Source organism: Pseudoalteromonas sp. SCSIO 43088, from assembly GCF_023650795.1.
Taxonomy (GTDB): domain Bacteria; phylum Pseudomonadota; class Gammaproteobacteria; order Enterobacterales; family Alteromonadaceae; genus Pseudoalteromonas; species Pseudoalteromonas shioyasakiensis.
The window spans coordinates 749,726-865,068 of the sequence record NZ_CP072676.1; the positions used below are offsets into that span (position 1 = coordinate 749,726).

At 41.2% G+C, this 115,343-nt stretch carries 115 protein-coding genes (2 of these 115 running past the window's edge); 81 read left to right on the top strand and 34 right to left on the bottom strand.

Features of this window, described 5'->3' with window-relative positions:
* The 3 genes in view from J8Z28_RS21105 to J8Z28_RS21115 are tightly spaced (at most 34 nt apart) and all read right to left on the bottom strand, a layout consistent with a single transcriptional unit that may run on beyond the window.
* Positions 1-750, bottom strand: the 5' portion of a protein-coding gene (locus J8Z28_RS21105; protein WP_250660572.1) for an MFS transporter. The gene continues 471 nt to the left of window position 1, outside the view; only the first 750 of its 1,221 coding nucleotides appear in the window; its start codon is at positions 748-750; its stop codon lies beyond the left edge, outside the window.
* A 34-nt stretch (positions 751-784) separates the two neighbouring features.
* Positions 785-1,837, bottom strand: coding sequence for a sugar phosphate isomerase/epimerase family protein (locus J8Z28_RS21110; protein ID WP_250660573.1), 1,053 nt, complete (start codon positions 1,835-1,837; stop codon positions 785-787).
* A gap of 6 nt (positions 1,838-1,843) precedes the next feature.
* Positions 1,844-3,004, bottom strand: coding sequence for a Gfo/Idh/MocA family protein (locus tag J8Z28_RS21115; protein WP_250660574.1), 1,161 nt, complete (start codon positions 3,002-3,004; stop codon positions 1,844-1,846).
* A 163-nt stretch (positions 3,005-3,167) separates the two neighbouring features.
* Between J8Z28_RS21115 and J8Z28_RS21120 the strand changes: the two genes are divergently transcribed.
* On the top strand, positions 3,168-3,893 hold the full coding sequence (locus J8Z28_RS21120; RefSeq protein ID WP_250660575.1) for an AraC family transcriptional regulator: 726 nt from the start codon (positions 3,168-3,170) through the stop codon (positions 3,891-3,893).
* On the opposite strand, the gene J8Z28_RS21125 is transcribed toward J8Z28_RS21120, so the two are convergent.
* Together J8Z28_RS21125 and J8Z28_RS21130 are read right to left on the bottom strand one after the other, a co-directional pair.
* On the bottom strand, positions 3,890-4,750 hold the full coding sequence (locus tag J8Z28_RS21125) for a glucosamine kinase nucleotide-binding domain-containing protein (protein ID WP_250660576.1): 861 nt from the start codon (positions 4,748-4,750) through the stop codon (positions 3,890-3,892). The genes J8Z28_RS21120 and J8Z28_RS21125 overlap by 4 nt on opposite strands.
* Positions 4,751-4,752: 2 nt before the next feature.
* On the bottom strand, positions 4,753-5,481 hold the full coding sequence (locus J8Z28_RS21130) for a copper homeostasis protein CutC (RefSeq protein WP_250660577.1): 729 nt from the start codon (positions 5,479-5,481) through the stop codon (positions 4,753-4,755).
* A gap of 391 nt (positions 5,482-5,872) precedes the next feature.
* Here J8Z28_RS21130 and J8Z28_RS21135 point away from each other — a divergent pair, with 391 nt between their 5' ends.
* Positions 5,873-8,662 carry a TonB-dependent receptor gene (locus J8Z28_RS21135; RefSeq protein ID WP_250660578.1) on the top strand — a complete coding sequence of 930 codons (2,790 nt, stop codon included), beginning with the start codon at positions 5,873-5,875 and terminating at the stop codon, positions 8,660-8,662.
* A 73-nt stretch (positions 8,663-8,735) separates the two neighbouring features.
* Positions 8,736-9,152: a GNAT family N-acetyltransferase gene (locus J8Z28_RS21140; RefSeq protein ID WP_250660579.1), complete on the top strand. Its 417-nt coding sequence runs from the start codon at positions 8,736-8,738 to the stop codon at positions 9,150-9,152.
* 38 nt (positions 9,153-9,190) lie between these two features.
* Here J8Z28_RS21140 and minE read toward each other — a convergent pair whose 3' ends face one another.
* From minE to minC, 3 genes are read right to left on the bottom strand one after another with little or no spacing between them, the layout of a single operon-like run.
* Complete coding sequence (minE, locus tag J8Z28_RS21145) at positions 9,191-9,454, bottom strand: cell division topological specificity factor MinE (protein ID WP_054552047.1); 264 nt, start codon at positions 9,452-9,454, stop codon at positions 9,191-9,193.
* A 1-nt stretch (position 9,455) separates the two neighbouring features.
* Positions 9,456-10,265, bottom strand: a complete 810-nt coding sequence (minD, locus tag J8Z28_RS21150; RefSeq protein WP_054552048.1) for a septum site-determining protein MinD — start codon at positions 10,263-10,265, stop codon at positions 9,456-9,458.
* Positions 10,266-10,270: 5 nt separating this feature from the next.
* Positions 10,271-10,975 (bottom strand): septum site-determining protein MinC, encoded by a 705-nt coding sequence (gene minC, locus J8Z28_RS21155; RefSeq protein WP_054552049.1) that lies wholly within the window; start codon positions 10,973-10,975, stop codon positions 10,271-10,273.
* A gap of 156 nt (positions 10,976-11,131) precedes the next feature.
* On the opposite strand from minC, the gene J8Z28_RS21160 reads away from it, so the two are divergent.
* Positions 11,132-11,413 carry a YcgL domain-containing protein gene (locus J8Z28_RS21160; RefSeq protein ID WP_054552050.1) on the top strand — a complete coding sequence of 94 codons (282 nt, stop codon included), beginning with the start codon at positions 11,132-11,134 and terminating at the stop codon, positions 11,411-11,413.
* On the top strand, positions 11,406-12,431 hold the full coding sequence (locus tag J8Z28_RS21165) for a lytic murein transglycosylase (protein WP_062565624.1): 1,026 nt from the start codon (positions 11,406-11,408) through the stop codon (positions 12,429-12,431). The genes J8Z28_RS21160 and J8Z28_RS21165 overlap by 8 nt, the downstream gene beginning before the upstream one ends.
* Positions 12,432-12,682: 251 nt before the next feature.
* Here J8Z28_RS21165 and J8Z28_RS21170 read toward each other — a convergent pair whose 3' ends face one another.
* Both J8Z28_RS21170 and J8Z28_RS21175 read right to left on the bottom strand, forming a co-directional pair.
* The gene (locus J8Z28_RS21170; protein ID WP_250660580.1) at positions 12,683-13,072 is read right to left on the bottom strand and encodes a hypothetical protein; all 390 of its coding nucleotides are present in this window, start codon (positions 13,070-13,072) and stop codon (positions 12,683-12,685) included.
* 548 nt (positions 13,073-13,620) lie between these two features.
* Positions 13,621-14,178, bottom strand: a complete 558-nt coding sequence (locus J8Z28_RS21175; RefSeq protein WP_250660581.1) for a GbsR/MarR family transcriptional regulator — start codon at positions 14,176-14,178, stop codon at positions 13,621-13,623.
* Between the two features lie 250 nt (positions 14,179-14,428).
* On the opposite strand from J8Z28_RS21175, the gene adhP reads away from it, so the two are divergent.
* The 4 genes from adhP (at position 14,429) to J8Z28_RS21195 (ending at position 17,939) form a co-directional block, all read left to right on the top strand.
* A complete protein-coding gene (adhP, locus tag J8Z28_RS21180) occupies positions 14,429-15,439 on the top strand; it encodes an alcohol dehydrogenase AdhP (RefSeq protein WP_250660582.1) in 1,011 nt (336 codons plus the stop codon).
* Positions 15,440-15,815: 376 nt separating this feature from the next.
* Entirely contained in the window at positions 15,816-16,154 is a 339-nt protein-coding gene (locus tag J8Z28_RS21185; protein WP_167658954.1) for a hypothetical protein, read from the top strand.
* 125 nt (positions 16,155-16,279) lie between these two features.
* Complete coding sequence (locus J8Z28_RS21190; RefSeq protein WP_166340863.1) at positions 16,280-16,852, top strand: hypothetical protein; 573 nt, start codon at positions 16,280-16,282, stop codon at positions 16,850-16,852.
* Between the two features lie 505 nt (positions 16,853-17,357).
* Positions 17,358-17,939 (top strand): hypothetical protein, encoded by a 582-nt coding sequence (locus tag J8Z28_RS21195; RefSeq protein WP_250660583.1) that lies wholly within the window; start codon positions 17,358-17,360, stop codon positions 17,937-17,939.
* A gap of 194 nt (positions 17,940-18,133) precedes the next feature.
* Here the strand turns inward: J8Z28_RS21195 and J8Z28_RS21200 are convergent, their stop codons facing one another.
* Together J8Z28_RS21200 and J8Z28_RS21205 are read right to left on the bottom strand one after the other, a co-directional pair.
* Complete coding sequence (locus J8Z28_RS21200) at positions 18,134-20,545, bottom strand: TonB-dependent receptor (RefSeq protein WP_250660584.1); 2,412 nt, start codon at positions 20,543-20,545, stop codon at positions 18,134-18,136.
* Positions 20,546-20,741: 196 nt separating this feature from the next.
* The gene (locus J8Z28_RS21205) at positions 20,742-22,010 is read right to left on the bottom strand and encodes a Xaa-Pro dipeptidase (protein WP_250660585.1); all 1,269 of its coding nucleotides are present in this window, start codon (positions 22,008-22,010) and stop codon (positions 20,742-20,744) included.
* Positions 22,011-22,157: 147 nt separating this feature from the next.
* Between J8Z28_RS21205 and J8Z28_RS21210 the strand changes: the two genes are divergently transcribed.
* The 3 genes from J8Z28_RS21210 to J8Z28_RS21220 all read left to right on the top strand — a co-directional run bounded on the left by J8Z28_RS21210 (position 22,158) and on the right by J8Z28_RS21220 (position 25,346).
* The gene (locus tag J8Z28_RS21210) at positions 22,158-23,981 is read left to right on the top strand and encodes a DUF885 domain-containing protein (RefSeq protein ID WP_250660586.1); all 1,824 of its coding nucleotides are present in this window, start codon (positions 22,158-22,160) and stop codon (positions 23,979-23,981) included.
* 343 nt (positions 23,982-24,324) lie between these two features.
* Entirely contained in the window at positions 24,325-24,822 is a 498-nt protein-coding gene (locus J8Z28_RS21215; RefSeq protein WP_054552059.1) for a YcgN family cysteine cluster protein, read from the top strand.
* Positions 24,822-25,346 carry an RNA methyltransferase gene (locus tag J8Z28_RS21220; RefSeq protein ID WP_054563794.1) on the top strand — a complete coding sequence of 175 codons (525 nt, stop codon included), beginning with the start codon at positions 24,822-24,824 and terminating at the stop codon, positions 25,344-25,346. The genes J8Z28_RS21215 and J8Z28_RS21220 overlap by 1 nt, the downstream gene beginning before the upstream one ends.
* Positions 25,347-25,372: 26 nt before the next feature.
* Here the strand turns inward: J8Z28_RS21220 and J8Z28_RS21225 are convergent, their stop codons facing one another.
* From J8Z28_RS21225 to J8Z28_RS21240, 4 genes are all read right to left on the bottom strand, one after another.
* A complete protein-coding gene (locus tag J8Z28_RS21225; protein WP_250660587.1) occupies positions 25,373-27,109 on the bottom strand; it encodes a hypothetical protein in 1,737 nt (578 codons plus the stop codon).
* Positions 27,110-27,184: 75 nt separating this feature from the next.
* The gene (locus tag J8Z28_RS21230; RefSeq protein ID WP_250660588.1) at positions 27,185-27,952 is read right to left on the bottom strand and encodes a hypothetical protein; all 768 of its coding nucleotides are present in this window, start codon (positions 27,950-27,952) and stop codon (positions 27,185-27,187) included.
* Positions 27,953-28,240: 288 nt separating this feature from the next.
* Entirely contained in the window at positions 28,241-29,194 is a 954-nt protein-coding gene (locus J8Z28_RS21235; RefSeq protein WP_250660589.1) for a carbohydrate kinase family protein, read from the bottom strand.
* Positions 29,194-30,411: an AGE family epimerase/isomerase gene (locus J8Z28_RS21240; protein WP_250660590.1), complete on the bottom strand. Its 1,218-nt coding sequence runs from the start codon at positions 30,409-30,411 to the stop codon at positions 29,194-29,196. Before J8Z28_RS21240 ends, J8Z28_RS21235 begins: the two co-directional genes overlap by 1 nt.
* A gap of 137 nt (positions 30,412-30,548) precedes the next feature.
* On the opposite strand from J8Z28_RS21240, the gene fucP reads away from it, so the two are divergent.
* The 4 genes from fucP (at position 30,549) to J8Z28_RS21260 (ending at position 35,761) form a co-directional block, all read left to right on the top strand.
* On the top strand, positions 30,549-31,820 hold the full coding sequence (gene fucP / locus J8Z28_RS21245) for an L-fucose:H+ symporter permease (protein ID WP_250660591.1): 1,272 nt from the start codon (positions 30,549-30,551) through the stop codon (positions 31,818-31,820).
* A gap of 346 nt (positions 31,821-32,166) precedes the next feature.
* A complete protein-coding gene (locus J8Z28_RS21250; RefSeq protein ID WP_250660592.1) occupies positions 32,167-34,056 on the top strand; it encodes a methyl-accepting chemotaxis protein in 1,890 nt (629 codons plus the stop codon).
* A 19-nt stretch (positions 34,057-34,075) separates the two neighbouring features.
* Positions 34,076-35,155 (top strand): diguanylate cyclase, encoded by a 1,080-nt coding sequence (locus J8Z28_RS21255; RefSeq protein WP_240701533.1) that lies wholly within the window; start codon positions 34,076-34,078, stop codon positions 35,153-35,155.
* Positions 35,156-35,761 carry a DsbA family protein gene (locus J8Z28_RS21260; RefSeq protein WP_165385120.1) on the top strand — a complete coding sequence of 202 codons (606 nt, stop codon included), beginning with the start codon at positions 35,156-35,158 and terminating at the stop codon, positions 35,759-35,761.
* 125 nt (positions 35,762-35,886) lie between these two features.
* Here the strand turns inward: J8Z28_RS21260 and J8Z28_RS21265 are convergent, their stop codons facing one another.
* Complete coding sequence (locus tag J8Z28_RS21265) at positions 35,887-36,372, bottom strand: GNAT family N-acetyltransferase (RefSeq protein WP_062565606.1); 486 nt, start codon at positions 36,370-36,372, stop codon at positions 35,887-35,889.
* Positions 36,373-36,676: 304 nt separating this feature from the next.
* Between J8Z28_RS21265 and J8Z28_RS21270 the strand changes: the two genes are divergently transcribed.
* From J8Z28_RS21270 to J8Z28_RS21335, 14 genes are all read left to right on the top strand, one after another.
* Positions 36,677-37,429 carry a DUF3450 domain-containing protein gene (locus tag J8Z28_RS21270; RefSeq protein WP_062565605.1) on the top strand — a complete coding sequence of 251 codons (753 nt, stop codon included), beginning with the start codon at positions 36,677-36,679 and terminating at the stop codon, positions 37,427-37,429.
* 10 nt (positions 37,430-37,439) lie between these two features.
* On the top strand, positions 37,440-38,807 hold the full coding sequence (locus J8Z28_RS21275; protein ID WP_054552069.1) for a MotA/TolQ/ExbB proton channel family protein: 1,368 nt from the start codon (positions 37,440-37,442) through the stop codon (positions 38,805-38,807).
* A gap of 3 nt (positions 38,808-38,810) precedes the next feature.
* Positions 38,811-39,338, top strand: coding sequence for a MotA/TolQ/ExbB proton channel family protein (locus tag J8Z28_RS21280; RefSeq protein WP_054552070.1), 528 nt, complete (start codon positions 38,811-38,813; stop codon positions 39,336-39,338).
* Between the two features lie 45 nt (positions 39,339-39,383).
* The gene (locus J8Z28_RS21285; protein ID WP_036971869.1) at positions 39,384-39,797 is read left to right on the top strand and encodes an ExbD/TolR family protein; all 414 of its coding nucleotides are present in this window, start codon (positions 39,384-39,386) and stop codon (positions 39,795-39,797) included.
* Positions 39,798-39,809: 12 nt separating this feature from the next.
* Complete coding sequence (locus tag J8Z28_RS21290; protein ID WP_054552071.1) at positions 39,810-40,415, top strand: energy transducer TonB; 606 nt, start codon at positions 39,810-39,812, stop codon at positions 40,413-40,415.
* A gap of 17 nt (positions 40,416-40,432) precedes the next feature.
* Positions 40,433-41,740 (top strand): tetratricopeptide repeat protein, encoded by a 1,308-nt coding sequence (locus J8Z28_RS21295; RefSeq protein WP_063528102.1) that lies wholly within the window; start codon positions 40,433-40,435, stop codon positions 41,738-41,740.
* Between the two features lie 292 nt (positions 41,741-42,032).
* Positions 42,033-44,786, top strand: a complete 2,754-nt coding sequence (locus tag J8Z28_RS21300; protein ID WP_063529237.1) for a beta-helix domain-containing protein — start codon at positions 42,033-42,035, stop codon at positions 44,784-44,786.
* 78 nt (positions 44,787-44,864) lie between these two features.
* Positions 44,865-47,498: a TonB-dependent receptor domain-containing protein gene (locus tag J8Z28_RS21305; protein WP_250660593.1), complete on the top strand. Its 2,634-nt coding sequence runs from the start codon at positions 44,865-44,867 to the stop codon at positions 47,496-47,498.
* 137 nt (positions 47,499-47,635) lie between these two features.
* The gene (gene yegS, locus J8Z28_RS21310; protein WP_063529239.1) at positions 47,636-48,532 is read left to right on the top strand and encodes a lipid kinase YegS; all 897 of its coding nucleotides are present in this window, start codon (positions 47,636-47,638) and stop codon (positions 48,530-48,532) included.
* Positions 48,533-48,651: 119 nt separating this feature from the next.
* Positions 48,652-49,794, top strand: a complete 1,143-nt coding sequence (asd, locus tag J8Z28_RS21315; protein WP_063529240.1) for an aspartate-semialdehyde dehydrogenase — start codon at positions 48,652-48,654, stop codon at positions 49,792-49,794.
* A 61-nt stretch (positions 49,795-49,855) separates the two neighbouring features.
* A complete protein-coding gene (locus J8Z28_RS21320; protein ID WP_250660594.1) occupies positions 49,856-50,467 on the top strand; it encodes an FMN-binding negative transcriptional regulator in 612 nt (203 codons plus the stop codon).
* Positions 50,468-50,752: 285 nt separating this feature from the next.
* A complete protein-coding gene (locus J8Z28_RS21325; RefSeq protein WP_063529242.1) occupies positions 50,753-52,711 on the top strand; it encodes a methyl-accepting chemotaxis protein in 1,959 nt (652 codons plus the stop codon).
* A 126-nt stretch (positions 52,712-52,837) separates the two neighbouring features.
* Positions 52,838-53,272 (top strand): GNAT family N-acetyltransferase, encoded by a 435-nt coding sequence (locus J8Z28_RS21330; protein WP_250660595.1) that lies wholly within the window; start codon positions 52,838-52,840, stop codon positions 53,270-53,272.
* A gap of 540 nt (positions 53,273-53,812) precedes the next feature.
* Complete coding sequence (locus J8Z28_RS21335; protein ID WP_250660596.1) at positions 53,813-54,193, top strand: VOC family protein; 381 nt, start codon at positions 53,813-53,815, stop codon at positions 54,191-54,193.
* Positions 54,194-54,267: 74 nt separating this feature from the next.
* Here J8Z28_RS21335 and J8Z28_RS21340 read toward each other — a convergent pair whose 3' ends face one another.
* A complete protein-coding gene (locus tag J8Z28_RS21340) occupies positions 54,268-55,074 on the bottom strand; it encodes an ion transporter (RefSeq protein ID WP_171037160.1) in 807 nt (268 codons plus the stop codon).
* A gap of 88 nt (positions 55,075-55,162) precedes the next feature.
* Between J8Z28_RS21340 and J8Z28_RS21345 the strand changes: the two genes are divergently transcribed.
* The 9 genes from J8Z28_RS21345 to J8Z28_RS21385 all read left to right on the top strand — a co-directional run bounded on the left by J8Z28_RS21345 (position 55,163) and on the right by J8Z28_RS21385 (position 58,705).
* Complete coding sequence (locus J8Z28_RS21345) at positions 55,163-55,369, top strand: hypothetical protein (protein ID WP_054563817.1); 207 nt, start codon at positions 55,163-55,165, stop codon at positions 55,367-55,369.
* The gene (locus J8Z28_RS21350) at positions 55,362-55,634 is read left to right on the top strand and encodes a hypothetical protein (protein ID WP_063529245.1); all 273 of its coding nucleotides are present in this window, start codon (positions 55,362-55,364) and stop codon (positions 55,632-55,634) included. Before J8Z28_RS21345 ends, J8Z28_RS21350 begins: the two co-directional genes overlap by 8 nt.
* 2 nt (positions 55,635-55,636) lie before the next feature.
* Positions 55,637-56,083, top strand: a complete 447-nt coding sequence (locus J8Z28_RS21355; protein WP_063529246.1) for a hypothetical protein — start codon at positions 55,637-55,639, stop codon at positions 56,081-56,083.
* A 59-nt stretch (positions 56,084-56,142) separates the two neighbouring features.
* A complete protein-coding gene (locus J8Z28_RS21360) occupies positions 56,143-56,337 on the top strand; it encodes a YwbE family protein (protein WP_036971837.1) in 195 nt (64 codons plus the stop codon).
* The gene (locus J8Z28_RS21365) at positions 56,334-56,861 is read left to right on the top strand and encodes a DUF4240 domain-containing protein (protein WP_054563820.1); all 528 of its coding nucleotides are present in this window, start codon (positions 56,334-56,336) and stop codon (positions 56,859-56,861) included. Before J8Z28_RS21360 ends, J8Z28_RS21365 begins: the two co-directional genes overlap by 4 nt.
* A gap of 101 nt (positions 56,862-56,962) precedes the next feature.
* The gene (locus J8Z28_RS21370; RefSeq protein ID WP_250660597.1) at positions 56,963-57,205 is read left to right on the top strand and encodes a hypothetical protein; all 243 of its coding nucleotides are present in this window, start codon (positions 56,963-56,965) and stop codon (positions 57,203-57,205) included.
* A gap of 154 nt (positions 57,206-57,359) precedes the next feature.
* Positions 57,360-57,776, top strand: a complete 417-nt coding sequence (locus J8Z28_RS21375) for a DUF805 domain-containing protein (protein ID WP_082665559.1) — start codon at positions 57,360-57,362, stop codon at positions 57,774-57,776.
* Between the two features lie 49 nt (positions 57,777-57,825).
* Positions 57,826-58,215, top strand: coding sequence for a DoxX-like family protein (locus J8Z28_RS21380; protein WP_063529570.1), 390 nt, complete (start codon positions 57,826-57,828; stop codon positions 58,213-58,215).
* Entirely contained in the window at positions 58,208-58,705 is a 498-nt protein-coding gene (locus J8Z28_RS21385; protein ID WP_062565588.1) for a hypothetical protein, read from the top strand. The genes J8Z28_RS21380 and J8Z28_RS21385 overlap by 8 nt, the downstream gene beginning before the upstream one ends.
* Here J8Z28_RS21385 and J8Z28_RS21390 read toward each other — a convergent pair.
* Positions 58,683-59,579 (bottom strand): LysR family transcriptional regulator, encoded by an 897-nt coding sequence (locus tag J8Z28_RS21390; protein WP_063529569.1) that lies wholly within the window; start codon positions 59,577-59,579, stop codon positions 58,683-58,685. The two genes, J8Z28_RS21385 and J8Z28_RS21390, sit on opposite strands and share 23 nt — an antisense overlap.
* A gap of 120 nt (positions 59,580-59,699) precedes the next feature.
* On the opposite strand from J8Z28_RS21390, the gene hutH reads away from it, so the two are divergent.
* The 7 genes from hutH to J8Z28_RS21425 all read left to right on the top strand — a co-directional run bounded on the left by hutH (position 59,700) and on the right by J8Z28_RS21425 (position 66,671).
* Positions 59,700-61,193 carry a histidine ammonia-lyase gene (hutH, locus tag J8Z28_RS21395; RefSeq protein WP_250660598.1) on the top strand — a complete coding sequence of 498 codons (1,494 nt, stop codon included), beginning with the start codon at positions 59,700-59,702 and terminating at the stop codon, positions 61,191-61,193.
* 11 nt (positions 61,194-61,204) lie between these two features.
* Complete coding sequence (hutU, locus tag J8Z28_RS21400) at positions 61,205-63,205, top strand: urocanate hydratase (RefSeq protein WP_054563828.1); 2,001 nt, start codon at positions 61,205-61,207, stop codon at positions 63,203-63,205.
* A 121-nt stretch (positions 63,206-63,326) separates the two neighbouring features.
* On the top strand, positions 63,327-63,737 hold the full coding sequence (locus J8Z28_RS21405; RefSeq protein WP_250660599.1) for a GFA family protein: 411 nt from the start codon (positions 63,327-63,329) through the stop codon (positions 63,735-63,737).
* Between the two features lie 553 nt (positions 63,738-64,290).
* Positions 64,291-64,683, top strand: a complete 393-nt coding sequence (locus J8Z28_RS21410; protein ID WP_250660600.1) for a hypothetical protein — start codon at positions 64,291-64,293, stop codon at positions 64,681-64,683.
* A 26-nt stretch (positions 64,684-64,709) separates the two neighbouring features.
* Positions 64,710-65,072 carry a hypothetical protein gene (locus J8Z28_RS21415; RefSeq protein ID WP_250660601.1) on the top strand — a complete coding sequence of 121 codons (363 nt, stop codon included), beginning with the start codon at positions 64,710-64,712 and terminating at the stop codon, positions 65,070-65,072.
* Positions 65,073-65,225: 153 nt separating this feature from the next.
* Entirely contained in the window at positions 65,226-66,038 is an 813-nt protein-coding gene (locus tag J8Z28_RS21420) for a helix-turn-helix transcriptional regulator (protein ID WP_250660602.1), read from the top strand.
* Positions 66,039-66,113: 75 nt separating this feature from the next.
* Positions 66,114-66,671, top strand: a complete 558-nt coding sequence (locus J8Z28_RS21425) for a YbhB/YbcL family Raf kinase inhibitor-like protein (RefSeq protein WP_250660603.1) — start codon at positions 66,114-66,116, stop codon at positions 66,669-66,671.
* A gap of 402 nt (positions 66,672-67,073) precedes the next feature.
* On the opposite strand, the gene J8Z28_RS21430 is transcribed toward J8Z28_RS21425, so the two are convergent.
* Positions 67,074-67,505, bottom strand: a complete 432-nt coding sequence (locus J8Z28_RS21430; RefSeq protein ID WP_248525934.1) for a DUF2541 family protein — start codon at positions 67,503-67,505, stop codon at positions 67,074-67,076.
* A 184-nt stretch (positions 67,506-67,689) separates the two neighbouring features.
* On the opposite strand from J8Z28_RS21430, the gene J8Z28_RS21435 reads away from it, so the two are divergent.
* Together J8Z28_RS21435 and J8Z28_RS21440 are read left to right on the top strand one after the other, a co-directional pair.
* The gene (locus J8Z28_RS21435; RefSeq protein ID WP_250660604.1) at positions 67,690-68,145 is read left to right on the top strand and encodes a hypothetical protein; all 456 of its coding nucleotides are present in this window, start codon (positions 67,690-67,692) and stop codon (positions 68,143-68,145) included.
* Positions 68,146-68,203: 58 nt separating this feature from the next.
* Complete coding sequence (locus tag J8Z28_RS21440) at positions 68,204-68,677, top strand: mechanosensitive ion channel family protein (RefSeq protein WP_187491126.1); 474 nt, start codon at positions 68,204-68,206, stop codon at positions 68,675-68,677.
* 57 nt (positions 68,678-68,734) lie between these two features.
* Here J8Z28_RS21440 and bfr (J8Z28_RS21445) read toward each other — a convergent pair whose 3' ends face one another.
* The 6 genes from bfr (J8Z28_RS21445) to J8Z28_RS21470 form a co-directional block, all read right to left on the bottom strand.
* Entirely contained in the window at positions 68,735-69,199 is a 465-nt protein-coding gene (gene bfr / locus J8Z28_RS21445) for a bacterioferritin (protein ID WP_054552095.1), read from the bottom strand.
* Positions 69,200-69,210: 11 nt separating this feature from the next.
* On the bottom strand, positions 69,211-69,684 hold the full coding sequence (bfr, locus tag J8Z28_RS21450) for a bacterioferritin (RefSeq protein ID WP_063530309.1): 474 nt from the start codon (positions 69,682-69,684) through the stop codon (positions 69,211-69,213).
* Between the two features lie 210 nt (positions 69,685-69,894).
* On the bottom strand, positions 69,895-72,030 hold the full coding sequence (locus J8Z28_RS21455) for a TonB-dependent receptor (RefSeq protein ID WP_250660605.1): 2,136 nt from the start codon (positions 72,028-72,030) through the stop codon (positions 69,895-69,897).
* A gap of 221 nt (positions 72,031-72,251) precedes the next feature.
* A complete protein-coding gene (locus J8Z28_RS21460; RefSeq protein WP_250660606.1) occupies positions 72,252-72,587 on the bottom strand; it encodes a DUF3703 domain-containing protein in 336 nt (111 codons plus the stop codon).
* 28 nt (positions 72,588-72,615) lie between these two features.
* Positions 72,616-73,686 (bottom strand): PepSY-associated TM helix domain-containing protein, encoded by a 1,071-nt coding sequence (locus J8Z28_RS21465; protein WP_250660901.1) that lies wholly within the window; start codon positions 73,684-73,686, stop codon positions 72,616-72,618.
* A 64-nt stretch (positions 73,687-73,750) separates the two neighbouring features.
* A complete protein-coding gene (locus tag J8Z28_RS21470) occupies positions 73,751-74,611 on the bottom strand; it encodes a cation diffusion facilitator family transporter (protein WP_250660607.1) in 861 nt (286 codons plus the stop codon).
* A gap of 169 nt (positions 74,612-74,780) precedes the next feature.
* Here J8Z28_RS21470 and J8Z28_RS21475 point away from each other — a divergent pair, with 169 nt between their 5' ends.
* From J8Z28_RS21475 to J8Z28_RS21515, 9 genes are all read left to right on the top strand, one after another.
* Positions 74,781-75,158, top strand: coding sequence for a hypothetical protein (locus J8Z28_RS21475; protein WP_250660608.1), 378 nt, complete (start codon positions 74,781-74,783; stop codon positions 75,156-75,158).
* Between the two features lie 58 nt (positions 75,159-75,216).
* Positions 75,217-76,344: an efflux RND transporter periplasmic adaptor subunit gene (locus J8Z28_RS21480; protein ID WP_250660609.1), complete on the top strand. Its 1,128-nt coding sequence runs from the start codon at positions 75,217-75,219 to the stop codon at positions 76,342-76,344.
* 9 nt (positions 76,345-76,353) lie between these two features.
* On the top strand, positions 76,354-79,464 hold the full coding sequence (locus J8Z28_RS21485) for an efflux RND transporter permease subunit (protein ID WP_250660610.1): 3,111 nt from the start codon (positions 76,354-76,356) through the stop codon (positions 79,462-79,464).
* Between the two features lie 126 nt (positions 79,465-79,590).
* A complete protein-coding gene (locus J8Z28_RS21490) occupies positions 79,591-80,076 on the top strand; it encodes a GNAT family N-acetyltransferase (protein ID WP_105173452.1) in 486 nt (161 codons plus the stop codon).
* Between the two features lie 122 nt (positions 80,077-80,198).
* Positions 80,199-80,705, top strand: coding sequence for a DUF2753 family protein (locus tag J8Z28_RS21495; RefSeq protein ID WP_250660611.1), 507 nt, complete (start codon positions 80,199-80,201; stop codon positions 80,703-80,705).
* A 15-nt stretch (positions 80,706-80,720) separates the two neighbouring features.
* A complete protein-coding gene (locus J8Z28_RS21500; protein WP_138625424.1) occupies positions 80,721-81,332 on the top strand; it encodes a superoxide dismutase in 612 nt (203 codons plus the stop codon).
* An 87-nt stretch (positions 81,333-81,419) separates the two neighbouring features.
* Positions 81,420-82,769: a DNA-3-methyladenine glycosylase 2 family protein gene (locus J8Z28_RS21505; RefSeq protein ID WP_130167561.1), complete on the top strand. Its 1,350-nt coding sequence runs from the start codon at positions 81,420-81,422 to the stop codon at positions 82,767-82,769.
* Positions 82,770-82,771: 2 nt separating this feature from the next.
* Positions 82,772-83,239, top strand: a complete 468-nt coding sequence (locus J8Z28_RS21510; RefSeq protein ID WP_063707760.1) for a methylated-DNA--[protein]-cysteine S-methyltransferase — start codon at positions 82,772-82,774, stop codon at positions 83,237-83,239.
* 108 nt (positions 83,240-83,347) lie between these two features.
* On the top strand, positions 83,348-83,932 hold the full coding sequence (locus J8Z28_RS21515; RefSeq protein WP_062565567.1) for a thymidine kinase: 585 nt from the start codon (positions 83,348-83,350) through the stop codon (positions 83,930-83,932).
* Here the strand turns inward: J8Z28_RS21515 and ltaE are convergent.
* A complete protein-coding gene (ltaE, locus tag J8Z28_RS21520) occupies positions 83,915-84,922 on the bottom strand; it encodes a low-specificity L-threonine aldolase (RefSeq protein ID WP_250660612.1) in 1,008 nt (335 codons plus the stop codon). The two genes, J8Z28_RS21515 and ltaE, sit on opposite strands and share 18 nt — an antisense overlap.
* Positions 84,923-84,932: 10 nt before the next feature.
* Positions 84,933-85,838 carry a 23S rRNA (adenine(1618)-N(6))-methyltransferase RlmF gene (gene rlmF, locus J8Z28_RS21525; RefSeq protein WP_250660613.1) on the bottom strand — a complete coding sequence of 302 codons (906 nt, stop codon included), beginning with the start codon at positions 85,836-85,838 and terminating at the stop codon, positions 84,933-84,935.
* A gap of 326 nt (positions 85,839-86,164) precedes the next feature.
* Between rlmF and J8Z28_RS21530 the strand changes: the two genes are divergently transcribed.
* The 5 genes from J8Z28_RS21530 to J8Z28_RS21550 all read left to right on the top strand — a co-directional run bounded on the left by J8Z28_RS21530 (position 86,165) and on the right by J8Z28_RS21550 (position 88,679).
* Positions 86,165-86,623: a hypothetical protein gene (locus tag J8Z28_RS21530; protein ID WP_250660614.1), complete on the top strand. Its 459-nt coding sequence runs from the start codon at positions 86,165-86,167 to the stop codon at positions 86,621-86,623.
* Between the two features lie 64 nt (positions 86,624-86,687).
* Positions 86,688-86,855, top strand: coding sequence for a hypothetical protein (locus tag J8Z28_RS21535; RefSeq protein ID WP_165385119.1), 168 nt, complete (start codon positions 86,688-86,690; stop codon positions 86,853-86,855).
* 89 nt (positions 86,856-86,944) lie between these two features.
* Positions 86,945-87,400, top strand: a complete 456-nt coding sequence (locus J8Z28_RS21540) for a DUF4262 domain-containing protein (RefSeq protein WP_250660615.1) — start codon at positions 86,945-86,947, stop codon at positions 87,398-87,400.
* A gap of 66 nt (positions 87,401-87,466) precedes the next feature.
* On the top strand, positions 87,467-87,964 hold the full coding sequence (locus tag J8Z28_RS21545; protein ID WP_250660616.1) for a hypothetical protein: 498 nt from the start codon (positions 87,467-87,469) through the stop codon (positions 87,962-87,964).
* Between the two features lie 262 nt (positions 87,965-88,226).
* Entirely contained in the window at positions 88,227-88,679 is a 453-nt protein-coding gene (locus J8Z28_RS21550; RefSeq protein ID WP_105173436.1) for a hypothetical protein, read from the top strand.
* Between the two features lie 473 nt (positions 88,680-89,152).
* Here the strand turns inward: J8Z28_RS21550 and J8Z28_RS21555 are convergent, their stop codons facing one another.
* Positions 89,153-90,196 carry an IS110 family RNA-guided transposase gene (locus J8Z28_RS21555; RefSeq protein ID WP_250660617.1) on the bottom strand — a complete coding sequence of 348 codons (1,044 nt, stop codon included), beginning with the start codon at positions 90,194-90,196 and terminating at the stop codon, positions 89,153-89,155.
* A gap of 187 nt (positions 90,197-90,383) precedes the next feature.
* On the opposite strand from J8Z28_RS21555, the gene J8Z28_RS21560 reads away from it, so the two are divergent.
* The 3 genes from J8Z28_RS21560 to J8Z28_RS21570 all read left to right on the top strand — a co-directional run bounded on the left by J8Z28_RS21560 (position 90,384) and on the right by J8Z28_RS21570 (position 93,112).
* Complete coding sequence (locus J8Z28_RS21560; protein WP_175081831.1) at positions 90,384-90,677, top strand: hypothetical protein; 294 nt, start codon at positions 90,384-90,386, stop codon at positions 90,675-90,677.
* 121 nt (positions 90,678-90,798) lie between these two features.
* Entirely contained in the window at positions 90,799-91,197 is a 399-nt protein-coding gene (locus tag J8Z28_RS21565) for a hypothetical protein (RefSeq protein ID WP_250660618.1), read from the top strand.
* Between the two features lie 1,012 nt (positions 91,198-92,209).
* Positions 92,210-93,112, top strand: coding sequence for an alpha/beta fold hydrolase (locus J8Z28_RS21570; RefSeq protein ID WP_058584258.1), 903 nt, complete (start codon positions 92,210-92,212; stop codon positions 93,110-93,112).
* Here J8Z28_RS21570 and J8Z28_RS21575 read toward each other — a convergent pair.
* From J8Z28_RS21575 to J8Z28_RS21585, 3 genes are all read right to left on the bottom strand, one after another.
* Positions 93,045-94,529: a tetratricopeptide repeat-containing sulfotransferase family protein gene (locus tag J8Z28_RS21575; protein ID WP_250660619.1), complete on the bottom strand. Its 1,485-nt coding sequence runs from the start codon at positions 94,527-94,529 to the stop codon at positions 93,045-93,047. The genes J8Z28_RS21570 and J8Z28_RS21575 overlap by 68 nt on opposite strands.
* A gap of 145 nt (positions 94,530-94,674) precedes the next feature.
* On the bottom strand, positions 94,675-97,260 hold the full coding sequence (locus J8Z28_RS21580) for a TonB-dependent receptor plug domain-containing protein (protein ID WP_062565544.1): 2,586 nt from the start codon (positions 97,258-97,260) through the stop codon (positions 94,675-94,677).
* Between the two features lie 297 nt (positions 97,261-97,557).
* Entirely contained in the window at positions 97,558-97,710 is a 153-nt protein-coding gene (locus tag J8Z28_RS21585) for an oxidoreductase-like domain-containing protein (protein ID WP_082401749.1), read from the bottom strand.
* A gap of 106 nt (positions 97,711-97,816) precedes the next feature.
* On the opposite strand from J8Z28_RS21585, the gene J8Z28_RS21590 reads away from it, so the two are divergent.
* The gene (locus J8Z28_RS21590; protein ID WP_250660620.1) at positions 97,817-98,227 is read left to right on the top strand and encodes a hypothetical protein; all 411 of its coding nucleotides are present in this window, start codon (positions 97,817-97,819) and stop codon (positions 98,225-98,227) included.
* 88 nt (positions 98,228-98,315) lie between these two features.
* The gene (locus tag J8Z28_RS21595; protein WP_250660621.1) at positions 98,316-99,677 is read left to right on the top strand and encodes a leucyl aminopeptidase family protein; all 1,362 of its coding nucleotides are present in this window, start codon (positions 98,316-98,318) and stop codon (positions 99,675-99,677) included.
* 1 nt (position 99,678) lies between these two features.
* On the opposite strand, the gene gloA2 is transcribed toward J8Z28_RS21595, so the two are convergent.
* Both gloA2 and J8Z28_RS21605 read right to left on the bottom strand, forming a co-directional pair.
* The gene (gene gloA2 / locus J8Z28_RS21600) at positions 99,679-100,065 is read right to left on the bottom strand and encodes an SMU1112c/YaeR family gloxylase I-like metalloprotein (protein WP_055199156.1); all 387 of its coding nucleotides are present in this window, start codon (positions 100,063-100,065) and stop codon (positions 99,679-99,681) included.
* Between the two features lie 71 nt (positions 100,066-100,136).
* Entirely contained in the window at positions 100,137-101,210 is a 1,074-nt protein-coding gene (locus J8Z28_RS21605) for a ketoacyl-ACP synthase III (protein WP_250660622.1), read from the bottom strand.
* Positions 101,211-101,361: 151 nt separating this feature from the next.
* On the opposite strand from J8Z28_RS21605, the gene J8Z28_RS21610 reads away from it, so the two are divergent.
* The 14 genes from J8Z28_RS21610 to J8Z28_RS21670 all read left to right on the top strand — a co-directional run.
* Positions 101,362-102,672, top strand: a complete 1,311-nt coding sequence (locus J8Z28_RS21610) for a metal-dependent hydrolase family protein (protein WP_063528112.1) — start codon at positions 101,362-101,364, stop codon at positions 102,670-102,672.
* An 8-nt stretch (positions 102,673-102,680) separates the two neighbouring features.
* A complete protein-coding gene (locus J8Z28_RS21615; protein ID WP_250660623.1) occupies positions 102,681-103,085 on the top strand; it encodes a nuclear transport factor 2 family protein in 405 nt (134 codons plus the stop codon).
* 17 nt (positions 103,086-103,102) lie between these two features.
* Positions 103,103-104,314 carry a sensor histidine kinase gene (locus J8Z28_RS21620; protein ID WP_250660624.1) on the top strand — a complete coding sequence of 404 codons (1,212 nt, stop codon included), beginning with the start codon at positions 103,103-103,105 and terminating at the stop codon, positions 104,312-104,314.
* A complete protein-coding gene (locus tag J8Z28_RS21625) occupies positions 104,311-104,844 on the top strand; it encodes a response regulator transcription factor (RefSeq protein WP_250660625.1) in 534 nt (177 codons plus the stop codon). Before J8Z28_RS21620 ends, J8Z28_RS21625 begins: the two co-directional genes overlap by 4 nt.
* Before the next feature lie 152 nt (positions 104,845-104,996).
* A complete protein-coding gene (locus J8Z28_RS21630) occupies positions 104,997-105,401 on the top strand; it encodes a DUF1761 domain-containing protein (RefSeq protein ID WP_175080102.1) in 405 nt (134 codons plus the stop codon).
* Between the two features lie 39 nt (positions 105,402-105,440).
* Positions 105,441-105,692, top strand: coding sequence for a hypothetical protein (locus J8Z28_RS21635; RefSeq protein WP_054563976.1), 252 nt, complete (start codon positions 105,441-105,443; stop codon positions 105,690-105,692).
* A 147-nt stretch (positions 105,693-105,839) separates the two neighbouring features.
* Positions 105,840-106,109: a CBU_0592 family membrane protein gene (locus tag J8Z28_RS21640; RefSeq protein WP_054552127.1), complete on the top strand. Its 270-nt coding sequence runs from the start codon at positions 105,840-105,842 to the stop codon at positions 106,107-106,109.
* Positions 106,110-106,291: 182 nt separating this feature from the next.
* Positions 106,292-108,274 (top strand): TonB-dependent receptor plug domain-containing protein, encoded by a 1,983-nt coding sequence (locus tag J8Z28_RS21645; protein WP_250660626.1) that lies wholly within the window; start codon positions 106,292-106,294, stop codon positions 108,272-108,274.
* A gap of 23 nt (positions 108,275-108,297) precedes the next feature.
* Positions 108,298-109,410, top strand: a complete 1,113-nt coding sequence (locus tag J8Z28_RS21950; RefSeq protein WP_350338395.1) for a sensor histidine kinase — start codon at positions 108,298-108,300, stop codon at positions 109,408-109,410.
* 12 nt (positions 109,411-109,422) lie between these two features.
* On the top strand, positions 109,423-110,037 hold the full coding sequence (locus J8Z28_RS21955; protein ID WP_350338396.1) for a sensor histidine kinase: 615 nt from the start codon (positions 109,423-109,425) through the stop codon (positions 110,035-110,037).
* The gene (locus tag J8Z28_RS21655) at positions 110,034-111,404 is read left to right on the top strand and encodes a sigma-54-dependent transcriptional regulator (RefSeq protein ID WP_250660627.1); all 1,371 of its coding nucleotides are present in this window, start codon (positions 110,034-110,036) and stop codon (positions 111,402-111,404) included. The genes J8Z28_RS21955 and J8Z28_RS21655 overlap by 4 nt, the downstream gene beginning before the upstream one ends.
* Before the next feature lie 213 nt (positions 111,405-111,617).
* Entirely contained in the window at positions 111,618-112,577 is a 960-nt protein-coding gene (locus J8Z28_RS21660; protein WP_250660628.1) for a porin, read from the top strand.
* Between the two features lie 57 nt (positions 112,578-112,634).
* A complete protein-coding gene (locus J8Z28_RS21665) occupies positions 112,635-114,065 on the top strand; it encodes an SLC13 family permease (RefSeq protein WP_250660902.1) in 1,431 nt (476 codons plus the stop codon).
* A gap of 191 nt (positions 114,066-114,256) precedes the next feature.
* Positions 114,257-115,343, top strand: the 5' portion of a protein-coding gene (locus tag J8Z28_RS21670) for a coniferyl aldehyde dehydrogenase (RefSeq protein ID WP_250660903.1). Its footprint extends 269 nt past the window's final position; the window shows 1,087 of its 1,356 coding nt (coding positions 1-1,087); its start codon is at positions 114,257-114,259; the stop codon falls past the right edge of the window.

Below are 115,343 nucleotides of genomic sequence, written 5' to 3' on the forward strand. Positions count from 1 at the left end.
CATTAGGCCAGTGATCAAGGCTAATACCACCATAGGAGAAGCACCCGATGAACCTAAAATACGCTCAATCCATTGTTGTGTGCCAAACTCAGTGGTTGCGGTAAACGTCATGCAGGCAATTAAAAAGATGTATAACGGCGTAAATAAGTGGCGAATATTGCTGCTGGTAGAGTGAGTTCGTGTATCAAAGCGTGGGAATTGTGCTTTGATCAGCATAGCGCCATAGAAAACCGTAGGAACTAAAATTAACGCCACTTGCCATTGCCAGTTTAAACCCGCTCCCGACATAAAATTCGACGCAAGTGCGCCAATTACAATGCCACCTGGGAACCAAACATGAAAACGGTTTAGCATAGTGGTGGTATTTTTAGGGTACATTTCTGCAATCAGTGGATTACAGCCCGCTTCAACAGCCCCGTTGGCAAAACCAATTAAAAAGGTAGAAACCAGTAAGCCCCAAAAACCATCAGCAGTGATAGTTAAAACAAGACCAAGTAAATGACAAATAAACGCTAAAGCCACTAATTTCTTAGCGCCAATGGCATTATAAATAATACCGCCGACCATAGTCGCAACGGGAAAACCTAAAAATGCCATGGCATTAACCCAACCTAATTCGGTGTCGGTTAAGCCAAACTCACTGCCAAGTTGACCCAAAATACCAGCACGAATGGCAAAGGTCATAGAGGTCACAATCAGTGCTATACAGCAAAGCCGAAAGACTATGCGGTTATAATTATTGTTGTCCATATTGTGTGTCCTGTGTGTTCAATTGTTGTCGGTTTTATAAACCTAAAATTCGATTATTACGCTCAGTGTTTGTTGCGCCACTGGCAAAATCGTCAAAGGCTTTGTCTGTTGGGTTTATTATGTGTGCTTTAATAAACTCAGCGCCTTCTCTTGCCCCATCTTCTGGGTGCTTTAAGCAACATTCCCATTCAAGTACAGCCCAACCATCAAAACCATATTGAGTTAACTTGCTGAAGATTTGCTTAAAATCTACTTGGCCATCACCTAAAGAACGAAAACGCCCCGGTCGGTCTTGCCAGTTTTGAAATCCGCCATAAACACCTGAGCGGCCATTTGCGATAAATTCGGCATCTTTGACATGAAACGCCTTAATGCGCGAATGATAGATATCGATAAACGCTAAATAGTCGAGCTGTTGCAATACAAAATGGCTCGGATCATAAAGAATATTAACTCGAGGGTGATTATTGGTTGCCGCTAAAAAGCGCTCAAATGTCACACCATCATGTAGGTCTTCACCCGGATGCAATTCATAACACACGTCCACGCCATACTCGTCAAAGCAATCTAAAATGGGTAACCAGCGCTTAGCAAGTTCACTAAAGCCTTGTTCAACAAGCCCTTGTGGACGCTGTGGCCACGGGTAAAAGGTATGCCATAAAAAAGAACCCGAGAATGTCGCATGGGTTGTTAAGCCAAGGTTTTTACTTGCTTTAGCAGCCATCATCAGTTGCTCTGTTGCCCACTTTGTTCGCGCTGCAGGGTTACCTTTTACATGCTCTGCGGCAAAGTTATCAAACATTTCATCGTACGCAGGGTGTACAGCAATTAACTGGCCTTGCAAATGTGTTGATAGCTCTGAAATTGTAAGTCCATACTCTGTGGCAATACCAGTGACTTCATCGCAGTAATGCTGGCTTTGAGCTGCTTTTTCTAAATCGAAAATTTCAGGGTTTGAGGTTGGCACTTGAATCGCTTTGTAACCTAAACCGCTTGCCCATTCACATAAACCTTGAAAGCTATTGAACGGGGCTTGCTCTGAAATAAACTGCGCCAAAAATATTGCTGGCCCTTTGATTTTATTCATTCTTTATTATCCAATCTGTAATTTGTGCCATTTAGTATCTTGTTTAGCTGAAGCAACAACATGCTCAATAAACGCCATACCACGTACAGCCTCATTGATGCCTGGTACATCAAATGCTGAATTTGTTGCGTTGTCGCCTTGCTTAAATGCATGAATTTGTGCTGCAAAATTGCTGTAAATGTTGGCAAATGCTTCAAGGTAACCTTCTGGGTGGCCGGCAGGGGCGCGCAGGGCATTTTGTGTGTCAGGGTGTAACTCACCTAAGCCCGCTCTAAGTAATGTTGCGGCTTGATTGTGGCCTCGTAGCCATAAGCTATTAGGCTCAAGTTGCGACCATTCAAGGCTGGCTTTATCGCCATAAATACGCAGGCGTAAGTTGTTTTCATCGCCAATGGCAATTTGGCTTGCCAGTAAAACGCCTTTACAACCATTATTGAATCTAAGAAGCACAGTGCCATCATCATCAAGGGCTCGGCCTTCAACTACATGGTTTAAATCGGCGCAAAGCTCGGTGATTTCGAGAGCAGATACATATTCGGCTAAGTTAGCCGCATGCACGCCAATATCGCCCATACAACAACTAATGCCAGCCTTACTGGTGTCTAGACGCCAGCTCGCTTGCTTTGAGCCCTCGTCTTCACGTTGAGATAACCAGCCTTGGGTGTACTCAACAATCACTTTACGTATGGTGCCAAGCTCACCAGCTTTAACGCGATGCTTGGCTTCTTTGACCATCGGGTAACCGGTGTAAGTGTGGGTTAAGCCATATAAAACCTGCTGCTTTGCAATGATACTTTGTAATTGCTCTGCTTCTGCGAGAGTAAGCGTTGCAGGTTTATCTGAGAGCACATGAAAGCCATACTCAAGCGCCATTTTCGCGACCGGAAAATGTAAATGGTTTGGCGTGACAATAGCCACAAAATCAATACGCTCATCAGCGGGTAACTTTGCTTCTTCGGTAAATAGCGTATGGTAACTGTCGTAGCAACGGCTGCTATCAAGCCCAAGTAGTTCGCCAGTTGCTTTACATTTGTTTGCGTCTGAACTGAATGCACCTGCAACAAGCTCAATCATTCCGTCTAATCGCGCTGCAATTCGATGAATAGCGCCAATGAAGGCACCATCGCCACCGCCTACCATTGCCATGCGGATCTTAGCTTTGCTCATCTTAAGCGCTCCTAAATTTAAATAGCTTCTGCTACTGTTAATGTCATGTTATTGATAATAGGAAAGCTTAGCCAATAAGCGCTAATAAAAATTCGGTTGACAATGCAACAAAATCGGCGTTTAAAATATATATGGCTGTTCTTTATTGAGACAAAATTAAGCGATGGATATTCAAGAAATAATAGAAAAAGCTGGAGTAAATCAGCTAATTGCTGCATTTGATTTACTGCCAGATATCCTCTTTTGGGTAAAAGACACAGATAGTAGAATTTTGCATTGTAATCAGCATTTTATTGAGCATCAGGGTTATAAAACACTGGAGCAAATATTGCTAAAAACAGACTTCGATTTTTCACCAAAGCACCTTGCGTTTCAGTACGTCAATGACGATAAACGGGTGATGGAAGGCTACATAGTGACTGACCGTTTAGAGCTTAACCAAACCCTACAAGGTGAGCTTGGTTGGTTTTCTACATCAAAGCATGCTTTAAAAGATCACGATGGCAATGTGATCGGCACTTATGGAGTGACCCGACATCTACAAAAAACCTCAAAAGCGCTTTCTCATGTAAGGGCAATTGAAGAGCCGGTAAAATTTATTCGCGAGCATTATCATCGTCAGATCAGCATTGATGAATTGGCAGAGCTTGCGCACTTGTCGGTAAGTGCTTTAGAGCGCCGTTTTAAAAAACACTTAGCAAAAACACCTAATCAATTTATTAACGAAGTACGCCTCGAAAATGCCCGCAAGCTACTGATTGAAACGCAACTGCCCATTTCACAAGTGGCCTATCAGTGTGGGTTTTCTGAGCCAAGTTATTTCAGTAAACAATTTCGGCGTTTGTTTGGCGAAATTCCCTCACAAATGCGCTCGCAATTAGGTGATTAAATTGCAGCTCTTGCCATTAAAATAGCCCCTTCCTCTGCACTGGCAAGGGCGGGGGTTAAACGCGCTTTACTGGCATCAGTTAAGTAAGGCGTGATAGCACTAGCAATACCGCCCATCAAAGTAACGTTTTCAATGCCTTGCTTTTCAAAGTAAGCGATATAGCGGCTAATGTATGCGCACGCTTCATTGATTAATTGCTGACAAAAAGCATCGTCAGAATGGCTAAAAACCAGGGGCGCAAATTTGGCAAGCTCTGCAGGGCGCGCTGATATTAAACGCTGACTTAACGCTTGGCTTGAGTCGCAATTAAGCTGGGTGAGTAGGGTATTTATTGCAGCAGAACTTTGCGCAACACCATCAAGTACTTCAAATACTTTACGGCAAAGTTGTAAGCCTAACCAACCACCACTGGCACCATCGCTCAGTAATAATCCGTAACCACCTAATTCGCTAAATTGGTTTTGCTGCTGGTAGCCTGCGCAAAAGCCCGTGCCCAGAATAATCACCGCTCCATCATGATGTTGATGTGCGCCTTTACAGGCAATCAGCATATCTGTTGATAAGGTAAACTTAGCAAAAGGGTGCTGCCATTTGGTCATAGCTTGATAGGCAGAGTCGATATTAGCACCGGCAAGCCCTGCATGCGCATAAGTGTTTTTCAGCTCGCTTAAGGCAAGCCCTGCCTCATGAAAAGCAAGTTCAGTAGCGTGAAGTATTGACTCTTGGCTTTGTTGGCAGCTGGTGGCCACGTTTGCTGAGCCACTTATGGCTTCGCATAGTAGTGAGCCGTTTTCGTTTTCTAAACGAACTTTGCACTTACTGCCGCCGCCATCAATACCTAAAAAATACGTTGCCATGTTTAATCCTTTGAAAGTAGCTTATTGATAGCCTCTGCGTTAATTGCACCGTTTTCGGTGTGCACGCATGAGTGTACATGCACAGCTGCCTTTGCCGAATGGTTTTTTATTAATTGCCAAAGTGTTGCCGCGTTTTCTAAAGTAACGCCACCACCAATTACAATTTCTATCTGATTAGCGCTGTGCGCTAAGTATGTGTTGAGCTGATTTAGACCATCAACAGCACTTTGACCGCTTTGCCATGGCGTGCCTGCTGTTAATACGCGCTCAACTCCTAAATTAATCAGTTTATCAAGTGTGCTTAACGGGTTTGTAAGAGTATCGAATGCACGGTGAAAGGTCACCATCAGGCCATGCTGTTTGGCTGTGGCAACTAAAGATCGAGTCACCTCTAAATCAAGTTCGCCGTGCTTTACTGCACCAAATACCACGCCATGCGCCCCCGCGTTAGCTGCCAGTGTAATTTGTTTTTGCATAACTTGGTGACACTCAGTACTAACAATAAAGTTGCCTGCTTCGGGGCGGATCATCACCACTAACTCTGCGCTATTAGTCAGGCTTTTTACAGCGCAATCAATCGCTTTAACACTTGGTGTTAGGCCACCTAGGTGTAAATTACTGCACAATTCAAAGCGTTTTGCGCCTAAGTTACTAGCCACCGAAATGTTGTTAGTAAGCTGCTTAAAGCACCCTTCGTTTAGGCATACCTCAAGAAATTTACCATTTTTCATGGGCGTGTTTTTACCATATCTATTACACCTATTTTTTAGTCACTCAATTTCTAAGTCATCAATAAATACGCAATATGTTAAATTGTTATTTATTATCAATATTTTAAATGTATTTTTGAGTTTGTTTTGCTGAGCCAGTTAACTCAAATTCGCTGAGCTTAACTATAATTCAGAAAATCTAAAAATGAATATAAAATATTCCTAACGCCGATTTTGTCATATCTCTCACCGAATTTTTATTATCACTTTTTGACCACCTCCCCCTATTCTGAGTTTGAGTTTAACAAGCTGTTAATTACCAAAAATCAGTTTAAAAACCGACAACAATAAATCGTTTTTGCAGGGGTTAAAACCTCTTATACAAAAACAGAACACACAACTGGAGATAGGCATGGGCAAGCAAACTGTAATAAAAACAAAAGGGCAAGGAAGGCATTTTAAGCGTAATGCAATTTTAATTTCGCTACTGGCTGCAATTAATACAAGCTATGCAGCAGAGCAAGCAAATGATGATGTAGAAGTGATTGAAGTACGAGGTATTCGTTCTTCAACTGCAGAAAACTTAGCAATAAAACGACTTTCAACGGCTACAGTTGATGCAATCACCGCAGAGGATATTGGTAAGTTTCCTGATAAAAACGTCGCTGATTCTTTGCAACGTGTATCGGGCGTTTTGATTGACCGCGACGGTGGCGAAGGTAGCCGCGTGAGTATTCGTGGTACGTCACCAGATTGGACTCTCACCCAATTAAACGGTAACTATATTGCTTCATCAGGTTCAGGTACTCCTACCCGTAGTTTTAATTACACGTTATTGCCTTCAAGCATGATCAAAAGTGTAGAAGTGTACAAAAGTGCAGAAGCACGGATCGATGAAGGCGGTATTGGTGGTACAGTTATTTTACACACCCGTAAACCGCTCGAGATGGAAGCAAACTCAGGGGCGTTAAGTGCCGAGGTAACTTACGATGATGTGTCTGAGGACACAAAGCCGCAAGTTAACATGCTGTATTCATGGAAAAATGAAGACGAAAACTTTGGTGTACTGGCCGGTTTTACTCGTCAAGATCGCACCGTAACAACCATTACTAACAACGCATCACACTGGCGTTTTCACTCAGATACCGTTGAAGGCGCAGAGCGTCCAGCGCTGGTAGACCAAGCCACTGGCGAAGTGTACAACAATGTGTGGGCGCCACGGGCTATGTACGTTACAAACTCAAACCAAGACCGCACACGAGATGGTTATCAAGTGGCCATTCAGTGGGCGCCAAGTGACAGACTTGATTTAAACTTTAACTATTTTGGCGCCAAGTTAGGCTACGACCAATCTAGTCAAGCCATTACTTTTGCCGAGTGGAATGATAACCACAACCCGTATTACGGCATTGTGCTTGATGGCGATACTGTGGTTGCCTACGGTAATGGCGATAATGGTTTACTCAATGATAATAACTGGGGTGATGCCGATGTAAATGGTGGTGTGGCTGTTCGCCGTGGTTTGTTATCACCGCAGTTAACAGGGCGTGAGCGTTTTGGCGAGTCAAAATCAAATACCTATGATTTTGAAGGCACTTATTATGGTGATACTTACAGTGTTACATTAAAGCTTGGTCATACCGAAGCTGAAGGTGGTACTTCAAAAGAAACCTACGCTAATATTGATGCGCGTTTAGGCTCAGTAAACAGCTGGTTATGGTCAATTGAGAACGGTAAACCAAGCTACGAAGTGTCGACTGATTTAGCCACCGATAAAGAAGCATATCAGTATTATGATTGGTTTGACTCTTACTCATCTGAAAATGAAGACTCAGAAGATTACATTCAAACAGATGTGAAATTTGACCTTGATGGCAGTTTTTTCACTCGTGTTTATGTGGGTGGTAAATACCGCGACCACGAAATTAAAGGCATTCGTAATGACTTTCGTTGGGATGACGGCATCGCTGATAACGGCGGTTACCGCGGTTACTTACCAGGTACTGAGTGGTTCCATAATCCAGATTTTCACCCAGATGCGCCAACATTGGTAAGCGACCATGTGGTTGATAACAGTGCAGGTGATACAGGCGCATTTAACTTTTTAGCGTTTGATTTTAGAGCGCTGGATGATTACTTAAAAGAAAACTTTAGCCAAACAGTGGTGCCAACACTTTCGGGCACGTACGCCCTAGAAGAAAAAATTTGGTCTGTTTACACACAAGCTGATTTTGAATGGCAAGATTTCCGCGGTAATGTCGGTGTGCGTTATGTAAATACAGAGCTGAGCACCTTGACCTACGATGATGTTATAGGTCAAGACGATGACGACACTGATCCAAATGAGCGCAGTAGTGATGGCAGTGAAGTATTACCAAGCTTTAACCTTGCATGGGATGCAACCGAAGATCTTGTGGTGCGCTTTGCAGCAGCACGTACTATGGCAAGAGTGAGCTATTCAGACTTAAGCCAAGCCGAGTCATACGGTCCTCCAGTGAACATTAACTCGCCTGATTCATGGACAGGCCGTGGTAATGGTACCTCGGTAAACACAGGACTTGAACCTATGTTATCTGACCAATTTGATTTAGGTATTGAATGGTATTACGGCGATGGTTCTGCACTGGGTGCTACGTTATTCTCTAAAGATATTTCTAACCTACCAATCTCGACGGTAGAAATTGTAGAGCGAGAACACGATTGTTGTAACGGCCCAATTGAGGTCGAAATGAACACCAAAGTGGGTGGGGGTGATGCAAAATCAGAAGGTTTAGAGCTGTTCTTCCAGCACTCGTTTGATAATGGTTTTGGTATTTTAACTAACTATACCTACACAGATACCAGCACCAGCGAAGTCTCGACAGACGGACAAAAAACAGAGGCCGAAATACCAGGCACCGCTAAGCACCAATATAATGTGTCGGTGTACTTTGAGAATGACGACTTTAGTGTTCGTGCGTCATATAACTGGAAAGATGACCGTGCCAACGGTATTCACCAAGGGTACAACTTGTATACCAAAGACTATGGTCAGCTAGATGTGAATGCCTCGTATAACCTAACAGAGGATCTTTCGTTTACCGCGTCCGTGGTGAACCTAACTGAAGAAATAGAAGAAGGCTATTGGAAGCAAAGTAATCGCTTTACCTATAACCAATATTCGGGTCGTCGTTTTTACTTAGGCGCAAATTATAATTTCTAACCCAAGAGATGTTGTTTGTTGCAACCTAAAAAGGTACTTTTATTAAAGTACCTTTTTCTTTTTTAAGACAATAATGATTGAATTTGTAAAAACAACGGAGCAAGACAAAGCCTATTTACTCGACTTGAGATTAAATACCATGGTTGAGCACTTAGAGAATCAAGGGTTATTTTTATCACGTGAGCAGCATCAAGCAAGAGTAGCTGAACATTTTGAGCACAGTCATTTAGTTTTAAATGATGGGCAATGTGTAGGCGCTGCAAAGTTCATCTTGAGTGACCAAGCTATCAGTTTGTTACAGCTACAAATTGAACCTAAAGAGCAGGGCAAGGGGTTAGGCACTAAGGTGTTAGATGCACTCAAAGCGCAAACAGCAGAGATTAATTTAACGGTGCTAAAAGCGAATCCAGCGTATGGATTATATCAACGGGCAGGGTTTAAAACGCTAGGCGAAGACGACTATGAGTTTAATATGCAGTGGCAGAAATAAAAAAGGGCGCTGTTAAAAAACTAAGCGCCCAATTTTGACTATTTCTTTTCTTCGTCAGGTAAGGTGACGTTTAGCTCAAGTACTGCTAAGTCATCTTCGTTTTGATCAAACTGAACCTGAACTGCATCAGTGTTTACATTCACGTACTTACGAATAACATCAAGGATGTCTTGTTTTAGCTGTGGTAAGTAATCTGGTGTACCACGCTGTGAACGTTCGTGCGCGACAATGATCTGCAATCGCTCTTTTGCTAATGACGCACTGCTTTTCTTTTCTGAGCGGAAGTAGTCAAGTAAAGACACATTAACCTCCAAAAATCCGTTTAAATAAGCCTTTTTTCTCTACGTCTAAGAAACGAAAATCAACAGTTTCGCCTAATAAACGATTGATTGCATCTGTGTATGCTTGGCCTGCATCCGATTCACCATCAAGGATAACCGGTTGACCAGAGTTTGATGCACTCAGTACAGCTTGTGATTCAGGAATAACGCCCAGTAGTTTAATCGCTAAGATTTCTTGTACGTCTTCTACCGAAAGCATTTCGCCTTTTTCAACACGCTCAGGATTATAGCGAGTTAATAGTAGATGTTCTTTTACGCTTTCAAGGCCTTCTTCAGCACGTTTTGATTTGCTGTGTAAAATGCCAAGAATACGGTCAGAGTCACGTACTGATGATACTTCTGGGTTCGTTGTTACAATCGCTTCATCAGCGAAGTACATTGCCATCATTGCACCAGCTTCGATACCCGCTGGAGAATCACACACAATGTAATCAAAATCTTTTTTCAGCTCGTTTAGTACGCGCTCAACACCGTCACGGGTTAGGGCGTCTTTATCACGGGTTTGTGAGGCAGGTAAAATATGTAGCTTATCAACGCGCTTATCTTTAATAAGTGCTTGATTTAGGTTAGCTTCGCCATTGATTACGTTTACGAAATCATAAACAACACGGCGTTCACAACCCATGATAAGATCAAGATTACGTAGACCAATATCAAAGTCGATAATAACGGTTTTAAAGCCTTTAAGCGCTAAACCTGTGCCAATCGCAGCACTCGATGTGGTTTTACCAACACCACCTTTACCAGAAGTAACGACAATCACTTTTGCCATGAGATTTATCCTTTAACCAAAGCTGAAATTTCTAATGAATCATTTTTTTGTTGGATTTGTACTGCGCTGCCCCAGTGTTCACCTTGTAGAGAGTCGCTGATCCAATAACTACCATTAATCGAAACAAGTTCTGCTTCTAATTTTTGGCAAAATATATTTGCTTCGTTGTAACCTTTAGCCCCTGCAATTGCACGGCCGCGAAGGGTGCCATAAATGTGCACGTTGCCATCGCTAATCACTTCGGCGCCATGACTTACAGCACCAATTACGATTAGGTCGCGGTCTTTTGCATACACTTGCTGGCCCGAACGTACAGTGCCATGAATAACTTGCGCAGGCAGGTGAACGGTTTTTTCAACGATAGATGTATTTGTTTGTTGTTTAGCGGTTGCACCCTTAACGTCTTGTGAATAATTTAACACCGACAGGCCCGCAGCTTTTGCGCTTTCGTTTTGCTCTTGAGAGCCATTACAAACCCCAACAGGGTTTAACGAAAGGCCGCTTAACATTGATTTTAAGAAAGAGAAATCAAGCGCTTCATCTTGTACGTCGCTTAAGTTGATTACGATAGGCGCACCGGCAAAAAACTTAGGTGCTTGGGCGATTTTCTCATCTAACTGCTTACTTAAAAGGGCTGTATCTGCTGAAAATAAATGTAAAACAGATAACGTAAAAAGGTTCCCTTTTAATTCAAAAATTTGTTCCGACATACACGCTCAATTGAATTGTCTGGATTAGCATTATTTAAGTATAAACACAGGCTGAACAAGGCATATACAGTAAAAATCTAATCTATTTTTTCTAACTTATTATATCACTCATGTTATAGTGTGCGCCTTCGTTAAGCAAGATATTATAGGGCCATAATGCTAACTGCGGTGTATAAAAGTATTAAAAAAGCGGATACATACCTTTTTGTAGAAAAAAGAGATGATTTCTCACGCGTACCTGAACCATTACTAGAAACGTTTGGTCAACCTAAGTACGTGATGATGATTAATCTAGCAAGCCGTGAAAAGTTAGGTGTGGCAGACTTAGACGCGGTTAAGCAAGCGTTAATTGACCAAGGGTTCTACTTGCAATTACCTCCGCCGGAAGAAAATCTGTTAACCCAATTTAAAAAAGACAAGGGAGTTGAGAGTGATTAAAAAACTTGCCGTCATTTTACTCAGTGCTTCACTAAGTACTTCAGTATTGGCAGAACAAAAGACACAAGCTGATTTTGACGTTTACGTTGCAGCATTAAAAAAAGAAGCACTTGAAAAAGGCTATGATGAAGCCTTAGTTGATCAAGCACTTGCAACAGCTAAATTCAAAAAGAAAGTGATCTCAGCTGATAAAAATCAGCCAGAAGTAAAAGAAACCCTCGAAACTTATTTACCAAAACGTGTGCCGCAATGGAAAATTGACCGCGCGCGTAAGCTATACAAAGAAAACCAAGAGGTTCTTGAAAAAGTCGCTAAAGAATACGGCGTTCAAGCACGCTTTATTGTTGCACTTTGGGGCCTTGAAAGTAACTTTGGTAAAATCCAAGGTGGTCACAGTGTAATTGCATCATTAGTTACACTTGCTTTTGATGGTCGCCGCGAAACCATGTACAAAAACCAACTTTGGGCAGCACTTGATATCTTAAAAGAGGGTCACATTACCCTTGATAAGTTCAAAGGCTCATGGGCTGGTGCAATGGGGCAAACGCAGTTTATGCCAACCTCATTTAACGCTTACGCTGTTGATTACAACGGTGATGGCCGCAAAGACATTTGGACCACAGAAGAAGACGCATTTGCGTCAATTGCTAATTACTTAAAACAAGCAGGTTGGAACGATGATTTAACCTGGGGTCGCCAAGTTAAATTACCTGAAGGCTTTGATAACTCAAATATTCTTAAGCGTGGCACTAGAACTCGCAGCCAATGGTTAGAGTATTGGAAAGATTCAGAGCGCAGCCTTGCTGATTGGCAAGCAATCGGTGTTCGTAAAATGGATGGTAGCGATCTACCAAACGTTGATGTTACCGCTGCAATGGTAATGCCAGATGACGTAAACGGCCGTATGTATCTAGCCTACGATAACTACAAAGCACTTATGCACTGGAATCGCTCGTATTACTTTGCAACCAGTGTTGGTTACTTATCAGATCGCATCGGTTACCCAGCGATTAAGTAATTGAGTAATAAAAGTTAGCAAGATCCAAGGGTAAAGCTACAAGTTTTACCCAAGCAACTTGCTAACTTATTCGGCGTTAAAACGCCTCCTACAAACTTTACTCTCGTAACTTGCAGCTTTCCCCTCAATCGCGCTAAAGCACGACCTACAAGACAACGCGTGAAACAAGTTTCACGCCTACGATAGAAAACATTAGGCTCTAGGGTTTAGGCTCTGGGACGCGATATAAAATCGCTGCTACATGTTCGGCGTTAAAACGCCAGATTCCCTTTTCCTGTGATTACACTTTTACAAACAACGTCATAAATCTCATCATAAAACATTATTTGAAAATGCTTACACCCAGCGATTTCGTCTTGATTGAATGATAGTAGCCAATTCGAATTAAGCACTTCAAATATGGCCGCCACACACTTTGTATTCGCTAGAATACAGTCATGAACATCATCCGTTGCCATTGAATATGCTTTTAAGTTATCTAATCTTATATGCTTAAGGTTAGCTAATGAATATTCATCATCAGGATTGAAGTACTCAAAGCCTAAAAGGTCTTTACCATTTCTTTGCCAAATAACCTTCTGTAGTTCAGGTCCTCTGCCATCATGATAAAAGTGTTTTTCTAAAATCGGCTTCGCAGTCATAGTAATCCTTTAAAGCTAAAATATTTTAAGTTTGTATAGTACTAAGAGCCCAACACCAGTAACTAATAAATGCACTCTGTAGTTTAAAATCGAAAAGGTATCACTCGACACTATTTTTAAATAAGAGTCTTCTTTGTTAGCAACCCCGACAGGCAAAAAGTCATATAAGAATAGAAGTATGCCTGCCAAAATTAATACAATACTGATTATCAAAAGAAGCTTATTCACATGATTATCCTTATTTTTAGCTACTTGTTCGGCGTTAAACGCCCCCTACACAGAGATTATTTTGGTGTAGGTCGTCATTTATGGCTACACAATCTTAAACATTTCTCAAGTGACGCGCTAAAGCACGACCTACAAGAGAGCGCGCGAAACAAGTTTCACGCCTACGATAGAAAACATTAGGCTCTAGGGTCTGGGACGCGATATAAAATCGCTGCTACATGTTCGGCGTTAAAACGCCTCCTACAAACTTTACTCTTGTAACTCGAAACTTTCCCCTTGTAACTCGCTAACTTTACTCTCGCCCCTAGCAACTCGTTAACTTATTCCCCTTTCCCCGGCTTTTTCAAAATCTTATCTTTAAAATCAAGTACTTTACCAATGCCAGAACCTAGTTTCATTAGGCTTTGAAGCTGCTCAGGGCTTAAGCGTTGTAGCTCTGCAGACCATTTGGTTACGGTTTCGAGCAGGTCGTGAATTTCTTGCATTTGCTGTTGAGCAAAGCGCTCATCATCATTGTGGGCTTCTTCTAAAATGTTATCGCGAAGCAGGCTAAGGGTTGGGTCTATCTCGCGTTTTTTACGTTCTTCGAATACGCGGTTGGCCATATCCCAAATGCTGCCAGCAGGGCCGTAGTATTCTTTACGGTCGCCCAGAATATGATGCACTTTAATTAAGCGCCAAGACTGTAGCTCTTTAATGCCCATACTGATGTTTCCGCGTGAGATACTTAAGGTATCGGCAATTTCATTGGCGGTCATTGGCTCTTTAGTAATGGTTAATAATCCACACATTTGACCAATGGTGCGGTTAAAGCCCCAACGGCTACCCATTTCACCGCAGTGCATAACAAAAGCTAAGTTTTTTTCAGATAGGCTCATAATTTTTAGTATTCAAAAATTTCAGAAATTAAATGCTAGCACGCTCGGGGTATAACTAAAAGAAATAGCCACTATGCAATCTGCTACTACTAAAGTGTAGACACGCCACATTTTAAATTTAAGTTATTGAATTTAAATAATAGTTTAATTAAATACCGCAGTGATTAGCTATTTGATGTGGATCAATAATAGTGACAGTTAATAAGTTTATCGTATAGGCTGAAATCTAATAATACCATGGAGGAAGGTTATGAAAGCTGCAGTAAATAAAGAGTACAAAGGTAAATTAACTATCGAAGATATCCCATGCCCAGAGGTTGGAATTAACGATGTGCTAGTTAAAATTGCCGCGTGTGGAGTGTGCCACACAGATTTACATGCTTGTCATGGAGATTGGCCAGTCAAACCGAAAATGCCATTAGTGCCGGGCCATGAAGGGGTAGGTACTATCGAAAAAGTAGGCGTAAACATTAAACACTTATCAGTAGGCGACCGTGTCGGTGTTCCTTGGTTATATAGCGCCTGTGGTCATTGCGAGTTTTGTTTAGAGGGCAAAGAAACCTTATGCCTCGAGCAGCACAACACAGGGTATTCAGTTGATGGTGGTTACGCTGAGTACTGTGTAGCCCATGGCGATTATGTGGTTAAAATTCCTGAAGGATTAGGTTTTGCAGAAGCCGCACCACTATTTTGTGCTGGGGTCACAACTTATAAAGCGCTTAAAGTGACTGATGCAAAAGCGGGTGATTGGGTTGCAATTGTTGGTGTTGGTGGCCTAGGCCATTTAGCAGTGCAATATGCAAAAGCAATGGGTTTTAATGTAATTGCCGTTGATACCGGCGAGAGCAAATTGGCACTAGCCAAAGAGCTTGGCGCAGACATCACCATCGATTTTATGAAGCAAGTGCCTTCAGAAACTATTTTTGAACAAGTGGGCGGGGCACATGGTGTTGTGTGTACTGCTGTTTCAAAAGCCGGTTTTGAGCAAGCCTATAAAAGCGTACGCCGTGGCGGTAAATGTGTGCTTGTAGGCTTACCACCCGAAGATATGCCACTGCCAATTTTTGATACCGTATTAAATGGGGTGTCTGTTGTAGGCTCTATCGTTGGTACGCGTAAAGACTTACAAGAATGCCTCGACTTTGCAGCCAAAGGTAAAGTTAAAGCCATTATTGAAGAAAAACGCCTCGAAGATATCAACGATATTTTTGACGACATGTTAAAAGGCGATATCACAGGCCGAATAGTGATGACGCTTTAAGCTGAGTCAGTTAACGCTGTCAGGTTTGGTTGAGTGATTCAATCGAAGCTGGCAGTTGTTATATTTGTAAAAGTAGGGAAATGTAACTCGTTATTGCCCCAAAACGTGTTAAGGCGAATTACTCAAAAGAGCGAACTTCGGCCTTTCACAATTGCTTTTCTATTTCGTCAAAGTCTATTGCTCGCATAGTCAAGAAAACGACCCAATCGCTCGTTTTTATCCTGAGGTAAAAGCGAGAACTTCTAAATTTTAATAACACTGGCAATTAGTTAGCAAGTTTGTTAAAAATAATCTAATAAGAAAAACGAGCTACGTTGTGGTAGAAAAACGCGCGATTAGCTCGCTATAAACATGTTATGTTTACTAAGGAATCAGCATGAAATGGATAGCTCCGATAATTATTTTTGCTCTTGTTGTTTTCCTTTTAAAACAAACTGAAGCACCTAGACCGCAAAACATTGTTCAAGAAACATTACCAATTGTATCTTTCAAATGTGAGGATGTTTGGCGAACTAACAACATGTTGGTAATTAGTTTCAAATTAAAATCTGGAGAATACTCGTTTAAAACGCGGCTTAAAAATTTCGATTGTGAGCAATTTAATGATGAAGTAAAAATAGGCTCAATCGCTAATGTTTTATATTCTCCTGCTGGCTACAAACGTTATAGTCTGGTGTCCATTGAAATTGATGGTCAGGTTTGGGTGAAACAGTAAACATAACAAGCTGTTTAAAATGGACGCCTTACTGCTTGGCTGGCGCTCATTCTTCGCTAATTTTAGCCAAGCGTAATCCGCCCATTAACAGGGCGTTAGGTATTGCGTTTAACTTCGGAGTTCGAATGAAAACATATATAAGCGCACTTTGCTGCATTGGCTTAATTGGGTGTGCAAGCACTGAAAATAACATTACTTTTTCAGGTCAACCAAACAAATATCAGGAACCTAAAGATGGTCCGGTAGCGTATTTAAGTCTTGAAACCACCAAGAAAACAGATGGTTTCGGATTCCAACCACATCCTCATACCGCAATTATCTATGAACGTTGCCAGCAAAAAGATAGCGGTAAAACTACATTTGGTTACGTTGGGGATTTACAAATTTCAACGGCTTTACCATTGGGCAATCCAGCGACAATTAAAGTTAAGGCAGATAATCCCATTTTTTTAGCTTTTGGTTTAATTCATCCAGTAAATGGATATAAGTGTATGTCTAAGCACCTGTTTACACCCGAAAATGGAAAAACCTACACATTTACAAACTCAACTAGTTGGTCTGCTTGCCCAACCGAGGCAGGAGTCATATCACAGGATGGTATTACACCAATAAACAACATGGAGATTCTAGATAACGCTGCGGTTTCTGAATTATTAGAAAAAGGCATCAATATAAACCGGGAACCATGCAATACCTAACAAACCAAGTCAGCGGGACACTAACACGTAGGCTTCCGTCACTTCGTTCCGTATTATAGCCTACGTGTTATTGCCCCTGCTTGGGGCGTTATGTAACTAGAGAATATGAAAGCTCCGAGTAAAACCACAGAATTAAGAGAACTCATAAAAGATGCTCGTTGGGGCATCTGGCTTTTTGTTGGACTTAATCTCCTTGTTTTAATCTTCTTTTTACTCGATGGTATTTACAACGAACTTGTATTTGTGCTGCTCTTTATTCAAATTCTACTGTTCGTTGTGTGGTTTTTACCTGTATTTTGCTATCAAGTGTTTTACAAAAAATTAAGAGTAAAACTTGCTATATATAAAGCGTTAGCATCGTACAAAGAAGCCGTAAGTCATTTTTCGTGGTAACGTTACATAACAAGCGCCTAAACTCCGACAATGTTAAGTTGTCATGGTTTTGGCAAACAACGCAAAAAGCCACGCCAACACATTGCGTGTTAGGCGGGCGTTATAAATCACTATGAGCATCGAAGAAATCTTTAAAATAGCAGCTGCAATAATCGCATCACTGGGTGGTGGTGCATTGTTGCTTGCCGCATTCTCCCATTGGCTTGGAAGCTTATGGGCAAAGCGCATGCTGCAAAATGAAAGAGCCAAGCATGAGGAGAGCCTCCAAAAACTAAAGGCTGAGAATGAGGCAGCCCTAGAGGACTTGAAAGCTCAAATAGATACCTTGAAGCAAAAAGAGTTGAATCGTCACTTTGATAAATTGGCTATCTACAAGGATGTGATTCATATAGTTTCAGAAATTCTTAGAGAACTAGAGGCAGTTGCCACATCAACGCAAGAGTCTATTAGTGCAGACGTTGAGCATTCCTTCGCCCTAAATCGAAATAAAGCTTATGGCTACATATCGTTAGTTTCCTGCCAAGAAGTGCTGGATAAATACAATGAGATGATCGATTTCTTTATTCCATTACTTTACGAGGGCAAGCAAGCGACATGGGAGCAGATGAGAGAAAAAGCTGACTCTATGCTAAATGCCATGCGTAACGATCTTGGAATAAATGAAGGAGAAGTCGTGTATAGAGGCACAAGGTGATTTATAACAAGGCCAGCCAGAGGGACCAAAAACCGCCGCTTTCGCTCTGGTTTTTCGACCCCTGCTGGCGACGTTACTGATAAATACTCTAACGTGTTTTTGTCCAATAACAAGCCACTACTCAAACGCACTCTTACTAAATAAAACAAAAAGCGCGACCCAAATAAGCCGCGCTTTTTGCTCTTATTTCACAATTAAAGTGTGTAGCTAAAGGTTAATTTAGCATTACGCTCTTCTCCTGGCATGCCGCCTAAGAACATTGCTTTTGAGTAATAGGTTTTGTTAAACAAGTTATTTAGGTTTAACTGTAGTTTCCAATCATCTGTTTGATATTGAATTGCGGCGTCGTATACCGTGTAGCTTGGTACGTAGCCATCAGGAATGCCAAATGAGGTTGAATGAGTGCTGCGGTCATCAACATATTGCACGCCTGCGCTAATTGTAAGCGGCTCGGCTAAATCAAACCATTTAGCGTCATAGCTTAACCAGCTGCTTGCTGTTACATAAGGCACACCTTTTTGACGAGTATCGAAAGATGATGAGTTAGGGTTTTTCTTATCGCGGGCGTCTTGATACACCGCGTTTACGTTAAGTTTCCATTGCTCGTTTAAATCGGCATTTAAATCAAGCTCAACGCCTTTGGTTTGCTCTTCACCATCGTAAAAGCTTTTTGGTACTGAGGCATCAGATACACCGGCTTCGTAATCTGGGTTGGCATACTCAAGGTTTGTACGGGCACTATCAAATACCACAAGTGATGCTAGTAGTTGATCGTCAAAGGCTTTTACACGCATACCAATGTCGTTACTGACTGACTCGGCGTCATCGCGGTCAGCTTCGTTTCCCGATACACTACCAAGCACGCTGTAGGCTGTACGACCTTTAGAGTGGTTTACAAAGAACGAAATATCATCGCTAAGTTTGTAGGTTGCACCTAGGTTGTAGGTCATACCGCTGTCTGATGTATCTGCTTCTGGTGTTGGCTCGGCGGCACTTGCACGGTAGCGCGCATCAACACCAAAGTGTTCGTAGCTTTGTTTAATACGGTTAAAGGCAACGCCAACACGGGTTGTGAAAGTATCATGAATATAGGCAACATGTTGAATACCCACACCCCAAGCTTGAACCTTTTTGTTGTAATCGCTGGTTTTTAGCGGGTCGTAATCAAAAAAGCTGCCTTCGCCCCAGTTCGGGTTACGAATATCAAAAATGTAAGGTAATTGACCTTGGTAAATAACCTCTCCATCTTTGTTTTTAATGACCTTGTCGGCATCGTAAATTGAGTATTGTTTAAATCGAATATCGCGGTCTTCGTAGTTGGCGTTTACCAGTAGTTCGTTATCGATTCCGGCAAAGCTAAAGTCATAACGCAAGTCAGCAAAGTATTGCCATGATTTTTCGTCAGCTTCTACTTGGCGGTATTCTTGGCGACGCGCTGCAAATGGGTAAAGTACGTCATCAACCACTAAGGGAGCGCGCGGGTCGGCATTAATCACGCCTCTGCGGTTCCAATAAACATAGTTATAAGCACCCGTTTGGCGAGCAAAGCTCGATTCGTAATTACGGTATTGTAGTTGCTGATTTAAAAATAAATTATCAGTAATAAAGTAGTTATGGGTTAACTTAAAGCGTAGCTCTTCGCCTTCGTTATCATTTGCCATTGGCGAGATAATACCGTTATGGCCAAAGGTGTAAGGTGTTAGGCCATCATTTGCTGCCAGTGAGTCAGCTAATTGTTGGCGTTGCTGTTCGGTTAGTTGCAGGCCTTGTGCAGTTGCGTCGTTAATTAAATCGGCAGCGGTTACTTCACCTGCGGTTTTGCCATTCACTGAGTCGCTGTTAAAGATACGAATAGGGTGGCCAATTGAGTCAACGGCAATGGCATCTTTAATATAAGCGGCAGAAATCATGATGTCTTGTTTGTCGCTTAATACGTATTTTAACGCGCCATAAATTTCATCACGGTCGTCTTTTAAGTCGCGGTAGCCATCGCTGCGAGCGGTTTTTGCGTTAACGCGATAAGCAAGGTCATCGGTTAATGCTGCTGTGCTATCAAAGCCTAATGAGTAGCTATCCCATTGACCAAGTTCTGCATTTACCGTGTGTTTTTCAGTAAATTGTGGTTTCTTCTCGATTAGGTTGATAACACCACCTGCGCTACCCATACCATATAAACCTGTTGCAGGGCCTTTAAGTACTTCAACAGATTCAACATTGGTCATTGAGCGTGTAGGGTTAAAGGTGTTACCTAGGCCTGCACCGCCATACATGCCATCGTATGTATAGTTAGCGCCTAAACCGCGGATCACTAAGTTATCGCCAATACCGTAGTTATTACCGGCTTGGGTAACACCACTGATGTTACGCACTAAGTCTTGTAAGTTTGTTGCACCTTGCGAGTTGATCAGCTCCTGATCAACAACCACGACTGGGGCTGGCGTTTCCATTAGAGTCATATTTGATTTAGTGGCAAGGCCAGATTCAAGTACTACACGGTTTTGTTTGTCGTAAATGGTAATACGTTCAACTGAGTCTAAATCGTTGGCGGTTGCATTGAATGCGCTTAAGCAGGCTAGGGCTAAAATTGAGTATTTATGTGTCGTCATTATAGGTAAACTGTCGAAATTTTTCGGCAATGATAATGCGAGCTATTTTCATTTCAAGTTTTATTTATCTGTTTTGGGTAATTTCTTTATTTGGATACAAGTTGCTAACAACTGATTTTATGGTTGGTAATTTTGTTTACGATATAGATACAAATAAGGGTTGCTGACTTTACTAATGCAAAGCCAGCATAATAGCTTATTTAAAAACTTTACCGTCTTTCATAACAAATTGTACATCTTCAAGTACTGCAATGTTTTCAAGCGGATTGCCTTTAACGGCAATAATATCGGCTAAGAAACCGCTTTTGATTTGGCCAAGTTGATCATCAGCTTTAAGTAGTTTGGCACTATTGATGGTGGCAGACTGCAATGCTTGCAGCGGTGTCATACCAAACTCAACCATACGCGAAAACTGCTTTGCGTTATCGCCATGCGGGTAAATCGCTGCATCGGTACCAAATACCATGTTTACGCCTGCTTTTACTGCGCGGTTAAAGCTATCACGTTGCTTTTTAGATACTTGGCGTTCTTTATTGAGGTTTTCTTCTGCAACCCCGTTTTGTTCACCAAAGGCAAGGGTGTACTCAGTGTTGTAAATATCCATTGAGAACCAAGTGCCGTGTTTTTTAGCAAGTTTAATGGCTTCGTCATCAACAAAGCTAACGTGCTCAACACTGTCTACACCGGCAACAATGGCCGCTTTAATACCACTGGAACCGTGCGCATGGGCTGCAACAGTTAGGCCGCGTAAATGAGCTTCGTCAACAATGGCGTTCATTTCGTCTTGGCTATATTGTTGAATACCGACTTTTGTGCCTTTTGAAAATACGCCGCCAGTTGCACAAAACTTAATGGCATTGGCACCGTACTTAATGTTTTCACGTACTTTAGCGCGCACAGCCCATGGGCCATCAGCAACGCCTTCTGCGGTGTATTTCATTTCTGGTGGTAAACGGTTGTTATCGCAGTGACCGCCTGTAACACCTAAAGACGGGCCAGCCGCCCAAATACGTGGGCCAACAATGTCGCCTGCGTTAATGCCATCTCGTACTGCAATCACGCTGTAGCCTTCTGCGCCTAAGTTACGCAGCGTTGTAAAACCTGCATACAGTGTTTTTTCGGCAAAATGCGCCGCTTTAATTGCTTTGCGCGGAATCGATTGACCAATTCGCTCACTGCGTGGCACGGTAGGATCGCTCGTTAAATGCACATGCATATCCATTAAACCTGGCACCAAAGTCAGTTCTGGTAATTGAATATGCTTATCGCCGTCTTTTAAGCTAGGCTGTTTATTACTTTGTACAGCTGTAATTTGACCATTATCTATACTGATAAGTGGTGATTTAATCAGTTTGCCTGAATTTACATCTACCATGGCTTTTGCCGATAAGTAGGTGGTTGCGTAGGTATTTAAAGAGGTTAGGCAAGCAAGGCCTAGGCTAATAGCAAGAGCTGTCTTTTTCATTTTTATTCAAAATTGGTAAGTCGAGCCGCCACTCTAGCAATCAGCTTACAAAGTGTAAATAAACTGCGATAAGTTGCAGCGATACTTGCTAAATAGGGAACTAAACCCTCATAATTTACGCGTACTTAATATAAGGGCAGGGAAAGAATGAAAAACGTAAAACTAGCACTACTTAGTTCGGCAGTGATGTTTGCATTACTTGGTTGTAATGAATCAACGCCAAGCAACGAAAAACCAACTCAAGAAGTAAGCAAACAAGCACCAAGCGCAACGTCAGCCACAGAGCAACTTGATACATTACTAGCAGACTACTTTGAAGCAGGCTTAAAATTTAATCCAATTGGTGGTACTTACATTGGCCGTAGCGAATATAACGACCAATTTATTGCACCTATCAGTAAAGCAAACCGCGACGAGCAGCTTAACTTTGTTAAAGAATACAAAAACAAACTAGCAAATATCGACAAAGCGCAATTAACAGGTCAGTCATTATTGAGCTACGAAATTCTAGCCCGCGATTTAGACCTTGCGATTGAAGGCGCTCAGTTTCCAAGTTACTTAATGCCAATTAACCAAATGGGCGGGGCGCACAATACCTTTGCTGCGCTAGGTTCAGGGCAAAGTGCACAGCCTTTTAACACGGTTGAAGATTATCAAGCATTTGAAAAACGTGCTGATGGTTTCATCACTTGGTTAGACAGTGTTGAACAATCAATGCGCCAAGGCATGAAAGACAAAGTGGTTCTTCCTAAACCGCTTGCTGAAAAACTATTACCGCAATTTCAAACTCATATTGTAGAAAAACCAGAAGAGTCATTATTCTGGGGGCCAATTGCTCAGTTACCTGAGTCTTTCAGCGACGAACAAAAAGCACAGCTAACAAGCGCATACACGGCAATGATCAGCGAGCGTTTAGTGCCTGCGTATCAAAAAATGGCTGACTTTTTAGCGAATGAATATATTCCAAATGCCCGTGAAAGCATTGGTTACAGCGACCTTCCAAATGGTAAAGCATGGTATGAGTACCAAATTAAACAGCATACAACGCTGAGCTTAAACGCCGATGAAATTCATGACATTGGCTTAAGCGAAGTATCGCGCATCTTATCTGAGATGAAAAAAGTCAAAGAGACTGTCGGTTTTGAAGGCGATTTAAAAGCGTTTTTTGAACACCTAAGAACCTCAGATGAGTTTTACTACGATACGCCAGAAGAGTTAATTGCCGCGTACGAAGCAGTAAAAGAAAAGATTGATGCTAAGCTGCCGCAAATGTTCGATATTGCGCCAAAAGCGCCATACGTTGTAAAAGCAGTTGAAGATTTCCGCGCTGAATCTGCTGCGGGTGCATCTTACCAGTCGCCAGCGCCAGATGGTTCGCGCCCAGGTATTTTCTATATCAATACCTTTAACCTAAAAGCACAGCCTAAGTTTTTACTAGAAACCTTGTCTATTCACGAAGCGGCACCGGGTCACCATTTTCAAATTGCTTTGCAACAAGAAATTGAAGGATTACCACTATTCCGTAAATTTGGTGGCTACACGGTATTTGCAGAAGGTTGGGCATTGTATGCAGAAAGCTTAGGAAAAGAGCTTGGCTTATTTACCGACCCTTACATGTGGTACGGTCGTTTATCAGATGAGCAATTACGTGCAATGCGCTTAGTGCTTGATACAGGTTTCCATGCAAAAGGCTGGACACGTCAACAAGGTATTGATTACATGTTGGCTAACTCATCAATGGCCGAAAGTGACATTATTGCCGAAGTTGAGCGTTACATTGCATGGCCGGGCCAAGCGCTGTCGTACAAGTTAGGTCAGTTCAAAATTCAAGAACTACGTGACTACGCGAGCAAAGAGCTAGGCGATAAGTTCGACATTAAAGCTTTCCATACGCAAGTTCTGATTGATGGCGCATTACCTATGCCAATTCTTGAAGAGAAAATTAAGCGTTGGGTTAACGAGCAAAAATAATATACCCAAACAAACTCAAGGTGCGAGTTTCAGTTGGAATTAAAAGCGATTTAGGCAAGGCATTGATTGCAAGTAATAGTGGTTCTATTGTTAAAATCAATAACGCAGTATAAGTCGCTTTTAAACCAACCCCTTGGGCGCTTCACAGGCACTTACTCTCATCGTTGTTACTTCTTAAAAGGGAATGCCATTCTTGCAAAGTAACGCCTTGATATTAAGGCACCTGTGAAACGCTGAATTCTGCATCTTGAGATGGCTTGGGTATCGCCCAAACACGCTAAACTTTGCGCGCATGCTGGCTTTACGCTAGAATGCGCGTTGTTTAGGGGCTTTGAGTAATACCATGTTAGAAGATCAATTTTGGCTTAAGCGCTCGCTTGAGCAAATGTCACAACCCGAATGGGAAGCTATTTGTGACGGCTGTGGTAAATGTTGTTTAAACACATTTATCGACAGTGAAGACGAAGATGAATTTACCGCAACGGATCAACTTCGCGAGGGTGAAGAACTCATTTTCACTAATATCGTTTGCCAATACCTAGACAACGACACCTGTGGGTGTAGCGAATATGCGAACCGCCAAACCTTGGTGCCTTCATGTGTAAAGCTCACTAAAGAAAACCTTAAAGATATCTTTTTTATGCCGCAAAGCTGCAGCTACCGTCGCCTTTACGAAGGCCGTGGCCTTGCGTCTTGGCACCCGCTACTGAACGGTGGCAGTAAAGATATGATGCATGAGCTGGGTATTTCTGTGCGTGACAAAACAGTGAAAGACTGTGATGTAGACCTAGATGACTTTGATCTATACGTGGCCGAATGGCCAACCAGAGACATTGATTAATGAGCACACTTAAAGCAAGCATTGGCTTGTTAAACCCAAAAAGCCCAACGAATGTGGGTGGCGTATTACGTGCCGCGGGTTGTTACAATGCTAAGCAGGTGTTTTTTACTGGTAGCCGCTATTTACGCGCTAATAAGTATCATACCGATACCAAAAATGTGCTTGAGCATATTCCGCTCACGCAAGTTGAAAGCCTAGAGCAAGCAAAGCCTGAAGGTGCCACTACGGTGGTGATTGAGCTTGTTGAAGGTGCAACGCCGCTGCCTGAATTTAAGCACCCTGAAAACGCATTTTATGTATTTGGCCCTGAAGATGGCTCGGTCAGTAAAGACGTGCTGAAATGGTGTGATGAAGTAGTGTATGTACCAACTATAGGCTGTATGAACCTAGCCGCAACCTGCAATGTTGTGCTTTACGACCGACTTGCCAAACTCGGTGGTATTGAGAGTTCAAACGACACCATTTGCAATAGTCGAGACACTAACAACTCACTTAAATGGCAACAAAAAAAGAGCGCTAAATAGCGCTCTTTTTAGATTCAAACTCAAAACTACTTTTTAGTAATTTGTACGTTACTTTCAAGGCCAATGCCGTTGTCGGTAATGTCTGTGGCAAAATACACACCTACAGGTTGGTCGCGTAGCGAATCAAGCTCAGCCATTTCTTCATTCGTTAATTGACCCGTTGCAGCAATCGTATCAAGCAAAGGTAATAAGATTTTTTGTACGTCGAATGCCATGTTCACAAAGCCATTTTTAGTGACACTTTGCGACTCTAAAGTCTCGGCAATCTGCGCTGACTTATCACCGGTGAAAATCACAATATGATTTCCCTTAAGCGCCATTTTAATATCAAAGTTAAGTGGCACAGGCGATGGAATGTATTCATTGATCAGTACGGCATCACCATTGGCTGGTAGTTTTATGTTAGCAAGTGGCGGTACAAAACCTTGTGCAATTGAATACAGGCCATGGGCGTCGGTCGCCGATAGGGTAACGATAGCATCAAGCTTATCTATTTGTGGGCCGTTGTAGTCATCAATTGTCAATGCAGCATCTTGAACGCTGACACTCATGCCTTGTACGCCATTTGCAAAGCCTGACATCATAGCAAGGCCAGCAGTGCTCACTTCTTGCATTTCATTTTGTAGTGCGACAATTGGGCCACAGTTAAACTCAGCTGACTTAATTGCACCGGTTAGTGTATTGGCTAGTGGCAGTACTTTTGCTACATCAATACCATAAGCAACACTCATCATTTGCCCGTAAAGCCCAGTGGTATGTTTTGGTACAAAGCCACGCACGGCTTGTAGCGTATTAAGTAAGTCTTGATCTGTGCTTTGCAGTACTGCTTTTACGTCAAAGTCGGCGTAGTCGGCGGTAATACGGGTTTTTGTTGTGCCTGATACAGTCGCAGGCCATTTAGCGGCAATGGCTGCAATGTCATCTTGACACTCAGGTGTTGAAATCGCTGCTAATGCGTTTGATTGCTGGGCTTTATCAAGTAGCTCTTTGAGCATCTGGTGTAAGCGAGAGTCTTCTTTGCCTGTTACAGCATTAGCGATACGTTGATGATCAACAAAGCCAACCGAGTTGCCATCAAGCGAAAAAGTTTTAATAAGCTCAGGTAGTTTTTTAGTCTCAGCCAGTGATTGAGCCGGTTTTTCTACGCCAAGGGCAATACGTAAATCTTGATCGTTAGAAAGCGCAGTGGTCAGCGTGATGGTAGCCCAATTATTGTGAGTTGATGCAATTAGGTTGAAGTTATCTAAACCTTCAAGTTCGATTGCAAAGCGCGTGTAACTTACGCCTTCAAGGCTTTCTGTTGTATAAGCAATACCGGCTTCATCAGCAGATTGTTTAATGCTATTGATAATGCTGTTTTGATCAGCGACCTGAAAACGCACAATCGGCATTAAACCTTGCGCGTACATCATGCCTTTGTAGTCATCACCAAAGCCCCAAATCGATTTGAAGGCATCGTAAGAGCTCAGTGATTGTTGGTATTTTTCCATCAGTGATGCAAGGAATAGGGCATTCTTATCATCAACAGTTTTAAGCTCAGCAATGATGGGCGTTAAATCGCTCGTGCCTTTCATTGCATCTGGCATAAGCGCGAAGTATTTGCTGTACGGAAACGGTTTAAGTTGACCATAAAAAACCGCCGTGTCGGCAGGTACGTATGCAAGCTCAGGTAAATCTACATCTACACTGGCTTTATTTTGTGAGTACAACAACGCACCTGCAACAATAGCAATCGCGCCCCCAGCAAGAAGCTTATTATTCATAGGATGAATTCCTTTTTCTTTAATTAGTTAAAAAACATACCATGAAATAGAAACAAATTACTAGCGGGCGAACGACTAAAACTGATAGCTCACGCTTATTTGCGGGCCTTGGGTAAATGTATCATAACTAAAGAAGTTTTTATTTCCGCGTTGGCCTGTTTGGTAATCTACATAAGTAGTTTTATAGCTCATTCCCAGATCCCAATGCGGGTTTATTTGATACACCGCACCTAATTTGAAGCTGCCAGTCAATTTAGCATTTAAGTTAAAACCACCGAGATCTCCAGCGGTTGTTAATTGCCAATGTTCGCTTAATTGTTTGTTAAAGTGAAAGCCAAAAATTAGGTCAATCCAATCTTCATCTCTGTCGACCACGGACACTTGCGACATAAAGTTAGGGTCAAGGTCGAATTCGTAGGTGTTATCCCAACGACGAATACCCACATAGTTAACCCAATCACCCATCGAAGGACTAGAAAAACGGTACGCAACACTTAATTCGAGCACGGCTTGGCGCACACGAGCACTGAGCACGCCAAGTTTTGGGGCGTTATGAGATTTACTTAAATCCATATAGCCCCAGTCAGCAATAAAACCCCAGTTTGATTGATGATATCCCTCAAGATGGAGCATAAATGCGCTGTCGAGGTTGTTTAAAATGGTATCAAATTCGACTTCAAGGGGGGCTTCTATAGTGCCGATTGCCGAGCTGCCATCAATCGCAGTGGCCATTAAATAAGGCTCTACAGAAAATTGCCATTGGTCGGCATAAACAGTTGGTGAGGCGAATACTAAACCGAAAGATAAAATCGTTAACATACGAGGTTGTTTTAAAGTGAACATTATCAAATCCTTTTAAGTAAATCACAGTATTAATTATAGAAACGCTGGGCTTTTTTGCATTGATTTGATGATGAAATATTTTCGTTTTGTTATTCAATCAGTGAACAACTTAACGTTGAAATGGAGAAATTAGCATTGCTTTAAAAGCGGGGGATCATGTGGTGTTCGATCCAAAAATGAAGGTGTTTAGGTATTTACTAATTGTCGATAAATGTAAAACTGAGCAATATCTAAAAAGCCCGGCATTAATTACTAATGCCGGGCTTTAAACTATACATAAACAAAGTTCTAGGCTAAATCGGCTGCGCTTGGTAAAGACGCAAATGCACCATAACGGCTTACTGCAAAAGCGCCAGCTTTAGCTGCATAAGCAATGGTTTGTTCGATATTAGCTGGGGTTTGGCAAAACGCTTTAAAGCTTTGTTTGTTTTCACAGTGCTGACCAATCTTTGACAGCATGCCGCCAATAAATGCATCGCCTGCGGCTGTGGTATCAACCACTTTTGTAGCTGGTGGGCTAACTTGGCCTTTAAAGTCTGCGTGGTAAAAGCTGATTGCTTCGCCGCCATTAGTAACTAGCAAACAGGTTACACCGGCCTTTAAAATGGCATCAATAGTATGCTCAAGTGGCATTTCTTGATGGCTTTTTTGATTTAAAAACTCAAGCTCTTCAAATGACAGTTTTACGATATCTGCAAGTGAAATTACATGCCACATTCTATCAAGCGTATGGCGCATACTTGGCCATAGGTTTTCGCGCAGATTCATATCAAAGCTACAAATTGCACCGGCTTTTTTCGCCTGCGTTAAACCATAAATTGTGGTTTGATAGATATTGTGCTCAGTCAAACTGTTGCTGCATACATGCATGATGGCGTGATTTGCAAACATTGCATGGTCAAAATCGTCTACGCGATATAGTAAATCAGCGGCTGGTGGGCGATAAAAGCTAAACGAGCGTTCACCACTGTCATCAAGTGATACAAACGCCAATGCTGTTTTTGCCGCATCGGTGAATGTACAGTACTGGGTGTTTACCGCATGCTGGTCAAGCTCTTGTTTAATAAAGTGACCAAACATATCATCGCCTAACATGCCGCAAAAGCTGGTGTTTAGGCCTAGTTTTGCTGCTGCAACAGCCACATTAGCTGGTGCGCCACCTGCGTATTTGGTAAATGACTCTGGTTGTTTACCATCTGATAAAAAGTCGATTAATGCTTCGCCAAAACACACTAAACTCATTATGCATTCCTCAAGGTTAAGGTTCTTAATACTTCGTAGCAGGCACCCATAGTATGGTAGTCGGTTTTGCCTGCTGGCGATTTTTCGTCACTGTATGGTTGGTTTTGTGCTGATAAAATGCGATACCACGCACCATATTGGTGATCTACCATATGTTGCCAACTGTACTGCCAAATTTTTTCGTACCATTGCCAATAGCTTTCGTCATTTGTGGCATCAGCGAGTAGGGCAGCTGCGGCTAATGATTCGGCCTGCACCCAAAAGTACTTATCGCTATCACATATTTGTTTATCTGGTGCAAAGCCATAGAAAATGCCCCCATGTTGTTGATCCCACGCGATGCTCAGGGTTTCATCAAACAGGCTTTTAGCGCGTGTTACCAGCCAAGGTTCATCAATATGGCGGTTTAAAATAAGTAACAGTTTTGCCCACTCAGTTTGATGCCCTGGTTGAAATCCCCAAGGCCTAAATAAATGCTGCGGGTCATCTTTGTTGTAATCTAAATCGATTTGCCAATTTTTAGAATAGTGCTCCCACACCAACTGCTGGCTGTGGGCTGCCAGTTTTACCGTAAAAGTTTCGGCAAGTTGTTTAGCGCGTTTTAAATAACGGGTCTCGTTAGTTGCTTCAAAACACATGAGTAAGGCTTCGCATAAATGCATATTGGCATTTTGGCCGCGATAGTCATCTGCACAGCTAAAATCGGCATTTTGCTCATCTAAATAGGCATTATGCTGGGGTTCAAAGTAGTGCTGCTCTAATAAACCCCATACTTGCGAAATGGTATTTTTGCAGTCGTTCACCCCTGCTTTTAAAGCAACCGCGTTTGCAAGCATTACAAAAGCGAGCCCATAACAATGGTTAGTATCGTCTAACACAGTGACTGCGCCGTTATCTTCTTGCTTAATAAGCCAAGCATAACCACCAGATGCTTGCTTATGCGCATGTTCAAGGTGGGCTAAACCATGTTTAGCAAGGCTCAAATATTCTGGGTCTTTAAACTCTATGTACGCCATTGCATAGTTAAAAACAAAGCGGGTGCTCGAGACTAAATGGCGAGTGTGTTTATCGTAAACCGCGCCATTATTTTTAAAGAACTGATAAAAGCCCGCTAAGCCATGGGCTGAATGATCAACACAATGGGGGTGATAAAAAGCAAGGGTATCTTGGATATGCTGCTTAAGAAAGTCAGGGCTTTTAAAATCAACTTTGGCCATGGGTTATTAATAAATCTGTGTACATCTTGCAACTATAGCAGGAAATAAAAATATTGGAACGTTCCTAGTAAATCTTTGTGCTATTTTTACTTCAATGTGTAGAATCAAAGGTAACTTGTTAACGGAGTGAAAACCACGTGAGTGAAATAAATACAAACCAATCGTTTGTCGCCGATGGTTCGCAGCAAAATAAAAACTACCTGCTACCACTGACAGCAATGACAACCTTGTTCTTTTTATGGGGTTTCATTACAGTTTTAAATGACGTGTTGATCCCGCGCTTAAAAGGGGTATTCGATTTAACCTACACAGAGGCAATGCTGGTTCAGTTTTGTTTCTTTGGTGCTTACTTTATTGTTTCGCTACCTGCGGGTATGTTGGTTAAAAAAATGGGCTACAAAAATGGCGTACTAACCGGCTTAGTCGTGGCATCAATTGGCTGTATGTTATTTTACCCAGCGGTTGTTGTGCATGAGTACTGGTTATTCTTAGGTGCGTTATTTGTTCTAGCAGCAGGTATTACCGTATTACAGGTATCTGCTAACCCGTATGTTGTGGCGTTAGGTCCTGAAAAAACGGCGTCGTCACGTTTAAATTTAGCTCAAGCACTTAACTCACTAGGTACCACCGTTGGTCCATATGTGGGTGGTATTTTATTCTTTGGTACAGCAGGCACACTAGCTGCAAACGCAGCAACTGCAGAATCTGTAAAAGTGCCTTACCTTATGCTTGCAGCAGCACTACTGACCATTGCTGTAATATTTGCTTTCTTTAAATTACCAGTGATTGCAGAGCATACAGAAGAGCAAGACTGTAAAGCGAAAGGCCACAGCCTTGCCGAAGCACCTCATTTAATGATGGGTGTTATAGGTATCTTCTGTTACGTAGGTGCAGAGGTTTCAATTGGTAGCTTCTTAGTTAACTATTTTGGCGAAGAACACATCGCTGGCCTTGAAGAGCATGCGGCTGCAAGCTTAATTGCTTATTACTGGGGCGGTGCAATGGTGGGTCGTTTCATTGGCTCTGCAGCACTGCAAAAAATTGCGCCTTCAAAAGCGTTATTCTTTAATGCCATGATGGTTATTGTATTGCTGTTAGTGACTATATTCACTGAAGGTGATGTGGCACTTTACTCTGTACTTGCAATTGGTTTATTCAACTCAATTATGTTCCCGACTATTTTCTCTGTTGCTATTGAAGGTTTAGGCTCACTAACCAGTAAAGGTTCGGGTTGGTTATGTTTAGCAATCGTTGGTGGTGCCTTAGTACCATTAGTACAAGGTGTAGTTGCTGATACAGTAAACATCCAACAAAGCTTCTTTGTACCAGTGATTTGTTATGCATTTATCGCTTGGTATGGCTTAAATGTTGTACGTTTAGCTGATAGCTGGAAAAAACGCATCGGCTAAAATTACTATCAATAAAAACCCCGCACTGAGTTGCGGGGTTTTTTTGTGCCATTTTTTTGCTATACCGAAAAAACTAGATGACAAAATGATTTAATGAATACGTATTCAGGGACGGTTTAAGTAATAATTTATAGGAACGTTCCAAATAGTTTTTTGCTGCTTTTTTATTAATACGACTTAAGAAGTGAAATTGGCTGCCGTTAACAAAGTAATTGATTTTCAAAGAAAGCGTACTTTAATAAAAGGAACGTTTTTCTAGTTTTAGCTTAATTTTATAAGACAAAGAGCTTTAAATTTGTTAAATATAAAGAGGCTAACAACGAAAAAAATAACAAACAGGTTTGTCATGCAAAGCACTCTTAAATTTACCACCAAGGTAACTGTGGCTGCATCACTGGTTTTAGTGATAGTGCTCGGTTTATTCACCATTAATAACTTCATCTCTATGCGCAGCCAAACGCAGGAGCAGCTTTCGCTTGTTCTTCAAGAGATTTCTCAGTCAGTGTCGCAAAACATAGCTAATTGGTTAAATGCTAAATTAGCCATTGTTTCGTCAGTTGCTGATACCTATCAACTTGGTGATAGCAAAGAGCTTACGCTTACTCAGCTGAACACAGCCGACAAAGCGGGGAGTTTTAAGAATACCTATATTGGTATCACTGATGGTACCTTTGTATTGAATGACCAATCTGTTGTCTTACCGCCAGACTACAATGCAACAACACGTCCGTGGTACAAGCTTGTTGAAAACAAAACAAACACTGCCTTTACTGCCCCGTATATTGACGTAACCACCAATGAACTGACTATTTCAGCTGTAGCGCCTATGCAAGCTAACGGTGTGTTTAGCGGTGTTGCAGGTGCCGACATCGACATGAAAACCATTACTAAAATCGTCAACGAAATTGACTTTTTAGGGTTTGGTTATGGCTTTTTGCTAGATAGTGAAGGGCGCATTTTAAGCCACCCAGAAACTAAATTTAACGACAAAAACATGAGTGACTTATTTGGTAAAAGCTTGTCGTTACAATCTGAGTTTGTTGAAGTACAGGTAGGTGGCTTAGACAAATTGGTATCGTTTACCAAAATCAAAGGAATTCAAAACGTTGATTGGTATTTAGGTGTGGTGATCAACGAAGAAATTGCTTACTCATCAGTTGCCTCATTTAGAAATATGGCGGCTATTTACATGCTAATGGGTATAGTGGCGATTGTATTAATGATGCAGTTTTTACTTCGCTATTTAATGCGTCCAATGCAACGCTTAAACGATGCAATTAAAGATATTGCGCAAGGTGAGGGGGATTTAACCCGCCGACTTGAGGTTGAAAACAATGACGAGTTTGGCGAGCTAAGCCATTACTTTAATGCGTTCATCGAGAAAATTCATACATCAATTGAGCAAGTTAAAAATACCACCGTTGAGCTTGAGCGCTTAGTTGAGAGTTTAGTTAATCAAACTCAAGGCACGCTCGACATGTATGCTGACCAAACAAAACGTACTGATAACGTGGCAACTGCAATCAATGAGCTGACATCGAGTGCGGTAGAAATCTCAAATAGTGCAAGTAATGCGTCAACGTTAGCAACCAGTGCTAACAGCCAATCATTACAAAGCCAATCTGCATTAGCTGACAACTTATCAGCTATTAATGCTTTATCTCGTAATATGGAGCAGGCGCAAAAAACCATTAATAGCTTAGATGCACACACTGTAAGCATTGGCCAAGTACTTGAAGTGATCAAAGGTGTGAGTGAGCAAACTAACTTGCTAGCACTTAATGCAGCGATAGAGGCAGCACGTGCAGGTGAAGCAGGTCGTGGTTTTGCGGTTGTAGCCGACGAAGTACGCCAACTTGCGCACCGTACACAACAATCAACACAAGAAATCGAAGACACCATTTCTCAGTTACAACAAGGTTCTGCGTCTGCCGTTGAAGTTATGACGGCCAGTATCCGCGACAGTGAAAAGAGTGTTGAGCAAGCTCATGTAGCAGGCGATAAAATGGCTGAGGTAACCCGTGCCATTGAGTCAATTGATGAGGTGAACCACAGTGTTGCCAATGCCACGACTGAGCAAAACCAAGTGATTCAAAGCCTAGACAGTGATATACACTCAATTAGTGAGCTTTCAAATCAAGGTCAAAGCAATCTTAATAACACCTTGAATGAGTGCACTAAATTGAAAGCCCAGTTCTATGAGCTTGAGCAATTGGTACTTAAATTTAAAGTTTAGTTGTTAAGAGACTGCAATTTTGGATCAAAATTGGCTTAATGCCATTACTTTAAACAGTGTCGACACGGCGGATAAACAGCGTCGTGCCTTCACGTTATTTGCCATGGCTTTTTTTGCCATCGTATTAATCACTTCGTTAGTGTTATCTAACTATCAAATTTACGCCTTACCGCTCACTATTATGTTAGTGGTGAGCGATATAACTATTGTGCTGTGCATGCTCTATTACTTTCGCACTGGTGCTTTAGTCTCTGTAAGCTGCATTATTTTATCGATCATTTTGCTGCTCTGTGTAGCATTGGTATACACCGGCGGCAAAGAAAACACCGCTTTATATTGGCTTATGTTTTACCCTATTGTGGCTTATGTCACCTTAGGGTTAAAAGTGGGCAGTGTGTTGGTTGGGATTATGTATGCTAGTGCAGTTGCACTGCTGTTTAGCCCCAACTTCGGTCAAGCGCATTACGGGCAAGTTGAAACCTCACGCTTTTTAGCCTCTTTCTCTATGGTGATTTTGTTTTCTGGGATCAGTGAATACTTTAGGCAAAAAAGCCATCAAAAAATTGCTGACATTACTTTAATAGAAAAACGCGATGCATTAACAGACCCGCTAACAGGTCTTGCCAATCGTCGTTACATTTATGAGCATATTCAGCCGCGCCTTGAAGCTGAAGCGGCTAATTATTTACCTATGTCGGTATTATTAATTGATTTAGATAACTTTAAATCACTTAACGATACTTATGGTCATGACTTTGGCGATCAGGCATTAATAGCCTTTACTTCTATGCTGCACGATAAGTTACGTGGCACAGATATAAAAGCCCGTTATGGCGGTGAAGAGTTTATTATTTTGCTACCAAAAGCGGGGCTTAATATTGCCCATGCCGTGGCTGAAAAACTGCGTAGTTATGTCGCCGAGAAACAGATCCCTTATGATGTGGGGCAGTCTGTGACTATTACCTGTAGTATCGGTATTGCCAGCCTAGAACGTGGTAGCCAATTTAGTAAAGCGATTAAACAAGCTGACGACAACCTCTATAAAGCCAAAGCAAAAGGGCGTAATGTAGTGGTCTCTGATCTAACTGAGATAAGCTAAATGGCAAAGTTAATTTATGTATACGACCCAATGTGTAGTTGGTGTTGGGGCTACAGAGAAACCTGGTTAAAACTCCAAGCAGCCCTTGGCGATAAACTTGCTATTGAATATAAAGTGGGTGGCCTCGCGCCTGATTCAGATGAGCCAATGCCAAAAGATATGCAGCAGTTTTTACAGCAAACATGGCAACGTATTGAACAGCAGCTTGGCACGCCATTCAATCATGAGTTTTGGCATACCGCGCAACCACGACGCTCTACTTACCCTGCATGCCGTGCTGTGCTTCTTGCAAGGCAGCACAATAAAGAATGTGAAATGCTACACGCCATTCAAAAAGCCTACTACTTAGATGCACAAAATCCATCTGACATCAGCACCCTTACAAGCCTTGCAGAGCAAATTGGGTTAGAAAAAAACGTATTCATTAAAGAAATTGAAAGTGAAAAAATAAATTCATTGCTTATGGCCGAAATAAACCAAGCGAGAAGCTTACCTATTCAAGGTTTTCCATCTTTAGTCCTTGAAAATAAAGGGAAGTATGCTGCTATCCCGGTTAATTATTTAGATTGGCAAAGCAATTATCAGCAAATTATAGACGTTATTTAATTTGGTTGCTGGTTAAGCCTATTGAATTAAAAAGTTTTAAGCCAAACGTGATAATTAACCTCGTTTTGGCTTTGTAACGAGCCCGAAGATGAAAATAGCTCAAATAAAGATCATATATCAGGGAGTTAGGCCAAATGTATATGCTCAAAATTAAAAATCAATTCAATCTCATCATCTAGTCTTCTTCCTGTTGGAGCAAATCCAAGCTTTTGATAAATTGAAAGTGCATTACCATCTTCTTTATCCATTGTGGTTAGTGACACACCTTGCAAACCTACGAGTGAGGCGTATTGCTTACTAAAATTAATTGCTTGTTTTCCCAGCCCAAGACCTTGAAAATTATAGTCAACCATAACGCGCCACAAGTAGAGATAATCTTTTTGAAAATGTTCATCGAAATCTTCGAGTATTCTTGGATCGATTAAAGATATTAAACCAGCAGGTTTATTATCTACATAAATGCCATAACTGATACTATCTTCGTTGAAAATAGCTTGAATAATCCACTCGGCATTGTTGTCGATAAGATGCTTTTGAGATTCTTTAACTTTGAGGTTGATAACTTGATCTGCAATATTACCGTTTAATTTTAAGAAGCTGACTTTACCCATACTGTTTATCTCAGATATATTTTGAGTTGTAATATATCAAAGAAACTTTTTAGTATTCTACTTTGTTAGTATTTTACCCTTCTTTAGGGTAACAAACCGAACCCAAAGCTAAAAATTGAAAATTAATAAGGACACAATTCTGCAACTTTTGCCTTATTCTTGCCCAATATAAACTAATTGTTACAGCTGTCATATTTTTGTATTTTTTGCGCAACATGCTTGTCATTTTTCATCGTTATCCTTTCGCACAATAAAACAACCCAACTAGCAAATTAAGCTAACTTAACGAGTAAAGGTGTATGCGATGAAAGGCGTTAAACCACTGATTTTAGCAGGTATTGTAGCGGCATCTGCAGCAGTACATGCAAACGATCTAGATAAAGTAATTGATAAAAGCAGCGAGATAAACAAATCTGCAGCGCAATCACAAACTAAAATCGACAAGATTGCAGATTCAATGCAAGGTCGTTTACAACAATTCAAAGCCCTTAATAAAGAAATTGACGGCTTAACTGTTTATAACGCGCAACTTACTAAGCAATTAAACAACCAAATTGCTGAAATGGACGCGTTAAACGAGTCAATGGATCAGGTATCGGTTATCGAGCGTCAAATCACGCCGTTAATGATGCGTATGATCACAGGTCTTGAGCAATTTGTTGCACTAGACGTACCTTTCTTAACTGAAGAGCGTAGCAAGCGTATTGCATCATTAAAAGAAATGATGGACCGCGCAGACATCACTTCAAGTGAAAAATTCCGCCGCTTACTTGAAGCTTACCAAGTAGAAGTTGATTACGGTCGCACTATCGAAGCGTACACAGCATTACTTAATGTAGATGGCCAAGAGCGCGAAGTAGATTTCTTACGCATCGGTCGTTTAGAACTTATTTATTTAACACGCGACGGCAAAAAAGCAGGTAGCTGGGATAAAGAAACAAAATCGTTTGTTGAATTACCAGATTCTGCAATCAGCCAAATCAACAAAGGTTTACGCATTGCACGTAAGCAACTTGCCCCAGATATGTTAACACTGCCAGTCCACGCTGCTGAATAAGAGGTTTGAGATGAAATTATTAACGAAAATGACAAAAATGGCCGTGTTTGCAGCTGGCCTTGGTTTTGCTGGTAGCAGCCTAGCTGCTGAGCCAATGGATTTAGACTCATTACTAAAAACATTAGAGCAAGGTAAAGCACAACAAAGCGCTGAAAATAAACAACGTGAACAAGAGTTCATGGCGCGTCAAAACGAACAAGTACAAATGCTTAAGGATACACAAGCAAAGCGTACTGCAATGCTTAACGAATCTGAGCGATTAGAAACTCAGTTTGAAGAAAACGAAGTAAAGCTAGCTAACTTAACAGACACACTTTCAAACCGCATGGGTTCACTTAAAGAACTATTCGGTGTGTTACAGCAAGTAGCAGGTGATTCAAGCAATAAATTCATGACGTCAGTTGTTTCTGCAGAGCTTCCTGGTCGTAGTAACTTCATGGATGAGCTAGCACAAAAAATGGGTTCAACGTCAAAGCTTGCTTCAATCGATGATATCGAAAAAGTATGGTTTGAATTACAACGCGAAATGACTGAACAAGGTAAAGTATCTCGCTTTACAACCGATGTAATCGTTGAAGGTGGCAGCAAAGCACAAAAAGAAGTGGTGCGTGTTGGTGCATTTAACTTAATCGCTGATGGTAAATACCTTGAGTACACACCGGCTACAAATACAATCAGCCAGCTTACACGTCAGCCTAGCAGCCGTTACACAGCAACTGCAGCTGATTTACAGCAAGCAAACTCAGGTGTTGTACCGTTTGCACTTGACCCAACAGGTGGTTCAATCTTAGGTCTTTTAGTACAAGCACCAGATACTGAAGAGCAAGTTCACCAAGGTGGTACGGTTGGTTACATCATCTTAGGTGTTGGCTTAATCGCTTTACTAATTGCACTTGAGCGTTTTGTATCTCTGATGATTATGGGTAGCAAAATCCGTCGTCAGCTTAAAGACACAGTGGCACGTGATGACAACCCACTTGGTCGCGTAATGAAAGTAAAAGACCAGTACCCAGATGTAGCGTACGACACACTTGAGCTTAAATTAAGCGAAGCAATCATTCGTGAAATGCCAAAAATTACTCGTAACCTGACACTAATTAAGATTATCTCTGTGGTAGCACCACTACTTGGTCTACTAGGTACGGTAACCGGTATGATTAACACCTTCCAAGCAATTACCTTGTTCGGTACAGGTGACCCTAAACTAATGGCGGGTGGTATTTCTCAGGCACTTGTAACAACAGTACTTGGTCTGGTTGTGGCTATCCCAACAGTATTCTTATATACACTTCTTAACACGCGTTCTAAAAACATGCTGTTGATTTTACAAGAGCAAAGCGCAGGTATCATCGCAGAGCGAAGCGAGAAAGGAGCATAAATCATGGTGCTATTGATTGATGCAATCAATGCTCTACGTGATTTCCTCGACACAGGTGGCCAAGTTCTCTTGGTCATCGGGGTCCTCATCTTCGCGATGTGGTTATTGATACTTGAGCGTTTTATGTATTTCTTTGGTGGCTTTAAACGCTACAAGAAAGACGTAAAAAGCACTTGGAGCAATAGAGCAGAGCGTAACAGCTGGAACGCAGAGCAAATTCGCCAAGCGATGATTTCACGCGCTGGCATGCAACTAAATAATAACCTTGCGCTAATCAACGTAATGGTTGCGTTATGTCCACTTTTAGGTCTGTTAGGTACCGTAACCGGCATGATCGAAGTATTTGATGTAATGGCAATTACAGGCACAGGCAGTGCACGTTCGATGGCATCAGGAGTGTCTAAAGCCACTATCCCAACAATGGCCGGTATGGTGGGTGCACTTTCAGGGGTTTTCGCATCAACGTTCTTACAACGTCGTGCAAAACGCGAAGTGCAATTACTTGAAGACAACATGGTCTTAGACCACTAAACGAATTTTAGGGTGATGTGAGCATCACCCATTAGGAGACTAACAATGAGAGCGCCACTAGGTAACTTATTTCAAGAAGACGACGCTGAAGAAATCAACATGACGCCAATGCTAGACGTTGTTTTCATCATGCTTATCTTCTTTATCGTAACAGCATCATTCGTAAAAGAAGCCGGTATTGATGTAAACCGCCCAGAAGCAGCAACGGCAGTGAAAAAAGAGCGTGCCAACATCTTAGTTGCTATTTCTGACAAAGGTGAGATTTGGATCAACAAACGCCAAGTAGATGTTCGTGCAGTACAAGCAAATATCGAGCGCTTAAAAGCTGAAAACCCACAAGGTAGCGTGGTTATTCAAGCTGATAAGAAAGCCACAACCGATGTACTTATCAAAGTAATGGATGCATCGCGAGCTGCAGGCGCATTTGATGTGTCGATTGCTGCGCAAGAAGCATCATAAGGAATGTGAGCGATGCGTTATATAGTTGCATTAATCATCGCGGGTATCGTGACTGTTATGCTGTTTTTAGGCATGCAGGCACTGATCACCGGTGGTGAAGGGGCCATGTCTGAGCCCGTAAAAGGAAACGTACTTGATTTTGTTCGTCTGAAAAAAGAAGAGACAGTGCAAAAGAAAGAACGTAAACCGCAAAAGCCACCAACGCCAAAAGAGCCACCTCCGCCAATGGAATCACCGCAAATGCAAAACAGTGATCCTAACGCGAGCAATGCCAACTTTGACTTTGGTGCCAGTGTTGAAGCCGACGTTAACTTAGCTGGCGGCTTAGCCCTTGAATCAAGCGACGGTGAATACTTACCGATTGTAAAAGTAGCGCCTGTTTATCCGCGCCGAGCTTTATCGCGTGGAATCGAAGGCTATGTGATTGTTGAGTTTACAGTAACCAAGCAAGGCACAGTACGTGACCCGAAAGTTATTAAAGCTGAACCAGAGTCATTGTTTGACCGCGCTGCGATGGATGCAGCACTTAAATTTAAATATAAACCGCGCGTTGTTAACGGTGAAGCTGTTGAAGTAGCGGGCGTACAGAACAAAATTTCTTTCCAAATTAACGGTTAGAAAAGAGGAATGCGATTATGAAACCTTTAAAAGTTGCCGTGATTTGCGCGGCTGCTTTCACAAGCAGCCTTGTAGTCCCAAGCGTTGTTAGCATGTTACCAGGTGTCACACTGGCAACAGCTTACGCTGAAGAACAAAAAACCAAACGTGTACCTGCACTGCGTGAAAAAGTGTATAGCCAATTAGCACGAGCACAAAAGTTAGCTGATGATGGTGATGCAAAAGCAGGATTAGCAGCCCTTGATAGTATTCAAGAGCGTTCTTCAAGCATGAACTCCTATGAAATTGCCATGATGCATAATTTCTACGGTTTTATTTACTACAACGAAAACGACTTAGATAAAGCAATTGCGTCGTTTGAAAAAGTAGTAAACGAAGATGCGATTCCAGAAACATTACGTGTAAGCACCACCTTTAGCTTAGCGCAACTTGCAATGGCTAATAGCGATTACGAAAAGGTAATCAAATATTTAGCGCAGTGGGATGTGATTAACGACAAGCCTAAAACAGATGCTTATTACGTATTAAAATCACAAGCGTATTATCAGCTTAAAGATTACCAAAAAGGCATTGATAACATTAACCTTGCTATCGCAGAAGCCGACAGCAAAGGTGAAATGCCAAAAGAAAACTGGTTGATCTTACAGCGTGCTATGTACTACTCACTTAACCAGTCTGACAAAGTGGTCGAGGTACTTGAGCGTTTAGTTAAGCTTTACAACAAGCCTGAGTACTGGGTTCAGTTAGGTGGCATGTACGGTGAAACGGGCGCAGAGAAAAAGCAATTAGCGATTTTAGAAGCGGCATATCAACAAGGTTTCATGAAATCTAAATCAGATTTACGTCAATTATCACAAGTGTATTTATACAACGGCCTGGCTTTTAAAGCGGCGAACGTGATGAGTAAAGCAATGCAAGACGGTGTCGCTGAAAAATCAGCGAAAAACTATGCCTTTGTTGCAGAAGCGATGGTACAAGCAAAAGAGGGTGAAAAGTCACTTCCGTACTTTGCAAAAGCCGCTGATTTAGTTACGCATGGTCAGTACGAACAACGTATTGCAGAGGTAAGCATTAATCTTGAAAAATACGAAGAAGCAGCGGATGCAGCACGTAAAGCCCTAGATAAAGGCGGCTTAGAGTTTGAATCAAATGTGTATGTTGCTTTAGGTATGGCGCAGTACAATTTACAAAACTTTGATGCCTCGATTTTAGCGTTTGAGCAAGCGGAAAAACACAAAAAGTCACAGCGTTTAGCTGAGCAATGGATCAAGTATGTGAAGCGTGAAAAAGTGCACGCCGAAACATTACGTACCGCTTTACTCTAAATCGTATTCAACAGGTAAGCGTACAAAAGAACTAATTTATAATCGCAACACCAAAGCTGCCTTCGGGCGGCTTTTTTCCGTTCCTAAAATTAACTAACTTACTCTTTTTTAAATAATTAATATTGTCATTTTATGTTTATTAAAGTGTAACTAGTTTGTCATACAGCTCCCGTAAGGTAGTCGCAGTTTAAAACTCAAGTGACCCAAAAGCATTATTTTTTGCAGTGTTTTTTGGTGACTTGAGTTTATGCGCTAACACAATAATTAAATATCTATCTTAACGGAGTGAACAATGAAATTATCTGGCTTATTCAAGGTTAGTCTTGTAGCTACAGCAATCTCACTAGCAGGTTGTGGCGGTGGTGATATCAACATCAACGTAGAAGAAACAGTTGAGCAACCAACTACACCTACTAACCCAACTACACCACCAACAACTGAAGAGTTACCGGGTGTATACAGCCAAAGTCTTTCGAACGAAGTGTCTGCTGCATTAGGTCGTGATGTGACAGTACAAGTTCTTTCAGGCGTAATCACTGAAGATACAACATTATCAACAGACGCATTTTGGGCGCTTGATGGTGCTGTATTCGTTGGTAACGATAAAGCAGACAGTGCAACGTTAACAATTGAAGCGGGTGCGGTAGTATTCGGTAACAGCGGTTCTGATTACCTAGTTGTTAGCCGTGACTCTAAAATTGAAGCTACAGGTACTAAAAACGACCCGATCATCTTTACTTCTAAGCAAGACGTAGTTGGTGAAGAAACATCTGCAGGCCAATGGGGCGGTATGGTGCTTCTTGGTAACGGTATCTCTAATAAGTGTCCTTCTGAAGGCGATTGTGCTCTTCAAGTTGAAGGTGTTGAATCTGGTGCTGTATTCGGCGGTACAGACAATACAGATAGTTCGGGTACTTTAAAGTACGTTGTTGTTAAAAATGCTGGTTATGAAATTGCCCCAGATAATGAATTAAATGGTATTACATTTGGTGCTGTTGGTTCTGGTACAACGGTTGAGTACTTACAAGTTCACAACAACTCAGATGATGGTGTTGAATTCTTCGGTGGTGCGGTAAATCTGAAGCACGTTGTATTAACAAGCATCGACGACGATAGCATCGACTGGGACAATGGTTACCAAGGTAAAATGCAATTCGTTTACGTTGAACAAGATCCAGATTCAACAGATGCAAACCGTGGTATCGAAGCAGATAACGACGGTAGCACACCTTCTAAAGAACCAAAATCATTACCAATCATCTCTAACTTAACAATCATCGGCAACAACTTCGACGGTGAAGACGATGCTGAGGGTATCTACCTTCGTGAAGGTACAGGTTTACACCTTTACAACTCTGTGATCACTGGCTCTGACGAAATGGGTGAGTGTTTAGAAATTGAAGGTGCTGAAGACGGTGTAAGCGAAACAGTTAATAACGCTAACGATGGTACTATCTTAATTCAAAACACTTTCATGTCGTGTACTAATGGCGAAAACTTCAAAAACCCAGTTGATGGTAGCGGCAATTCATTACTAGAGCTTGAAACGTGGTTTACAGCACAATCTGGAAACGTAATCAATGATAAGCCAATGCTTGGTGCAAACGGTCAACCAATTGCAGGTTCTCCATTACTAGGCGCGGGCCAAGATGTAGCAAATACTGTTGATGCGTTCTTCGATACAGTTGACTTTGTTGGTGCACTGAATGATTCAGATGACTGGCGTGAAGGTTGGGCATTTGGTTACGGTGGCGGTGAAGTAACTGCACCACCAGCAGTAGCAGGTTGTCCATCAGGTACAACGTCAATTTCTCCAGTTGATGGCAGCACAACAACATGTGAAGTGTCTGGTCGTATCACCGCTGATTTAACTCTTACTGCGGGTAACTACTACGCATTAAGCGGCGCAGTATTTGTAGGTGAAGATAATGCAGATTCAGCTACTTTAACAATCGAGCCAGGCGTAACAGTATATGGCCGTACAGGTGATGATTACTTAGTAATTAGCCGTGGTTCAAAAATTAATGCTAACGGTACTAAAGATGAGCCAATCTCGTTCACTTCAAGCCAAGATGTGATGGGTGGTACTACAGCCGCTGGTCAATGGGGTGGTTTAGTACTTCTTGGTAACGCACCATCAAACAAGTGTCCAGCAGAAGGTGATTGTGCACTTCAAGTTGAAGGTGTTGAGTCAGGTGCGGTGTTCGGTGGTACTGATACAACGGATAACTCAGGTACACTGCGTTATGTTCGTGTGATGAATGGTGGTTACGAAATCGCACCAGATAACGAATTAAACGGTATCACGTTCGGTGGTGTTGGTTCTGGTACAACTGTTGAGTATGTACAAGTACACCAAAATGCGGATGACGGTGTTGAGTTCTTCGGTGGTAACGTTCAGGCGAAGTACTTAGTACTAACAAGCATTCAAGATGACAGCATCGACTGGGACAATGGTTTCCAAGGTAAAATGCAACACATTCTTGTTAAGCAAGCAGCTGATAACTCAGACGCGAACCGTGGTATTGAAGCAGACAACGATGGTTCTACACCGTCTAAAACACCTAAATCAAACCCAACAATTGCTAACTTAACAATCATCGGTAATACCTTTGATGGTGAAGATGACTCAGAAGGTATGTACTTCCGTGAAGGTACGGGTGCGCAAATCTATAACGCAATCGTGACGGGCCCTGAAGGTATGGGCGAATGTCTAGAGATTGAAGGTGCTGCTTCAGGTGAAAGTGAAACAGTTAAGAATGCTCAAGATGGTACTTTAATGATTAAATCATCAGTGATTGCATGTTCTGAAAACTTCAAAGACCCAAGTGGTGTAGATTTCAGTGTTGAAAACTGGTGGACAAACACATTAGGTAACTTAGTTGCTACAGGTCAAACGCAAGTTGTAAATGGTATCTTCACTATCGATACAACAACAGCGACAGACGTTAAAGCAATCGACGGTTTCTTCGATACAACAACGCACATTGGTGCAGTATCTGCTGATAACAACTGGACTGAAGGTTGGACAGTAGGTCTGGAATAACACAGTAAGCGAGGTGCTAAACAACGTGTTTAGCACCTTTAAACAACTTTCTGTAACTTATTTCAGATAGAGGTAAACATGAAACAATATTCAAAACAGTTCAGCTTAACAGCACTAAGCGCAGCTATCTTATGCGGATTGAGTGTCTCAGCACACGCAGCTGAAGCAGACGAAGAAGCTGTTCTTGAAGAAGTTGTTGTAAGTGCAAGTCGTTTAAAAGGCACTGCAACAGCTGTTCTAGAAGAGCGTAAACAGCAAGCATTCGTTGCTGATATTATGGGTGCAGAGCAAATTTCACGAAGTGGTGATAGTGACGCTGCTGCAGCGCTACGCCGTGTAACAGGTTTAACACTTGTTGATGGTAAGTTTATTTATGTACGTGGTCTAGGTGAACGATATTCAAGTACACAGTTAAATAATTCTGCTGTACCAAGCCCAGATCCAACGCGTTCTGTATTACCACTGGATTTATTTCCATCAGGTATTATCGAAAGCTTATCAGTACAAAAATCATATTCACCGTCAATGCCAGCATCTTTTGGTGGTGGTAACGTTGATATTCGCTTGAAATCAATTCCTGATCAGTTTGTATTTGATGTGACGGGTCAGCTTGGTTATAACACCAATAACTTTGATGATGGTCTTGAATACAACGGTGGTTCGGATGACTGGTACGGTGTTGACGATGGCACACGCGAAATTCCACGTCCTATCCTTGATGTATACCAAAGTGGTCAATCGCTTGATGATTTAACACCTGAGCAAAGCCGTGCTTTAGCACTGTCGTTAAATCGCGATTATGATCCAAAATCAGCAAAGGTTGATCCAAATACAAAGTTCACTGCCACGTTAGGTAACAGCTTTGAATCTGATAAATGGCGCTACGGTTTCTTATCGTCGCTTAGCTACGATAATAAGCACGTTGTTTCAGATGAGTATCAAGGTCAAGGTTTCTTGATTGGTGAAAACTCAACAACCATGATCCGTGGTTATGACCAAGTACTAAGTACAGAACACACGGTTAAGACATCAGGAATGGTTACGGTTGGTGTTGAGTATGACAAAGCGCATAAAATTGACTACACGGCTTTAATCTTACGCGATACTGAAGATAAAATTTCAGGCCGTTTAGGTATTGACCAAAACAACAATACCTCTGATAACAAGCGTGTACGCTCGTACGATGTTCGTTATGAAGAACGTGAACTGATTGTTAATCAATTAAAAGGTATGCATACCTTTGAATGGTTAAATTATGCTGGCCTCGATTGGAAGTATTCAATTGGTCGCTCAAATCGTTACGCACCAGGTAATATGGAAACGCGTTTTATTGTTACTGATGCTAACGAAGATGGGTTTTACGATACAGTTAACGAAAGCGCACTAACGAATGCAACAACAGCTGCACGTTACACTTTCCAAGATTTGGATGATGAAGTAGAGAACTACGGTTTTAACTTTACGTTGCCTATCATGCTAGATGGCGTGGATGTTGAGCTTAAATCAGGTGCTGACTTTATCTCTAAAGAGCGCTCAGCAACTAACCGTCGTTTTGATATCAATACACGTGCATTCTCAGATGTTGACTTAAACGGAAATGAGTTAAACACCATTTTATCTGATGATGTACTTACAAACGCGTCACTAACGCAGCCAATCTTAAACGACACAACGGTATCAGGCGATGACTATAAGTCAGCGCAAAAAGTGGATGCATACTACTTCGAAGCTGATTTCTTCTTCAATAACACATGGCGTATTACAGGTGGTTTACGTTGGGAAGATTTCCGTCAAGTATCTGTTCCGCTTGACCCATTCACTGGTGGCCTTGCATCTTCAATCGATTATGATGAGTTAGATCAGCTCGCATTCCGTGAAGATGACGTTTATAGCGCACTTGCATTAACTTATGTACAAAGTGACGAAACGCAATGGCGCTTAAGCTATGGTGAAACTGTTGTTCGCCCAGATTTACGTGAGATTTCTGATGCAACTTACATCGATCCGCTTACTGAATACCCTGTAGGTGGTACGCCAGGTCTCCGTACAACCCAAATCAAAAACTATGATTTCCGCTGGGAAAACTATTTTGATACGGGCGAGAACTTCTCTGTTGGTGTGTTCTATAAAGACATGGTTGACCCAATTGAGTCTGTTCAATCACCTGCACAAGATGGTCCACCTCTGGTACGTATTGCTAATGCAGAAGATGGCTATGTTGCGGGTGTTGAATTTGAATACTTGAAAGATTTCGCTTTCTTAGGTGGATTCTGGCAAGACGTATTCATGACTGGTAACGTGACTTTAAGTGACTCAGAAATCAACATGGACCGTCAGGCGATTGTTGAGCAAACAGGGGTTTCTGCAGCGGTTACAAATACAACACGTCGCATGACGGGTCACTCAAAATATGTTGTGAACATGCAGTTAGGCTATGACGCACCTAGTGGGCAACATGCTTCAACGCTAATCTATAACGTATTTGGTGAGCGAATTATAATTCCTGGCATTGAAGGTCAAGAAGATTGGATGGAGCAACCTTTCCACTCTCTAGACTTTAACTACACCTATTTCCCTGATTTCAACTCAAGCTTGAAGTTCAAAGTGACGAATATCTTGGGCGCAAAATCTGAAATAGAGTCAGCGGGTACCTTAACTCGCTCTAAAGAGAAAGGCACTGAGTTCTCAATTGAGTACAAATATCAGTTTTAAATCTCTGACCAAGGAAGGATACAATAATAAATCCTAACGTTGATTCAGCCCTGCACTAGCAGGGCTTTTTTGTTTCTGTATTGTCTAAAAAACATTGCGTGTTATGGTAGTTCTAAGTGTTTAAACAGGGATTAAAAATGGACTTACGGTTAATAATAAATGGTAAAAAAGCGGCTGATGAGCAGCTTCGTGATGCCATCGGTCAATTTCGAACTCGTCAGCCACTTGCAGTGCGTGTTACTTATGAAGGCGGTGACATTGAGCGCTTTATTAATGAAGCCGTCGCAGAAGGTGTAAAACGTATTGTCGTAGCTGGTGGTGATGGCACCGTTAATGAAGCCGTTAATGCATTAATGAAACTGGAAAAGTCACAACGTTTAGAGCTTGCAATTTTACCTATGGGCACAGCAAATGATTTTGCTACAGCCGCTAATATTCCTCATGGGTACTTGCCAGCGCTGAAACTTGCCGCAGATGGTCAGCCGTATGCAATTGATACGGTAGAGGTTGATAAGCGTTATTTTGTGAACGTAGCCAGTGCTGGCTTTGGGGCAAAAATTACCGCAACCACACCGCCTGCACTGAAAAACTTACTCGGTGGTGGGGCGTATACCTTGGCAGGGCTTGTACAAGCGCTAAGTTTTGTGCCTTACAGTGGCGAGTTAACGCTGCCTGATGGTGAACGAACTTCGGGCGATATTATTGCCGCTGCCGTGTGTAATGGACGCCAAGCGGGTGGCGGTCAGCCCCTTGCGCCCCATGCGTACATAAATGATGGCTTGGTTGATTTAGTGGCGTTTACATCATTTGCAATTTCGGATGTACCAGCGGTTATCGAAGAGCTCAGCAATTACCCTAACTCTTCACAACAGTGGGTAAAACGCTTTCAAGTGCCTTGGCTTGAATGGCAAACACAAACAGAAATGCCAATAAACTTAGACGGCGAGCCAATCACCTCAAAACAACAGCGTTTTGAAGTGCATGCTGGTGCGCTTAACTTAGTGCTGCCAGAGGCTTGCCCGATGCTAAGATGAAAAATTTTGATGTTACTCGGTTTGCGCTGGTTTTGCTTTGGCCGCAATGCTAGATTACTCCTGTAAAAATTAAATTCTCACGCAATGGACTTTAATTTTTAACAGTTTAGGTAATTTGAATGAATCAAACAGTGGAACAAACAATGAAAAAAGTAGGATTAGTCGGTTGGCGGGGCATGGTTGGCTCTGTGTTATTAGAACGTATGCAGCAAGAAAATGATTTTTCTAATATCGACACGACTTTTTTCACCACCTCACAAACCGGTCAATTAGGTCCTGATCTTGCGGGTCCTGCTAAACCGCTTTTAGATGCCAATGATATCGCTGAGCTTGCGAAGATGGATATTGTTGTTACTTGCCAAGGCGGTGACTATACCAAAGCCGTTTACCCGCAATTACGTGAATCAGGTTGGCAAGGTTACTGGATTGATGCGGCATCGGCACTGCGTATGAGTGACGACAGTATTATTGTGCTAGATCCGGTAAATAAAGACGTTATCAGTGCGGGTTTAGAGCAAGGTGTTAAAACCTATGTGGGCGGTAACTGTACCGTATCACTGATGCTATTAGCACTAGGCGGTTTATTTGAGCAAGACTTGATTGAATGGGTAAGCCCAATGACATATCAAGCGGCGTCTGGTGCAGGCGCTCGCAACATGAAAGAGTTAATTGCGCAAATGGGTGCAATTCACGAAACTGTTGCTGACAAACTTGCAGATCCAAATGCTGCGATTCTTGAGATTGATAAGTTAGTCACCGAAAAAATTGCCTCAAGCGATTTACCACAAGACCAGTTTGGTGTGCCTCTAGCAGGTAGCCTTATTCCTTGGATTGATGTACCAATGCCAAGCGGTCAAAGTAAAGAAGAGTGGAAAGCGCAAGTTGAAGCGAACAAAATTTTAGGTAGTAGCGAACAACCTGTCCCTGTTGATGGCTTATGTGTTCGCATTGGCGCAATGCGTTGTCACTCACAAGCAATGACAATTAAGCTGCGCAAAGACATTAGCGTTGAGAAAATTGAAGAAATTCTTGCTTCTCACAATGAGTGGGTAAAAGTGATCCCGAATGATCGTGACATTACCGCTACAGACTTAACACCTGTAAAAGTAACTGGTACGCTGTCTATTCCGGTAGGTCGTATTCGTAAATTAGCGATGGGTCCAGAGTACATCAGTGCATTTACAGTGGGTGACCAACTGTTATGGGGTGCAGCTGAGCCACTTCGTCGTATGTTACGCATTATTGTTGATGGCCAACATTAATCACACATCTCAATACTAAGGCTAGCAGTTTGCTGGCCTTTTTTAGCACTAAAGGAAAGTAATGCACACCCCTAATAAATGGAAAATGACACCAGAGCGAGTATCGCAGTTCATTAAAACCTACAGTTTTGCTCTGATGGTTGATAGTGAGTTTGAGGCAACTCATTTACCTTTAGTTTATAAACCCGATGAGGGCGAGCTTGGTACTTTATATGGTCATGTGTCACGGGCAAATCGTCATGGAAAAAGCTTGCAAGATACCCGTGTATTAGTGGTTTTTAATGGTCCACATAGTTATATTTCACCGACTTGGTATAGTGAGAAGCCAGCTGTATCGACATGGAACTACGCTGCGGTGCATGCCAAGGGCACAGTAGAATACCTCGATGATGACCACACCTTAGCTTGCTTAGATGAGCTGATTAGCCAATACGAGCCGAGTATTTTAAACGACACCAGTTTATTGCCAGCTGATTATCAAGCCAAGTTACTCCGTGGCATTGTTGGTATTAAAATCGAACTTGATTCAATTCAGGCAAAAGAAAAGTTAGGCCAGCATAAATCGGCTGCGGATCAACAAGGTGTTGTAACAGGGTTAAAATCAGATAAACACCCAGATGCCCAAGTCTTACTTAGCTATATGCTTAAACATAAAGTAGGAATAGGCAGCTAATTTGCATCCCGCAAATGCTGCCAATTGGTTGGAAAGTATCTAGCATGGCTTTGTTAAAAGCATGTTAATTACTAATGTTAAAGTTAGTACATTCCATGTGTCTGTCAACTAAATGTCATATTTTGAGAAAGTAAGATTCGAGTTAAAGCAATCTTAGAAGATATGTAAAACTCATTGATTTTATTTAGTCTAATCTACTTTGCTCCGAAAAAATAAACACTTAATTATTTGCCGAACTTCCAAGGCCTCACTATATTTTCTTAAGTGCTTAGTTGGAAGTTGGCTATGAACATTTCAAAAAAATTAAAACTCGCCTTTGCGTCAGCCATTGCGCTGCCACTCATTATCATTGCTGTGCTTGTAATTACACAAACAAGACAGCAAGCCCTCGATAGTTTTGCCGAGCTTAGTCAAAGAGAAGCAAGACAAGTCGATAATGGTATCAGTATGTTTTTTGCCGAAATCGAAAAAAACGTCGATTACCTTGCATCCCATGCCGCTATCTTAGACGCCAAGCAAGGCGTTAAAACCCATATGCAGTCACCTAGTGCAGAAAAGCTTGATCATTTAAGTGGCAGTAGCACCGAACAAAACGCCTTTAGTTTGTTTGATCACTTTGGCGCCACCCACCCGGGGCTTGCTTATATTTATATGGGTAATGAGCAAGGCGGTTATATTCAATGGCCAGAGGGTGAAGTTACAGCGAATTATGATCCAAGAGTAAGGCCTTGGTACGAAACAGGCAAAGCAGCAGATGGTAAAACGGTAAGAACCAATGCCTATTATTGGGCAGCCGATGACATGGTCATTGTTTCTACTGTTAAAGCGATTAAACAAGCAGGAGAGTTTATTGGTGTGCAGGGCATGGATGTATCCTTGCAGGGCCTTACCGATATTATTGCGAACATTAAACTTGGTGAAACTGGCTATTTAATGTTGATTGAAGATAGTGGCAATGTACTCGTTGACGTTAAAAATGCTGATTACAGGTTTAAGCAGCTAGCACAAGTCAATAACGGAAAATACAAACAGCTCGCTGATAATAATCAGGGGCAATTTGAAATTGACATTAATGGCAAAGATTACTTAGCGAATATTTACACCTCGCAAAAACTAGGCTGGAAATTTATAGGTTTAGTTGAAAAATCTGAAGTGATGAGTGCTGCAAACGCAATGACGATTACTATTTTAGTCATCAGTGCAATCTTGATTGCTGTGTTTATTTTAGTTGCTAGCTATATTTCTAAATTAATTTCTGCACCTATTGTTGAAGTAAGTGATGGTCTTACCGAGATATCGCAAGGTGGTGGTGATTTAACTAAACGTTTAGTGATTAAAACACGCGATGAAACGGCCAAACTGGCTAACAGCTTTAACTTATTTTTGAATTTAATATCGGACTTAGTCACGCAAATTAATGATTGTGCGCAAAATGTTAGTGATACCTCAGCGCAAACATCATCACAGGCGGCACAGTTATCTGGCTCAACATCACAGCAACAACAAGCCCTTGAAATGGCGGCCACAGCAATTAATGAAATGGCAGCCACTGCTAATGAAGTATCTGCTAGTTGTGCCAATGCAGCCGAACTTGCATCGCAAACACAGCAGGCCTCTGAGCTTGGGCAAAGTGTTATATCTGAAACGGTTGATAGTGTTGTGTCTTTGTCTGAGGTGATCACCAAAGCAACCCAAGATATAAACCAACTCGACGCTGAAAGCGAAAATATCATGTCGATATTAAGCGTGATAAGAGGCATTGCAGAGCAAACCAATTTGTTAGCCTTAAATGCAGCAATTGAAGCGGCGAGGGCAGGCGATCATGGTCGAGGGTTTGCGGTTGTTGCAGATGAGGTGCGTGCGTTATCACAAAGGACCTCAGAATCGACAGAAGAAATAGCAAGTCAGTTAGATACGTTACGCAAGATGTCTGATCAAGTGTCAAAAGAGATGACAACCAGCTTAAACCGCACAAACAAAACAGTTGATTTAGCTCATTCAGCACAGCAACAATTTAGCGAAATAACCGCGTCTATCGTCAATATTAGCGATTTAAATACACAAATTGCCACTGCAGCCGAAGAGCAACAGCATGTAGCCGAAGACATTAATCGCAATGTTGTTGAAATAAAAAATGCGGCTGATGATGTAAGCGAAATTGCCGATAGTGCAAGAGGCAATGGAGAGAAACTAAACCTGTTATCGAACACACTGACAGATTTAGTGGGTAAGTTTAAGGTGTAATAATACTCTTTGTTTCAAAGACTTTCACATGCTTTAATGGAGTAAATAACTAAAACGAGTAACGAATCCTTCTGTTATTTGATTATAAGCACATAACGCAGGATAACTCCTATAAAATGGCAAATAATGAAAATACATTTTGTGAGCGCTGAAGATTATCCAGAGCTACTTGCTGTATGGGAAAACTCAGTTCGAGCAACCCATGATTTTATAACTGAAGACGACATAGCCTTTTTTAAGCCAATCATCATTGAGCAGGCGTTTCCTAATGTGACTTTAAAGTGCATTAAGGATGAAAATAAAACAATTTTAGGATTCGTTGGCGTACATGAGTGCAAAATAGAAATGTTGTTTATTTTAAATTCCGCAAGAGGTAAGGGTATAGGTAAAGCCCTACTTAACTTTGCGGTTGAGCAATTAGCCGCCAACAAAGTGGATGTTAATGAGCAAAACCCACTTGCAGTTGGGTTTTATCAGCACATGGGGTTTAAAGTTACCTCACGCTCGCCATTAGATGATATGGGCAAGCCATTTCCAATATTGCACATGGATCTCGTGTAGGAACGGCTTTAGCTGTGAACCATTAATATTCGGCGTTGAAACGCCTCCTACAAACTTTCCCCTTGTAGCTCGTATCTCGCTAACTTCTCTTTTACGCGCTAAAGCACGGCCTACAAACGCGCGAAACAAGTTTCACGCCTACGAAAGAAAACATTAGGCTTTAGGGTTTAGGCTGCTCTAGGATGCGTTGTAAAATCGCTGCTACTTGTTCGGCTTTGAAACGTCTCCTAGAAACTTTACTCTTGTAACTTGTAACTTGTAACTTGTAACTTGTAACTTGTAACTTGTAACTTTCCCCTCAATCTCGCTAAAGCACGACCTACAAACGCGCGAAACAAGTTTCACGCTTACGAAAGAAAACATTAGGCGCTAGGATTCAGGCTATGGGACGCGATGTAAAATCGCTGCTACTTGTTCGGCTTTGAAACGTCTCCTAGAAACTTTACTCTCGCAACTCGCTAACTCATAACATATCTTTTGCTTAATTAGCTGTACGCGATATGCTGATGTAACGAATAACGCATTACATTGGAGTGACTAATGAATCTCAATCAGGTGACGTTGCCTGTAAAGGATATGAATGAAGCGGTAGCTTTTTACTTAACACTAGGAATGATTCAGATAGTAGATACACCGCATTACGCACGCTTTCAATGCCCAGATGGTGATGCTACATTTTCGCTGTCATTAGAAACTGAAGAGTTTAGTAATAGTGCGGTCATTTATTTTGAACATCAGCAGCTCGATGAGCTCTATGCAAGCCTTGTTAAAAAAGGTATTAGCTTTGAACAGCCGCCAACAGCCCAGCGTTATTTATGGACAGAAGCAATTCTAAAAGACCCATCAGGGAATAAAATTAAATTATATTGGGCCGGAGAAAACCGCTTAAACCCACCATGGAAGGTAGAAAAGCGAGGATAAAAAAGGCGCTAGGGTCTAGGTCCTAGCGCCTAATAGCTAAAAACTATTATCTAAAAAGCTTAGCTCCAAAAACGTCACTGCTTTTCTTTCAGTAGTTGTTTGAGTTCAGCCATTTCAGCTTGTAGCTGAGCAATTTGCCCTTTGGTTGCAGGCATGTCGGCATCAGATGTTTGCTCTTCACGGGCGTTACGATGCTCTTCAGACATAACTTCTAAAATCGCACCAACCATCATGTTTAAAAATACAAAGGCTGTTAAAAAGATGAAGGTTAGATAAAAAATCCAGCTGAGCTCATACACAGCCATCGTTTCATACATAACATCGGTCCAATCCTCGAACGTGGCAATCCTAAATAATGTGAGCATAGAAATAGACACATCACCCCACAGCACTGGGTTTATATCTGCAAACAGCATGCTACCCATGGCGGCATAAATATAGAAGATCACAAACATGAGTAGGGCGATATAGCCCATTTGTGGAATGGCTTTTAAAAGCGAGTTAACCAGCAGTCTAAGCTCTGGGATCATAGATACAAGTCGTAATACGCGGAAAATACGCAGTAATCGAGCGATAAAAATTGTAGAGCCAGCTGCAGGGTAAAGGCTTCCCACCACGATTATAAAGTCGAAAATATTCCAACCTTTGGTGAAAAAGTCTTTAAAACCACGGCTTGCTATAAAGCGGATCACCAGTTCAACTAAAAAGAATACCGTGATACCTAAGTCCATCCAATGTAAGGCAAGCTCAGCAGTTGGATGTAAAGAGTAGGTGTGTGCACCCACTGTTAGCGCTGAAATAACAATGACAGCAATAACAAATGATTGAAAAATTTTACTTTTATCGATACGCTGAAACAGCTGTTGTAACTGCGACAACATCATATAGAACCCTTTGGTAATAATATTTTAACCCACGCAATATACAGGAAAACGCAGCACCAATGTATAACTACATAAAGGAAATTTAATGTTTTTAAATGCCTTAAAATTGGCCGTGATTGCGACCCTTGCAATACTTTTATCAGCTTGTAGCTCAGATGCCCGTTATCATGAAATTCAATCGGCGCGTTTAAGTGAATGCAATCATATGGCAGATAAAGAGTACCATGAGTGCGTAAAGCGCCAGCAAGACAGCTACGAAGAATTTAAAAAACAACAAGCAGAACATGACTAAAACTGAAAAACGTCTAGATAAGGCTATTCGAGTTGCTTTAACGCAAGCGTGCGAACAAGCAAAAGAGCACGTACACGAATTTTCATGGTTAACGCATACTGCTGACCTAAAAAAGCTACCGCAATCACTAAAAGTAAGTTGTTATTGTAAAGAGCTGCCGATAGCCGCTGAGCAAACCCAGTTAATTACCAGTTTAATTATCAAAGAATTGAGCGCTATAGATTTAGCTATCAATGCAAAAGCAATTGCGTTTTTAAAGGAATAATAATGTACGTAAATTTAACCCCTAAACAGATGGTTAGGTTAAATCTAGCCCTTGCTATGTTATTTATTTGTATAGGTGTGTACAGCTTGCAATCAGACTCATTACCTATTTCAAGTTTTACCGGTTTTATATTTGCTATCGGTTTTATGGTACAGGCCTACCGCTCAACAGAAAAGTTTGCTGCCAAATCAGCGCTTAGTAAAACACTCACGGCAACAGACACAAGCTTAACGGTTAAGCAGGTTTATTATGGCGATAAAGAAGAGACTCTTGAATTAAGCCGTATTACGCAACTGAAAGTTGCTGATAACTATTTAGCCGTAATTTTAGATGGCAACGGCCAAGGTTATGACTTTCAAATAAAAGGCAAAGCTGAAGCAATCACTAAACGTTTAAATGAGATATTGCCAAAGGCGCTGCTTAAAAACAGCCCAATCAAACAGGTTTAATTTGGTAAGCCAGCCGCAAATGGCTATAATCGGCAAAAATTATTGAAAGAGATTTAGCAATGGCAGTGCCTACGCGTTCACAAATTTCAATTGGCTGCGAAGTCAACATTGTTTTAAAACAAGATCAACGAACAGGTCAGTTAACTCAAGGTGTGGTGTCACGTATATTAACTAAATCACCAAACCACCCGCATGGTATTAAAGTTCAACTTGATGATGGTCAAGTTGGGCGAGTGAAAGAGATTTTATCATGAGTGTTTTAAGCGAAAGTGAATTTTGGCAACTTGTGACCGCCGAAGATAAAACTGCTGAGCCTGAGTCTGTTTGTAACGCATTAAAAGCAAAGCTGACTGATTTATCTGACGAACAGCTGATGGAATTTGATAAGCAGTTTAACCTACGTATGCGTAAAGCCTATACCTGGGACTTATTTGGTGCCGCTTATGTAATGGCCGGTTGTAACGATGATTATGGTTTTTCTGAGTTTTTATGTTGGCTTATTTCACGAGGAGAACAGGCTTTTTTAAAGGCGCTTGAAAACCCGGACTCAATTGCCGAGTGTACGCCAGTTTATCATTTAAACGAACAGCCTTACCCGTATTTAGATGAGTACGATTTAATTGCTGGTATGCTTTACGAAGAACGTAATGATGATGAATTACCCTTTGTGCCATCAGGCCTTGAGCAACCAAAAGGTAAACGCTTTAAAGATAAAGCTAAGTTTTTAAAACAAACCTATCCAAATTTATACGCCAAATATTGGCAACAACCGAGTTAATTAAAAGCACCTAAGGGTGCTTTTTTTTGTCTTTAGGTTACTTGCTTTTACCATGACAACTCAGTAAGTTATTAAATAATATTAATAAAGTGAATGCTAACATGCGTCAGGAGCTTTTTGAGTTAAAGCAGTATTTAATAAATAAAGGCATCAAAAGAGAAGCCTATGAGATTGATACTTTGCCAATAATTGAAGGGCATTGTATTTACGACGCAAAGAGTCATATTGAGGTCTTTTACTTCGAACGAGGGGTTAAGTTTCAGCAAAAAAAATTCTCTGATGTTGAAGATGCGATAAGTTATTTCAAAGCTGAGTTGCTTTCAGACCCATTTTCTAAATTATAACGTTCATAGGCATAAAGTTTACCAGCAATTTCTTAGTACCCAAATTCAATCATTTTGTGTTATCTTATTCATGCTTAATTCAGCACTATTAACAACATAAATCAGCAGACTAGATTAAAACTGTTTGCTACAACACATATCAAAGGAAATGACAGTGTCAGAAAACGTATATCAAGCCCCAGAATCAAACCTTGCTACAGCATCAACAGAAACAACCACTTTAAGCATGAAAGAAATTTTGTTTTCTTTTAAAGGTCGTATTCCTCGTAAGACCTATTGGTATTCTTTCTTAGGTATTATTGTAGCTTCATTTGTTTTTATGTTCGTAGTTGCATTATTAACAGGTGGTAATGAAACAGCAATCTCTGTGATCACACTGATCTTTTATATCCCACTTATGTGGGTTTCGCTTGCGGTTCAAGTAAAGCGCTGGCATGACCGTAATAAATCAGGTTGGTGGGTACTGATTGGCTTAGTTCCAGTAATTGGTGGTATCTGGGCGTTAATCGAAAATGGCTTTTTAGCAGGTGATGAAGCTGAGAACCGTTTCGGTCAACCTACTAGCTTATAAGCTATACTGTGTGCTCAGAATATCAGAGCACACAAAGTAAATTTACCCGATGAAGCATTTCACTACAATTCAAATAGCTCGATTTATTATTAGCTTTAGTTGGCTTTATCATGGGCTGATGCCAAAACTTATTCACATCGCCCCCCTTGAACTAAAAATGACGGCCAGTTTTGGTTTTAATGCTGAAATTTCAACGCTCATTACCCGAGCAGCTGGCATAGGTGAAATTATATTTGCCGTGCTGTTTTTTATTTTCTATCGTTCAATGTTAATCAATATTCTCAACATAGCTGCTTTAGTAGGGCTAATGCTGTTTGTTGCTGTTTTACAACCAGCACTGTTAGTCGAAGCGTTTAATCCTGTGACTACAAACCTTGCTTTGATCGCCTTTAGCCTCGTATTAATTAAAGAACTCAAAGAACCACAGCTCAATGCTTAATACGCCGCACCAGTCACCAATAACTCAATTCACAAAAAAAGAAGAAAAAAAATTTTTATCTTCTTATTTATTTTTTATAGGGTTAGTACAGATTATTGCCGCGTTCTATTTTTTGGATTTGCCTATAAAAGAGCAACTAATAGATGAGCAGGGCGTAGTACAACGCTTTTATGATTCACATAGAAATTGTGGCAAATTTAAATGTAAACTCATGACAGTTGTTGGTACTGAGAAGACGACTACATTCCTTAGACCAACTAACTTACCAATTAGCTTAAATGATAACGTTCATATTTTGGCTTCGTATGATAAAAGTGCCGAAGCGTATAAAGTCCATCAATTAAAACTTAATGGTAAAATGATTCAAAGTTATGAACAGGCGCTATTTAAAAGCAACATAGCTCGTATATTGCTTGGTATTTTTGGTCTGATTTTGATTGCTTTTAGTTTAATAAAAAAGTTTAAAGCTAAACCGAATAACAACGCTTAATTTCATCAATCATGGCATTTGCTAAAGGCGAGCTGGCGTTTGTTTTTGAGGTGATCAATACCACTGGAATATCGTAGTGATATTTTTTTGGCTGGATAGCTTTGAAAATGCCTTTATCAACCCAAAACTGTGCGTAGTGATCGGGTAAATAACCAATAAACTCACCCGATAAAATTAAATGTGCAATACCTTCATCGTGATAAGCAACAGCACTGTTTTGATAGTTTAATCCGTCGTTTCGGCTTTCTTTATCGCGCATGTAGTTACTAGTAATGACTTCGGCTTCTTTAATGAGCTCATCTATTTGTTTGTCTTCACACTCAAATAATGGATGACCGACTGCGCAATACAAAAAGTTAGTTTCGTTATGTAGGGCGGTGTAATTTAATCCGCGAATATGATGGCGGCTAACACCAATTCCCACCAACGAGCGGCCATTGGCTACTGCGGTTTCTACCTCTCGTGCCTCGCACACATTAATATCAAACTGAATGTTTTTACCTTTGCCTTTTAATCTTGCTATCGCGCGGGGAATGGCACAGCGTGGGTCGCTGACCATGGTATCTATCATGGCAATACTTAAACGTCCCGATAACTCGTTTTTAGAGCTGGCTACGGTATTAGCAAAGGCTTCGCATTGCTGAAGCAATTCTATCGATGCCTGATAAGTGATGGCGCCAGCGTCTGTAATTTCAAAACCACTGCGGCCACGTTTACATAATTTAATACCAAGCCTTACCTCTAAATCTGATAAATGCGCACTGATGGTGGAGCGGCCAATATTCAAACGTGACTCTGCGGCTGAAAGCCCGCCACACTCAACAATTGCTACAAAAACGCGCAATAAGCGCAGGTCTACGTCATGAACTTGCATAGCTCTTCTTTTAGTTCGATAAATCTGGAATGAATAACGATAATTATGCATTTGTAAAACAACTAGAGCAAGCTAGACTCCATCTAAATAAAACTTAATCCTGTTCTTTAGGAGTTATAAATGACATTTAAGTATGGTGTTGACCAATTAACGTTAGACAGCGTTAATGCTATTGCAGCCGGTACGTTACAGGCAGAGCTTTGCCAAGAAGCAATTGATAAAATTAATAAAAGCCGCCAAAACGTAGACAAAATGGCTGCCTCAGATAAAGCCATTTATGGTATCAATACGGGCTTTGGTCCATTGTGTGATACACAAATTTCTCCAGAAGAAACTAACCTATTACAAAAGAACTTATTGATCACACACGCTGTTGGTGTGGGTGAGCCAATCGCTAAACCTATTTCAAAGCTGATGCTAATCACCAAAGTACATGCATTAAGCCAAGGTTTTTCAGGTATTCGTTTAACCGTTGTTGAGCGTATGCTTAAGTTTATTGAACTTGATATTATCCCTGTTGTACCGGAGCAAGGCTCAGTTGGCGCATCGGGTGACTTAGCACCATTATCGCACTTATTCTTACCTCTTTTAGGTGAAGGTGAATTTTGGGTAAACGACACAATCAAGCCAGCAGCAGACGTATTAAAAGAGCACGGTTTAGCGCCTTTAGATTTACACGCTAAAGAAGGCCTAGCATTAATTAACGGTACTCAGTTTATTTTATCGCATGCCATTACTGCGCTTACTAAAATGCGTTACTTATTAGACCTTGCTGATGTAGCAGGTGCTATGAGTATTGAAGGTATGCAAGGTAGCGAATCGCCGTTCCGTGAAGAGTTACACGCAATTCGTGCTTTTAAAGGTAACGTTGAAGTTGCAGCGCGCATGCGTAGCTTTTTTGCAGGCTCTGAAAACATGGCTTCACACACTGATTGTGACCGTGTTCAAGACCCTTACTCATTACGTTGTATTCCACAAGTCCATGGTGCATCACGTAACGCGTATTACCACTTAAAAGAGCTTGCTGAAACAGAAATGAACTCTGTTACAGATAACCCAATTGTGATTAGCGAAGAAGAAGCTATTTCGGGTGGTGGTTTCCACGGCCAACCACTTGCTATGGTTTTAGATTACGCATCAATCGCAGCGGCAGAGCTTGGTAACATTGCTGATCGTCGTTGTTACTTATTGCTTGAGGGCTTACACGGCTTACCTCGCTTGTTAACGACATCGGGTGGCTTAAACTCAGGCATGATGATCCCGCAATATGTGACTGCGGCACTGGTAACAGAAAATAAATCATTGTGTTTCCCGCCATCAGCAGACAGCGTACCAACATCAATGGGTCAAGAAGATCACGTATCTATGGGTAGTATCTCTGGTCGTAAGTTAAACCAGGTTTTAGGTAACCTTGATAAAATCTTTGCTATTGAGCTGATGTATGCAGCACAAGCAATCGAATTTAGACGTCCTAACAAGTGTTCAGACATCATTGAAGAAAACTTTGCGCTAATTCGCAGCAAAGTTGCCAAGCTAGAAGAAGACCGCTTACTTAAGCCAGATATTGATGCCATGGTAGAACTTGTTAAATCGCAAGCGTTTAAAGTTAACTAAGGGAGCAAATAATGACTTTTCAAGAACAAATTAAGCAAGGTATCCCAAGCGTATTGCCAGAGCCAAAACCGTATCCAAGTGATGCAAACCGAGCTCCAAAACGTAAAGACATTTTATCGGCTGACGAAAAGCAATTAGCTATTCGTAACGCATTGCGTTATTTCCCTAAAGAATGGCACAAAGAATTAGCCGCTGAATTTGCCGCTGAGCTTAAGCAATTTGGCCGTATTTACATGTATCGCTTTAAGCCTAACTATGAGCTTAAAGCGCGCTCAATCAGCGATTACCCGGCTAAATGCGAACAAGCTGCCGCTATCATGTTAATGATCGACAATAACCTTGACCCTGCCGTAGCACAGCATCCTGAAGAGCTAATCACTTACGGTGGTAACGGTGCGGTATTCCAAAACTGGGCGCAGTACTTATTAACTATGAAGTACTTAAGCGAAATGGAAGAAGATCAAACGCTTCATATGTATTCTGGTCACCCTATGGGGTTATTCCCATCATCAGTAGAAGCACCGCGCGTGGTTGTGACTAACGGTATGATGATCCCGAACTATTCAAAGCCGGATGACTGGGAAAAATTCAATGCACTAGGTGTAACTCAATACGGTCAAATGACTGCGGGTTCATTTATGTACATTGGCCCACAAGGTATTGTTCACGGTACAACTATTACGGTAATGAATGCATTCCGTAAAGTGCTCGAAAAAGGCGAATCACCAAAAGGTAAGATTTTCTTAACTGCTGGTTTAGGCGGTATGAGTGGTGCGCAGCCTAAAGCGGGTAACATTGCTAACTGTATTACCGTATGTGCCGAGGTTAACCCTAAGGCGGCTATTAAGCGTCATCAACAAGGTTGGGTTGATGAACTGATCGATAACATGCCAGAGCTTGTTGAGCGTGTACGTACGGCTCAGCAAAATGAAGAAGTGGTTTCAATAGCCTTTATCGGTAACGTGGTTGATGTATGGGAAAGCTTCTTAGCTGAAGATATTTTCATTCACTTAGGTTCAGACCAAACTTCACTTCATAACCCATGGTCAGGCGGTTACTACCCGGTTGATATCAGCTATGAAGAGTCAAATCGTTTAATTCGTGAAGAGCCAGAAGTATTTAAAGAAAAAGTACAAGCGACGCTTAAGCGCCACGCCGATGCTGTTAACAAGCACACGGCAAAAGGAACTTACTTCTTTGATTACGGTAATGCGTTCTTGCTAGAAGCATCACGTGCTGGTGGCGATGTAATGGCTGAAAATGGTATTGATTTTAAATACCCATCGTACGTACAAGATATTCTTGGCCCAATGTGTTTTGACTACGGCTTTGGCCCGTTCCGCTGGGTATGTACGTCAGGTAAACCAGAAGATCTTGATAAAACAGATGCGATTGCTGCAGACGTTTTAAATAAAATCATGGCGGACTCACCTGAAGAGATCCAACAGCAAATGCAAGACAACATCACGTGGATCAAAGATGCGAAGCAGAACAAACTGGTTGTTGGTTCGCAGGCTCGTATTCTTTATGCAGACGCACAAGGCCGCGCTGAAATTGCTAAAGCCTTTAATGATGCCATTAATCGTGGTGAAATTGGTCCGGTTGTACTTGGGCGTGACCACCATGATGTGAGTGGTACGGATTCACCTTTCCGTGAAACATCAAACATCTATGATGGTAGCCGCTTCACAGCAGACATGGCGATTCACAATGTAATTGGTGATGGTTTCCGTGGTGCTACTTGGGTATCTATCCACAACGGTGGCGGTGTTGGCTGGGGCGAAGTGATCAACGGTGGTTTTGGTATGCTACTAGACGGTAGTGAAGCTGCCGAGCGTCGTTTGAAATCTATGCTATTATTTGATGTAAACAACGGTATTGCTCGTCGTAGTTGGGCGCGTAACGAAGAAGCTAATTTTGCGATTAAACGTGAAATGGCTCGTACCCCTAAACTTAAAGTAACCTTGTCTAATAACGTTGATGATGAAGTTTTATCAAACTTAGATTTCTAAGTTGTGTCAATGCAAAAAGGCCATGTTGTAAGTGCAACATGGCCTTTTTTATTGCCAAAAATTATTAAATAGCGCATCGTTTAGGGAATAAATTTTTAGCTTAGCGAATAAGGAGATAGATATGACTAAAACACTTACTGGTGGATGCTGCTGCGGCGAAGTGAGTTATAAAGTCGCTGATAACTTTAGGCGTTTTTTCTTCTGTCATTGCGAACAATGCCGCAAACTAACCGGCACTGCCCATGCTGCAAACTTGTTTACTTCACCTGATGCTATCGAATGGGTTAAAGGCCAACATCACATCACGCGGTTTAATTACCCTGGTCGTGCATTATCTAGGGCGTTTTGTAATACCTGTGGCTCAGCGCTGCCATTTGAATCACAAGACAGTAAATACCTACTTGTGCCTGCAGGCAGTTTAAATGAAGAGCCAAGTAAAGAATTAGACGCGCAAATTTTCTGCGAAGAGCAAACTGAATGGCATAAAAAAGGTTTAAATGGCAAAAAGTTGATTGGTTTTGGTCGCGATTAAGTCTGATTAAAGGGGAAAGTTAGCGAGGTACGAGAGTAAAGTTAGCGAGATACGAGAGTAAAGTTAGCGAGGTACGAGAGTAAAGTTAGTGAGGTACGAGAGTAAAGTTAGCGAGTTACAAGTTTGTAGGAGGCGTTTTAACGCCGAACAAGTAGCAGCGATTTTACATCGCGTCCCATAGCCTGAATCCTAGCGCCTAATGTTTTCTTTCGTAGGCGTGAAACTTGTTTCGCGCGATATTATGTAGGTCGTGCTTTAGCGCGTTAAAAGAGAGTTTAGCGAGATAAGAGAGTATAGTTTGCGAGTTACGAGAGTAAAGTTTCTAGGAGGCGTTTCAACGCCGAACAAGTAGCAGCGGTTTTACATCGCGTCCCAGAGCCTGAACCCTAGCACATAATGTTTTCAATCGTGGGCGTGAAACTTGTTTCGCGCGTTTTCATGTAGATCGTGCTTTAGCGCGTTAAAAGAGAATTTAGCGAGATACTAGAGTAAAGTTTGACCAGTTGGTCGAGTTTGATTAATCTGTAAAACACATTTTAAAAGGAGGTTTAATATGTTTAAAGTTTTAACCTTAGCTACTTTAGTCTCGTTAGCTGTACCTACAAACGCAAATGAAATTACAGCTGAGTTTCTTAAAAAAGAGCTTGAACTTGCTCATTCTCAGTACATCAAGGGTTCGAGCGATAGTGCGCTTTATGCGTTAAATGCACTTGCAAGAATTCTTGAGCTTGATAGCGCTAAAACGCTGCAAACAGAGTTAGGCCCTAATAATCTTGCTTTTACTTATCTTCGCATTGGACTCATTTATGAGCATGCAGGTGATCAGCAGCAAGCCAACAGCTATTTTGCTAAAGCGATGAATGCTCAACAAGGCGAAAAACTTCAGCTTGCAGAGCTCAAAGCGTATATAACTAAATTAGATAAATCAGCTGCTCACTTAATTTAAATATAACTGGAAATACAAGGAAGACGATGATCAAATGGCACGAACTAAATAAATATCAAAAAGCTGCATTTTGGTGTTTGATAGCTATTGTTGGTTGGTTCTCACCTGAGATTGCACTGTTATTTCATTTTGGTGGAATAGAAGTTGTATTTGCGTTTTTAGCAATGTACAGCTTGCCTATCATCAGAGTCGTGCGTTCTTACCTTCAAAAAATTAGAGAAAATCTGTTACTTGCCTATGTGTCATTTCAAAAAAGTGCCTCTGGTAAACCCAACATCTTTTTAATGCAAACGGCATTTTGCTGTCTTGCAATTTCACTCACCGGATCATTCTCTTTTGCAATGGTATTTTTAATGCCAGGAATGATGTTAAACAATATGCTTGTTTGATTGGGTTAAAGTTAGCGAGATACGAGAGTAAAGTTAGCGACATACAAGGGTAGAGTTTGCGAGTTACAAGTTGGTCGGAGGCGTTTCAACGCCGAATAACTAAAATTCACGGATGATGCCGTTCCGCTCAGAGCAATAAAAACACTGTAAATTATGAATGAATTGATAGAGATAGGTTTAAGCACTGCAAAGCAGCATCAGTCTTTACCTTTTTCGATTTACTGCGCTAATGATGAACAACATATTGTTAATGTGCCTATCGCAAACCCATTACTTGTCGTTGTGTTATCTGGGAGCAAAACGCTAATAGATACAGAAGAAGTTAACTGCAATGCAGGTGATTTTGTCTTTATGGCAAATACACCACAGGTTGCAATGCGCAATATTCCACAAAACTTTGGCTATATTGCGTTATTGATTGAATTTGATTACACCGACTTTGAGTGCTTGAAATATCAAGCCGGCGCAAAGAAAAAGTTTATTACTGGGCAAGTCGATTCACTGTTTAAAATGACCTTAAAACAATTCATTGAATGGGCTGCAGTAACACCACCACAATTATGGCCAATAAGAAGACAAGAGCTGCTGCAAGTGCTATTTTCACAGGGCTTCAAAGACTTAGGTTCAATTATTGAGCCACCAACACTGACTCATAAAGTACATACTATCATCGCTGGTGATTTAACGCGTGATTGGGATGCAAGCAGTATTGCAACGACGTTAGCGATGAGCGAATCGACACTCAGAAGAAAGCTAACCGCAGAAGACATTAGTTTTCAGTTAATTAAAGATAACGCGCGTTTAAGCCATGGACTACACTTAATTCAAAGTAGCTCACAATCTATTGGCACTATTGCCCAGCAATGTGGTTTTTCGTCGCAATCTAGATTCACCGATAAGTTTAAACTTTTGTTTAATACGACTCCAACAGCCCTTCGTAAAACAATAATGAGCGAAGCAGGCTAATAATTGACAGTTTTGGTACTAATTTGATCTGTCTTTGCTAGGTATTATGATTATTCTTATTAATCGGAGAATATTATGAAATCATCAACATTGAAAATTGCTACACCGTTATTTTTGCTATGTTTATCTGGCACCACATTCGCTGAGACATTTACGCTAACAAGCAAAGACATTGCCCATGGTGACTTTATGGGGAGTGCGCAAGAGTTTAAAGGGTTTGGTTGTAATGGCGATAACCTTTCTCCACAACTTACTTGGCAAAATGCACCTAAAGGAACTGAAGCATTCGCATTGACCGTTTATGATCCAGATGCGCCTACAGGGAGTGGCTGGTGGCATTGGCAAGTTGTGAACATCCCTAAGTCGGTATCAAGTTTAGCAAGCGGTGCAGGCAGTACAAAGAAGAATGCAATGCCAAAAGGCAGTGTGCAGATCACAAATGATTATGGTTTCAAAGGCTTTGGCGGCGCTTGCCCCCCAGAAGGACATGGCGCTCACAGATATCAATTTACACTACATGCATTATCACAAAAACTTGAATTACCAGAAAACGCATCAGGTGCGTTAGCAGGCTATATGATTAATGCCTATTCACTTGATTCAGCAACAATTGAAGCGCTTTATAAGCGTTAAGTATAGCAAGTTGCTAGGGTAAAGTTAGCGAGGTACGAGAGTAAAGTTTGCGAGGTACGAGAGTAAAGTTTGCGAGATACAAGGGTAAAGTTTGCGAGATACAAGGGTAAAGCTAGCGAGTTACAAGTTTGTAGGAGCGTTTTAACACCGAACAAGTAGCAGCGATTTTACATCGAGTCCTTGAGCCTAAATCCTAGTGCCTAATGTTTTCTAAAGTAGGCGTAAAACGTGTTTCTCTAGTTTGTTTTTAAATAGTCGTGGCGGAAAGACGCCGCTGCTTGTGAAACTATATAGGCTCTAACATCCTGACTCGCAACTCGCAACTCGCAACTCGCAACTCGCAACTCGCAACTCGCAACTCGCAACTCGCAACTCGCAACTCGCATCTTGCATCTCGCAATTTTAATCTTCTTTCTTAGATTTTTTCGCGAGAATTTCAACTTCGGCTTTTTCGGTTACGCCTGCCATACTGAGGGCTGTGCTGCCTACTGATTCATATTCAAGTTTGATTTTATCGAGTTTAGCGTCGTTTTTGTCTGGCAAATTTAAGCTACGCGATGACATTCCTTTGGTTAAAACACCTAGGTTATCAAACACTTTTTCTTCACCATTGTTCATAACGACTTTAATTTTCTTTAAATTCACAGTGCCATGGGTGCACTTAACTTTAATATGGCTGTAGTGGCTGCTGGTGATTGGGTTAACGGTATCGGTTTCGCTTTTGTAGCTGACCTTTTTCTCTGCGATTGTTTTCCAGTCGTCATCACCCGCTAGGCTTTGAGTACTGGTTAAGGCCAAAAATGTGGTTAAAGCGATGAGTTTGACTATTTTCATTTGATTCCCTCCAAAAATTATCATCATTAAAATTTATAGCATATAAACAGATTGGTTGCCTATGCAAAGTTCATAAAATAGAACCAAAAGCATTTATTAATCGTATTAACTAATACGTTATAAATTCACCAACCTTAATCAGCATGCTATGCTAGTAAAGTGTCTATAAGTTTATGGATTTTCAATGAGATATTACTTTTGTTTAGTGGCTTTTTTACTATCAACCTCATCAATTGCCAGCGCTCTGCTGGATGTAAAGCCGAGCAATAAAACGCAGTTTTTGGCACTGATAAAAGACAAACAAGGTGATTACAAAACAAAAGAGGGCAGTGATGCGGTTTGTCAAAACGCATCTTTTTCATTGATAAAAGACCCAACGCAAGGCTTTAGCTTAGGGACGTTAATCGATTTTAGTGATTTACATAACGGCACGCAGGTAAAGAAGATACCTAACTTTTGCGTTGTCAGTTCGAAGTTAAAATACTTTGTAGATGGTATTGTTAGAACTAAGCGCTACTTTCGCTGTGATAATGAAGACGACAACGGTTCAACAACTGAAGATCTGCGTTTTAAAGATAATGGCAATATTACTTATACACTGAGTAAACCTAACGTTTCTTGTGTGTTTGAAAAGCAATAATTGTATGCCTCGCGCAATTTTAAGCCTATGATGGGCTTTATTTTTACTTGAAAATCTTATGACTAGCCAATTTATTCAAGCATTTTTAGTACTTGCTGCTTTTTATATAGCAAGCCTTATTATTGACCGCGCTATTAAACAGTTTCAACGTCGCTTTGATTCAACCGCTCTTGAAACTTTCCGGCTGATTTCTAACTCGCAGCGCGCTATTTTATTATTTATTGGTATTGTGCTGGCGTTATCGAAACTGGGTTTTGACGTAGCCGCGTTAGTTGCCGGCTTAGGCCTAACAGGCTTTGCTCTAGGTTTTGCGTTGAAGGATGCTATTTCAAACCTAGTAGCAGGTGTCATGATTGTGCTTTATAAACCCATTAAGCTTGGTAATTACATTGAAGTGAGTAATTCAAAGGGCACTGTGATTGACCTTAATTTGCGCTATATCACAATTAAAGGCGAGGGAGCGGTGCATTTAATTCCTAACTCTTTAATTTTAAGTAATAAAGTGTCAATCATTGATCGCGATGACGATTAATCACAAATTTCAGACATAAAAAAAGCAGCCTAGGCTGCTTTTTTAAGTTTTAGCAAATTACATTTGAGATTGCAGGTAATTCTCAAGCCCTGCGGTTTTGATTAACTGCTGCTGTGTTTCAAGCCAATCAATCTGTTCTTCTTGCTCATTTAAGATGTTATCTAGCGCTTCACGGCTGATGTAATCTTTTTTCTCTTCAGCAAGTTTAATTGCCGCTTTAAGATCAGGTAATGAATCAAGTTCAAAGCTCATATTCGCTTCGATCATTTCTTCAGAGTTTTCACCAATACGTAGGCGACCTAAATCTTGTAGGTTTGGTAAACCTTCTAAAAACAAAATACGCTCAATTAAACGGTCGGCGTTTTTCATTTTTTGAATAGATACTTTGTAATCAGCTTTGTCTAATTTAGAAAAGCCAAAATCTTTAAACATACGAGCGTGTAAAAAGTATTGGTTAATACCTACTAATTCATTCGCTAATACTTTATTAAGTGCAGCAATGACGCTTTTATCACCTTTCATACAATTAGCCTCTATTCGCCCATTTGAGATTGATGGTAGTTTTGGCTACCAATTTTGTCGATTAGACCAAGCTGTTGTTCTAACCAGTAAACATGATCTTCTTCTGTATCAAATAATAGCTTTTCAAGCACTTCGCGTGATTGATAGTCTTTTTCTTCTTCACAGATGGCAATTGCTTCTTTAACACAGTCAACCACTTCTAGTTCAAGTGTTAAATCGTTTTGCATCATGCTTTTAACGTCTGAGCCAATTAATAGATCACGACGCTTAGTCATGTTTGGTACGCCTTCTAAAAACAGAATACGTTTGATCAACCAATCAGCGTGATCTTTTTCTTCTTCCATCTCGTGGTTAAGACGCTCATACAGCTTATTTAGGCCCCAATCATCATACATACGAGAATGAATAAAGTATTGATCTATAGCGGCTAATTCGTTTGCGAGTAGTTTGTTAAAACTATCGATGACTTTTTGGTTACCTTTCATAATGCTGTCCTCGAATTCCAAGTTGCGGTAATTGTAGTATATAAAAACAAGATTGCAAACTTTTTCCTTTGTAAATCAGTTGTTTACTATTGAGTGTGATTCTCGTTTAAGTTTGCGTTAATGGTTGATAAATGAACAATTTATCGTTTCTATTCTTAAATGAAAAAAGCCCTTACTAAGAAGGGCTTGTTGTTCTAAACAAAATTTAATTTAGAAACTATAGGTTGCACCAAGTGTAACAGTGGTACCTAAACCTTTAATGTTATAGCCACCATAGGTGTATGACTGAGCGCGGGCAGGGTAGTAATCATTGTTAAATAGGTTTTCTACGCCCATAAACGCTTGCCAGTTCTCGCTAAAGTTATAACGACCGCTTAGGTTAAATAGGTTGTAACTGCTAATTGGCCCTTGGTCGCCAACATAGTCGCCGTCTGCATTTGGTTCAAAGCGTTTGCGTGAACCCACATATAAATAACTCACCGTAAGTGATAACTCATCATTAGGCTGCCAGTTTAAGTTAGCAGTGCCTTTTGGTGGGCTTATTTGGCGCGAACCTAAGTAAATGTCGTCTTCGGTATTTTTACCTTCAACATAGCTGTAAGTTGCAACCAGTTTTAGAGTTGGGTTAATTTTATAATCAACTAATGTTTCGTAACCCCAAATCTCTTGAGGTGCACGTACCGGCTCATACACACCGGTTACTTCATTAAAGCTATTCGTGGTGCCAAACTCTGATGTACTACGGTAAGCTGCAAATTCAAAACGTAAGTCATCAAACTGTGAGGTAAAACCAATTTCATAGTTATCAATGATTGATGCTTCTGTTTGAATTAGACCAATATCATTCACCGTTGCAGAACGAAGTAGGCGGCCAATATCTGAGATATCAGACCCTTGTGAATAATTGGCAAATGGACTGAAAGCCTCAAGTAAATTGTATTTAACACCTACATTATAGGTGGTTGCATCGTAATCAATGGTGTCGCCTTTTACGCTAAGTGGCACTGAGCACTGTGTTTCTGAACGGCAAAGCTTTAAGGTGTTGTAATCATCAACGGTTAAATCAATGCTCTCTTGGCGCACACCCGCTTTAATGACTAAATCATTATCGATTACCCATTTTGTTTGTAAAAAGCCAGCAAGGCTTTCCATATCCATTTCTGGTACCCAAACACGGCCATCTACAAGTGGCTGAGACGTTACATCATTCAGTGCATCTAGGCCATAAATGAAGGTAGCTTCAACATTGTCAAAATCAACAAGGGTATTAAAGGTAGCGCGTGCCCCTTTCTTTTCAGAGCGAATAATTGATTGGCCGCCTTCGTAACCTTCGTCTGGGTTAGCTAAGTTTGTAGAAAAGAAAAACACATTCTCGATATCTTGCATGTAAAGGTCGAGGGTCATTTGGGTATTAGTAAACAGGGCGTAGTCTGTGTATTTTAAGGTAATGTTTTCGTTACCATCTGGGCCTTGTGGTTTACCTTGCTTTTGTAGCTCTTTAGGTACATGAATAGCATACGTTTTTTCGCCATCGTTTAGGTTACCAACAACGTCACCTAAATCGGTTTTTTGTTGAGAGCTAAAGTAGTTATAGCTAAATTGCAGTTGCTTCTCATCGTCAAAATCATAACCAAGCTTGGTGAAGTAGTTTTCGGTTACTGCATCAGATAAACCATATTGTAAGCCAAGAATATCGCCTTCGGCGTCACGTTGAACACCGTTTTCTTCGTAACTTGCGGTAAATAAATAGCTGAGTTTATCAGCACGACCATTAATTGCCGCAGAGACTCGCGCACCGGCGCTTTCCTCTAATTTTACTGCACTAAAACGTGACGATAGGCTGATCTCACCTTCTGGCTGACCATCACTTGTTGCCTGCTTTGTGATGTAATTAATAATACCGCCCGATGCGCCATTACCATAAACGGAGGTAGCACCTTTGATCACTTCGATACGCGCAATGGCACTTGGGTCGAGTGTTTTAACTCCCAAAGAGCCGTTTCTGAGCGGTGTAGATTGCGGCACACCATCAATCATCACAAGTGGTGCACGGCCACGTAAACTCTGGCCTGTATTACTCGAACTACCTGTATCTGGTGCAAGGCCAGGTACCATTTGCGCAAGTAAGCTTTGTAGCTCTGGATTAACTTTTAAATGTTCTTCAATTTGCTTTTGGCTAATAATCGATACAGAAGCGGGTACTTCATCAATGCTTTCAAATACACGGCTGCCTGATACAACAACGTGTTCCATTTCTTCTGCGGTAAGTTTTTTATTGATGGCATCATCAGCAAATGCTTGGCTGCTAATTGCAATAGCGACCAGAGTCAGTGAAGTTTTTAACATGTTTATCCTTGTTAAATCGGTATTTATTATGTGATTGTGCGGCAGTCTAAATGTAAAGAAGTGTAAAGGCAAGGCTAATGATAATCATTTGCAATAATAAATTGGCAGGTTTTAGTCATTTGTGTTTGCATGCTTAAGCCAAAGGGCTTAAATGGAGAGTCATGATAAATAGGGGATTGTCGTGTTTAATAGCTAACAAGTAACTGCAGATTAAAGCGGCTTTAGCTTAAAAAACGTTTCAAGTCATCAGGAATAGGCATTGGTTTGAAAGGGCTAACATTAGTGCCGCCGGTGTTACCGAGCGGGACCCAAATACACGAAAATACAATTGAAGCTGCCATGCGAGCAAACTGACCAATTATTTCCTTAGCATTATGGGTTTTAAAACCAATTTTACACATCCACCAATGAGAGTAAGTATGCGCAATGATATAGCTTTGACCCAGAATATGAGCCCGCTCTAAGTGATAAAAAGCGGTTGTGTAATCTGCTTTCTTATAACTCGTTTTAGCCAATATCATTTCGGTGTTAAAGGCATTTTTGAGCTCAATATTCATGGCGAATGGTATGTTTAGTAAAAGTCGTTTATTTGTAGTGCCGTTTGTACCAAAAGTAAACACCTGAAATCGTGAAAAATAACGGTGACAAAGCAAATAGTAACCACAGTAATTGCACAATAGGGCCTGCAAAATCACCAATATGAAACTTATATTTAAAGTTCCAAGTTTGCGTGGTCCAAGAACTTTGGCTGGCATCATAGCTTGCAACTATATCTGCTGAATATGGGTTTGCCCATACCCAACTATAGGCATGGCTTTCACCAGGGTTCTCTATTCTAAAACCTATGTTATCAGTTGCTTTTTTCGGTAAATAAATTCTAAATAACTTACCCTCAGGAAATACAGTTTGTGCGTTATCAAACGCTTTTTGCACTTGAAAAGGCGTGTCCGCTAAAGGGGGAATAACGGCTGGTGGTTTAGGTCTATCTTCAACTGTGCCTTGCATCACAAATTCTAATACGGCTTTGGTTTGTGGCTTCCAGTTAAACGCCATACCTGTGTAAGCAATTAAAATGAGTGGAATTAAAAAGTACACACCGAGAACGGTATGCAGCTGATACATCAGCACTCTAAATTTTGCTTTACGTTTAATAGCCAAGCGTTTGATACGATTTTTTGGCTTAACCCAAATATAAAAGCCGAGCAGAATTTCAATAATAAGAATGAGCGCACATACCGATACCCAGTTTCTTAACGGGCGGTTTTTATCGCCATCTTCATAAAGCAGCCAGCGGTGCAAAGCCATGGTAAAGCCATAAATCGTAGTGTAGTAATCGTACTCATGTAACACTTGACCGTTGTATGGATTAACACTGACATAGCGGTTGTTTGCTAACTGTAATTGCCACGCAAGATCACTTCGCTGCTCAGGCATTAACAGGGTAACTGGTTGTTTAGTTGAAGCTGAAACATGTTTTATGAGGCTATCAAAATCAAGTGCTGAAGCCGCTGGGGTTACAGTCCATTTATCGCTTTGAGTAAGGTATTGAATATCTTTTGCGTAAATAAGCAACGCACCGGTCAAACTTAAACAAATCAAAAATAAACCACTTACTAATGCAAGCAATAAATGCGTACGACGTAACCACAACTTCAACAAGGTTAGTTCCTTCAGTTTACTGTTAAAACAAAATTGAATAGTAAATGATAACGCGTAACATTTACACTAAAACTTGTTCTATGGTGCAGCTTTCAATTGCAAAGTTATCATGTAAAAAGTGACGTATTTCATCGTTATTGATGTTTTGCTTGGCACTAAACTTGAGCTCGCAATGAACGTGGTGATCATCTATTTGCCATGTTTTGAGGTAATCAATATTAGTGATGGCAAATTGGGCTTTAAGCTCATTAATAGCTTCTGTTAAAACAAAATTATCAGGGGCTGCCTGCATCAAAATTTTACTGCTCGCTATTAACAACAAAACACCATGGTAAATGACATACACAGAAATCAGCATAGTGGCAATTAAATCAACAATATACCATTGATAAAGAATAATTAAGGTACCAGCTATGATCACCACCACTGAAGCTAATGCATCAGACACATTATGTATAAACGCAGCACGAATATTCATGCTGTCTTTAGCACCTGCTTTGTAAGTTAAAAGGGCGGTGACTAGGTCAACAACCAGTGCAAACCCTGCAACCCAAATGATGATCCAACCATCAATAGGCTCTGGGTTTAAATAGTTGGAGATTGCTTCAACAATTAGGTAACCACCAATCACAATTAAACTTAAGCTGTTAAATAAGGTTGCTAAAATTTCAGCGCGTTTGTAGCCGTATTGATAACGATCGTTGGCAGGTTTGGCACCAATTTTTCGGGCAATTAGGGCAATGAATAACGACGAGGCATCACTTAAATTATGCAGTGCATCAGCAATTAACGACAAACTGCCAGAAACAAGGCCGCCAATCACCTGAGCGACAGTTAATAACACATTGATTGCAACTGCCAGCATGAGTTGGCGGGTGCTTTGGTTATTTGTATCGTGATGATGGTGGTGTCCGTGTCCCATAAAAATACCGAGTTATTGATTTGCTTTATTTTTATACCATGCGTGCCGTGGTATTGAAATGTTTGTAATGATTTGTTCGTGTACAGATTATAATTTACTGTTCAAATGCCGGTGGATTTGTTAATTTATCGCCGTTGTACCAATCTTAGTTCTAATTTTTAGGCTCAATGTGAAAGCTGCATTTATTATTTTGATTAGCGTATTATTGCTCCAGCCCTTGCTGGATAGCTTTGATGTGGCCGATCATAATGCTGCGTTTAATCACACCTCAGTACTGCTATCAGAAGAAATTGACCTTGAAGCCCATTGCGCAGCCAATGGCGATCACCAGTTACATCAATCAGAGCATGCCGAGCTTAGCAAACAGTTGTCTGACTCAGCCGAAAAAGGCCATTGTCATGTTTGTCACAGCCCTGCGTTTGTCGATTCGCTGCAATTGTCTGAACCTACTGATACCGATTTTACTAAAATTGAATCTCTTGATTTCAACTTCAAATCGGCTGACTTAGCACCGCTTCATCGCCCACCTATTTTAGCTCTTACTTAATCAAAAACCCTTTTTAGATTTTATTTGGGCTTAGCCCATTTTAAGTAAGAGACGATATATGTTTTTAAGAAATTTTATGCGTTACGCATTACTGTGCGTATGCTTTATGTATGTGACAAATATTTATGCGACAGAGCAAGCGCATAACCACCAAGAAAATGAGCAAGCTGAACATGCTAATGAAGTCAGTTTAACTGAGCAGCAACAGCAACTCGCTAATATCAAGGTTGAGCGCCTTGTACTGAAAAAACACAAGCAAACCTTGTATGCACCGGGCGAAATTAAAGCCAATGGCTACGCCAGTTATGTGGTGTCACCGCGTGTTGATTCTATCGTTGTAAAACGCCATGCCTTATTAGGACAGCATGTAAATAAAGGAGACTCTTTAGTCACTTTATTTAGTGGCGAAGTAGCCAGCCAGCAAACTGAATTTAGATTAGCAGAAGCCGAGTGGCAACGTGTTACTAAAATGACCGCGGGTACAGTCAGCGAAAAACAAATCTTAACTGCCAAAGCTGAATATGAAGTGGCTTATAGCCGGTTAGTTGCCTTTGGTTTATCAAAACAAGCTATTGCACAAACACTCACCATAAGCCCAGAAAAACTCGGTGAATACACCTTGTTTGCACAAACATCTGGGGCTGTTTTAACCGATAACTTTGCCCAAGGTCAGCGAGTTGATTCGGGGATTGAGCTGATGCTAATAGCCGATGAATCTGCGCTTTGGGTTGCTGCTCAGCTTTCAGCTAATCAAGACCGTACTATCAGTAATGGCTCTACGGCGCTGTTAGAAGTTAACGGCAATCGCTATCAAGCAAGGGTTATTCAAGAAGCACATACCATTGATGAACAAACACGTTCACGAACTGTTAGGCTCGAGGTAAAAAACACCCAGCATAGTTTGCACCCAGGCATGTTTGCGGATGTGTATTTTCATTTTGAGACAGAGCAAGAGGTACTTGCCGTACCAGAAAATGCATTAACACGCAGTGCAGATGGTGACTGGCAGTTATTTGTCGTTGATGACGATGGTGGCTTTGCTGCCCAAGAAGTAACCCTTGGCAGAAGTTTTGGTGATTATCGTGAAGTGTTAGGTATTAAAGCCGGGCTTGAAGTTGTCACCCAAGGTGCTTTTTTTATTGCATCACAGCTAGCTAAAGGCGGATTTGATCCGCATAACCACTAGAGGTGATGCATGTTTAATTTATTAATAGAGGCGGTTATAAAGAACCGTTTACTGGTGTTATTGGCCTTGCTTGCAGCGATTGCGGTGAGTGCATTTATGATCCCAAAACTTAATTTAGATGCCTTTCCTGATGTGACGAATGTGCAAGTTGAGGTGAATACCGAAGCGCCAGGGCTTGCGGCTGAAGAAGTTGAGCAGCTGATCACCTACCCGATAGAAGCGGTTATGTATGCGCTGCCCGATGTAGAGCAGGTGCGTTCTATTTCTAAAACGGGGTTATCGGGCGTCACTGTGGTGTTTAAAGAAGGCGTCGATATTTACTTTGCTAGGCAACTGGTTTTTGAACGTTTGCAGTCTGCTAAAGAGTTGATCCCAGATGGTGTGGGTATGCCAACCATGGGCCCTAATACATCAGGACTTGGACAAGTCTATCAGTATTTACTTGAAGCAAAGCCAGATGCCAACATTGATAGCATGGCACTGCGTAGCTTAAATGATTGGGTGGTTAAATTACTTATATTACCCATTGATGGTGTGACCGATATTCTGTCATTTGGCGGTGAGGTTAAGCAGTATCAAGTGAACATAAACCCCAATAAGTTACTTGCTTATGACTTAACACAGCAAGATGTTAGTAACGCACTAGATGCTAACAACAGTAATGTGGGTGGCTGGTATATGAACCGTGGTCAAGAGCAGCTTGTTATTCGTGGTACAGGTTGGTTTACCCCAGGCGAAAAAGGGCTTGCTGAGATAGCACAAACACCTATCAAAACCATTGATGGGACGGTCGTTAAAGTGGCTGATGTTGCGAATGTTGAGCTCGGTAGTGAAATTCGCCAAGGCGCTGTCACCTTATCTAAACGCAATGAACAAGGCGAAATAGTCAATCGTGGTGAAGTGGTGACTGGTATCGTGCTGAAAAGAATGGGCGCTAATACCAAGCAAACTATTGATGGCATTAACGCGCGTGTCGAGATGATAAATCAAGCACTGCCAAAGGGGGTTGAATTTAAAGCCATTTACGACCAAGCAGAGCTTATTAGCCAAGCGGTACAAACGGTTATTGATGCACTGCTTTTAGCTTTTGTGTTTATTATCATTGTATTAGCGCTATTTTTGTTGGATTTAAGAGCAACATTTTTGGTGTTACTGTCAATCCCTATCTCGATTGGCTTAGCATTGAGTGTAATGGCATGGCTTGGCTTGTCGGCAAACTTAATGTCGTTAGGTGGGATTGCTGTTGCAATCGGTATGCTGGTAGATGGCTCTGTTGTGATGGTTGAGAATGTATTTAGGCACTTAGGGCTTAAGCATAACCAACATAAGCCTTCTTCGCAGCTGGTTGCTATTGCTGCAAAAGAAGTCGCACGGCCCATCTTTTTTGCCTCTTTGATCATACTAACGGTATTTTTACCGCTGTTTAGCTTTGAAGGCGTTGAGGCCAAGTTATTTCAGCCAATGGCTGTAAGTATTATGCTTGCGATTATTAGCGCTGTGATCGTTGCCTTGGTTGTGGTGCCAGCTCTGTGCGTGTACTTATTTGCCAAGGGCGTGACAGTAAAGCAAAGTATTCTGTTAAAACCGATCGATATCCTTTATCAACGGGCTTTACAAAAAGCATTGCAGGCTAAACGTAGCGTTTTAGCTATAGCAGGGTTATTGTTGATTGTAGCGGCTGTTATCCTTCCAAGGTTGGGTACTGAATTTGTGCCAGAGCTTGAAGAAGGCACTATTAACCTACGTGTGACACTAGCTCCATCTGCAAGTCTCGATACGGCAATCTTAGTAGCACCAAAGCTTGAAGCCATGTTGCTTGAATTTAGTGAGGTGGAATATGCGCTGAGCCGAATCGGTCGGGCTGAAGTAGGGGGAGATCCAGAACCAGTTAACAACATTGAAATCTATTTAGGCTTAAAACCTCATGAGCAATGGCTAAACGCGAAAACGCGTGTCGAATTACAGCAACTAATGGAAGCCAAGCTTGAGCAGTTCCCAGGGCTTTTGTTTAACTTTTCACAGCCTATAGCAACCCGAGTAGATGAGCTTTTATCAGGTGTTAAAGCGCAATTGGCCATAAAATTATTTGGTAGTGACCTAGGCGTTTTAACTGAAAAAGGCCAACAAATTGAGCAGCTAGTTCAGCAAATACCTGGCGCTAAAGATGTCGCTATGGAGCAAATAGGCGGCGAAGCGCAGCTGATAGTTAAACCTAACCGTTTGGCATTGTCGCGTTTTGGCTTATCGGTGGCTGATTTAATGGATGTAGTTCAGCACGGTATTGGCGGGCAATCCGCAGGGCAAATCATTAATGCCAATGAGCGCTATGATATTTATGTGCGTATAGCAAAAAGCTTTCGCCAAAACCCAAATGTGATTGCTGATCTTCGACTGCAAACCCCCACGGGTGCCATTGTAAGGGTGGGGGATGTAGCTGATGTACAAATTGAGTCTGGCGCTCCGCAAGTTCGTCGCGATGATGTTCAAAGGCGGGTGGTTATTCAAGCGAATGTGCAGGGGCGAGATATGGGATCTGTAGTTGCCGATATACGCGCTACCATTGCCGATAAAATGCAGTTACCTAGTGGTTACAGTGTGGCGATTGGCGGTCAGTTCGAAAACCAACAACGGGCACAAAAGCGGCTAATGATAGTAGTGCCAGTGGCCTTATTACTGATTGCGTTATTGCTTTATTTTTCTTTTAGTAACCTATCGCAAGTGGTGCTTATTCTTGTCAATGTTCCCTTGGCTGTAATTGGTGGGGTGATTGCATTGTATGTGTCAGGACAATACTTATCTGTACCCAGTTCAGTAGGGTTTATCACACTGTTTGGTGTTGCTGTATTGAATGGTGTTGTGATGGTCGAAAGTATTAATCAAAGGATTAGTGCAGGAGATAGCAAAGATAAAGCAGTATTTGAAGGTGCTGTTTCAAGGCTAAGACCCGTACTCATGACTGCGCTTACTTCAATGCTTGGGCTAATTCCAATGCTCCTTAGCACAGGAATAGGGGCCGAAATACAAAAGCCACTTGCTACGGTTATTGTTGGCGGCTTGGTCAGTGCAACCTTTTTAACTTTATTTGTACTTCCGGTACTTTATAAGTCGATGAGTAAATAAAGCATAATGGGGCTAACTTTTAGTAGCCCCTTTTTAATGACGTGTATTTCTGTAAAGGGCGTTTACACCATGCTAAAGCCCTTATAAACTGGGCGTTACAATAATGATGTAAAAAAGGAATACAGAGTGAGTAACGAAATTACAATTCGTCCGGCAGTCGCAAGTGATGCTGCAACAATCCTACATTTTATTACCGAACTTGCTATTTACGAAAAAGAACCCGACGCAGTTAAAACAGACGAGCAAGCTATTTTAAAAACGTTGTTCAGTGAAGGCGCAACGGCGCATAGTGTTATTTGTTTAGACGGCGACACACCAATTGGCTTTGCTGTGTATTTTTATAATTACTCAACCTGGCTTGGTAAAAATGGTTTGTATTTAGAAGATCTTTACGTCAGTGCTGACAGCCGTGGTAAAGGCGCTGGTAAGCAAATTATGCAATATCTTGCTAAGCAAGCACTCGAAAAAGACTGTGGTCGTTTTGAGTGGGTGGTACTTGATTGGAATAAACCAGCCATTGATTTTTACGACAGCATTGGTGCTAAACCGCAAAACGAATGGATTATTTACCGCCTAACAGGCCAAGAGCTTATCGACTTTGCGCATCAATAAGTAATGTTGCTATAAATAAAAGTCATCAAATAACAATATAAATAAAAATCATTTGCATTTGATCTTTTCTGTGTGTAGTTTAAATACACATAGAATGATTGGTATAAGTGCAGGTGATTTTTATGACTCAAACAACACGCCACACACCGTTAACTTCACACGCCATTGATGATGCGCTTGCCCCTTGGCAAAGTGCTATTTATCAAGGCAACTTAGCATTTGAATCTGGCGAGCTTATTACTGCGCGTGATCATTACACGGTTGCCAGCAGCTGCGCCGAAACACTACTGGCGCAATTTTCTAATATTCCAATCAACCATTCGGTAACTCGCTCGTTAGAGCATTGTATTGCAGCATTTGTTGTTGCCACTTTGAATCTTGCCGACACTTTTAAAGTCATGCAAAAACCCGATAAAGCCTGCACCTGGCTTTGTCATGCTCATCAACGATTAAGCGTGCTATTAAATCACCCAGAGCAGCAAGTTCGCACCTTGGTGCTGCACCATCATCATAAAACCTATTATGAGCTGGTTAAGTTTGCGAGCATGGCATCGGCATTTCCGACACTCATTAACCGAATCAACCAGCTATTAGCTGACCATCCCCATAAAACGCAGTTATTACATTAACGATAAGGAATCAGTATGCCTTTTACATTACCCGATTTAGCTTATGACTATGATGCACTTGAACCGCACATTGATGCGAAAACCATGGAAATACATCACACCTTGCATCATCAAACCTACATCAATAAAGCGAATGCTGCACTAGAGGGCAGCCATTACTCTGAGCAAGATGCTGAAACATTACTCCGCACTATTTCATCAATGCCTGAGTCTTTACAAAAAGCAGTACAAGAGCATGTGGGTGGCCATCATAATCACTCATTATTTTGGCAAGTTATGTCTCCTAATGGCGGTGGTACGCCAAGTGCAGAGTTAAACACTGCAATAGTTGATACATTTGGTAGCTTTGACGCATTTAAAGAGCAATTTACTAATGCCGCGATAAGCCGCTTTGGCAGTGGCTGGGCTTGGTTATGTGTTGATGAAAATAACCAGTTGGTCGTTGAAAGTAGCCTTAATCAAGATAGCCCATTAATGCATAATCATACGCCTATTTTAGGGCTTGATGTGTGGGAGCATGCGTATTACTTGAAGTATCAAAATCGTCGCCCTGAATATATTGCAGCATTTTACGAAGTGATCAATTGGCCGGAAGTTGAACGCCGATATCTAGCCGCAATTAAATAGCTGTTTAAATAGTTAAGGTCCGAAACTGGCTAGTCAAAAAATAATATTCAGTTAAGCTAACGGTATTAGCGTGTAACGAGAATAATTATGACTAGCCAACAATGGCAAACAGCAAGGCAAAGCCGCGACCCACGCTTTGATGGGGTGTTTTTTGTGGCGGTAAAAAGCACTGGCATTTATTGCAGACCCATTTGCCCTGCACCAACAGCGCAAGAAAAGAACGTTGAATACTACCAATACGCGCACTTAGCTGCGCAAGATGGTTTTCGACCCTGCATTCGCTGCCGCCCAGATAGTGCACCGAATAGCCCTGCATGGCTAGGTACTAAAACCACCGCATTACGTGCCAAACAACTGATTGATAAAGGCGAGGCTTACGACTGTGAGGTTTTAGCCGACAGACTCGGCGTGTCGAGCCGCTATTTACGCCGTTTGTTTAACCAACATTTTGGACTCTCGATCACCCAATATCGATTATTTAACCAATGCAATTTTGCCAAGCAGCTATTACAACAAACAGATTTGTCGGTGGCAGATATCGCATTTGCTTCTGGTTTTAATAGTATTCGTCGTTTTAATGATGCTTTTTTAAAGCAGTTAAATATTGCCCCTTCAAAGTTACGCAAGTCAGATAAAAAACCAGCCTCAACATTAACTTTAACACTGGCATTTAGGCCGCCTTATAACTGGCAAGCACTCCATGATTTTTTGCAGCGCCGTTTAATTAGCGGCCTAGAATGGTTGAGCGCAACAAGCTATGGTCGCACTTTTAAAGATAAATATTGCCAAGGGCAATTTACAGCGCATTTTGTTGAGCATAAAAACCATTTTAAAGTAGCAATTGATATTGATAACACCCGCTATTTACAGCAAGTGATCCATAACATTCGCCGTGTGCTTGATTTAGACGCCGACACGCACACTATTGAACAGCATTTAGATGCAGAGCTTAAAGGCGCGATGCCGCTTTGTGTTGGGCTGCGTTTGCCGGGAATTTGGTCAGACTATGAAGCGGGGATACGTGCGGTACTTGGTCAGCAAGTGAGTGTTACAGCGGCTCATAACCTAGTAACACAGCTTGTAAGTGAGTTTAATCAGCAAAGTAATAACCACTATTTTCCAAGCCCTGAATGGGTTGCCAATTCTGAACTCGATTTTTTTAAAATGCCACAATCACGCAAAGATGCGCTAAGGCGTTTAAGTGCTTATTGTCAGCAAAACCCAGATAATCAAGAGCTTAATAATTGGCTTGAGCTCAAAGGTATTGGCCCGTGGACAGTTAATTACGCCAAGCTACGCGGTCAAAGCCACCCCGATATTTTACTGGCAGGCGACTTAGGGGTTAAAAAAGCCCTCGCTGGAATCAGCGAATTTAATAGCGAGCACTGCGCGCCATTTCGCTCTTATTTAACTTTTCAACTATGGCAACAATTATGAGTATGCAACAAGTTATTATGCCAAGCCCGATTGGCGATATTACCATTCAAAGTACATCAAAAGGCGTCAGTTACGTCGGCTTTTACCCGGTGGTTGCAATGCAAACAGAGGTTGTTGATGAGCACACTCTTACACCCATTTTAATTTGTATAAGTGAGCTTAATGAATATTTTAACGGTGAGCGTACACGTTTTACAGTACCCCTTGATACCCAAGGTACTCACTTTCAAAAGCAAGTTTGGCGTGCGCTGATGGATGTTAAGTTTGGTCAAAGCAAAAGCTACCAAGATATTGCACTTGCCATTAATAACCCAAAAGCGGTGCGTGCAGTAGGCGCTGCAAATGGTAAAAACCCGATTAGCATTATTGTGCCGTGTCATCGAATTATTGGTGCAAACGGTAAACTCACAGGCTATGCAGGTGGCCTTGAAAGAAAAGAGTGGTTACTGAAACACGAAGGCTTGTTATAAAACAGCAATTTTACTGGGACAATGATTGAGGTAATAAGAGTAAGGTAATAGATGATGTTGTCGCGCGATTAGGGTAGCATATTGCGACTTTAAAATTTGGGCAACATCATGGCACAGCTGTACTTTTATTATTCTGCAATGAATGCAGGCAAATCTACCACACTTTTACAATCTGCATTTAACTACCGCGAACGTGGTATGGAACCGGTTATTTTAACAGCGGCTATTGATGATAGAGCAGGTGTTGGCAAGGTGTCTTCACGTATTGGTTTACAGGCTGATGCGCATATTTTTGATGCAGATAAAGATGTATTTGAGCTAATCAAATCATTAAATGCAGAGCAAAAGCGCCATTGTATTTTAGTTGATGAGTGCCAGTTTTTATCAAAAGACCAAGTAATGCAATTAACAGATGTGGTTGATGAGCTTGGTATTCCGGTGCTGTGTTATGGCTTACGTAACGATTTTAGAGGCGAGTTATTTAGTGGTTCACAATACCTACTTGCCTGGGCAGACAAACTAATTGAGTTAAAAACAGTGTGTCATTGTGGTCGTAAAGCTAACCATGTACTGCGTACAGATGAGCATGGCAATGCGATTGCAGACGGTAATCAGGTAGAAATTGGCGGCAACGACCGATATGTATCGGTGTGCCGCAAACATTATAAAGAAGCGTTAAATCTCGGCCGCTAATGCCGAGATAAAGCTATCAATATCTTGCTTAGTGACGCCTAAATGGGTCACTAATCGCAGTGGTTTACCCGGTGAAAACAGCATATTTTGCTCTTTTAGTGCATGTGCCACTGCTTTTAAATCGATATGTTCGGCAACATTTACGTAAACAATGTTGGTATCGATTTGAAAAGTTGACGTATCAAAACCAGCTAAGGTGTTTAACTGTTCAGCTAAATACGCCGCGTTATCGTGATCTTCAGCAAGCCTTGCTACGTGATGTTCAAGTGCATACTGGCCAGCAGCTGCCAGCATACCCGCTTGGCGCATACCTCCACCAAGTACTTTACGCCAGCGGCGCGCTTTATCAATCAGTGCTTTGCTACCTAATAATAGTGAGCCAACCGGCGCACCGAGTCCTTTTGATAAGCAAATAGATACTGAATCAAAATACTGGGTGATCTCAGTGATATCAACACCTAACTTAACCGCCGCGTTATACACGCGGGCACCGTCTAAGTGCAGAGCAAGGTTATGTTTATCAACACACTCTCTGGCTTCTTTTAGATAACTTAGCGGGAGAACTTTGCCACCAATGGTGTTTTCTAAGCTAAGTAGTTTGGTTTTAGCAAAGTGAAAGTCATCAGCTTTAATTGCAGCCACAACTTTGTTTAAATCTATGCTGCCATCGGCATTATTTTCAATTGGTTGTGGTTGAATAGAACCCAATACAGCGGCACCGCCACCCTCAAATTTGTAGTTATGTGCTTGTTGACCACAAATGTATTCGTCGCCACGTTCACAATGCGCCATTAATGCTAGTAAGTTTGCTTGCGTGCCAGAGCTACAATACAGGGCGCTTTCGAAGCCATGGCGCTCAACAGCGTATTGTTCAAGCTGATTAACGCTTGGGTCGTCACCATAAACATCGTCGCCTACTGGGGCGTCATTCATGACCGCGCGCATAGCTGCTGTTGGTTTTGTAACTGTGTCTGAACGAAAGTCGATCATCTTATTATCCTTATAATAGTTCGTTAAGAATGGCTTCGCGGTCGGCTTGGTCAAAATAGCTCCAAGCAATAAAGCGACTCATTTTTTGGCCTTGTGCCATTTTTATAACTCTTACTTCTTTCACATCAAGTGTGCTAAGCAACTTTTTTATATGCGGTAAAGTGTCAGACTTAGAAACAAGCGATGTAAACCAAATACATTGCTCTGCAAACTCTTGGCTCTCAATGCACATTTTACTGATAAATTCGCGTTCACCGCCTTCACACCAAAGCTCGTTTTGGCGGCCACCAAAATTAAGCGCTTTTTGTGGCGCTTTGTTTAGGTTTTTCCATTTACGCTCAGTACCTGCTTTGGCCTGTTGCTCGCTGGCATGAAACGGTGGATTGCATAAAGTTAGGTGAAAAACATCTTTATTCGATATCACGCCCGTAAACATTTTATCGGCGTTGTTTTGCTGCTTAACATTAATTTTGAGGCGGTTGAATTGCACGATTTGTTTGGCAATTTTAACAGACAAGGCATCAATATCGGAGCCTGTGAAGTGCCAGCCATATTCGTGATTACCAGTAAGCGGGTAAATCACATTTGCACCCGTGCCTACATCAAGCACTTTTACTTGCTTACCCGTCGGAATATTACCTTGGTTATCGTTTGCTAATAAATCGGCCAAGTGATGAATGTAATCCACTCTGCCAGGAACCGGTGGGCAAAGGTAGTTGTCGGGCAAATCCCAAAAATCGATTTTATAATGGCTTTTTAATAACGCTTGGTTGAGGGTTTTAACCGCTAATGCATTGGTGAAATCAATGGTATCAGTGCCCGCTGGCGTTTGCGTTATATAAGGTATTAGGGCAGGAGTATCTTTGCATAGCAAAGTAAAGTCGTAGCCATTTAAGTGGCGATTTCGCGGATGCATTGAGGAAAACCTATCTGTTAGCCATATCAAAGGCTGATTGTACCAAATAAATCTTTGCTCTGAGTTAGTTTGCGGTGGATATTTTTACTTAGTAGCATTAATACATGGTGAGCAAAAATAAGTTGAGAACTGATTGAGTGGATTTGCTTAAAGTATGGGCTAGTTGAGGTTAAGAGCGAAAGAACGGGCATATTGGCCATGATACAAGCAACTAAATTAGTGTTTAAAAAATTTCGACACAAATTGGGTCACATTGGGTACTACCATAAGACATTTAAAGCTGATAAATTCGTAAGTGATTCAATCAAGGAAAAATAATAAAAATCATGGTTAAAAAGACACTTAAAGGAATTGGTATAACATTTTTAGTGTTAATTAGCTTATTTATACTTTTAGCAATTTGGACTGCGAATAAATCCTCTGCTTACAAAGAAACTGCTATTCCTTACCTAAATTCAGCAATTACAGATATCTCTCAATGGGACCCTCAGACTCTCAAAAACTATATGACCCCATCATCAATTGAAAATGCCACAGATGAAGATATTTCTAAAATCATGCGTGCATTCTCAAAGTTGGGCGAATTAAAAGAACTAGGTGAATTTGAATTTATAAATGTTAGCTCTAAAGCTGTTACTGGAGGTGGTTCTGGTACTTATGTTACTTATTTAATTCCAGCTTCATACACTAATGGAGACGCACAAATAACCGTCACGTTAAAAGAAGAAGGTGAGTCATTCTCTATTTATAACTTCAATTTAAATTCGATGGCGCTTATTGATTAAGTTTTATCAAAAATAGCAAGCGCAACTGGTTGTATTTAAATAGTTTATTTTCAAAGGAATGTTTATGTCTAAAATTAAAAAAATAGTGATAGCTGTAGTAATTGTGCTAAGCCTTGGCGCAATTGCTAAACAATACAATGAGCACAATCACACAGAGATGGCAATTAAAGAGTGTGGCAATAAAGACAACATCGCTAAAGTCGACTCTAAAGGTTTTGAGTGTAAAGACTAAAAGAGAATAGCGACAGTTGATTGATGTTATAAATACGAAGCAGCCGTTACGTTAAATAATGCTTTATGAATAAGGAGTTAGTTTAAACTATGAATGAAGCAGAGAAAAAAATCCTACAAGTCATTGAGCAATATGGGTGTTATGTAACATCAGTTTTTGATCCTGAAGGTGAGAGCCCCAACTTTACATATTCAACAGGTATCAGTAAAACATATGATGCACCCGAACTTATTATAATCGGTTTAAACAGCAAACTTGCTCACTCAATAGTAAATAATTATGCAGGACGTTTAAAAAATGGTGAGAAATTCTCAATTGGTGAATTCTATGAGGGGTTCTTAGAAGGTTTTGATGTTACTTTCTGTGAGGTATCACAAGAAAATAAACAAGAGTTTATGCTTTCAGCTTGTTGGTATAATAATGACAAATTTGAAGCATTACAGTTGGTGTACCCTACTACTAGTGGCATTTGGCCTTGGGATGCTGCTGCAAACCAGAGCTTTTTAACACTTCAGCCTTGCCTAGCAACAAAGAGTGCGTGGTGACTTTTAAAAGGTCGTTTAGTTAACATTTGAGCGAGGTAGGTTCATTCACCTTTGTTAGCTGAATTCATGATGGTTACAAAAGGTTTTTATAACTCGAAAGGGAAAGGTTTGAATAACGAACAAAGCAAGGAAAGTGGTATCTTATATGCTGTATTTACAACTGTTTTATTGTACTTCCTTTTTAAAATTACGTTAATTTTTTCTATGCAGTTAAATTGGCATTCAACCTGTCTAAGCTCACTTTGGGGTAATGCCAACTCTGTAGTGACACCTTTTTTAGGGTTTTCAATTGTCGCTGTATTAAGTTGTATCTGGTTTTTTTATTGCGCCATAAAATACAAACAAAAAGCAGGTAAAGCGGTATATCTTTTATTAGGCGTAGGAGCTGTGTTCTATTATTTTTGGTTTAGAGGCTTTTACGGTTTTTGGCAGCTAATGAGCTACGAACAAAAAGAAATAACAGTACAAGAGTTTTATGAAAAAACAGGTGGTACAGATAGACTCACTTCGATGTTTGGTAACCGCCTCAGGCATCATGAACTGTGTAAGTCACCACATGACTAGATGAATCAAAATGCAGATGAGACGTTTTGTGTGGTACCAATATCAGTTGCTGTAAAAATACACAGCATAGTTATTTCGCTCTTATATTCAAGAAAATGAGCAACGAGCGCATTTTATTTTTCTGAAACCCTTTAGGATTAATTAAAAATACGAGTTGCCGATGCCTTAAGTTATTTGTTACTAATAGATTTATTAAATACATGAGCGTGACATTGGCAGAAAGATTCGTGACGCGCGCACTATTGAATTGTTAGGTAGCTAGATGGAATTTCAGAGTTGGCCAACACCTTTTGAAAATGGCAGTTTGTGGTTAGTTGATTTGTCATGGGGTACTAAAGAGTGGACTCTAGAGAAATCGAATGGTGTAAAGTACCTGATTAAAGGCGACGCAAAACACGAAAACCATGAACTTGTTGCTCGTGTATTTCACGAAGAATCACAAACTATATACCAGCTATTATTTGAATCTGTAAATGGCTTTCGTTGTCTTGATGAGCATGGGTTGACTGAAGTTTGGAGCGAAAAACGACCAAAGTTCAATACTTTTAAAATAAGAGGTCACGGCTGGCACAAAGAAAGTCCGCTCACCTTCTTTATAGGAAATGATGGTGAATGGTCTCACTTAATAGTTACTTCTGACGAATGTTTAGAGGTTGTTTGTCGAGAAAGCCCTATTGTAAAAGTGATTGGTAAAGCAGAGGTTTTCGCTACCTAACACATATGAACCTTCTCGGGTCAAGTAAGCATAACGATTCTTTTTAGCTGCTTTAAGCAGCTAATTTGTCTTTGTAATCTTTTAAATCTGTTTATCTTCGGTATGTCTGTTAGCCGTTAAAAATCGTTTACGGCAAACACATATTGAGGGTCTCTTATTGCGATCTTATCGCTGCCTAAATCAGTTAATACATCAATTGCTTAGGGCCACTAGACATTTATCGGTTAACCTTAAACTGGCGCTACTCAAGGATATGGCTCATGTGTCCAGTTAGTTAAAGGCTCAGTTAAGGTGCAAACGATTTAATTCATTACAAAATTAATGCGCACCAATGAGGTGTCTAATCAAGGCCAAATAGCTTATTACATCGACAACACTTACCTGCGAACACAGCTTTTGCTGACTAAAACACAAATAATGCGTGGTTGTTCATGCCTATCTAGTTAGGAGAGCAGCTCACCTCATTGTGCGACTTAGCTTTTTAAAAACCTTTCATCATCGAATACCGTCTTATTCTTCAACATAAAATACACACAACGCCCAAGCTTGTGGGCAAGGACAGATAACGCTTTGGCTTTGCTCATACGCTTTTGCAGTTTGTTTAAGTAACGACGAGCTTTGTCATTGCCGCGTAAATAGAGTACAGCGGCTTCGCTAAAGGCCCATTTTAAATGACCATTACCAATCTTATTACCACTAGTACCATAGGTTTTACCAGCGGACTCGGCTTTACATTTCACGAGTCGGCAGTAAGAAGCGAACTTTTGTACAGATTCAAAGCGGTTAATGTCTCCAATCTCATACAAAATAGTCATCGCTAAAATAAGACCAATACCTGGGATGGTGCGAAGCTGAGTATAATAATTTGGCTGATGCTGCTTTGCTTTGCCCTCTAAGTAATATTCAAGCTTTTTAAGCTCTTCTGCGTAACTATCGAGAATGGCGAGGTCGAAGTTGATATTGCGTTGAACGGCTTGGTCTTCAAAACGCGTTTGGAATTCTTGACGAACACATTTGTTCTTCATATGTAGCTCAAGTGCTGGATAGTTGTATTGGCTATTAGTGTTAACTATATGTGCTTTTAATTGTGCCCCATGTTGAACGAGCTTAGTTCTTCGACGGAGTAAATCACGAGTAGAACGCATATGTGCGGGGTAATTGTAAGCAAGTGGAAAGTTACCACCTCGTAATAGGCTAGCAATTTTATATGAGTCAATTTTATCGTTTTTGGCTTTGCCTCCGTGAATCGCTTTCATGTAGAGGGCATGACCAAGCACAAAATCAATACCCTGTTCAGCACATAAGTCACTGACCCAATACCAGCAATGCATGCACTCAACACCAATAACGATATCTTCGAGGTAAGGGGAAATGAGTTTAAGTAATGCGGATTTATCGGCTTTTATTTTCTGGTGAACAACTTTGCTGCCGCGATCATCAAGGATACAAACGTATAAAATGCGTGCATGTAGATCAATTCCACAATAATATTTATGATAATTAGTATAAAATTTCACTGAGCTTTCTCCTTTTGGTTTGGTCGCCTTGAAGTTTAGCTGTTCGCTAAACTTCGGGGAGAAGGTTCAATAAGTATCAAGGCCGTTAAACCAAGGACACAAAACAGCATGCTGTGCACCTTCGTCGCCAATTTTAGCCTGCTATTTTGTGCCGTTTACGGCAAGCGTTAGGTTACAAGGAAGGTTGATGAAGCACTACTTCTGGCATTGGGACGAGTCCCGTGGCGATGAATATGACAACTGGGGAACATCAGACTGGTATTATGAAGTCGCTGACGATGAATCTTACAATAGAGTCATTCAAATATATCAATCGGGTAACGCATTGTTTTACAGCAGGGAGCATATTGAGGATAAGTACGGCATTTTACCTGAGGGTAGTTTCGGCTGTTGTGAATATGGCGAGGAGCCTATCTCTGCAGAAGCTTTCAATAAACTGGTAAAAGAAACTTCATTTACCAATGTCAGCAATGTCACCTAACAAACGCATTAAATCGCTCGCAAGCTCGCTGGGACGCTAACACATGGGCAGCGTCACTTCGTTCCTAATTTTAGCCCATGTGTTAGCGTCCTTTATGCGGGTGTTATGTTCTTGGTGAACCATGAGTGAAAGTTTAGATGTCAATGGAGAGGCTTCAAACCTTTCAGGTCAAATCCTTGAAGAACTCCTATGTACTGAGATGTGGTACGAAGGAAAATTAGAGGAACCAGCCAACGTAATTTACCTGAAAGTTAATGGTTCTTGGTTCAGACATTATTTCGATTGTGGAATCATATTCTGGCGCACAGATGATAGGGCCCCTGAGTCCTATGAAATGGAAGAATTGGACTCATATTTTAAAGTCGTGGATTTAGCTGTTAAATTCGGATTCAAAGGTCTAAGAATCAGAAGTTACGAGGCTTGCCCATTAGAAAACGGTTCTGAGACGATTTTTACATTTTCAAATGACTGCTCGATTATATTTTCTTGCATCGATGATGTTACGTCTTACAGAACATAACAAGCCAATTAAAACGGACAAAAACCAGTTGGCTTGTTGCTCGTGCCTCGCTAAAGTATAACCAACTGATTTTTAGCCTCTTATTGGGGCGTTACTGTTTAAATACTCTAACGTGTTTTTGTCCAAAGATGGGTTATAAAAATAACTACCCCAAAACTAGTTAGCCTAAATGCTCTAAAAATCTATTCTTCAGAGGTAGCTAAACATTGAGGTTCCTTCTTGAGCGTTTTGTTACGAATCGACCTTTATCAACACCTTTGTACGCACAAGTTGCCTCTCTACATTTTAGTTACCATAGTCCAAAGGATATTTGCTTGATCTTCTTAACTGAAAATAATTCGTAATGATTTGTATATTCGGATGAGATGAGAAGTTCGAATTAAAGAAGGCTTCGGTAAGTTTATTTTAAATCCAGAAGCTTTCTCGTTCAGTATGTTTTGAATATCTAGGCCTAAAATACATTTTGATTTTTCGGTTCAATGCTCCATTGTTCCATAATATTGATGAAGGTCTTAAAGCCTACTAGAGAAAGTTTTTCGTCAGAAATAATCGTTCTTGGTTAGTAAAGGAAATATCAAACCTTGATATCTTAAAGATATTAATAAACCTCAATAATGCCTAATAAAGCAAGCAATAAATCACATTATGCCTACTTTATTGTGCATCATGATTGCTAGAACTTATAACTGAAGCCCACGGATAATGTTTGTTTAGGCATGCCATGCGTTTCGTTTCTGTGTTCCCTACATAAAATTTTGTCCCTTTATCTATAAAGACTTCAGCACATTTCATAGCTTTTCGTTAGTGATCATTTAGCCAAAGGCTTATGTATCTCGAACTTCTAACATCAATCAATATTGGCTCTGCATTGGTGTTACTATTTAATCAAAATCTCATCGTGCCTGAGATTCTCATTTTGAGTGGCAATCGCCACATTCACACTTGCTTTGATAAATAGACTGGCGTAACTTAACACTGGTACGATGAGTCTATAAAAATAAAAAGGTCAAACGTGACGATTAAACAAGAATCGGTGTTTATTAAACTCGCCGAAAGCCAAACCTTACATTTACGCCGTATTAGTAAGACTGATGCGAAAGGCCCTGCGGTGTTTTTTATGCATGGTGCCGTTGAAAATGGCAAAATCTTTTACACCCACAGCAATAAAGGTTTAGCACCATTTTTAGCTGAGCATGGCTATGTTTGCTATGTGGCAGATTTACGTGGTCGTGGTGAGAGTAAACCTGCGATTTCAAAGCATGCAAAGTATGGTCAAACCGAGGCTATTTTAGAAGATATCCCTGCATTTTTAGATAAAATTAAGCAGCTTGAAGGCGAGCCTGCTCGTTATTGGGTGGCGCACTCATGGGGCGGGGTGTTAATGAACAGTGTGTTTGCCCGTTTTCCTGAGTTGATTGATGATGTTAAAGCCTGCGGCTATTTTGGTTCTAAACGGTCTTTGTATAACCATCATCCAAGCAAATATATTCAAGGTAATTTGATTTGGTATGGTTTGGCGCCCTTAGTTGCCCGTAAGCATGGTTTTGTGCCGGCTAAAAAGCTGAAATGGGGCAGTGATGATGAAACCCGTAAGTCACATTATCAAAGCATGCAATGGGCTAAGCGCAAGCCTTGGGTCGATACTGACGATGGCTTTGATTACGCCAACGCATTAGCAGATAAGGCACTACCGCCCATTATGCATGTGGCTGGTGTAAAAGATAAAGCCCTATGCCAGCCGATTGATATTGAAAAGTTTATGGAAGAGTCGGGCATCGGTAAGCAAACGATGACCATTTATGGCCGTAAGTTTGGCCATAAGGTCGATTATGATCACATTAATATGCTTACTCACCCACAGGCGCGTTTTGATCAGTTTGTTGACTTGTTGAACTGGTTTGAGACTCACGCATAAGCGTGTGCATTGCGCTCTCGTAGCGTTTGTATTTCTCTAATGCTTTATCACTTAACGGCTGTCTCACAGCCGTTTTGCTGAGCGTTGCCACCGGTTTTTTTGACTTATAAAAATCTAAAAATTGTGTGCTGTACTCAATGTCTAAGAACTTACACAGGGCTGTTAGTGTTTGTTCGCTGTCACCGATAAGTGCTTCATAGCTTAAATCAAAAACCGCCTCTGGCATCACGTTTTGCCAATGTTCCATTAACTGCTGATACAAATCAAAGTACTGTTTAAACTCTGGGAGTGAACAAAAATAAGGTTCGTTTTCAGCAAAATAGTTGCTAAAAACTGACCAAGCCATTGCATTATACTCGCGCTGCATATTAATAAACTTGGCGTTAGGAAAGAGTAAGTAAATCAATCCAAGTGACTGATAGTTAGCTGGTAGCTTATTGATCATAAAGGGGCGCACAACTGGCGCTTGCTTTATTCGTTCAATATAAATATTGCAGGCATTGTTAATTAGCCCTTGGTTCAGCTCTGCTAAGCAATCTGGGTAGGGTAGTTGTGTTTGTTGTTCAAGGTATGCAACAACCTGATTACTGATACTGGAATCTTCGCCAAGGCTGGCAAAATCCTCATGGCTTGCCAGCATTTGCTCTACCAGCGTTGAGCCACTTCTTGGCATTCCAATTATAAAAATGGGGGTAATTGTGCCTGTGAATGTTTTGTCTCTGGCATCAATTAGCTCAGCTGTATTTTGCTCTATGATGTGCTGATAAAAAGGCACTAAGTCTCGGGTTTTAAACTGAGTGAGTTTTGTTTGTAGCTTATTAGCTAGGCTAAAGTAGTTAAAAGCTTGTTCTGTATCATTTAACTGATCGTAACTTTTACCAAGGGCATAATAACACACCATTTTTAAACGCAGATTATTGGTTAACGTTAAAAACTGATGTAGCTCATTTATGTAATTTTGTTCGTTGTTAAAGCGCCCAAACTGCACTAATTCAAATAAAATGTACGCCGTCACTGGGTAATTTCCCATACCAAGGGCATGCTTTAAAATACTGTAGGCTTTATCTAGCTCACCATAGGTTAAATAATGCTGTGCAAGATAGTAATGTGGCTCAGGGTTATGGCTGGCAATTGATTTAGCATACTCGAGTACGGTTAAGGCATCTTGCGGTGAATGCACGCCATTAAAAGCATCGGCAAGAGCATGGAGCGGTTCAAGCATGTGAGGTAGTCGTTCACAGGCTCTTTGTAGAAGGTAAACCGCAGCATCATAACGTTCTAAACGCAGGGCAATGCGACCCAATCCAAATAACGCTTCGCCATTTTCAGGATCTGAATCGAGAATGGTTTTAAAATGAAACTCAGCCTCTTTAAGCTTGTTTTCATTCAGTAGTTGATTTGCTTTTTGTAACAGCATAGGAATGGCGGGTTATTTGTTATTTTTATTTACTATAAAACGAAAAAGGCGAAATGTCTTTCGCCTTGGTTAACTATAAATATCCAGAATAAATCCGGGGTATCGACTTTCTAGGTTGATTGCTCAACCTAGAAAGCTGTTCTATTTAGAAAGTATACGTAGCTTTCACGTAATAGAAGCCGCCGTTGATACCATATGGCGACGTTTCGTAGTATTTACCACCCCAGTTATTGTTAGGGATGCCAGTACTGTCATAGAAATCAAGTTTCTCTGCTTCTTGGTCGAATAAGTTTGTCGCACCTACAGAGAAGCTAAGCTCTTCAGTTAGGAAGTAAGTCACTTCTGCATCAATCGTTACTGCAGCATCAGCTGTTTTCGCTGTTGCATCGTAATCTACGTGTACGCCTTGGTATTCGCCATAGTAGTTAACACGTGTAAATGCAGAGAAATTCTCCCACTGTTGTGCCCAGCTAAGCGTTGCTCGGTGATTTGGTAAGTCATTTTCTAAACGGCTTACTTTAAACTCACCAGTAATGTCTGTTGACTTAGTTACTTCAGTGTCGTTCCAGTTATAGGCTAAGCTGAATGTTGAGCTACCGCCTAACAAATCAGTTGAGTAGTTAGCTACAGCATCAACACCTTGGGTTGTTGTATCAAAGTCATTCGTGAAGAAGCTTACTTGCGCTAAGTTTTGTACGTTTGGTACGCCTGCTGCTTCAAGTGTGTCTTTATCAGCTTGGCTTAACTCAATTTTATCTGATTGACTGATACGGTCATCAACTTGGATGTTGTAGTAGTCAACTGTGAAGAATAAGTCACCAATTGTCCAAACTGCACCAAATGTATAGCTTTGTGATTCTTCAGGTTCAAGCTCTGTACCACCTAATTGCACGGCAATTGGGTTTGTTGGTGGTAAAAGTGCTGAGTCAACAAGAACACCGCTGCTTAGGTTTGTTTGAACGTTACTTACATTTGCTTGACCAACAGTTGGTGCACGGAAACCTGTACTGATTGAACCACGAATGTTTAAGTCTTCAGTTAAGTGGTATTGACCAGTTAACTTGTAGTTAGTTGTTGAACCAAATGAATCATAATCTTCATAACGTAGTGCTAAGCCCATTAGGAAGTCTTCTGTGAATGGTGCTTCAACATCAACGTATGCAGCATAGTTACGGCGTGTGTATTCGCCAGCATCAGATGGTTTGAAACCAGGGAAACCATTTGAGCCGATACCAAAACCTTGTTCAGTTAGTGGGCCCGCTGTGAAAGACGCTTCGTCACCAGAAACAACTGTGAATGTTTCTTCGTGCCATTCTAGACCACCGGCAACGTTTACATCGTAAGCTAAGCCAAAGTCAAAACCTTTTGATAAATCAGCATTAAAGTTTTTCTCTAACTGTGAGTATTTACCTGGGCTGAAATCGCGCGGGCTTTCTGGACCTAATGATGCATTGATTGTGTCGTAGATGAAGTAACGAGATTCGTTGTAACCAACTGTACCGCTTAAGTCATAGTAAGCACCTTCAAGGAAACCAGAAGTGATTTCACCTTTAGTACCAATTGTTAATGCAGTATCTGTGATGTTACCACCGAAGTTAGGTGTAAAACCGCCTGGAAGCATTTCGTTAAATGCAAAACAGTCTGGGTTGTTAGCAACTAGATCGATGTATCTTTGGTTATCTAAAACGTTATCATCAATCATGATATCGGTAGGACAGTTACCGCTCATATCGCCAGTTAAATCACCAACAAGCAGTGTTTCACCGCCGTCATTTGAGTAAACACCTGGGCGAGTGTGTGGATTACGATAGTAGAAACCACCACGTACGTCACGCTCAGAGTAGTTACCAAACATGTAGAATTCAGATGAGTTGCTTAACTCAAGACCAATGTTACCAAAGATTGTAATATCATCATCAACTTCAGGTGCACCCCAAATTTGTGCTAAAGAAGATACTTCAGGTACACCTGCTGCGTTAAGTGCCGCCGCATCAGGGCGTTGTACTGAACGGCTAGTTGCATCAGCTGTTTTATATTGGAAGCTTAAGTTAGCAAAACCGCTATCGGTAAATGGTAGACCCACGTTACCTGAAATTTGTGTTGTATCGCCATCACCTTCGTAGTATTCGCCTTGACGAATTTCGAATGAACCACCTTCAGAGGCATCTTTTAATACAAAGTTCATTACACCAGCGATTGCATCAGAACCGTATTGTGCCGCAGCACCGTCACGAAGTACTTCTACTTGCTTTAGGGCAATACTTGGAATAACTGAGATATCAGCACCTTGAGCACCATCATTGATACCACCACCTAAGAAGGCAATAACTGATGCGCGATGACGACGTTTACCATTAACAAGTATTAATGTACTGTCAGAAGGAAGACCACGTAAGTTAGCAGGGCGTACAAGTGACGCTGCATCACTAATTGGGTTTTGGTGAACGTTAAAAGAAGGAACTGAGCCTTTTAAAAGCTCTAGCATATCGGTGTTGCCGCCTTTATCTAGCTCTTCACCACCGATGATATCAATCGGTACTGGTGAATCGCCGATTGAACGTGGCGCAGAACGAGTACCTACCACGGCAATTTTTTCTACGTTTTTGTTAACTTTCGTTTCTTCTGCTGCTTGCTCTGCAGCAACAACCGAACCCGACACAAACAGACCTGCTGTTGTTGTCGCTAGAGCAAATTTAATTGCTTGTTGTAGCGCATTATTTTTGAATTTCATTCTGACTTCCCCAGTTAGAATATTTATGATTATGTCACCGAAGTTAAATAGTAAACTTGGTGTAAATCTCTTATACAGCCTGTAGATTTATTTTGCAAATTGTTAATGCGATGTTGTTTTTGGCGTTTTTATTTGCACGTTATTATTGTTTTTTTAATTATGTGCATGAAATAAAAGGGGATAATTTATTCTTGTTTTTTCTTTTAAGCGTAAGAAAGTATATAAAATATCTAAAAATATTTTAAAAAAGGAATTTTTTGATTGGTTTTTAAGCGAAATTGGATTTGGAACGGTCTATTAGGCTTGTTGCGGAATGTTGTTTAATTGCCATTGCTTTAATTTTTCTCGGTATTCATCCCAAACACATGGGCAACAACTACCACCACCACAACATTCATCTGGGGCCGGCTTTTGGGGTTTTGGCTCAGCCTGTTGTATAGGTGTGTTCATGTTTAATACTGAAAAATAATTACGAATAGAGTATTAAGAATAAAACAAAAACTAATATAAGTAAATTATGCTTTGTGAACTTCACATGCTGTGTGAAAATAACCAAATGCGATTATACAAAGTTATTCATCGAGCCCCATTGAGAGTGGCTAAAATTACCAAAAAGCGTCAGACTCTACGCTTCAAGCGCGCTATGGTAGCACTTAAAATCGCACTTGCCCAAGAAAAGCAAGAAACAAAAGAGATGCTTCATATCTATAGGCGATACACACAAGGCCAAGCTACTAAAGAAGAATTGCATACTGCCAATGAGCAATTTTTAGATATATTAAAAGGACTCGGTTTGGGCGTATTTGCTGTATTACCCTTTGCACCCGTGACAATTCCTTTGGTTGTAAAACTGGGTCAATGGGTTGGTGTTGATGTGCTACCTAGCTCATTCAATATCAATAAGTCGATTAAAGAGATTGATCAACAAGTAGAAAAAGAAGAAAAAGAGAAGCAAAACAAAGACTGATTAGGTTTTGCTTATCTGATTTTGCCTATACCTTTTGTATCAAGATATTGGTATGCTTAAATACCTTTTCTTTATATCGAGTCGTTTAATGAGTTCATTAATTCGCCATTCTTCTACGGGAATTCCCCTGTCATTTATTGCTAAAGCTGACCTATCAACGTGGTTAACCGAGCAGCCGCAAGCCTTACAAAATTGGCTAACGAATTGTGATTTTAAAAACAAAGGCATGGCTTTAATTGCTGATAGTGAAACCGGTTCACTTGAGCATGTGTATTGTTTAGTTAATGATTTACAAGACTTTTGGTTAGCAGGTGACTTATCAACAAAACTGCCAGCAGGTTGTTATCAAATTCAAGGTGATGACAAATTTGTAGAACAAGTAGCGCTGGGTTTTGTGTTAGGTGGTTACGAGTTTAGTGAATATAAAGAAAAACCATCGCCACGTGCCACACTAGCTATTAAAGATGAAAGCTTAGTTAAGCGTCTATCGCAGCATGCAAGTGCTATTAATTTAGTGCGTGATTTAGTTAATACGCCTGCTGCAGATATGATGCCGCAACACCTATCACAAGTGATGGCTGATTTAGCCGACACCTTTGATGGTGAGTTTAGTGAGTGGGTTGGTGATGAATTATTAGAGCAAAACTACCCGACAATTCATATGGTTGGTCGTGCGTCTGAGAATAAGCCTCGCTTACTTGATTTACGCTGGGGCGCAAAAGATGCTCCACATATTACCTTAGTCGGTAAAGGCGTGTGTTTTGATTCAGGTGGTTTAGATTTAAAACCAAGCTCAGGCATGCGTAATATGAAAAAAGACATGGGCGGTGCCGCGCATGTTATTGGTCTTGCCCAGTTAATTATGGCTGCCAACCTACCAATTCGCTTACGAGTACTGGTACCTGCAGTTGAAAATGCGGTTTCTCGAAATGCATTTAGACCAGGTGATGTGATCAAAACTCGTAAAGGGATCACAGTAGAAATTGATAACACGGACGCTGAAGGTCGTTTAGTGCTGTGTGATGCACTTGCTGAAGCGCAAAACGATAACCCCGATCTTATCGTTGACTTTGCAACCCTCACTGGTGCTTGTCGCGTAGCCCTCGGCACTGAATTACCGGGCTTTTTCGCAAATGACCGAGATGTTGCGAACAAATTGATGGATGCAGGCGAAAGCTGCCATGATCCTGTATGGCAACTGCCGTTATTTGATCAATACAAGCCATTATTAAAAAGTGATGTAGCTGATATTGCTAACTGTGCTTCCACTCCTTTTGGTGGTGCGATCACTGCTGCTCTTTATTTAAAAGAGTTTATTGAGCCAAGTACTCCTTGGGTTCACTTTGATGTTATGGCTTGGAACTTACGTGCATTACCAGGTCGCCCTACAGGTGGTGAGGCATTGGGTATTCGCGCCGTGTTCAATTACTTACAAGATCGCTTCCAATAATCTAGAGTTGGTAAAGCTCTAACGGTAAATCATCGGGATCGGCAAAAAACGTAAATTGCTTCCCGGTGATTTCATCCACTCTTATTTCTTCAACCGAAATGCCTTGTTGTTCTAAGTACTGCTTAGATTTTGCAATATCAGCAACTTTAAACGCCAAATGGCGTAGCCCTTGTGCCTCTGGATAGCTGGGTCTTTGTGGCGCTCCAGGAAACGAAAACAATTCTAATTGGCTACCATCAGGAAGTGCTAAATCTAACTTATACGAGTCACGTTCAGCACGGTATAGCTCGTGAATAATTGGCAGTTTTAAAACTTCATTATAAAAATGCTTTGATTTTTCATAGTTGCTACAAATGATTGCAGCGTGATGTATGCCTAATAATTCCATTATAGAGTCCATTTTTTGCTCATAAAAAAACGCGGACTAAGCCGCGCTTTTCTACTAAAGAGTGTCGAGGATTACTCTGCCGCTTTACATGCTGCAACAGCTGGTGCAACAAGTTCAAGGCCTGTTTTATCACATTCAGGTAAAGCTGCATCAGACACTGCAATAGGTGTTACACGCTCGCCCCATTTAATGTAACTCGCCGCCCAAGTTAAACCAGCGCCAAAGGCTGCTGACATAATGTTTGAGTTAGGTTTGATAAGGCCTTGCTCAACAGCTTCACAAATTGCAATCGCAATTGTTGCGGCAGACGTATTACCGTAGTCGGCAATGTTTACCATTACTTTTTCATCAGCTACTTTCAAACGTTGCTGAATAGCTTGGATAATACGTAAATTTGCTTGGTGAGGAACTAATACGTCAATATCATCAAGCTCTAACTGTGCTTGGTTTAGCACGTCGTCACAAGCTTCACTCATACCTTTAACAGCACGCTTGAAGATCTCGCGACCTTCGAATAATAAGTTAGACGGGCCAATTGGCTCGCACTTATTTAAATCGCTACCAAAGTTTTCGATGTGCAAGATATCGCGGTCTTCACTGTCACAGCCTGTTTTAGTTGCAAGTAAACCAGATGGTGTATCTGAGGCTTCTAATACAACGGCACCAGCACCATCACCGAATAATACAGCACTGTCGCGACGCGCCCAGTTGATGTACCAAGTCATACGTTCAGCAGCAATAACGACAGCTTTTTTGATCATACCAGCACGAATTTGTGCCGTTGCTGCTTGTAATGCATATAAAAAGCCTGAACATGCAGCGTTAGTATCCATTGCTGCTGCGCCAACCGCACCAATGTTTTTCTGCACTAAAGAGGCCGTATTTGCCACCATAGTTGATGGCGTACAAGTCGCAAGAAGTACAAGATCAATGTCTTTACCATCAACACCAGCACAAGCAAGGGCTTGCTTTGCGGCAACGGTCGCTAAATCGGCAGTAGAAACATGGCTGACACGGCGAGATTTGATGCCTGTACGTGTTGTGATCCATTCATCATTGGTATCAACAATATTGCTAATTTCATCATTGCTGATGCTTGCTGGTGGTATACATTTACCCCAGCCAGTAATTTGGGCATAAGACATAATGTGTTCTCTTTATGTGGTCAGACTTGTTAAATTTTTCCGAAGTTATATCAAAATTCACTTGTTAACACTAGTTCATTGCTGCGCTATGTCGTAAATAATGGCATTTACTCAGTATTTAAGTTAAACCTAGTATAAAAAAGAGGCGATTATGAAAAAAATAAACCTAAAAATAAGCACATTATCGGTACTGTCTTTATTATCTTCGTTTGCTGTTAATGCACAAACCACCATTATTCATGCTGGAAAGATTCTGGTAGGCACTGATCAAGATGTCAAAGAGCAGCAAACGCTGGTTATTGAAGACAATAAAATTGCCGCAATAAAAGCTGGTTTTCTATCAAAGCAGCAATTAAACCTCAGTGATGCAGATGTTATTGATTTAAAAAATCAGATGGTATTGCCGGGTCTGATTGATATGCACGTTCATGTTACCTTTGAGCGAGATGCAAAACGTAACCCTCACCAATGGGCAACTGAATACGAAGCCGATTACGCTCTTCGTTCTCTAAAGTACTTACAACGTACGGTTGATGCAGGTTTTACCTCTGTGCGCGATTTAGGTAGCAGCTATCAAGTTATCTTCCCATTAAAGCGAGCGGTTGAACGTGGCGACATTGTTGGCCCGCGCATTTTTGCTGCGGGAGATATGATCACACCGACCGGTGGTCACGGTGATATGCATGGCTATCGCCGTGATATTACCAAAGCGACAGAAGGGGGTGGCTTAGGTGTGTGTGATGGCGCAGCCGATTGTACTCGAGCAGTGCGCGATGTAATTAAAAGCGGTGCCGATGTGATTAAAATAACCGCGACAGGTGGTGTTTTAAGTAATACAGCGGCAGGGGTTAATCAGCAATTTACTGATGAAGAACTCAGTGCCATTGTAAACACAGCCCATCATTTAGGCCGCAAAGTGACCGCTCATGCTCATGGCACAGAAGGTATAAAAGCAGCACTTAGAGCAGGCGTTGATTCAATCGAACATGGCTCTTTTTTAGATAAAGACACGGTTAAGCTTTTCAAAAAGCAAGACGCGTATTTAGTTCCAACCTTACTCGCTGGCGCGACAGTAAAAGAAGAAGTGCTAAATAACCCAAATATGCCAAAAGCAATTGCTGATAAGGTCGAAGTAGTAGCGCCAAAAATGGAAGCATCGTTTAAATTAGCGTTAAAAAACAAGGTTAAAATAGCCTTTGGTACAGATTCAGGCGTATCTAAGCATGGTGATAATGCTAAAGAGTTTGAGTTATTAGTTAAATACGGCATGACACCAAAGCAAGCAATTAAATCAGCCACCGTTGAAGCTGCTAAACTATTAGGTCAAAGTGATAACCTCGGTGACTTGAGTGTTGGTAAACAAGCAGATATTATCAGCGTGAATATGAATGTACTTGATAACATTAGTGAACTTAGTCAGGTTCAGTTTGTTATGAAGGGCGGTAAAGTGCTCAAACAGTAAGGGTTACTATGGGCGGTAAAATTAAAGAGACGTTATTTAATCATTTAATTGATGCAGAGCGACAGCTCCTTGAGCCAGAGGTACGTCAATCTGCTGAAGCGCTTGATACATTACTTGATGATGATTTTATTGAAATAGCCGCTGATGGCACGTCATTTAATAAGTTCCAAGTTTTAACCCGCCTACCAACTGAGGTGGTACCGCAGTTTTATAATCAACATTTTAAAGGCCGAATGCTCAGTGATGATATTGCACAGCTAAGCTATCAAGCGGCCTTTAGGCGTTCAGCTCGCTCAGAGTTTAACTACTCAGTGCGTATGTCACTGTGGCGTTTTAATGGTAAACAATGGCAAATGGTGTTTCATCAAGGAACGCCTTGTGCTGTTTTTACAATTTCAATGGACGATGATTAAGCTTTAAAGAGTCCGTTATGCAAACCGATCCGGCGATCAGTCGCCTACTAATTTTAAGAAGTGCCGCAATCGCCGTGCAGTTTGTTGCTGTGATTGCAGTGTATTTTCTTTTTGAATACCAAATCCCCTTACTGCCTTTACTTGCTGTAATTTGTATTGAAGCAATCTTTCAGCTGTTAAGTATATTCGCTTATAGAAAAGTAACGAAAGCCAAGCCAGCAGCTGTGTTGATGCAGTTGACAGCCGACTTATTGTTTTTAACTATTTTGCTCTCCTTAAGTGGTGGAGCAACAAATGCATTTGTTTCGTTATTACTGTTACCGATAATGATAGCGGCGGTGACTGTTAATGCGAAAGGGCTTGCTTACACAGCAGTGCTGGCAATCGCCGCTTATAGTTTTTTACTGATAAAAATGCCCGAACACACCATGCACCAAATGCAGATGACTCATCATTTTATTGGTATGTGGATTAACTTTGTTATCAGCGCCATCGTTATTGCCTTTGTAATTGGCACATTAAACAGCACGTTAAGAGCCCGAGAAGCGACGATTTCCCATACCCGCGAGCAACAATTAAGGCATGAGCAATTATTAACGCTTGATGGCGCTGCCGCACAAGTAACGCATCAACTTGCAACGCCGATAGCAAACTTACAGCTGTTATTTGAAGAGCTTAAAGAGCAGCAAGCTGATGACCCCATTGTGCAAGAAATGGCCAAGCCATTAGCTCAGTGTAAAGAGCAACTTGCTCATTTTAGGTCACTTTCAAATGCACTAAGAACCGGTGAAACACAACAAGTGATTAGTGCTAAAACACTGCAAAACACTATTCAGGATGCGATGACACTGCATTTTCCTGAGCAAAGCTTACAGTGGCTAAATGACGCCCCTGATTGTTCGATTTTAAGTGATGCCATGCTGTTACCGGCTATTTTAAACTTGTTGCAAAACGCCGTATCGGCAAATAACCATAATCAGCAACACTGCATCGAAGCTAAGTGGCAAATCGATGAGCAAATACTTTCATTGTCGTTACGTGATTTCGGTCAAGGATTTAGCGAGCAACAAATGGCATCATTAGGCGGTCAGCTTATGCCAAGTAGCGATGGAATGGGAATGGCAGTTATGCTTTCTAATGTAACCTTAGAGCGCTTAAATGGCTCATTAACACTAAGTAATCACCCACAGCAAGGCGCGATTGCGATGGTTAGTTTAAAAATTGTATGAAACTTTTAATTATTGAAGACGATGTAAACCTAGCCAGCACGCTTGCGAGGCGCTTTACAAAACAAGGCTTCACATGTTCACTTGCTCATAACGCTGAGCAAGCTTTACAAAAAATAACCACTTTTGAGGCAAGCCACTTTCTGGTGGATTTAAAACTCGGGGATGATAACGGCCTTGCGCTAATTAAACCTTTAAGAGAACAATTTCCTTCAGCTCGTATCGTATTGCTCACGGGGTTTGCCAGTATTGCCAGTGCAGTAGAAGCGATACGTTTAGGTGCTGATGACTACTTACCAAAGCCTGTCGATTTCAATTCATTATTAAAAACAATCTTGGGTGATGTTGAAGCTGGTGCCTCATCGGTAAACCCAGAGCCAAGCCAAATAATGTCGCCAGAGCGCCTTGAGTGGGAGCATATTCAACATGTATTGCATAGCAATAATGGTAATATCTCTGAAACTGCGCGCCAACTGAATATGCACAGAAGAACCCTACAACGTAAATTACAGAAAAAACCCGTACAACACTAAATTGATTGTTTATTAAACTGAAACAATGCAAGGTTTAATGCAAAAGTATGATTTAAGTATAAATGGGTACAAATCTCAGCCTTTTTGATTTGCTGCATCGCTGATCCTTAACTAAAGTCAAATTAACCCTGTTAGTTGTATGAGTCTGGTGTATGCATTTTTCTGAACTTAATTTCTTCGCGATTTTTTTTGCTGCCCTTGCATCTTTCTTATTGGGCGCTGTGTGGTATTCACCTTGGCTTTTTAAACGTATTTGGATGGAAAGCTGTGGTTTAACTGAACTTGACCTACAGAGTATTAACCCAGTTATGGTGTTTGGCGGCAGCTTTGTTTTATGTTGTTTAATTGCATTTAGTTTATCGTTATTTATTGGCGCAAATGTCAATGTGGGAGTAGCTGTTGGCACAGGGTTTATCATTGGCTTGTGCTGGGTTAGCTGTGCTTTAGGGATTGGCTATATTTTTGAACAACGCCCATTAAAATTGTTCTTAGTTAATGCAAGTTATTCAATATTACAGTTTTCTGTTATCGGCTTAGTTTTGGGGCTCTGGCCCTAACATGTTAAGGTAAGGTTTTATTTTAGCAATGTAGTTGTAATGGCAAAACCAAACAAAAAAGGCCCGACCAAAACAGTCGATATTTTTTGCTCACAATGTAAAACCCAATTATTTAAATACCGCAAAGGTGGAAAAGGAGCGTTGGTTAAATGTTTTGTTGAACGTATTAGCCAAGACTTTACCAATGAAACAGGTATCTGCCCTGACTGCCAACGTCAATTCGCCCGCGAAACAATGATCCGCGGTGCACCTGCTCTAAAAATTATCGGTGGTAAGGTAACGCATAAGTAGAATTAAAATACGGACATTTATCCTCGTTTATCCCTCATGCTCTGATACTATTGACCGGTTTGCTGTTTCAATGAATGAAAACAACCCTCCCCATGGATTGGGCCAGTTGTATGGGTATAAACACATGAACAAAATGGACTCACGCACGTGATAGCACTTTTATTTGATATTATTGGCATGACAGGCACATTCTTAGTGGTTGGTGCTTTCTTTTTATTACAACTGAATAAAGCATCGCCAACCGGCCTTGTGTATAACATGATGAACTTAACAGGTGCGATTCTGTTACTGATTAGTCTTTGTTATAACTTTAACCTTGCTAGTTTTGTTATCGAAATTTTCTGGATAGCGGCGTCACTTATTGGTTTATATAAGTACATCAAGGCAAAGCGTACTGGTAATGTTGAAACAGCTTAATTAAGCTTGGCTCAATAAAATTAAAACCCATTTTTAGCTAAAAGTGGGTTTTTTGTATCTACTTCCGAGAAGTCTTCAACTAAAACTATAAAAACATTGCAAGCTTGCCAATCTTTTGTATTAATAGTGTAAACAAGGTGTTGCTTTTGCAGCATGGGCTATTAGTACAGGTATCTCGCAGCGTGAAGCTTTTAAGATGTTCAGCACTTTTTTCAATTGCAGTTGCCTCAACCATTCCAATGGTTGCAAATGCGACTGACGAGCAAGACTTATTCTCTTTAAGTTTTGAAGACTTGCTTAATGTGCAAGTCGATATTGCTAGTAAAACCAGCGAAACCTTGTCATCTGTTCCTTCAACCATGAGTGTATTTAGCCGTAAACAAATTCAAGCACTTGGTGTTGATAACGCTTATGAAGTAATGAATTTTGTGCCAGGTATGCAATCAACCCGTGGCGATTGGGTGGGTGCTGTGCCTAAAGATCATGCTCGGGGTGTATATCTTGATAGCGGTAATGTACTGGTGATGATCAATGGTGAGCGAGTTAATGAATCATCATTTGGTAAAGCCTCTGTTTACATGCCTTATATTCCTATTGAAATCATTGAAAAAATAGAGTTTATTCGCGGTCCAGGCTCGGCGCTGTATGGCAGTAATGCGTTTTTAGGGGTGATGAATATTGTTACCTCTAAAGAGCGAAATGCTCTGCAACTTGTGGTTGGCAATAATGGTCGCTACGGGGCAACAGGGCAGTTCAATACCTCTTTAAGTGATGATACCGAACTCTTTGCGAGTTTTTCTTATGATCAAAAAGACGGCGAAAGCTACCCGCAAGGAGTAAAAGATCCTCTTGAGGCGCTTTACCTAGAAGCAGGTGTTGGTTACAAAAAGCTGCAATTACGTGCTCGTTACAACGAAACCTCTCTTGATGAATTTTTAAACCTTGCCGGCTATTCAACGCAAAATCAACACACCAGTGATAACACTTTTGTTGGTGTTAAATATAACTGGATTAATAACGATAAGTTAAAGCTAGATTCTAGTTACTCGTACACTAAACATAATATCTCAAGTGCTGGTTTAATCGCTGCGTTTGACGATATACCTGACTTTTTACTTGGTCCAGCTTGGCAAACGACCGATAGCAAATTTGAGACTGAACTGAGTTATCAATTTGAAAATCAATGGCAGCTTGCAGCGGGTATAGAATACGCAGAGGCTAAACAGGTCGAAGCTGGGGGGCGTACTAATTACTATGATGATGAGTCGATGTTAGTCATTATTGACCCCGCTTATTATCAGCAAGGTATTGTGACGGTGATGGACTTTCCTGAATTTGCATCACTTAAATATACATTCGAAACATATAGCGCCTACGGGCAGTTAAAAATACCTTATTCAGATGCACTTACTTTATTTGTAGGGGCACGATATGACGATGTGAAAGACATCGACAGTAAACTTTCGCCTCGCCTTGCGGGCGTTTATGTAATAAACCCAGAGCATACCGTTAAAGTGCAATATGGCGAATCGTTCAGAACCCCGGTTACGAATGAGCTTTTTTCAAATGATGATGTCACGGTAGGTAACCCATCACTCCGCTCTGAATCGGTCAAAACCACTGAGCTTGTTTGGCATTATCAAACCTCAGAGTTACAGGCTAATGCGGTGCTTTTTTATAATGAACTCAATGATTTTATAAATATTGAGCCAACGCAATCTAATGATGCCTTGTTTACTTTTACAAACTCATTTAACACCCAAAACAGCGGTATTGAACTTGATGGTACTTGGCAATCGAGTAAAGAGTTCTCTGTAACAGGTACTTATACGCAATACTTTGAAGACCCAATTAATGCGAGCTTTAAGCGTTTTGCAAGCTTAGTGAGTAGTTATAATTTATCTGACAGCTGGCAAGTGAGTTTAAACCTACTATGGCGTGATAAAGTAGAAGTAAGTTCAGTTACCGGTGCTCACTTTAAACAGTCTGCCTATAGCTTATTAGGTGGCAGCTTAAAATGGCAGCTAAACGCTAACAGCCAACTAATGCTTAAAGCAGAAAACCTGTTAGGTAAAAAATATAATGTGTTTGATCCACGTATGGACAATGGCGCTGTCGCTGGAACAACAGAAGATTTATCGTTACACTACCAGTTCAATTTCTAGTTGCGCTGCTCTCAAAGGTTTGAATGTCGTCATTAAGTAAAAAGTTAGTTATTGCAGGTGCAATGCTTTTATTGTTGCTTATATTAGTTTTTTACGTTGGACGCGCTCACGACTATCAACAAGCAGAGCAACAAAGCCGTGTTCAAGCTACTCAGTTAAGTCATTATTTTTCAAGCGAATTAGCACGATTTAAAACAATTCCGACCCTAGTGAGTGCCAATGATTTAGTTAAATCTTTTGTGGTTAAGCAAGGTATAGGCGAGCAAGCCGTTAATTATTATTTAGAAGATATTCAACGTGCCAGTGGTGCATCAGATGTCTATTTAATGGATTTAACAGGCTCGGTCGTGGCAAGTAGTAACTGGCAGGTTGATTACACCTTTTTGGGCAGTAATTTTGCTTTTCGGCCTTATTTTTATTTAGCCAAGCAAGGTGAAAAAGTAGCTTATTTTGCTTTAGGTATGCGCTCAAGTGAGCGGGGAATTTACTTTTCAGAGCCGGTTATTGATAAAGGTAAAGTTATTGCCGTTGTCACTTTAAAAGTAAATGCAAAAAAGTTTGAACAAGACCGCCAGCTACTTAATGCATCAGACAGCACTCACTTTTATATCGCATTAGAAGATAGCGTTATTGTGATGTCAGACGTTGAGGATTGGCGTTTAAAGTCACTTGAATCGCTTAACGACGAACAAATGGCTGCTTTAGTTAAGTCGCGCCGCTACTTGTCTCATAAACCAAGTTTACTTAATCATAATCATAAGCCTTTAAGTGAACAAACCGCACAGCAAAATATTCAGCTTAATGGCAAGCAAGCGCGCTTTATTAGCGCCACAGAAACAATAGACATTATAAACGCCAAAGCCAGTGTGCTGGTGGATGTAACTAATGTGGAGCTTGCGCAAATACCTCGGCTGCTTTGGTTTAGTGTGTTTTATGCTATTGCCGTGGTGTTAATTCATATGGCGATGGTGCGCTTTGCGGGCTACAAAAAGCTCTTGTTTTCAAGACATAGCCTTGAGCAAGAAGTAATTGAACGAACCCAAGCGCTCGAAAAAGCGCAAAAAGCACTGATCCAAACAGCTAAGCTTGCAACGATAGGTCAATTAAGTGCGGGCATTAACCATGAAATCAATTAGCCCTTAAGTGCCATGAACACTTATTTAGTAAGTGCAAAGAGGCTGCTTATTAAAGGCAATATTGAGCAAGCCAGCGAAAATTTAGTACTGGTGCAATCTCTAATAGAGCGTGTTCACAAAATTGTCGCTCAGCTTAAGCATTTTAGTAAACCCGCACAAACCCAACTTAGGCAGCAAAGCTTAGCGAGCATGTTAAAAAATGCGTTAATGATCGCCAGCGCCCAGTTAAAGCAAGACGATATCGAGGTAAAAGCTGCTGATATTGATGCAAACATAACGGTGTGGGTCGACAGCGTTAAGTTTGAACAAGTCTTGGTAAACGTGATCACCAATGCCAGCCAAGCAATGAGTGAATCTGAAAAGCGCGAATTGAGTTTCGACCTCGAACTATTCGACGACCGCGTAAAACTCTCTATTCTTGATACAGGCCCAGGTATTGATCAACACGCATTAGGTAACATCTTTGAGCCATTTTACAGTACAAAAACCAGCAACGGTTTAGGTTTGGGTTTATCTATTTCACGACAAATTATCGACTCATTTAACGGTCGATTATCGGCGCATAACCGTCCTGAAGGCGGCGCACAATTTATAATAACCCTACAAACAAATAAGGAACCATCATGAGTGTAGTTGCAGCGACCTGTAATCAGGTAATCGTTATTGATGACGAAGCGGTGATCCGCGATTCATTAAAGCAACTCCTTGAGATTGAAGGTTATCAAGTTCAGTGTTTTAGTGAGCCAACGGCAGCACTTTCAAAATTGAGTCGTCGTTTTGAAGGGATTGTTTTAAGTGACATAAACATGCCAAAAATGGACGGTTTGGCATTTTTAGAACAAGTGAAAGCCTTTGATAGCGAGCTACCGGTTATTTTTCTTACCGGCTTTGCCGATGTATCTGTTGCCGTTAAAGCCATGCAACTTGGCGCTTATGATTTATTCGAAAAGCCACTGACCGAGCAATTGTTAGACTGTATCGCCCGCGCTTCAGAAAAACGTGCTTTAGTGATGGAAAACCGCGCATTAAAAATTGCTGTGGAAAAAACCTCTGCCCCCGGTGTGCGAATTTTAGGTGAAACTGAGCAAATGCAACAAATGATGAATTTACTCAATGCGGTTATCGATACTCCCGCTGATGTTTTAATAGAAGGTGAAACTGGCACAGGTAAAGAATTAGTTGCCCGTTACTTACATGATCAAAGTAACAGATCAGCGGCTAATTTTGTTGCCATAAACTGCGGTGCAAGCCCCGAGCAACTGATTGAAAGCGAACTCTTTGGTGCAGCCAGTGGTGCATACACAGGTGCTACGCAATCTCGCCAAGGTAAGTTTGAATTTGCTAAAGGCGGTACTGTCTTTTTAGATGAAATAGAGTCAACGCCTGCAAGTTTACAAGTAAAGTTATTAAGGGTGCTTGAAGAGCGTAAAGTAACGCCTGTAGGTGATAACCACGCCATTGATTTAGACGTGCGTATAGTTGCAGCTACAAAAGTAGACTTAATGACACTGGTCGAAGCGGGGGAGTTTAGAGCCGATTTATATTACCGCTTAAACTTAGTTAAAGTGAGTATTCCGGCATTACGAGACAGAAAGGCCGATATTCCACTGCTGTTTAAACATTTTAGCTCGATAGCAGCGACACGTTTTCATAAACCGCCTGCACCACTAAGTAGTGAAGCAAAGCAGCGACTTCTTGCTTACGATTGGCCGGGTAATGTGCGAGAGCTTAGAAATCAGGCTGAACGTGCGGTATTGCTAGGCTCTGATCTGGCCTTTGCCTCGTACAGTGATGCAAACAGTGACAACGAGCTTGCTCAAGACTTAAGCCTTGCCGAGAAAATTAGCTTTTATGAGCAGTCACTTATCGAAGAAGCGCTAGAACGAAACAACGGCAGCATAAAAGACACCATGGTCACATTACAAATTGCACGTAAAACCCTCTACGACAAGATGACCAAGTATGGTATTAATCGCGAAATGTTCAAAGACTAAGCAACTCTCTCACATTAAACTCCTCACAATGGGTGGAACTGGTGACAGCACATTTTTAAAAATGTGTGGATATCCACCCATAAAAAACAGCCTCTTTTACGTCAATAAAGTTAATTTACTGTTATTTAAAAGCTTTTTTAAAATTAACTAAGTTGGCAACCAACTTGCCTTAATAGTTAGGAACAACAATTTGAACCTAATAAGGGGCGCATAATGACAACAATATTCACTCATACAAAAACACGCGTAGCGGCGGCTGTGATTTTAGCGAGCACAGCTGGCTCAGCAATGGCAGCAGACTACGCGGTATACGGTAAAGCAGAAGTTCAAATAGCAAACACAGATACAGGCGTTATGCGCTATGCAGATGAAGGTACGCAAATAGAAGCACCTTTTTCTCGTATTGGTATTAAAGGTAGTCACAAACTAACTGAGTCGCTAAAAGCAGTATTCAAATACGAAGTTCAAGTAAAAGGCTTTGAACATGACGATACCAGCGAGCCATTTTCAGCTCGTAATACTTACTTAGGCCTTGCAGGTGATTTTGGTGAAGTGGTTGTCGGCCGTAACGACACTCGTTTTAAATACTCAGAAGGTAAAGTAGACGGTTTTAACGAAACCCAAGCAGATATTGCTCAGTTGATCCCAGGTCAAGACCGTATCGGCGATACCATTACCTACAGCTCAAAAACATACGGTGGCGCATCACTAGCGCTAACTTATGCACCAAAAGATGACAGTAGCAACGATGAAGATGGTTTTGCGGCAACGGTTATTTATGGTGACCGTGCATTAAAATCTAAAGACTACTATGTTGCTATCAGCCATGTTGATGCACTTAATAAGTTAACAGCAAGCCGCGTTGTTGCAGCATGGAAACTTGAAAACCTACAGTTAGCGGGTTTATTCCAGCGCAGCGAATCAACCGACGGTACGAAAGAAGGCAATGGCTATGCACTTAGCGCAAGCTATTCAATCGATAAATGGGTACCTAAGCTGCAATATGTTAAAGACGACTCAAAAATTCGCCATGCTGAAGAAGGTAAACAATGGACAGCAGGTGTTGACTATGTTTTTGATAAACAAACCACAGCATACTTATTCTATACTGATTTAGATTTAGAACTTGAATCAGACAACAGCGTTGCAATTGGCCTTAAATACAAGTTCTAAGGAGTCGGTATGTCATTAGTAAATCAAACAAAAGATGGCTCACAGCCACGCCCATTAATGAGCACAGTGATGTTACTACTGGGCCCATTAGTAATGTTATTAACGTGTTTAATTGATCCACCAGCGGGTATGAGTGTATCAGCACTACGTACCGCAGGCCTTGCATTTTGGATGGCTTCTTGGTGGGTAAGCGAAGTTGTGCCAATTCCTGCTACTTCATTATTGCCACTGGTTATATCACCTCTTGCTGGCATTGCAGCAATCAAAGGGGTCGCGTCACCTTATGCACACCCTTTGATCTTTTTATTCTTAGGCGGCTTTTTGATCTCAATCGCGATGGAGCGTTGGGGTTTACATAAGCGTATTGCACTTAATACCATGCTTCGTGCTGGTACTAAGCCAAGCCTACAAATTTTAGCCATGATGTTAGTAACGGCATTTTTATCAATGTGGATGTCAAATACAGCAACTGCTGTGATGATGTTACCAATTGCTATGTCGATTACTATGTTGGTTAAACAGTCTAACCCTGAAAATGATCAATTTGGTAAAGCGTTGTTATTATCAATCGCTTATGGTGCAAGTATCGGTGGTATTGCTACTTTAATTGGTACCCCACCTAATGCACTTATGGCTGCGTATTTATCAGACAGCTACAAAATTGATATTGGCTTTGCTGAGTGGATGAAAGTAGGTGTACCTCTTGCAACTGTTATGCTGGCTTTATGTTGGGTTTGGTTAACTAAGTTTGCTTATAAAGTAGATACCGATTGTGCCAAAGCAGCAAGTAAAGATACTAAGTCGTTATTCCTATCGCAGTTACAAGAGCTTGGTGCAATGCAGCGCGCTGAAAAAGGCGTAGCAGCCGTGTTCGTTTTAGCGGCAGTATGCTGGATCTTCAGACCTGTACTTGCCGACTTATCGGGCTTAAAAATCTCTGATACGGGTATTGCTATTGCTGCAGCATTATTATTGTTCGTGTTACCTGCAAACAAAGGTGATGGTGAGCGTATTCTTGATTGGGAAAGTGCCGCTAAAGTACCGTGGGGCGTGTTACTACTATTCGGTGGTGGTTTAACACTGGCTGCGCAAATGAAATCATCTGGTCTTGCTGAATACATTGCTCACATGATTGAAGGGGCGAGTGCAATTCCATTGGTGTTAAGTGTTCTAGCAGTGGCAACCTTAATTACTTTCTTAACTGAGATCACTAGTAATACAGCTACAGCGGCAGGTTTCTTACCACTATTAGGCCCAGTTGCTGAGTCAGTATTTGGTACACCGCTGGTATGGGTCATTCCAGCGGCTATTGCGTGTAGCTGTGCGTTTATGATGCCAGTTGCGACACCGCCTAATGCAATAGTGTTCGGCTCTGGGCAAATTCAAATGCGCGATATGATCCGCTCTGGCTTTGCACTGAACATAATTGCTATTGCGATGATCACGGTAGTTACTATGACTATTGCCGCAGTGGTATTTGGTTTTTAGTTAAGCCTTTAAGTTTTCAACCTATTCCAACCAATAACAGCGCTCACTATGAGCGCTGTTTTTACATTTATAAAGTTGCTCAGATAAATTTAGCTAGTTATAGTGGCTAAAATCGTTTATCAAGAGATGATGTTTTGACAGATATACACGCACAATTACAGAGTGAATTTATAAAACTCAACGATGCTTTTATGGCCGAGCCTTATTTAGCTATTGATCAGCGTATAAAGCTGTTAAAAACGATTAAATCCCGCCTAATTGAAAATGAGCAAGCCCTAGTTGCAGCAACAAGCAAAGACTTTGGTTACCGTACTGAGTTCGATACGGTACTGGGTGATTTACTGCCAACGGTAAAATCATTAACCGACATCATCAAGCGCTTACCCAAATGGTCACGAAACGAATCACGCAGTGTGGGTATCAGTTTATGGCCTTCATCGGCACATATTCATTACCAACCTAAAGGGGTCGTGGGTGTTATTGCGCCATGGAATTACCCCATTCAATTAGCATTAGTACCGGCTCTTAGCGCATTAGCGGCGGGTAATCGCGTGATGTTAAAACTAAGCGAATTTACCCCACATACCAATGCTGTTATTAAGCAGATAATGGGCGGTGACGTTGCTGAGCACTGCATTATTGTTGAAGGCGAAGCCGATACTGCCGCCTCTTTTTGTGATTTACCTTTTGCTCATTTACTATTTACTGGCTCAACATCAGTAGGGCGTAAAGTGATGCAAGCGGCCAGTAAAAACCTCACCCCAGTGACCCTTGAGTTAGGCGGTAAATCGCCGGTTGTGATTCTTGATGATGTGAATATCAAAGAGGCTGCAAAAACCCTGTTATTCGGCAAGTTAAACAACGCAGGGCAAATATGTGTTGCTCCTGATTATGTGTTTGTGCCCAAAAAGCTTGAGCATCAGTTAGTTCTGCAACTCAGTGAGCTTTATAAAAAGCACTTTAAACAAGGTGTTGAAGGTAAGAATCTCACGTCTATTGTCTCTGATAGACAATATCAACGTTTAATTGCGACATTAAATGATGCAAAAGACAAAGGGGCTCAAGTATTCGAGCCAATAGAAGGGCATCAAGTCGATGAACTTAAACATCGCATGGGTTTGCATATTTTAACGCAACTAAATGACGATATGCGGGTAATGCAAGATGAGATCTTTGGCCCTTTACTGCCAATTATGAGTTATGAATCACTGCAACAGGTGATTGACACCATCAATGCCGATTCATCACCTCTTGCCTTGTATATTTTGGGTCATGACA

Coding starts and splice junctions, on each gene's coding strand:
- J8Z28_RS21110 (WP_250660573.1), bottom strand. CDS start 1,837: ATGAATAAAATCAAAGGGCCAGCAATATTTTTGGCGCAGTTTATTTCA.
- J8Z28_RS21115 (WP_250660574.1), bottom strand. CDS start 3,004: ATGAGCAAAGCTAAGATCCGCATGGCAATGGTAGGCGGTGGCGATGGT.
- J8Z28_RS21120 (WP_250660575.1), top strand. CDS start 3,168: ATGGATATTCAAGAAATAATAGAAAAAGCTGGAGTAAATCAGCTAATT.
- J8Z28_RS21125 (WP_250660576.1), bottom strand. CDS start 4,750: ATGGCAACGTATTTTTTAGGTATTGATGGCGGCGGCAGTAAGTGCAAA.
- J8Z28_RS21130 (WP_250660577.1), bottom strand. CDS start 5,481: ATGAAAAATGGTAAATTTCTTGAGGTATGCCTAAACGAAGGGTGCTTT.
- J8Z28_RS21135 (WP_250660578.1), top strand. CDS start 5,873: ATGGGCAAGCAAACTGTAATAAAAACAAAAGGGCAAGGAAGGCATTTT.
- J8Z28_RS21140 (WP_250660579.1), top strand. CDS start 8,736: ATGATTGAATTTGTAAAAACAACGGAGCAAGACAAAGCCTATTTACTC.
- minD (WP_054552048.1), bottom strand. CDS start 10,265: ATGGCAAAAGTGATTGTCGTTACTTCTGGTAAAGGTGGTGTTGGTAAA.
- minC (WP_054552049.1), bottom strand. CDS start 10,975: ATGTCGGAACAAATTTTTGAATTAAAAGGGAACCTTTTTACGTTATCT.
- J8Z28_RS21160 (WP_054552050.1), top strand. CDS start 11,132: ATGCTAACTGCGGTGTATAAAAGTATTAAAAAAGCGGATACATACCTT.
- J8Z28_RS21170 (WP_250660580.1), bottom strand. CDS start 13,072: ATGACTGCGAAGCCGATTTTAGAAAAACACTTTTATCATGATGGCAGA.
- J8Z28_RS21175 (WP_250660581.1), bottom strand. CDS start 14,178: ATGAGCCTATCTGAAAAAAACTTAGCTTTTGTTATGCACTGCGGTGAA.
- adhP (WP_250660582.1), top strand. CDS start 14,429: ATGAAAGCTGCAGTAAATAAAGAGTACAAAGGTAAATTAACTATCGAA.
- J8Z28_RS21185 (WP_167658954.1), top strand. CDS start 15,816: ATGAAATGGATAGCTCCGATAATTATTTTTGCTCTTGTTGTTTTCCTT.
- J8Z28_RS21190 (WP_166340863.1), top strand. CDS start 16,280: ATGAAAACATATATAAGCGCACTTTGCTGCATTGGCTTAATTGGGTGT.
- J8Z28_RS21195 (WP_250660583.1), top strand. CDS start 17,358: ATGAGCATCGAAGAAATCTTTAAAATAGCAGCTGCAATAATCGCATCA.
- J8Z28_RS21200 (WP_250660584.1), bottom strand. CDS start 20,545: ATGACGACACATAAATACTCAATTTTAGCCCTAGCCTGCTTAAGCGCA.
- J8Z28_RS21205 (WP_250660585.1), bottom strand. CDS start 22,010: ATGAAAAAGACAGCTCTTGCTATTAGCCTAGGCCTTGCTTGCCTAACC.
- J8Z28_RS21210 (WP_250660586.1), top strand. CDS start 22,158: ATGAAAAACGTAAAACTAGCACTACTTAGTTCGGCAGTGATGTTTGCA.
- J8Z28_RS21215 (WP_054552059.1), top strand. CDS start 24,325: ATGTTAGAAGATCAATTTTGGCTTAAGCGCTCGCTTGAGCAAATGTCA.
- J8Z28_RS21220 (WP_054563794.1), top strand. CDS start 24,822: ATGAGCACACTTAAAGCAAGCATTGGCTTGTTAAACCCAAAAAGCCCA.
- J8Z28_RS21225 (WP_250660587.1), bottom strand. CDS start 27,109: ATGAATAATAAGCTTCTTGCTGGGGGCGCGATTGCTATTGTTGCAGGT.
- J8Z28_RS21230 (WP_250660588.1), bottom strand. CDS start 27,952: ATGTTCACTTTAAAACAACCTCGTATGTTAACGATTTTATCTTTCGGT.
- J8Z28_RS21235 (WP_250660589.1), bottom strand. CDS start 29,194: ATGAGTTTAGTGTGTTTTGGCGAAGCATTAATCGACTTTTTATCAGAT.
- J8Z28_RS21240 (WP_250660590.1), bottom strand. CDS start 30,411: ATGGCCAAAGTTGATTTTAAAAGCCCTGACTTTCTTAAGCAGCATATC.
- J8Z28_RS21250 (WP_250660592.1), top strand. CDS start 32,167: ATGCAAAGCACTCTTAAATTTACCACCAAGGTAACTGTGGCTGCATCA.
- J8Z28_RS21260 (WP_165385120.1), top strand. CDS start 35,156: ATGGCAAAGTTAATTTATGTATACGACCCAATGTGTAGTTGGTGTTGG.
- J8Z28_RS21265 (WP_062565606.1), bottom strand. CDS start 36,372: ATGGGTAAAGTCAGCTTCTTAAAATTAAACGGTAATATTGCAGATCAA.
- J8Z28_RS21270 (WP_062565605.1), top strand. CDS start 36,677: ATGAAAGGCGTTAAACCACTGATTTTAGCAGGTATTGTAGCGGCATCT.
- J8Z28_RS21275 (WP_054552069.1), top strand. CDS start 37,440: ATGAAATTATTAACGAAAATGACAAAAATGGCCGTGTTTGCAGCTGGC.
- J8Z28_RS21280 (WP_054552070.1), top strand. CDS start 38,811: ATGGTGCTATTGATTGATGCAATCAATGCTCTACGTGATTTCCTCGAC.
- J8Z28_RS21285 (WP_036971869.1), top strand. CDS start 39,384: ATGAGAGCGCCACTAGGTAACTTATTTCAAGAAGACGACGCTGAAGAA.
- J8Z28_RS21290 (WP_054552071.1), top strand. CDS start 39,810: ATGCGTTATATAGTTGCATTAATCATCGCGGGTATCGTGACTGTTATG.
- J8Z28_RS21295 (WP_063528102.1), top strand. CDS start 40,433: ATGAAACCTTTAAAAGTTGCCGTGATTTGCGCGGCTGCTTTCACAAGC.
- J8Z28_RS21300 (WP_063529237.1), top strand. CDS start 42,033: ATGAAATTATCTGGCTTATTCAAGGTTAGTCTTGTAGCTACAGCAATC.
- J8Z28_RS21305 (WP_250660593.1), top strand. CDS start 44,865: ATGAAACAATATTCAAAACAGTTCAGCTTAACAGCACTAAGCGCAGCT.
- yegS (WP_063529239.1), top strand. CDS start 47,636: ATGGACTTACGGTTAATAATAAATGGTAAAAAAGCGGCTGATGAGCAG.
- asd (WP_063529240.1), top strand. CDS start 48,652: ATGAATCAAACAGTGGAACAAACAATGAAAAAAGTAGGATTAGTCGGT.
- J8Z28_RS21320 (WP_250660594.1), top strand. CDS start 49,856: ATGCACACCCCTAATAAATGGAAAATGACACCAGAGCGAGTATCGCAG.
- J8Z28_RS21325 (WP_063529242.1), top strand. CDS start 50,753: ATGAACATTTCAAAAAAATTAAAACTCGCCTTTGCGTCAGCCATTGCG.
- J8Z28_RS21330 (WP_250660595.1), top strand. CDS start 52,838: ATGAAAATACATTTTGTGAGCGCTGAAGATTATCCAGAGCTACTTGCT.
- J8Z28_RS21335 (WP_250660596.1), top strand. CDS start 53,813: ATGAATCTCAATCAGGTGACGTTGCCTGTAAAGGATATGAATGAAGCG.
- J8Z28_RS21340 (WP_171037160.1), bottom strand. CDS start 55,074: ATGTTGTCGCAGTTACAACAGCTGTTTCAGCGTATCGATAAAAGTAAA.
- J8Z28_RS21345 (WP_054563817.1), top strand. CDS start 55,163: ATGTTTTTAAATGCCTTAAAATTGGCCGTGATTGCGACCCTTGCAATA.
- J8Z28_RS21350 (WP_063529245.1), top strand. CDS start 55,362: ATGACTAAAACTGAAAAACGTCTAGATAAGGCTATTCGAGTTGCTTTA.
- J8Z28_RS21355 (WP_063529246.1), top strand. CDS start 55,637: ATGTACGTAAATTTAACCCCTAAACAGATGGTTAGGTTAAATCTAGCC.
- J8Z28_RS21360 (WP_036971837.1), top strand. CDS start 56,143: ATGGCAGTGCCTACGCGTTCACAAATTTCAATTGGCTGCGAAGTCAAC.
- J8Z28_RS21365 (WP_054563820.1), top strand. CDS start 56,334: ATGAGTGTTTTAAGCGAAAGTGAATTTTGGCAACTTGTGACCGCCGAA.
- J8Z28_RS21370 (WP_250660597.1), top strand. CDS start 56,963: ATGCGTCAGGAGCTTTTTGAGTTAAAGCAGTATTTAATAAATAAAGGC.
- J8Z28_RS21380 (WP_063529570.1), top strand. CDS start 57,826: ATGAAGCATTTCACTACAATTCAAATAGCTCGATTTATTATTAGCTTT.
- J8Z28_RS21385 (WP_062565588.1), top strand. CDS start 58,208: ATGCTTAATACGCCGCACCAGTCACCAATAACTCAATTCACAAAAAAA.
- J8Z28_RS21390 (WP_063529569.1), bottom strand. CDS start 59,579: ATGCAAGTTCATGACGTAGACCTGCGCTTATTGCGCGTTTTTGTAGCA.
- hutH (WP_250660598.1), top strand. CDS start 59,700: ATGACATTTAAGTATGGTGTTGACCAATTAACGTTAGACAGCGTTAAT.
- hutU (WP_054563828.1), top strand. CDS start 61,205: ATGACTTTTCAAGAACAAATTAAGCAAGGTATCCCAAGCGTATTGCCA.
- J8Z28_RS21405 (WP_250660599.1), top strand. CDS start 63,327: ATGACTAAAACACTTACTGGTGGATGCTGCTGCGGCGAAGTGAGTTAT.
- J8Z28_RS21410 (WP_250660600.1), top strand. CDS start 64,291: ATGTTTAAAGTTTTAACCTTAGCTACTTTAGTCTCGTTAGCTGTACCT.
- J8Z28_RS21415 (WP_250660601.1), top strand. CDS start 64,710: ATGATCAAATGGCACGAACTAAATAAATATCAAAAAGCTGCATTTTGG.
- J8Z28_RS21420 (WP_250660602.1), top strand. CDS start 65,226: ATGAATGAATTGATAGAGATAGGTTTAAGCACTGCAAAGCAGCATCAG.
- J8Z28_RS21425 (WP_250660603.1), top strand. CDS start 66,114: ATGAAATCATCAACATTGAAAATTGCTACACCGTTATTTTTGCTATGT.
- J8Z28_RS21430 (WP_248525934.1), bottom strand. CDS start 67,505: ATGAAAATAGTCAAACTCATCGCTTTAACCACATTTTTGGCCTTAACC.
- J8Z28_RS21435 (WP_250660604.1), top strand. CDS start 67,690: ATGAGATATTACTTTTGTTTAGTGGCTTTTTTACTATCAACCTCATCA.
- J8Z28_RS21440 (WP_187491126.1), top strand. CDS start 68,204: ATGACTAGCCAATTTATTCAAGCATTTTTAGTACTTGCTGCTTTTTAT.
- bfr (WP_054552095.1), bottom strand. CDS start 69,199: ATGAAAGGTGATAAAAGCGTCATTGCTGCACTTAATAAAGTATTAGCG.
- bfr (WP_063530309.1), bottom strand. CDS start 69,684: ATGAAAGGTAACCAAAAAGTCATCGATAGTTTTAACAAACTACTCGCA.
- J8Z28_RS21455 (WP_250660605.1), bottom strand. CDS start 72,030: ATGTTAAAAACTTCACTGACTCTGGTCGCTATTGCAATTAGCAGCCAA.
- J8Z28_RS21460 (WP_250660606.1), bottom strand. CDS start 72,587: ATGAATATTGAGCTCAAAAATGCCTTTAACACCGAAATGATATTGGCT.
- J8Z28_RS21470 (WP_250660607.1), bottom strand. CDS start 74,611: ATGGGACACGGACACCACCATCATCACGATACAAATAACCAAAGCACC.
- J8Z28_RS21480 (WP_250660609.1), top strand. CDS start 75,217: ATGTTTTTAAGAAATTTTATGCGTTACGCATTACTGTGCGTATGCTTT.
- J8Z28_RS21485 (WP_250660610.1), top strand. CDS start 76,354: ATGTTTAATTTATTAATAGAGGCGGTTATAAAGAACCGTTTACTGGTG.
- J8Z28_RS21495 (WP_250660611.1), top strand. CDS start 80,199: ATGACTCAAACAACACGCCACACACCGTTAACTTCACACGCCATTGAT.
- J8Z28_RS21500 (WP_138625424.1), top strand. CDS start 80,721: ATGCCTTTTACATTACCCGATTTAGCTTATGACTATGATGCACTTGAA.
- J8Z28_RS21505 (WP_130167561.1), top strand. CDS start 81,420: ATGACTAGCCAACAATGGCAAACAGCAAGGCAAAGCCGCGACCCACGC.
- J8Z28_RS21510 (WP_063707760.1), top strand. CDS start 82,772: ATGCAACAAGTTATTATGCCAAGCCCGATTGGCGATATTACCATTCAA.
- J8Z28_RS21515 (WP_062565567.1), top strand. CDS start 83,348: ATGGCACAGCTGTACTTTTATTATTCTGCAATGAATGCAGGCAAATCT.
- ltaE (WP_250660612.1), bottom strand. CDS start 84,922: ATGATCGACTTTCGTTCAGACACAGTTACAAAACCAACAGCAGCTATG.
- rlmF (WP_250660613.1), bottom strand. CDS start 85,838: ATGCATCCGCGAAATCGCCACTTAAATGGCTACGACTTTACTTTGCTA.
- J8Z28_RS21530 (WP_250660614.1), top strand. CDS start 86,165: ATGGTTAAAAAGACACTTAAAGGAATTGGTATAACATTTTTAGTGTTA.
- J8Z28_RS21535 (WP_165385119.1), top strand. CDS start 86,688: ATGTCTAAAATTAAAAAAATAGTGATAGCTGTAGTAATTGTGCTAAGC.
- J8Z28_RS21540 (WP_250660615.1), top strand. CDS start 86,945: ATGAATGAAGCAGAGAAAAAAATCCTACAAGTCATTGAGCAATATGGG.
- J8Z28_RS21545 (WP_250660616.1), top strand. CDS start 87,467: ATGATGGTTACAAAAGGTTTTTATAACTCGAAAGGGAAAGGTTTGAAT.
- J8Z28_RS21550 (WP_105173436.1), top strand. CDS start 88,227: ATGGAATTTCAGAGTTGGCCAACACCTTTTGAAAATGGCAGTTTGTGG.
- J8Z28_RS21560 (WP_175081831.1), top strand. CDS start 90,384: ATGAAGCACTACTTCTGGCATTGGGACGAGTCCCGTGGCGATGAATAT.
- J8Z28_RS21565 (WP_250660618.1), top strand. CDS start 90,799: ATGAGTGAAAGTTTAGATGTCAATGGAGAGGCTTCAAACCTTTCAGGT.
- J8Z28_RS21575 (WP_250660619.1), bottom strand. CDS start 94,529: ATGCTGTTACAAAAAGCAAATCAACTACTGAATGAAAACAAGCTTAAA.
- J8Z28_RS21580 (WP_062565544.1), bottom strand. CDS start 97,260: ATGAAATTCAAAAATAATGCGCTACAACAAGCAATTAAATTTGCTCTA.
- J8Z28_RS21585 (WP_082401749.1), bottom strand. CDS start 97,710: ATGAACACACCTATACAACAGGCTGAGCCAAAACCCCAAAAGCCGGCC.
- J8Z28_RS21590 (WP_250660620.1), top strand. CDS start 97,817: ATGCGATTATACAAAGTTATTCATCGAGCCCCATTGAGAGTGGCTAAA.
- J8Z28_RS21595 (WP_250660621.1), top strand. CDS start 98,316: ATGAGTTCATTAATTCGCCATTCTTCTACGGGAATTCCCCTGTCATTT.
- gloA2 (WP_055199156.1), bottom strand. CDS start 100,065: ATGGAATTATTAGGCATACATCACGCTGCAATCATTTGTAGCAACTAT.
- J8Z28_RS21605 (WP_250660622.1), bottom strand. CDS start 101,210: ATGTCTTATGCCCAAATTACTGGCTGGGGTAAATGTATACCACCAGCA.
- J8Z28_RS21610 (WP_063528112.1), top strand. CDS start 101,362: ATGAAAAAAATAAACCTAAAAATAAGCACATTATCGGTACTGTCTTTA.
- J8Z28_RS21615 (WP_250660623.1), top strand. CDS start 102,681: ATGGGCGGTAAAATTAAAGAGACGTTATTTAATCATTTAATTGATGCA.
- J8Z28_RS21620 (WP_250660624.1), top strand. CDS start 103,103: ATGCAAACCGATCCGGCGATCAGTCGCCTACTAATTTTAAGAAGTGCC.
- J8Z28_RS21625 (WP_250660625.1), top strand. CDS start 104,311: ATGAAACTTTTAATTATTGAAGACGATGTAAACCTAGCCAGCACGCTT.
- J8Z28_RS21630 (WP_175080102.1), top strand. CDS start 104,997: ATGCATTTTTCTGAACTTAATTTCTTCGCGATTTTTTTTGCTGCCCTT.
- J8Z28_RS21635 (WP_054563976.1), top strand. CDS start 105,441: ATGGCAAAACCAAACAAAAAAGGCCCGACCAAAACAGTCGATATTTTT.
- J8Z28_RS21950 (WP_350338395.1), top strand. CDS start 108,298: ATGTCGTCATTAAGTAAAAAGTTAGTTATTGCAGGTGCAATGCTTTTA.
- J8Z28_RS21955 (WP_350338396.1), top strand. CDS start 109,423: ATGAACACTTATTTAGTAAGTGCAAAGAGGCTGCTTATTAAAGGCAAT.
- J8Z28_RS21655 (WP_250660627.1), top strand. CDS start 110,034: ATGAGTGTAGTTGCAGCGACCTGTAATCAGGTAATCGTTATTGATGAC.
- J8Z28_RS21660 (WP_250660628.1), top strand. CDS start 111,618: ATGACAACAATATTCACTCATACAAAAACACGCGTAGCGGCGGCTGTG.
- J8Z28_RS21665 (WP_250660902.1), top strand. CDS start 112,635: ATGAGCACAGTGATGTTACTACTGGGCCCATTAGTAATGTTATTAACG.